At 70.6% G+C, this 114,301-nt stretch carries 108 protein-coding genes, 4 tRNA genes and 3 pseudogenes (1 of these 115 cut by a window edge); 60 read left to right on the top strand and 55 right to left on the bottom strand.

What is annotated here, in order from left to right; translation table 11 throughout:
• The 4 genes from AB0A95_RS12915 to AB0A95_RS12900 form a co-directional block, all read left to right on the top strand.
• On the top strand, positions 1–43 hold the final stretch of the coding sequence (locus AB0A95_RS12915) for an ABC transporter permease (RefSeq protein ID WP_357555851.1). It extends 650 nt beyond the left edge of the window; the window shows 43 of its 693 coding nt (coding positions 651–693); its start codon lies beyond the left edge, outside the window; the stop codon is at positions 41–43.
• 59 nt (positions 44–102) lie between these two features.
• Entirely contained in the window at positions 103–1,293 is a 1,191-nt protein-coding gene (locus AB0A95_RS12910; RefSeq protein ID WP_357555850.1) for a GNAT family N-acetyltransferase, read from the top strand.
• Positions 1,294–1,347: 54 nt separating this feature from the next.
• The gene (locus AB0A95_RS12905) at positions 1,348–2,097 is read left to right on the top strand and encodes a ZIP family zinc transporter (protein ID WP_357555849.1); all 750 of its coding nucleotides are present in this window, start codon (positions 1,348–1,350) and stop codon (positions 2,095–2,097) included.
• A gap of 68 nt (positions 2,098–2,165) precedes the next feature.
• Entirely contained in the window at positions 2,166–3,365 is a 1,200-nt protein-coding gene (locus AB0A95_RS12900; protein ID WP_357555904.1) for a hypothetical protein, read from the top strand.
• Between the two features lie 10 nt (positions 3,366–3,375).
• On the opposite strand, the gene AB0A95_RS12895 is transcribed toward AB0A95_RS12900, so the two are convergent.
• Complete coding sequence (locus AB0A95_RS12895; protein ID WP_357555903.1) at positions 3,376–4,458, bottom strand: NAD-dependent epimerase/dehydratase family protein; 1,083 nt, start codon at positions 4,456–4,458, stop codon at positions 3,376–3,378.
• A 353-nt stretch (positions 4,459–4,811) separates the two neighbouring features.
• Between AB0A95_RS12895 and AB0A95_RS12890 the strand changes: the two genes are divergently transcribed.
• The 6 genes from AB0A95_RS12890 to AB0A95_RS12865 all read left to right on the top strand — a co-directional run bounded on the left by AB0A95_RS12890 (position 4,812) and on the right by AB0A95_RS12865 (position 9,374).
• Positions 4,812–5,666 carry a helix-turn-helix transcriptional regulator gene (locus tag AB0A95_RS12890; protein ID WP_357555848.1) on the top strand — a complete coding sequence of 285 codons (855 nt, stop codon included), beginning with the start codon at positions 4,812–4,814 and terminating at the stop codon, positions 5,664–5,666.
• Positions 5,667–5,854: 188 nt separating this feature from the next.
• The gene (locus AB0A95_RS12885; protein ID WP_357555847.1) at positions 5,855–6,799 is read left to right on the top strand and encodes an NADP-dependent oxidoreductase; all 945 of its coding nucleotides are present in this window, start codon (positions 5,855–5,857) and stop codon (positions 6,797–6,799) included.
• A 32-nt stretch (positions 6,800–6,831) separates the two neighbouring features.
• Entirely contained in the window at positions 6,832–7,377 is a 546-nt protein-coding gene (locus AB0A95_RS12880) for an SRPBCC family protein (protein WP_357555846.1), read from the top strand.
• A 141-nt stretch (positions 7,378–7,518) separates the two neighbouring features.
• Positions 7,519–8,025 carry a cupin domain-containing protein gene (locus tag AB0A95_RS12875; RefSeq protein WP_357555845.1) on the top strand — a complete coding sequence of 169 codons (507 nt, stop codon included), beginning with the start codon at positions 7,519–7,521 and terminating at the stop codon, positions 8,023–8,025.
• A gap of 672 nt (positions 8,026–8,697) precedes the next feature.
• On the top strand, positions 8,698–9,069 hold the full coding sequence (locus AB0A95_RS12870) for a type II toxin-antitoxin system RelE/ParE family toxin (RefSeq protein ID WP_357555844.1): 372 nt from the start codon (positions 8,698–8,700) through the stop codon (positions 9,067–9,069).
• A gap of 32 nt (positions 9,070–9,101) precedes the next feature.
• Complete coding sequence (locus AB0A95_RS12865) at positions 9,102–9,374, top strand: helix-turn-helix domain-containing protein (RefSeq protein WP_357555843.1); 273 nt, start codon at positions 9,102–9,104, stop codon at positions 9,372–9,374.
• A gap of 170 nt (positions 9,375–9,544) precedes the next feature.
• Here AB0A95_RS12865 and AB0A95_RS12860 read toward each other — a convergent pair whose 3' ends face one another.
• The 5 genes from AB0A95_RS12860 to AB0A95_RS12840 form a co-directional block, all read right to left on the bottom strand.
• Complete coding sequence (locus AB0A95_RS12860) at positions 9,545–9,913, bottom strand: hypothetical protein (protein WP_357555842.1); 369 nt, start codon at positions 9,911–9,913, stop codon at positions 9,545–9,547.
• Positions 9,910–10,170, bottom strand: coding sequence for a hypothetical protein (locus AB0A95_RS12855; RefSeq protein WP_357555841.1), 261 nt, complete (start codon positions 10,168–10,170; stop codon positions 9,910–9,912). Before AB0A95_RS12855 ends, AB0A95_RS12860 begins: the two co-directional genes overlap by 4 nt.
• Before the next feature lie 18 nt (positions 10,171–10,188).
• Complete coding sequence (locus AB0A95_RS12850) at positions 10,189–10,356, bottom strand: hypothetical protein (RefSeq protein WP_357555840.1); 168 nt, start codon at positions 10,354–10,356, stop codon at positions 10,189–10,191.
• Positions 10,357–10,532: 176 nt separating this feature from the next.
• A complete protein-coding gene (locus AB0A95_RS12845) occupies positions 10,533–13,850 on the bottom strand; it encodes a DUF87 domain-containing protein (RefSeq protein WP_357555839.1) in 3,318 nt (1,105 codons plus the stop codon).
• On the bottom strand, positions 13,847–14,518 hold the full coding sequence (locus tag AB0A95_RS12840) for a hypothetical protein (protein ID WP_357555838.1): 672 nt from the start codon (positions 14,516–14,518) through the stop codon (positions 13,847–13,849). Before AB0A95_RS12840 ends, AB0A95_RS12845 begins: the two co-directional genes overlap by 4 nt.
• 371 nt (positions 14,519–14,889) lie before the next feature.
• On the opposite strand from AB0A95_RS12840, the gene AB0A95_RS12835 reads away from it, so the two are divergent.
• Positions 14,890–15,219 (top strand): CU044_2847 family protein, encoded by a 330-nt coding sequence (locus AB0A95_RS12835; RefSeq protein ID WP_357555837.1) that lies wholly within the window; start codon positions 14,890–14,892, stop codon positions 15,217–15,219.
• 16 nt (positions 15,220–15,235) lie between these two features.
• On the top strand, positions 15,236–19,291 hold the full coding sequence (locus tag AB0A95_RS12830; RefSeq protein ID WP_357555836.1) for a trypsin-like peptidase domain-containing protein: 4,056 nt from the start codon (positions 15,236–15,238) through the stop codon (positions 19,289–19,291).
• Between the two features lie 75 nt (positions 19,292–19,366).
• Here AB0A95_RS12830 and AB0A95_RS12825 read toward each other — a convergent pair.
• A pseudogene (locus AB0A95_RS12825) lies at positions 19,367–19,723 on the bottom strand (DMT family transporter); the annotation flags it as partial.
• A 244-nt stretch (positions 19,724–19,967) separates the two neighbouring features.
• Here AB0A95_RS12825 and AB0A95_RS12820 point away from each other — a divergent pair.
• Positions 19,968–20,039: transfer RNA gene (locus AB0A95_RS12820), tRNA-Lys, on the top strand.
• A gap of 53 nt (positions 20,040–20,092) precedes the next feature.
• Here AB0A95_RS12820 and AB0A95_RS12815 read toward each other — a convergent pair.
• Together AB0A95_RS12815 and AB0A95_RS12810 are read right to left on the bottom strand one after the other, a co-directional pair.
• On the bottom strand, positions 20,093–20,209 hold the full coding sequence (locus AB0A95_RS12815; RefSeq protein ID WP_357555902.1) for a hypothetical protein: 117 nt from the start codon (positions 20,207–20,209) through the stop codon (positions 20,093–20,095).
• Positions 20,210–20,358: 149 nt separating this feature from the next.
• Positions 20,359–20,643 (bottom strand): annotated as a pseudogene (locus tag AB0A95_RS12810) (DDE-type integrase/transposase/recombinase); the annotation flags it as partial.
• A gap of 3 nt (positions 20,644–20,646) precedes the next feature.
• Here AB0A95_RS12810 and AB0A95_RS12805 point away from each other — a divergent pair.
• A complete protein-coding gene (locus tag AB0A95_RS12805; RefSeq protein ID WP_357555835.1) occupies positions 20,647–20,901 on the top strand; it encodes a hypothetical protein in 255 nt (84 codons plus the stop codon).
• Between the two features lie 631 nt (positions 20,902–21,532).
• On the opposite strand, the gene AB0A95_RS12800 is transcribed toward AB0A95_RS12805, so the two are convergent.
• The 7 genes from AB0A95_RS12800 to AB0A95_RS12770 form a co-directional block, all read right to left on the bottom strand.
• Positions 21,533–21,916, bottom strand: a complete 384-nt coding sequence (locus AB0A95_RS12800) for a MarR family winged helix-turn-helix transcriptional regulator (protein ID WP_357555834.1) — start codon at positions 21,914–21,916, stop codon at positions 21,533–21,535.
• Between the two features lie 74 nt (positions 21,917–21,990).
• Positions 21,991–22,371 carry a hypothetical protein gene (locus AB0A95_RS12795; RefSeq protein WP_357555833.1) on the bottom strand — a complete coding sequence of 127 codons (381 nt, stop codon included), beginning with the start codon at positions 22,369–22,371 and terminating at the stop codon, positions 21,991–21,993.
• A gap of 162 nt (positions 22,372–22,533) precedes the next feature.
• Complete coding sequence (locus AB0A95_RS12790) at positions 22,534–22,659, bottom strand: hypothetical protein (protein WP_357555832.1); 126 nt, start codon at positions 22,657–22,659, stop codon at positions 22,534–22,536.
• 22 nt (positions 22,660–22,681) lie between these two features.
• Complete coding sequence (gene istA, locus AB0A95_RS12785; RefSeq protein WP_357555831.1) at positions 22,682–23,827, bottom strand: IS21 family transposase; 1,146 nt, start codon at positions 23,825–23,827, stop codon at positions 22,682–22,684.
• A 425-nt stretch (positions 23,828–24,252) separates the two neighbouring features.
• Positions 24,253–24,531 (bottom strand): hypothetical protein, encoded by a 279-nt coding sequence (locus tag AB0A95_RS12780; RefSeq protein WP_357555830.1) that lies wholly within the window; start codon positions 24,529–24,531, stop codon positions 24,253–24,255.
• 69 nt (positions 24,532–24,600) lie between these two features.
• Positions 24,601–25,119, bottom strand: coding sequence for an AAA family ATPase (locus AB0A95_RS12775; protein WP_357555829.1), 519 nt, complete (start codon positions 25,117–25,119; stop codon positions 24,601–24,603).
• A gap of 51 nt (positions 25,120–25,170) precedes the next feature.
• Entirely contained in the window at positions 25,171–26,421 is a 1,251-nt protein-coding gene (locus AB0A95_RS12770) for an acyltransferase (RefSeq protein ID WP_357555828.1), read from the bottom strand.
• Between the two features lie 265 nt (positions 26,422–26,686).
• On the opposite strand from AB0A95_RS12770, the gene AB0A95_RS12765 reads away from it, so the two are divergent.
• The 3 genes from AB0A95_RS12765 (at position 26,687) to AB0A95_RS12755 (ending at position 31,306) form a co-directional block, all read left to right on the top strand.
• On the top strand, positions 26,687–27,457 hold the full coding sequence (locus AB0A95_RS12765; protein ID WP_357555827.1) for an IclR family transcriptional regulator: 771 nt from the start codon (positions 26,687–26,689) through the stop codon (positions 27,455–27,457).
• Between the two features lie 385 nt (positions 27,458–27,842).
• Positions 27,843–29,273, top strand: coding sequence for an extracellular solute-binding protein (locus AB0A95_RS12760; RefSeq protein WP_357555826.1), 1,431 nt, complete (start codon positions 27,843–27,845; stop codon positions 29,271–29,273).
• Positions 29,274–29,374: 101 nt separating this feature from the next.
• A complete protein-coding gene (locus tag AB0A95_RS12755; protein ID WP_357555825.1) occupies positions 29,375–31,306 on the top strand; it encodes an ABC transporter permease subunit in 1,932 nt (643 codons plus the stop codon).
• A 168-nt stretch (positions 31,307–31,474) separates the two neighbouring features.
• Here AB0A95_RS12755 and AB0A95_RS12750 read toward each other — a convergent pair whose 3' ends face one another.
• A complete protein-coding gene (locus tag AB0A95_RS12750) occupies positions 31,475–32,203 on the bottom strand; it encodes a nuclear transport factor 2 family protein (protein WP_357555824.1) in 729 nt (242 codons plus the stop codon).
• 468 nt (positions 32,204–32,671) lie between these two features.
• On the opposite strand from AB0A95_RS12750, the gene AB0A95_RS12745 reads away from it, so the two are divergent.
• A complete protein-coding gene (locus AB0A95_RS12745; RefSeq protein WP_357555823.1) occupies positions 32,672–33,112 on the top strand; it encodes a MarR family transcriptional regulator in 441 nt (146 codons plus the stop codon).
• Here AB0A95_RS12745 and AB0A95_RS12740 read toward each other — a convergent pair.
• Positions 33,109–33,741, bottom strand: a complete 633-nt coding sequence (locus AB0A95_RS12740) for a TetR/AcrR family transcriptional regulator (protein ID WP_357555822.1) — start codon at positions 33,739–33,741, stop codon at positions 33,109–33,111. The two genes, AB0A95_RS12745 and AB0A95_RS12740, sit on opposite strands and share 4 nt — an antisense overlap.
• Positions 33,742–33,792: 51 nt before the next feature.
• On the opposite strand from AB0A95_RS12740, the gene AB0A95_RS12735 reads away from it, so the two are divergent.
• From AB0A95_RS12735 to AB0A95_RS12725, 3 genes are read left to right on the top strand one after another with little or no spacing between them, the layout of a single operon-like run.
• Positions 33,793–34,092 carry a hypothetical protein gene (locus AB0A95_RS12735; protein ID WP_357555821.1) on the top strand — a complete coding sequence of 100 codons (300 nt, stop codon included), beginning with the start codon at positions 33,793–33,795 and terminating at the stop codon, positions 34,090–34,092.
• Positions 34,092–35,006, top strand: coding sequence for a methyltransferase domain-containing protein (locus tag AB0A95_RS12730; RefSeq protein ID WP_357555820.1), 915 nt, complete (start codon positions 34,092–34,094; stop codon positions 35,004–35,006). The genes AB0A95_RS12735 and AB0A95_RS12730 overlap by 1 nt, the downstream gene beginning before the upstream one ends.
• A 5-nt stretch (positions 35,007–35,011) precedes the next feature.
• Positions 35,012–35,407 (top strand): hypothetical protein, encoded by a 396-nt coding sequence (locus AB0A95_RS12725; protein WP_357555819.1) that lies wholly within the window; start codon positions 35,012–35,014, stop codon positions 35,405–35,407.
• Positions 35,408–35,425: 18 nt separating this feature from the next.
• On the opposite strand, the gene AB0A95_RS12720 is transcribed toward AB0A95_RS12725, so the two are convergent.
• Together AB0A95_RS12720 and AB0A95_RS12715 are read right to left on the bottom strand one after the other, a co-directional pair.
• The gene (locus AB0A95_RS12720; protein ID WP_357555818.1) at positions 35,426–36,322 is read right to left on the bottom strand and encodes a helix-turn-helix domain-containing GNAT family N-acetyltransferase; all 897 of its coding nucleotides are present in this window, start codon (positions 36,320–36,322) and stop codon (positions 35,426–35,428) included.
• 10 nt (positions 36,323–36,332) lie between these two features.
• The gene (locus tag AB0A95_RS12715) at positions 36,333–37,493 is read right to left on the bottom strand and encodes a low temperature requirement protein A (protein ID WP_357555817.1); all 1,161 of its coding nucleotides are present in this window, start codon (positions 37,491–37,493) and stop codon (positions 36,333–36,335) included.
• A 197-nt stretch (positions 37,494–37,690) separates the two neighbouring features.
• On the opposite strand from AB0A95_RS12715, the gene AB0A95_RS12710 reads away from it, so the two are divergent.
• Positions 37,691–38,155, top strand: a complete 465-nt coding sequence (locus AB0A95_RS12710; protein WP_357555816.1) for a hypothetical protein — start codon at positions 37,691–37,693, stop codon at positions 38,153–38,155.
• Positions 38,156–38,272: 117 nt separating this feature from the next.
• On the opposite strand, the gene AB0A95_RS12705 is transcribed toward AB0A95_RS12710, so the two are convergent.
• Positions 38,273–40,624: a glycosyl hydrolase family 65 protein gene (locus tag AB0A95_RS12705; protein ID WP_357555901.1), complete on the bottom strand. Its 2,352-nt coding sequence runs from the start codon at positions 40,622–40,624 to the stop codon at positions 38,273–38,275.
• A gap of 223 nt (positions 40,625–40,847) precedes the next feature.
• Between AB0A95_RS12705 and AB0A95_RS12700 the strand changes: the two genes are divergently transcribed.
• A complete protein-coding gene (locus AB0A95_RS12700; RefSeq protein WP_357555815.1) occupies positions 40,848–41,477 on the top strand; it encodes a phosphatase PAP2 family protein in 630 nt (209 codons plus the stop codon).
• A 339-nt stretch (positions 41,478–41,816) separates the two neighbouring features.
• Here the strand turns inward: AB0A95_RS12700 and AB0A95_RS12695 are convergent, their stop codons facing one another.
• Complete coding sequence (locus tag AB0A95_RS12695; protein WP_357555814.1) at positions 41,817–42,572, bottom strand: A24 family peptidase; 756 nt, start codon at positions 42,570–42,572, stop codon at positions 41,817–41,819.
• 590 nt (positions 42,573–43,162) lie between these two features.
• On the opposite strand from AB0A95_RS12695, the gene AB0A95_RS12690 reads away from it, so the two are divergent.
• The 12 genes and pseudogenes from AB0A95_RS12690 to AB0A95_RS12635 all read left to right on the top strand — a co-directional run.
• Positions 43,163–43,729: a hypothetical protein gene (locus AB0A95_RS12690; protein ID WP_357555813.1), complete on the top strand. Its 567-nt coding sequence runs from the start codon at positions 43,163–43,165 to the stop codon at positions 43,727–43,729.
• Positions 43,723–44,682, top strand: coding sequence for a hypothetical protein (locus tag AB0A95_RS12685; protein ID WP_357555812.1), 960 nt, complete (start codon positions 43,723–43,725; stop codon positions 44,680–44,682). Before AB0A95_RS12690 ends, AB0A95_RS12685 begins: the two co-directional genes overlap by 7 nt.
• On the top strand, positions 44,679–45,338 hold the full coding sequence (locus tag AB0A95_RS12680; protein WP_357555811.1) for an SAF domain-containing protein: 660 nt from the start codon (positions 44,679–44,681) through the stop codon (positions 45,336–45,338). Before AB0A95_RS12685 ends, AB0A95_RS12680 begins: the two co-directional genes overlap by 4 nt.
• 2 nt (positions 45,339–45,340) lie before the next feature.
• Positions 45,341–46,141 carry a ParA family protein gene (locus AB0A95_RS12675; protein WP_357555810.1) on the top strand — a complete coding sequence of 267 codons (801 nt, stop codon included), beginning with the start codon at positions 45,341–45,343 and terminating at the stop codon, positions 46,139–46,141.
• A complete protein-coding gene (locus AB0A95_RS12670; RefSeq protein WP_357555809.1) occupies positions 46,131–47,672 on the top strand; it encodes an ATPase, T2SS/T4P/T4SS family in 1,542 nt (513 codons plus the stop codon). The genes AB0A95_RS12675 and AB0A95_RS12670 overlap by 11 nt, the downstream gene beginning before the upstream one ends.
• 4 nt (positions 47,673–47,676) lie before the next feature.
• Complete coding sequence (locus AB0A95_RS12665; RefSeq protein ID WP_357555808.1) at positions 47,677–48,579, top strand: type II secretion system F family protein; 903 nt, start codon at positions 47,677–47,679, stop codon at positions 48,577–48,579.
• A 5-nt stretch (positions 48,580–48,584) separates the two neighbouring features.
• Positions 48,585–49,454 (top strand): type II secretion system F family protein, encoded by an 870-nt coding sequence (locus AB0A95_RS12660; protein ID WP_357555900.1) that lies wholly within the window; start codon positions 48,585–48,587, stop codon positions 49,452–49,454.
• A gap of 27 nt (positions 49,455–49,481) precedes the next feature.
• A complete protein-coding gene (locus tag AB0A95_RS12655) occupies positions 49,482–49,706 on the top strand; it encodes a hypothetical protein (protein ID WP_357555807.1) in 225 nt (74 codons plus the stop codon).
• Between the two features lie 5 nt (positions 49,707–49,711).
• Complete coding sequence (locus AB0A95_RS12650; RefSeq protein ID WP_357555806.1) at positions 49,712–50,158, top strand: TadE family protein; 447 nt, start codon at positions 49,712–49,714, stop codon at positions 50,156–50,158.
• A complete protein-coding gene (locus AB0A95_RS12645; protein WP_357555805.1) occupies positions 50,155–50,622 on the top strand; it encodes a TadE/TadG family type IV pilus assembly protein in 468 nt (155 codons plus the stop codon). Before AB0A95_RS12650 ends, AB0A95_RS12645 begins: the two co-directional genes overlap by 4 nt.
• Entirely contained in the window at positions 50,619–51,065 is a 447-nt protein-coding gene (locus AB0A95_RS12640; protein ID WP_357555804.1) for a pilus assembly protein TadG-related protein, read from the top strand. The genes AB0A95_RS12645 and AB0A95_RS12640 overlap by 4 nt, the downstream gene beginning before the upstream one ends.
• Before the next feature lie 14 nt (positions 51,066–51,079).
• A pseudogene (locus AB0A95_RS12635) lies at positions 51,080–52,102 on the top strand (LysM peptidoglycan-binding domain-containing protein); the annotation flags it as partial.
• A gap of 464 nt (positions 52,103–52,566) precedes the next feature.
• On the opposite strand, the gene AB0A95_RS12630 reads toward AB0A95_RS12635, so the two are convergent.
• Entirely contained in the window at positions 52,567–53,421 is an 855-nt protein-coding gene (locus AB0A95_RS12630) for a Rieske 2Fe-2S domain-containing protein (RefSeq protein WP_357555803.1), read from the bottom strand.
• A 184-nt stretch (positions 53,422–53,605) separates the two neighbouring features.
• Between AB0A95_RS12630 and AB0A95_RS12625 the strand changes: the two genes are divergently transcribed.
• The gene (locus tag AB0A95_RS12625) at positions 53,606–54,406 is read left to right on the top strand and encodes a crotonase/enoyl-CoA hydratase family protein (RefSeq protein WP_357555802.1); all 801 of its coding nucleotides are present in this window, start codon (positions 53,606–53,608) and stop codon (positions 54,404–54,406) included.
• Position 54,407: 1 nt separating this feature from the next.
• On the opposite strand, the gene AB0A95_RS12620 is transcribed toward AB0A95_RS12625, so the two are convergent.
• The 8 genes from AB0A95_RS12620 to AB0A95_RS12585 form a co-directional block, all read right to left on the bottom strand.
• On the bottom strand, positions 54,408–58,100 hold the full coding sequence (locus AB0A95_RS12620) for a discoidin domain-containing protein (RefSeq protein WP_357555801.1): 3,693 nt from the start codon (positions 58,098–58,100) through the stop codon (positions 54,408–54,410).
• Positions 58,101–58,290: 190 nt separating this feature from the next.
• The gene (locus AB0A95_RS12615) at positions 58,291–60,690 is read right to left on the bottom strand and encodes a discoidin domain-containing protein (RefSeq protein WP_357555800.1); all 2,400 of its coding nucleotides are present in this window, start codon (positions 60,688–60,690) and stop codon (positions 58,291–58,293) included.
• A 139-nt stretch (positions 60,691–60,829) separates the two neighbouring features.
• The gene (locus tag AB0A95_RS12610; RefSeq protein WP_357555799.1) at positions 60,830–62,437 is read right to left on the bottom strand and encodes a glycoside hydrolase family 13 protein; all 1,608 of its coding nucleotides are present in this window, start codon (positions 62,435–62,437) and stop codon (positions 60,830–60,832) included.
• 140 nt (positions 62,438–62,577) lie between these two features.
• Complete coding sequence (locus AB0A95_RS12605) at positions 62,578–63,465, bottom strand: carbohydrate ABC transporter permease (RefSeq protein ID WP_357555798.1); 888 nt, start codon at positions 63,463–63,465, stop codon at positions 62,578–62,580.
• Between the two features lie 11 nt (positions 63,466–63,476).
• The gene (locus AB0A95_RS12600) at positions 63,477–64,433 is read right to left on the bottom strand and encodes a sugar ABC transporter permease (RefSeq protein ID WP_357555797.1); all 957 of its coding nucleotides are present in this window, start codon (positions 64,431–64,433) and stop codon (positions 63,477–63,479) included.
• 86 nt (positions 64,434–64,519) lie between these two features.
• The gene (locus tag AB0A95_RS12595; RefSeq protein ID WP_357555796.1) at positions 64,520–65,899 is read right to left on the bottom strand and encodes a sugar ABC transporter substrate-binding protein; all 1,380 of its coding nucleotides are present in this window, start codon (positions 65,897–65,899) and stop codon (positions 64,520–64,522) included.
• A gap of 509 nt (positions 65,900–66,408) precedes the next feature.
• Positions 66,409–67,413 carry a LacI family DNA-binding transcriptional regulator gene (locus AB0A95_RS12590; RefSeq protein WP_357243619.1) on the bottom strand — a complete coding sequence of 335 codons (1,005 nt, stop codon included), beginning with the start codon at positions 67,411–67,413 and terminating at the stop codon, positions 66,409–66,411.
• Between the two features lie 323 nt (positions 67,414–67,736).
• Complete coding sequence (locus AB0A95_RS12585; RefSeq protein ID WP_357555795.1) at positions 67,737–69,212, bottom strand: FAD-dependent oxidoreductase; 1,476 nt, start codon at positions 69,210–69,212, stop codon at positions 67,737–67,739.
• 92 nt (positions 69,213–69,304) lie between these two features.
• On the opposite strand from AB0A95_RS12585, the gene AB0A95_RS12580 reads away from it, so the two are divergent.
• Entirely contained in the window at positions 69,305–70,369 is a 1,065-nt protein-coding gene (locus tag AB0A95_RS12580; protein ID WP_357555794.1) for a serine hydrolase domain-containing protein, read from the top strand.
• On the opposite strand, the gene AB0A95_RS12575 is transcribed toward AB0A95_RS12580, so the two are convergent.
• Positions 70,370–71,683, bottom strand: coding sequence for a deoxyribodipyrimidine photo-lyase (locus AB0A95_RS12575; protein ID WP_357555793.1), 1,314 nt, complete (start codon positions 71,681–71,683; stop codon positions 70,370–70,372). It lies immediately after the preceding gene.
• A complete protein-coding gene (locus AB0A95_RS12570) occupies positions 71,680–72,603 on the bottom strand; it encodes a phytoene/squalene synthase family protein (protein ID WP_357555792.1) in 924 nt (307 codons plus the stop codon). The genes AB0A95_RS12575 and AB0A95_RS12570 overlap by 4 nt, the downstream gene beginning before the upstream one ends.
• 64 nt (positions 72,604–72,667) lie before the next feature.
• Here AB0A95_RS12570 and AB0A95_RS12565 point away from each other — a divergent pair, with 64 nt between their 5' ends.
• The 8 genes from AB0A95_RS12565 to AB0A95_RS12530 all read left to right on the top strand — a co-directional run bounded on the left by AB0A95_RS12565 (position 72,668) and on the right by AB0A95_RS12530 (position 78,319).
• Entirely contained in the window at positions 72,668–73,810 is a 1,143-nt protein-coding gene (locus tag AB0A95_RS12565) for a polyprenyl synthetase family protein (RefSeq protein ID WP_357555791.1), read from the top strand.
• 28 nt (positions 73,811–73,838) lie between these two features.
• Entirely contained in the window at positions 73,839–75,320 is a 1,482-nt protein-coding gene (crtI, locus tag AB0A95_RS12560) for a phytoene desaturase family protein (protein WP_357555790.1), read from the top strand.
• On the top strand, positions 75,317–75,937 hold the full coding sequence (gene idi / locus AB0A95_RS12555; RefSeq protein ID WP_357555789.1) for an isopentenyl-diphosphate Delta-isomerase: 621 nt from the start codon (positions 75,317–75,319) through the stop codon (positions 75,935–75,937). The genes crtI and idi overlap by 4 nt, the downstream gene beginning before the upstream one ends.
• Positions 75,927–76,871: a MerR family transcriptional regulator gene (locus AB0A95_RS12550; RefSeq protein WP_357555899.1), complete on the top strand. Its 945-nt coding sequence runs from the start codon at positions 75,927–75,929 to the stop codon at positions 76,869–76,871. The genes idi and AB0A95_RS12550 overlap by 11 nt, the downstream gene beginning before the upstream one ends.
• Before the next feature lie 75 nt (positions 76,872–76,946).
• Positions 76,947–77,726 (top strand): polysaccharide deacetylase family protein, encoded by a 780-nt coding sequence (locus AB0A95_RS12545; protein WP_357555788.1) that lies wholly within the window; start codon positions 76,947–76,949, stop codon positions 77,724–77,726.
• A 241-nt stretch (positions 77,727–77,967) separates the two neighbouring features.
• Positions 77,968–78,040: transfer RNA gene (locus tag AB0A95_RS12540), tRNA-Glu, on the top strand.
• Positions 78,041–78,071: 31 nt separating this feature from the next.
• Positions 78,072–78,145 (top strand) — tRNA-Asp (locus tag AB0A95_RS12535).
• 100 nt (positions 78,146–78,245) lie between these two features.
• Positions 78,246–78,319 (top strand) — tRNA-Phe (locus AB0A95_RS12530).
• 394 nt (positions 78,320–78,713) lie between these two features.
• Here the strand turns inward: AB0A95_RS12530 and AB0A95_RS12525 are convergent.
• Positions 78,714–79,928, bottom strand: coding sequence for a hypothetical protein (locus tag AB0A95_RS12525; RefSeq protein ID WP_357555787.1), 1,215 nt, complete (start codon positions 79,926–79,928; stop codon positions 78,714–78,716).
• Between the two features lie 166 nt (positions 79,929–80,094).
• Here AB0A95_RS12525 and AB0A95_RS12520 point away from each other — a divergent pair, with 166 nt between their 5' ends.
• Entirely contained in the window at positions 80,095–80,622 is a 528-nt protein-coding gene (locus AB0A95_RS12520) for an SRPBCC family protein (RefSeq protein ID WP_357555786.1), read from the top strand.
• 160 nt (positions 80,623–80,782) lie between these two features.
• Here AB0A95_RS12520 and AB0A95_RS12515 read toward each other — a convergent pair whose 3' ends face one another.
• The gene (locus AB0A95_RS12515; protein ID WP_357555785.1) at positions 80,783–81,490 is read right to left on the bottom strand and encodes a DUF2786 domain-containing protein; all 708 of its coding nucleotides are present in this window, start codon (positions 81,488–81,490) and stop codon (positions 80,783–80,785) included.
• Positions 81,491–81,593: 103 nt separating this feature from the next.
• Entirely contained in the window at positions 81,594–81,983 is a 390-nt protein-coding gene (locus tag AB0A95_RS12510) for a hypothetical protein (protein ID WP_357555784.1), read from the bottom strand.
• A gap of 155 nt (positions 81,984–82,138) precedes the next feature.
• Here AB0A95_RS12510 and AB0A95_RS12505 point away from each other — a divergent pair, with 155 nt between their 5' ends.
• Positions 82,139–83,482, top strand: coding sequence for an ABC transporter substrate-binding protein (locus tag AB0A95_RS12505; RefSeq protein WP_357555783.1), 1,344 nt, complete (start codon positions 82,139–82,141; stop codon positions 83,480–83,482).
• Between the two features lie 225 nt (positions 83,483–83,707).
• Here AB0A95_RS12505 and AB0A95_RS12500 read toward each other — a convergent pair whose 3' ends face one another.
• The gene (locus AB0A95_RS12500; protein ID WP_357555782.1) at positions 83,708–84,451 is read right to left on the bottom strand and encodes an enoyl-CoA hydratase/isomerase family protein; all 744 of its coding nucleotides are present in this window, start codon (positions 84,449–84,451) and stop codon (positions 83,708–83,710) included.
• A gap of 46 nt (positions 84,452–84,497) precedes the next feature.
• Positions 84,498–85,355 (bottom strand): 3-hydroxyacyl-CoA dehydrogenase family protein, encoded by an 858-nt coding sequence (locus tag AB0A95_RS12495; RefSeq protein ID WP_357555781.1) that lies wholly within the window; start codon positions 85,353–85,355, stop codon positions 84,498–84,500.
• A gap of 179 nt (positions 85,356–85,534) precedes the next feature.
• Between AB0A95_RS12495 and AB0A95_RS12490 the strand changes: the two genes are divergently transcribed.
• The gene (locus AB0A95_RS12490) at positions 85,535–85,822 is read left to right on the top strand and encodes a hypothetical protein (RefSeq protein ID WP_357555780.1); all 288 of its coding nucleotides are present in this window, start codon (positions 85,535–85,537) and stop codon (positions 85,820–85,822) included.
• A 43-nt stretch (positions 85,823–85,865) separates the two neighbouring features.
• Here the strand turns inward: AB0A95_RS12490 and AB0A95_RS12485 are convergent, their stop codons facing one another.
• Positions 85,866–86,645: a class I SAM-dependent methyltransferase gene (locus AB0A95_RS12485; protein WP_357555779.1), complete on the bottom strand. Its 780-nt coding sequence runs from the start codon at positions 86,643–86,645 to the stop codon at positions 85,866–85,868.
• A 54-nt stretch (positions 86,646–86,699) separates the two neighbouring features.
• On the opposite strand from AB0A95_RS12485, the gene AB0A95_RS12480 reads away from it, so the two are divergent.
• Positions 86,700–87,089: a PPOX class F420-dependent oxidoreductase gene (locus AB0A95_RS12480; protein ID WP_357555778.1), complete on the top strand. Its 390-nt coding sequence runs from the start codon at positions 86,700–86,702 to the stop codon at positions 87,087–87,089.
• Positions 87,090–87,169: 80 nt separating this feature from the next.
• Here AB0A95_RS12480 and AB0A95_RS12475 read toward each other — a convergent pair whose 3' ends face one another.
• Positions 87,170–87,379, bottom strand: coding sequence for a BldC family transcriptional regulator (locus AB0A95_RS12475; protein WP_007073996.1), 210 nt, complete (start codon positions 87,377–87,379; stop codon positions 87,170–87,172).
• Between the two features lie 251 nt (positions 87,380–87,630).
• Entirely contained in the window at positions 87,631–88,470 is an 840-nt protein-coding gene (locus tag AB0A95_RS12470; protein WP_357555777.1) for a hypothetical protein, read from the bottom strand.
• A 193-nt stretch (positions 88,471–88,663) separates the two neighbouring features.
• Between AB0A95_RS12470 and AB0A95_RS12465 the strand changes: the two genes are divergently transcribed.
• Together AB0A95_RS12465 and AB0A95_RS12460 are read left to right on the top strand one after the other, a co-directional pair.
• Positions 88,664–89,746, top strand: a complete 1,083-nt coding sequence (locus AB0A95_RS12465) for a Glu/Leu/Phe/Val dehydrogenase dimerization domain-containing protein (protein WP_357555776.1) — start codon at positions 88,664–88,666, stop codon at positions 89,744–89,746.
• A gap of 300 nt (positions 89,747–90,046) precedes the next feature.
• Entirely contained in the window at positions 90,047–90,262 is a 216-nt protein-coding gene (locus AB0A95_RS12460; RefSeq protein ID WP_030332207.1) for a DUF3073 domain-containing protein, read from the top strand.
• Between the two features lie 129 nt (positions 90,263–90,391).
• On the opposite strand, the gene amcA is transcribed toward AB0A95_RS12460, so the two are convergent.
• The 5 genes from amcA to AB0A95_RS12435 all read right to left on the bottom strand — a co-directional run bounded on the left by amcA (position 90,392) and on the right by AB0A95_RS12435 (position 95,090).
• Positions 90,392–90,619 carry a multiple cyclophane-containing RiPP AmcA gene (gene amcA, locus AB0A95_RS12455; protein ID WP_357068924.1) on the bottom strand — a complete coding sequence of 76 codons (228 nt, stop codon included), beginning with the start codon at positions 90,617–90,619 and terminating at the stop codon, positions 90,392–90,394.
• The gene (amcB, locus tag AB0A95_RS12450) at positions 90,588–91,691 is read right to left on the bottom strand and encodes a cyclophane-forming radical SAM peptide maturase AmcB (RefSeq protein WP_357555898.1); all 1,104 of its coding nucleotides are present in this window, start codon (positions 91,689–91,691) and stop codon (positions 90,588–90,590) included. Before amcB ends, amcA begins: the two co-directional genes overlap by 32 nt.
• Before the next feature lie 126 nt (positions 91,692–91,817).
• Entirely contained in the window at positions 91,818–92,972 is a 1,155-nt protein-coding gene (gene purM / locus AB0A95_RS12445) for a phosphoribosylformylglycinamidine cyclo-ligase (protein WP_357555775.1), read from the bottom strand.
• A gap of 59 nt (positions 92,973–93,031) precedes the next feature.
• Entirely contained in the window at positions 93,032–94,570 is a 1,539-nt protein-coding gene (gene purF, locus AB0A95_RS12440) for an amidophosphoribosyltransferase (protein WP_357555774.1), read from the bottom strand.
• A 166-nt stretch (positions 94,571–94,736) separates the two neighbouring features.
• Positions 94,737–95,090, bottom strand: coding sequence for a sterol carrier family protein (locus tag AB0A95_RS12435; protein ID WP_357555773.1), 354 nt, complete (start codon positions 95,088–95,090; stop codon positions 94,737–94,739).
• Positions 95,091–95,251: 161 nt separating this feature from the next.
• Between AB0A95_RS12435 and AB0A95_RS12430 the strand changes: the two genes are divergently transcribed.
• On the top strand, positions 95,252–97,360 hold the full coding sequence (locus AB0A95_RS12430) for a hypothetical protein (RefSeq protein WP_357555772.1): 2,109 nt from the start codon (positions 95,252–95,254) through the stop codon (positions 97,358–97,360).
• Between the two features lie 203 nt (positions 97,361–97,563).
• Here the strand turns inward: AB0A95_RS12430 and AB0A95_RS12425 are convergent, their stop codons facing one another.
• From AB0A95_RS12425 to purS, 4 genes are all read right to left on the bottom strand, one after another.
• Complete coding sequence (locus AB0A95_RS12425; protein ID WP_357555771.1) at positions 97,564–98,319, bottom strand: 2-phosphosulfolactate phosphatase; 756 nt, start codon at positions 98,317–98,319, stop codon at positions 97,564–97,566.
• A gap of 4 nt (positions 98,320–98,323) precedes the next feature.
• Positions 98,324–100,993 (bottom strand): phosphoribosylformylglycinamidine synthase subunit PurL, encoded by a 2,670-nt coding sequence (gene purL / locus AB0A95_RS12420; RefSeq protein WP_357555770.1) that lies wholly within the window; start codon positions 100,991–100,993, stop codon positions 98,324–98,326.
• 67 nt (positions 100,994–101,060) lie between these two features.
• Entirely contained in the window at positions 101,061–101,744 is a 684-nt protein-coding gene (gene purQ, locus AB0A95_RS12415) for a phosphoribosylformylglycinamidine synthase subunit PurQ (protein WP_357555769.1), read from the bottom strand.
• Complete coding sequence (gene purS / locus AB0A95_RS12410) at positions 101,741–102,004, bottom strand: phosphoribosylformylglycinamidine synthase subunit PurS (RefSeq protein WP_184180400.1); 264 nt, start codon at positions 102,002–102,004, stop codon at positions 101,741–101,743. The genes purQ and purS overlap by 4 nt, the downstream gene beginning before the upstream one ends.
• A 356-nt stretch (positions 102,005–102,360) precedes the next feature.
• Here purS and AB0A95_RS12405 point away from each other — a divergent pair, with 356 nt between their 5' ends.
• Together AB0A95_RS12405 and AB0A95_RS12400 are read left to right on the top strand one after the other, a co-directional pair.
• Positions 102,361–103,044, top strand: a complete 684-nt coding sequence (locus AB0A95_RS12405; RefSeq protein ID WP_357555768.1) for a trypsin-like serine protease — start codon at positions 102,361–102,363, stop codon at positions 103,042–103,044.
• Between the two features lie 24 nt (positions 103,045–103,068).
• Positions 103,069–103,632: a YbjQ family protein gene (locus AB0A95_RS12400; RefSeq protein ID WP_357555767.1), complete on the top strand. Its 564-nt coding sequence runs from the start codon at positions 103,069–103,071 to the stop codon at positions 103,630–103,632.
• A gap of 179 nt (positions 103,633–103,811) precedes the next feature.
• On the opposite strand, the gene purB is transcribed toward AB0A95_RS12400, so the two are convergent.
• From purB to AB0A95_RS12375, 5 genes are all read right to left on the bottom strand, one after another.
• Positions 103,812–105,236 carry an adenylosuccinate lyase gene (gene purB, locus AB0A95_RS12395; RefSeq protein ID WP_357555766.1) on the bottom strand — a complete coding sequence of 475 codons (1,425 nt, stop codon included), beginning with the start codon at positions 105,234–105,236 and terminating at the stop codon, positions 103,812–103,814.
• A 79-nt stretch (positions 105,237–105,315) separates the two neighbouring features.
• Entirely contained in the window at positions 105,316–106,044 is a 729-nt protein-coding gene (locus tag AB0A95_RS12390; protein ID WP_357555765.1) for a GntR family transcriptional regulator, read from the bottom strand.
• A 12-nt stretch (positions 106,045–106,056) separates the two neighbouring features.
• Positions 106,057–106,599, bottom strand: coding sequence for a UTRA domain-containing protein (locus tag AB0A95_RS12385; RefSeq protein WP_357555764.1), 543 nt, complete (start codon positions 106,597–106,599; stop codon positions 106,057–106,059).
• Positions 106,600–106,802: 203 nt separating this feature from the next.
• Entirely contained in the window at positions 106,803–107,090 is a 288-nt protein-coding gene (locus tag AB0A95_RS12380; protein WP_357555763.1) for a hypothetical protein, read from the bottom strand.
• A gap of 275 nt (positions 107,091–107,365) precedes the next feature.
• Complete coding sequence (locus tag AB0A95_RS12375) at positions 107,366–108,658, bottom strand: acetyl-CoA C-acetyltransferase (RefSeq protein WP_357555762.1); 1,293 nt, start codon at positions 108,656–108,658, stop codon at positions 107,366–107,368.
• Between the two features lie 55 nt (positions 108,659–108,713).
• Here AB0A95_RS12375 and AB0A95_RS12370 point away from each other — a divergent pair, with 55 nt between their 5' ends.
• The 6 genes from AB0A95_RS12370 to AB0A95_RS12345 form a co-directional block, all read left to right on the top strand.
• Positions 108,714–110,072 (top strand): 3-oxoacyl-ACP reductase, encoded by a 1,359-nt coding sequence (locus AB0A95_RS12370; RefSeq protein WP_357555761.1) that lies wholly within the window; start codon positions 108,714–108,716, stop codon positions 110,070–110,072.
• Between the two features lie 140 nt (positions 110,073–110,212).
• Positions 110,213–111,025: a MaoC/PaaZ C-terminal domain-containing protein gene (locus AB0A95_RS12365; RefSeq protein WP_357555897.1), complete on the top strand. Its 813-nt coding sequence runs from the start codon at positions 110,213–110,215 to the stop codon at positions 111,023–111,025.
• An 81-nt stretch (positions 111,026–111,106) separates the two neighbouring features.
• Positions 111,107–111,859, top strand: coding sequence for an NUDIX domain-containing protein (locus AB0A95_RS12360; RefSeq protein WP_357555760.1), 753 nt, complete (start codon positions 111,107–111,109; stop codon positions 111,857–111,859).
• A complete protein-coding gene (locus tag AB0A95_RS12355) occupies positions 111,856–112,827 on the top strand; it encodes a serine/threonine protein kinase (RefSeq protein ID WP_357555759.1) in 972 nt (323 codons plus the stop codon). Before AB0A95_RS12360 ends, AB0A95_RS12355 begins: the two co-directional genes overlap by 4 nt.
• A 9-nt stretch (positions 112,828–112,836) precedes the next feature.
• The gene (locus AB0A95_RS12350; RefSeq protein WP_357555758.1) at positions 112,837–113,796 is read left to right on the top strand and encodes a hypothetical protein; all 960 of its coding nucleotides are present in this window, start codon (positions 112,837–112,839) and stop codon (positions 113,794–113,796) included.
• Positions 113,793–114,301 (top strand): adenylosuccinate synthetase (locus AB0A95_RS12345; protein ID WP_357555757.1); only part of this gene is annotated, 509 nt, incomplete at its 3' end. The genes AB0A95_RS12350 and AB0A95_RS12345, both read left to right, overlap by 4 nt.

Below are 114,301 nucleotides of genomic sequence, written 5' to 3'. Positions count from 1 at the left end.
CCTGCGCCGCCGCCGGCACCTGCGACACCTGCCGGTGGGATGACCGGCGCGGATACCGCCAATCCGGTTGCTCCGGCCAGCACGGCGGGTTGAGATGGGCGGATGACCATCCGCCGGGTGACCGCCGACGAGCGTCTCACCACCAGCTTCCCGCTGGCCGCGTACGCCTTCGAGTCCTCGCCACTCGGTGCCGCACGGATCGACGAGTTCCGCGACTACCTGCCCTACCAGGAGGGCAACCGGACGCTGATCGCCGAGGAGGACGGCGTCACGCTGGCCGCCGCCTCGTCCATTCCGATGCGGCAGAACCTGCGCGGGACGGTGCTGCCGATGGCGGGTGTCGCAGGCGTCGCCACCCACCCGCTGGCCCGCCGGCAGGGGCACGTCCGGACGCTGCTGCACCAACTCCTCGACGAGGTACGCGACGAGGGGCACCCGGTCAGCGCGCTCTACCCGTTCCGGCCCAGCTTCTACGCCCGGTTCGGCTACGCCGGGCTGCCCAGGCCGCGCCGGGTCACCTTCGCACCGGCCCACCTAAGCTCGCTGCTGCGCACGGAGCTGCCCGGCGAGGTCGGCTGGGAGCGCATCGGCACCGGCTATCCGGCGTGGCGCGCGTTCACCGAGCGCTGCCTGACGCAGCGGCACGGCTTCGCGCTCTTTCCGGACTACCGGGCGGACGGGATGCGGGAGCGGGACGAGTACTGGCTGCTCACCGCCCGCGTCGACGGCGAGGTTACCGGCGCGGTGACCTACCGGATCGACGAGCACGGCGGCACGCTGCACGGCAACGAGTTGCTGGTCGCCGATCCGCTCGCGCGGGCGTTGCTGTTGCAGTTCTTCGCCCGGCACGTCGACCAGGTCGACCGGATCACCGTCCAGGTCCCGCCGGACGAGCTGCCGGAGCTGTGGCTGACCGACCTGGACGTGCACGTCGAGGCACGCATCGCCGTGCCGGGTACGTCCGCCCCGATGGCCCGGCTGTTGTCGCTTGACGCGTTGCGCGGGCTGCCAGCCGGCCCGGGTCGGGTGCGCATCGAGCTGACCGGGGACCGCTGGCTGGCCGGCACCCACCTGCTGGACGGCACGACCGGCGCGCTGGAGTTGGTCACCGACACCGCCGGCCGCGCGCCGACCGCCACCCTCACCGCGGCCGGGCTCTCCGCCCTGGCGTACGGGGTGCTGGATCCGGCCGAGCTGCCCCTGCGGGGGTTGGGCGAGGTGCCGGTGGACGCCGCCGCGCAGTTACGGGACATCTTTCCCCGCCGGGTGCCGTACGTCTTCTCCGACTTCTGAGCCTTCCTCACGACCGGGTTTGTCGTCCCGGCGGCCGTGGGTAGGGTCCCGCGAATGCCGGAGTGGTTACAGGCGGGTGGGTGGGGGCTGCTGGCCGGGTCGGCCCTGCTGGTCGGGGCGGCGGTCGGTTGGTTCGCCCGGGTGCCGCAACGCGTCATCGCGTCGATCATGGCGTTCGGGGCGGGCGTGCTGCTCTCCGCCGTGTCGTTCGAGTTGATCGCCGAGGCGCACGCGCTGGGCGGGCTGCTGCCCACGGTGCTCGGCGCGGGCGGCGGTGCGGTCGTCTACACCCTGGCCAACGTGGCCCTCGCCCGACGCGGCGCGCGGCATCGGAAGCGCTCCGGCGACCAGCAGCCCTCCGAGGGTGAGCAGCCCGGCTCGGGGTCGGCGATCGCGGTGGGTGCGCTGCTGGACGGCGTACCGGAATCCGTGGTGATCGGCGTGAGCCTGCTCGGCGGCGGCACGGTCAGCCTGGTCACGGTGGCGGCGGTCTTCCTCAGCAACGTTCCGGAGGGCCTGTCCAGTGCGGCCGGCATGCGTCAGGCCGGCCGGTCCCGGCGGTACGTCTTCCTGCTCTGGATCGGGATCACACTGGTCAGTGGGGCGTCCGCGCTGCTCGGCAACACGGTGCTGGGTGGGGCGCCGCCGGAGGTGCTGGCCGGAATCACGGCGCTGGCCGCCGGGGCGATCCTCGCCATGATCACCGACACCATGGTCCCGGAGGCGTTCGAGAACGCCCATCTGCTCGTCGGTCTCATCACTGTCGCCGGCTTCCTGACCGCCTTCGCCCTCTCCCACGCCTGAGCGCCCGCCCGGCTCCGCCGCAGGCTGGCCCGCACCTCCGGAACGCCCACTAGCATCACGGGGTGCGCATGACGTCGGTTGCCGCCCTCCTCGTCCTCGGTGTCGCCACGGTGACCCTGCCCGCCTGCGCGGCCGACGACCCGGCACCGGCCTTCCAGCCCGGCGCGTCCGCCTCGCCGGTGGCCCCGCCGCCGACTGCCCAGGCCGAAGCGCCGCAGACCCGCGACGGCCTCGGCGGCCCGGGGGCCAGCGCGAGCCCGAAGCCCGCCGGAAAGGTGCTCGCGGCCGGCAACCCGAACGGCACGGCCACCGTGCCGGCCGAGGCACGGGCGGTGGACACCTCGAAGCCGACCCGGACCATCGGCACCGGCACCCCGGCGAGCTGCACCTCCGCGGCGGTCGTGCAGGCCGTCGCGGCCGGCGGTGTCATCACGTTCAACTGCGGGCCCGCCCCGGTGACGATCAAGATGACCGCCACCGCGAAGGTCCGCAACGCCAACGGGCCGAAGATCGTGCTGGACGGCGGCGGCCGGGTCACCCTGAGCGGCCAGGGGCAGCGCCGCATCCTCTACCTGAACACCTGCGACGAGGCGCAGGGCTTCACCACCTCGCACTGCCAGAACCAGGACCACCCGCAGCTCACCGTGCAGAACCTGACCTTCGCCGACGGCAACTCCACAGGTGAGAGGGCCGAGGGTGGTGGCGGTGGGGCGATCTTCGTACGCGGCGGGCGGCTCAAGGTGGTCAACTCGCGCTTCGTCCGCAACCGCTGCGACAGCACCGGCCCCGACCTGGGCGGCGCGGCCATCCGGGTGCTCAGCCAGTATGAGAACAAGCCGGTGTACGTGGTGAGCAGCACCTTCGGCGGGGCGGCCGGCCAGGGTGGCTCCTGCTCCAACGGGGGTGCGCTGAGCAGCATCGGCGTCTCCTGGGTGGTGCTGAACAGCGTGCTCAGCCACAACGAGGCGATCGGCAGCGGTGCCAACCCGGCCAAGTCCGGCACGCCCGGCGGCGGCAGCGGCGGCGCGATCTACTGCGACGGCAACGAGTTCACCGTGCGGATCGCCGGCACGATCATCGAGAACAACGGGGCGAACGAGGGCGGCGGAGCTGTCTTCTTCGTCAGCAACAACCGCACCGGCACGATGAAGATCGAAGGCTCGACACTGCGCCGCAACCCCAGCGGCAAGTTCGAGACCCGAGGTTTCCCCGGCATCTTCTTCCTGGGCGCCCAGAACCCGACGGTGACCAACTCCAAGCTCTCCTGACCGGAGGGAGTCAGTAGGGGTTTCCCTCGCCGGGCGGGCGGGCGTGCAGGAGGGCGGCGGGGCGGCCCGGCAGGTCCCGTGCGCCGGACATCGGTGGGCTTGCCGTGTGGTCGCCGTCGGCCATCCCGGCGAAGAGTTCCCTGAGCGCGGTGAGCGCGCTGATCTTGGGATGCCAACCCAGCTCGGTCTCCGCCCGCTCGCTGGACATCAGCGGGGCGTTCAGGCCCAACTCCACCCAGCCCGCGTCGACCGGCTGTAGCCGCGCCCGCCAGGTCAGCGCCGCCGCCGCCCGCAGCACCGGCGCGGCGACCGGCACCGTCCAACCGTGGAAGTGCCGAGCCACCAGCTCCGGGGTGAGCACCGGGTCCGCGGCGACGTTGAAAGCACCACGCACATCACCCAGAACCGCCCTGGCGTACGCATCGGCCACGTCGTCGGCGTGCACCGCCTGCATCCGCAACCGACGGTTCGTCGGCACCAGCGGGATCCGGCCGAAGCGCAGCAGCCGCACCGGCGCCAGTGGGCCTAGGAAGTAGCGGGTGATCTCCGCACCCGCGGCCCGCTGGAAGATCAACCCGGGTCGCATCCGCACCACCCGCAGCGTCGGGTGATCACGCTCGATCCCGTCCAGCAGTGCCTCGACCTCCGCCTTGTGCTCGCTGTACGACGAGCCGGGCACGCCCGTGGTCGGCCACCGCTCGCTGATCGGGTGGTCCTTCGGACCGGGGGCGTAGGTGCCGACCGACGAGGCGTACACCACCGCCGGCACACCGGCCCGAATCACCGCGTCGAACACGGCCCGGCTGCCCTCGACGTTTGTCCGACGCAGCACCCGCTGGTCGTGGCTGGGCTGGATCTGCCAGGCCAGGTGCACCACCGCGTCCGCACCCGCGAACACCTCGGCGAGCTGCCCCGCCGCGCCCGGCGCCCCGATGTCGCAGGAGTGCCACTGAACCTGGTCGTACGGCTCACCGGCATCCGGTGCGGGCAACCGCCGGACCACCCCGGCCAGCTCCACGTCCCGCTCCTGACGGAGCCGCCGCAGCACCGCCGTACCGACATTGCCGCTCGCCCCCACCACCACGATCCGCATGCTCGACCCCGTACCCGCCCAGCCGCCGCTCAACCACCCACACCGCACGGCCAGCGCGGCCCGCAGCTCGCGCGGCCAGCGCGGCCCGCAGCTCGCGCGGCCCGCAGCTCGCGCGGCCAGCGCGGCGCGGCCAGCGCGGCGCGGCCAGCGCGGCGCGGCCAGCGCGGCGCGGCCAGCGCGGCGCGGCCAGCGCGGCGCGGCCAGCGCCGCTTGATCCACTCGGCTTTCTGAGAGTCGGGGCATCCAAGCGGCCGGGACAGTCCGACTTTCAGAATCCCGAGTCGATCATGGGAGAGGGCACGACCCGTAGACACCGCTCGGGCACGTCCGGCCTGTCCAGGCACAATTGGGCTGTGGAACGTCACGAGTTCGGTGCCGCGGTGCGCCAGTTGCGGGAGAGTACGCCGCCTGCCGCTGTCGGGCTGCCGATCGGTCGTCGGCGGGTGCAGGGGCTGCGGCGGGAGGAGCTCGGCGAGCTGGCGGGGATGTCCGCGGACTACGTACGCCGGTTGGAGCAGGGGCGCAGCCATCCATCCGCCGGGGTGGTGAACGCCATCGCCCGTGCGTTACGGATCGGGCGGGCGGAGTACGAGCGGCTCTGCGCGCTGGCCGGGTACGCCGCTGCGGACGGGCAGGTGCCGAACGAGATCGGCCCGGGCGCGATGCGGCTGCTGGAGCGGTTCGCTGACACTCCGATGTTCGTCTCCGACGCGGCGATGAACCTCGTCGCCGTGAACAGCGCGTTCCTGGCTCTCGGGCACTGGGAGCTCACCGGGCAGCCCTGGGAGTGGAACATCGCGTGGCGCACGTTCTGCGATCCGTTCAATGGCTTCAAGCAGTCCCCGGATGACGCGACCGATCATGAGTCGATCCTCGCCGCCCGCCTGAAGAGCGCACTGTTGCGCTACCCCGCCGACGCGTCGCTCGCCACGCTGGTGGACGAGATGCGGAGCCGAAGCCGCCTGTTCGACACCCTGTGGCGTGCGCCACGACCGGTGGCGGCGTACGAGAGCAGTGCCGCGTTCATCCATCCGGACGGCGGCGCCGTCACGCTCGTCGGCAGCCTGCTCGCCATCCCCGGCGACGATCTGGCGGCTCTGCTGCTCACCGCGGCGCCCGGCTCGGCCGATGCGGCCCGTCTCGGCGAGATCGTCGGCGTCTCCGGGGGCCCGACCATCATCAAGGTGGGCCAACCCGGCCCAGGCTAACCGCGCCGGATTCGGCGAAGGTAAGTGACGTCTCCAGCAAGCGCCGATCCAGTGGCTGCCTCCGGGCGGCTCCGGTGAGGCGGGGCTGGATGCCTTCGCAACTCGAAGAGACCGCAGGGAGCATCTCCGCGTCGCAGTCGCTTCGAGTGCGAAGTCCATCGACGGCACTCACAGAGGCAGGTTCAGCGATGAAGGCAGTGCGTTTCCACGAGTTCGGCGGTCCTGGGGTCCTCCGCTACGAGGACGTCGAGCAGCCCACCCCCGGAGCCGGGCAGGTCCGGATCCGCGTCGCCGCGACGTCGTTCAACGGCGTCGACGGCAACATCCGCGCGGGCTACATGCAGGGCCCGATCCCGGTGGAGCTGCCGCACACTCCCGGTCTCGATGTCGCCGGCACCGTCGACGCGCTCGGTGACGGCGTGGACGACATCGCGGTCGGCGACCGGGTCGTCGGCTTCCTGCCGATGACGGGGACCGGGGCGGCCGCAGAGTATGTGATCGCGCCGGCGGAGATCCTGACGGGGGCACCCAGGAACATCCCGTTGGCCGACGCGGCGGCATTCCCGCTGGTGGGTCTGACCGCGTGGCAGGCGCTGTTCGACCACGGCAAGCTGACCGCCGGTCAGCGGGTGCTGATCAACGGCGCCGGCGGAGCGGTCGGCGGGTACGCGGTGCAGCTGGCCAAGGAGGTTCGCGCCCACGTGATCGCCACGGCCAGCCCACGCAGCGCCGAGCGGGTCAAGGCTGCCGGCGCCGACGAGGTGATCGACCACACCACCACCGACGTGACCGCGGCGGTGACCGAGCCCGTCGACCTCGTACTCAATCTCGCGCCCGTCACCCCGGAACAGCTGGCCGCGCTGGTCACGCTGATCCGCGACGGAGGCACCCTGGTCAACACCACAGTCTGGATGCCGGCTCCCTCCGACGAGGCGCGCGGTGTGCGGGGCATCGACCTGTTCGTCCGCAGCGACGCCGACCAACTCGCCGACCTGGCCGCTCGGATCAGCACCGGCGAGTTGCGCGTCGAGGTCACCCAGCGGGTGGCGCTGGCCGACCTGCCCGCGCTCCACGCCCGGGCCGGCGCGGGCGACCTGCCGGGCAAGACCGTCATCCTCGCGCCCACGGCCTGACCCGCCTGCCAACCAGCACAAGGACGGCTCCGATGACCGACAGCCGCACGAACCCGTCAGGCACTCCGGCCATACCGCTGCTCATCAGCCCGACCGACCGCACGGTTTCGATCACGGTCCAGCAACGCACCCTGGTGGCGCCCGCCACCGCGTTTCGGGTGATCGCGCCGATCGACCTGCCGAGCGTCTTCCACCGGGTCGGGCCGTTCCCCGGTGTCACGGGCGTGGCCAACCAGACGGAGGCCTGGGATCACGTCGGCCCCACCCGTAACCCGCAGTTCGAGGACGGGTCACAGGCCGACGAGCAGTTGACCGAGTACACGGAGGGTTCGATCTTCGCGTACCAGCTGACCGGGTTCACGAACGTCCTCTCTCGCCTCGCGGCCGGAGTGCGGGGCGAGTTCAACTTCAACCCCGACGGGGACGGCACCCTCATCCGCTGGACCTACGAGTTCAAGCCGCGCCCCGGCCGGCGTCTCATCCTCGCCGGCCCCTTCGCCCCCCTGTGGCGCCGTTACATGGCGGCTGCCCTGGACCGGTGCGTGCAGGCGATCGAGGCGCAGGAGCCGCAGCTGTAGCAGACCCGGCCAGCCACCGGAAAGCACGCGACGTGGCGGTGCTTTCCATCAGCATCAAACGAGCAGCCCTGTCGAGCTGCCTCCGATCGGCGCACCGCCGCCCGGCCGATCGAACCAACTCACCGCACAGTCCAGGAGACGATGACGATGATCCCCGACGACGATCCCACCCGCTCGCTGACCGTGGCGGACCCCGACGATCCCGACACGACCCACATCTCCCTGGCGGGGGACAACTACGGCATGTTGATCACCGGCGAGCAGACCAACGGCGCGTACTGCCTGATCGACATGCGCGTCCCCGACGGCGGCGGCCCGCCACCGCACCGGCACGACTTCGAGGAGATGTTCACGATCCTGGAGGGCGAGATCGAGTTCACCTTCCGCGGCGAGAAGCACGTCGTGCGGGCCGGCTCCACGATCAACATCCCGGCCAACGCGCCGCACAACTTCCGCAACATCTCCGGGGCGCAGGCCCACATGCTCTGCATGTGCACCCCTGCCGGGCAGGACGAGTACTTCACCCGCATCGGCGACGTCGTCGCGGCCAAGGACTCACCGCCGCCGCAGCTCTCCCCGGACGAACTCGCCGAACGCCGCCGCCGCGCTACCGAGCTGGCCTCGACCTACCGCAGCGAGTTCCTGTGATCAGCCAACCGCTGGCGCTCTGACGATATCGAGCCGAGGCAACAGCAGCCGTTGGCCCGACTGCGGAAGGGGTCCGAGCCGCATGTGGGCGGCTGGGCCCCTCGCCGATCCACCGTCGAGGCTGGCCCGGCATGAGCACGTCGGGCCACCGGAAAGCCTGCGTTTCCCCAGCTCACATGCCGTTGGTGGGCCGCCTGGGACTCGAACCCAGAACCTAAGGATTAAAAGTGCGCAGGAGCAGACAAAACCACTTCGGGGCATCGGAGTTTTCCGCCGCCCGGATCCCGGCCGTGTTGTCCGGCTGCGTCTGGGCTGGTCCGCGCCACGTCTATGGGGAGTGACGCCACGATGAGTGACCGGCGGAGGCGCGAATCCGACCATCGCGATGTGAGTCCGTCCGGTACCGGAGCATCCGAGCGCCCGTGGAGCACCCCCGGTCCCGGGTGCTGCCCGCTTGCCGGCCACTTCTCCTTGCCTTCGGGCGGTGGAGGGCTATGGCGACCGCCCAGCAAGGAGGTCCGAGCCGGTCGTGCCCATCCATGCGCTCGGGGCTGAACTCGGCACCGATGACCGGCGGCAGCGGGAGGTCTCGTCCCTGACGTCGACTTCTACCCTCTGCCCGCGCTCTCACTTCCGATAACGCAGGCATTATTTCTGGGCTATAGTGGGTGTGTGAGCGGGTGGGAGGTCGGCCTTACCGAGGACGTCGAGGACTGGCTGCTTGACCTGGCGAAGTCTGACCCCGACTCCGCTGACCAGGTCGCTGCGGCCATTGATCTGCTCGCCGCTGAGGGTCCGGCGCTCGGTCGACCCTTGGTTGATCGAGTCAAGGGCTCGAACTACAAGAACATGAAGGAGTTGCGGCCAGGCTCGGCAGGGGGAACCGAGATCCGCATCCTGTTCGCCTTCGATCCTCAGCGGGAAGCCATCCTGCTGCTGGCGGGTGACAAGAGCGGCAGCTGGAAGGGCTGGTACGAAACCAGCATTCTCGAAGCCGACAGGAAGTTCGCCGATCATCTGCGAGAGCTGAAGGGACAGCACTGATGGCGCGAAGCTGGCGGGATGTCCGCTCCCGCATGAACCTCGACGAGGCCAAGGTTGAGCAGCACAAGGAGCGCATGCATGGCGAGGTACGCGCGACGCGGCTGCGTGAGATGCGCGAGAAGCGCGGCCTGACTCAGCAGCAGGTTGCCGACCGCATGAACGTTTCACAGCCGCGCGTCGTCGCCATCGAGAGCGGCGAACTCCCGAAGACTGAGGTCGGCACGGTTGCCCGGTACATCGCTGCCCTTGGCGGCAAGGCCGAGTTTGTTGCCGAGTTCGATGGCGAACGGGTGACCCTGAGTTAACGTCTGGGGCATGAGGGCGGTGCCGAGCGCTCGGCGTACCAGTTGGTCCCGCAGTGAGGCAGGCCGCGACTGCCTGTAGCCCTTCCGGCGCCATGTCAGCCCTGACCTATCTGAGTTACCGCCGCTCAGAGGTGGTGTGTGGTGGGCGGCTGCGAACTTCGATTGGGTGTCTATCTTCGCGTGGCACCGGGCGGGAGAGCGAGGAACTGCTCGATGTCGGCGATGGCGTCCTCCACCGTGCCGCCGACCTCCGGGTCGCGCAGCCGGGCGCGCAGGGCGGGCAGGACTTTGTCGGTGTCGAGTTGGTGATGGATGCGGGCAAGGTGGCCGAGGCAGATCGCTGCTGTGGCCCGGACGTCCTCCTCCGGGTGATCCAGCAGGCGTAGGTAGAAGTCCTGGCACCAGCGCCAGTCCGCATCGTGCAAGGCGAGCCCGACCATCGAGTCGGTGAGGGTGTCGATATCGCCCGCTGCGAGTGCGGCTGTGGCCGTGTCGTGGGTCGCCGGAGCTGGTTCGTAGTAGCTGCGCTGTGTGCTCATGTCTCGTCCTTCGGCGGCGCGGTCGGCCTGCCCTTCTTGTCTACCAGTCCGGCACGCTTGAGGGCGTTGCGCATGTCGTCGTTCGGGCCGTCTTTGCTGTGGTCCTCCCAGTCGCGGACATGGCCGTGGTAGATCTCGACGACGTCGTCGCCAGGGTTGGACGGCTCGATGCGGCGGTGCCGGTCGAGAATCACGATCTCACCCGTCTGGTGATCGACGCCGATACGGCGACGCTCGTTGGTCTCCTTGATCTGCACCGACCGGTCCAGTGCGGTCTAACCGTTGGTGGGGGCACGGCTCGCGCTGCCCATGGCCAGATTGCGGTCGGTGTCTCGGTGCTTGGGCCGTTGCTCGTCGCCGACGTGGTACACCCGGCGAACCCGGGGGGTCCTGGCGAGTTGCGCGACCGGCTTGACCAGCGCCGATTCCACCTCGGGCGGCACGGCCGCATCGCCACCGCCCATTAGGGACGGACGCCCGGAGCGAAGAGTACCCGACCGGTTACCAGAACGAGGTCCCCCGGCCAAACCATCAGCGAAACGCCGGGGCCAGGTTTGGGCAGATGGACGACGTCACGGACCCATTGACACTGACCCTCGCGGTGACGGAGCAGCGCCTGTCAAGGGCGGATGAGTGTCGGCATGACCGCACGCCGCACAACTTCTTCGGTCGTCAAGGGGCTGCGTGGATGGTGACTCAAGCACATCGGAGCCTGCATCTTGACAAAGCGTGCACCTTCTACGCCGGCGTAGAACTGACCGGCCCGCATCTTGCCAATATCTGGCACATCGGTGCCCTTTGCCCTCGCCACATCGCGGGCCGCCTCTATCTGGATCGGTGCGGTCAGGAGGCCGAAGAATTGGCTAGCGGCGTTGCCGGGTATTTGGTTGTGTAACGCCTTCGGAGCCTGTGTGGCGAAGACCAGGCCCAGCCCGTACTTACGGGCCTGCGAGGTCAGCGCCAGGGTGCTCTCCGTGCAGGCAGTGATGGTGCCGGATGGAGCCAGCGTCTGGGCCTCGTCCATGACGAAGAGCCCGCCCAGTGGCCTGTCACCGGCGGGATGGCGCTTGATCCAGGTGAAGAGGGCAAGCTGTAGCTGATTGACGAAGCTCTGGCGTTGGTGGTCCTCGGGCAACCCGATGAAACTGATCACCGACACCCGGGCTCGTCGGCCGGGCCTCGGGGTAAGCAGCTCACCGGGATCGACGGGGGTGCCGACGCCGCCGAACAGCGGATCGTTGATAAGCGCGGCCTTGAGTAGCTGCGCCATTCCAGCCCCCAGCTTGGGTGCGCCATCGAGTTGACTCACCCCGTCCGGTAGGTCGTTGAGCACCTCGGTGAACTCGCGCAGATCGTTCGCGCCGGTGCGGGCGTAGCTGATCAGTGCCTCGCGCAGCACGGCCCGGCCGAGCCGGGCCTTGTCCGTGCCGCCGTCCACGCGTGCATGCGGAGCGAGCGTGGCAACGGCGGCGTTCACGGCGGCGGTGAATCCGTCGGGATCATCGAGGACGTCGGCGAACTTCGGAAGCGGCTGGAAAGTGAGCGGTCGGCCGCTCTGTCGCCCCGGCGTCCAGATCACAACCTCGGTGCCGGAGAGGTACGCCTCGGCCCGGCGGGCATCGCCCGGCCCCCACCCGCCCGGCGGTGCCGGCCACGCCTCACCGAGCCGGGCCAGGTCATTGTTGGGATCGAGGACGATCGCCGAGACGCCACGCAGCGCGCACTCCTCGATCAGGCGGCGGATCAGGACGGTCTTGCCGGAGCCGGAACCCGCGAATATGACGGTGTGCCGCCGCAGGGACTCGAGGTCGATCCGCACCGGATCCGGACGGCCGGCGACCGCGCCAAGGGTCAGGGAGAGAGGGTCGGTCCCGGCGACCGGCTGGGCGTCGACACCCTGCGCCGCGGTTGCCGCTGCCGGCGCTGTCGGCCGGGCCGCCGGGTCGGCGGGTCCCTGTGTCGCCGGGACCGTTACCCGTCCGACAATGTGCGTCGGTTGCGACGCATCGACTGCTCGCTTCGACGGGGGGTCGGGGTCGACCACGGCTGAAGTTCGCGGTGGTGGCACCGGCGCGCGGCGGACGCTGCCCAGAGCCTCCCGCAGGCAGGCGATGTCGGAGGCTGGCCGCCGATCAGCGAACCACGGCCGTAACGTCTCCAGCCCGTAGTACTGAACGAGTTGTTCCAGGGCGGTCATTCGGCGGATGTCGTCCGCCCGGAAAACGAGCGTCCGGCCGCCGGCCCGTTCGAACGCGTTCAGCACCTCCCGGGTACGGGCGCCGGACGACCACTGGGCGCTGCGCAGCAGGAACAGGCGCCGCTTGGTGATTCCCTCGGTGAGCCCGGCGGTGGTGACGGCGTTGCGGATTCGGTTGAGTGCGGCGATGTGGTGGGGAGCGGAAACTGCCCGGAACGACCAGTGCTCCTCGTCCTCGGTCTCCTCGTCGAGGCTGTGCCGTAGCCGTGCGTGCAGGGCTGGCTTTCCACCGACGGGGAGCGGGTCAAGGCTGAATGTCTCAACGGCAGATCCCTGTTCGGCGATCCACGCGGTGAGCCCCGCGCGGAGCAACGGCGGAACCCGGGCGTCCTCGTACTGCTGGAGTGCGGCGGACTTGGGATCGGCCTCGGCGATCAGCTCTGCGTATCTGGCGTCGATTTTGGCGAACTCGTTCGCCCTGTCGGTGGCTGCCGGAGCACGGATCACCGCGTTCGACTCGGCCACGACAGCGGCGTCAGCGTCGGTCGCGTGCAGCAGATGGCGTAGTTCCGTCACCTCGTCGGCGGCCAGGCAAGCCCGGACGTGCGTGTCGATACGGCGGAGCAGTTCGCGCGGCGTGAAGCCGACGACCTCATCCAGTGCGGATCGGTGGACGGGCCAGGTCGGGTAGGGCGGCCGGAAGCCGAGTTCGCCGAAGATCACCGCGAACCGCTTCTCCACCAACTCCCGCCCGACCTCGGTAGAGGGGACCTCCTTGAGGAAGGCAGCCTCCCTGAACCGGTCCTGGACCGTGTCGGTGGCTTGTTCCTTGATGTTCCGCCAGGTCTGAGGCAGGCACGACACCACCGAGAGTGAACGCCGGGTTGTCTCCCGCAACGCCATAAGGCCGCTGGCCACCTGCTCCAGCAGCAACGACGTCTGCCAGTCCGACTCGCCCCGGACGTCCTGGTTGGTCGCCTTGACGGACTGGGCGACCATCAGGTCGATCTGGTCGATCGCGATCACCGTCGGTGCGACCATGGCCAAGAGTCGCGACGCGTCCCGGACGACCTCCTGCGGGGCCCGCCGGTTACGCCGCAGCCCCCACCCGGCCCGGGTGCCCGGCTCCTCCTCCTCCATCGAACAGAGGAAGTAGTAGCCCACGTCCTGCGTTGCCGGCGGCTCGGCGGCGTAGAGCACGAGCGCTCGCGCCGTGTCCTGACACTCCGTGCCGATCTGACGGTTCGCCTTGCGGATCAGGTCGACGAAGGCGTCGAGAGCGGATCGGCTCAGTTCGGTCTCGCCGGCGACGGCCCGGCGCACCGCCCGCGGTGCGCCGACCAGGTCGGCCAGCCGACGCAGGAACGTCCGAAGCTGCGTTGTTCCATCCGGCATCGGCCGGACGAAGTCCGCCAGCATCGACATGGCGGTGCTGTGCCAGAACGCGCGAGCCTCCAGCAGAGCGACCAGGAAGAAGAATCCGCCGCGCCGTTGCACCTCCTCGCGGACCGTGCCGAGCAGGTGCGTCTTGCCGGTGCCCCGCTGGCCCAGGATGGCGACGCCTACCGGGCTGGAGTCGACGCTGCCGTCCGCCTCCAGGAAGCTGTCCAGCACCGTCTTGACTACGTCGTGATGCAGGCCATCGACGTGGAACGGGGCCGCCTTCCACACGTCGTCCGGTGTCGGAGCCCAGTTGAACCTGAGCGCCGCTAGGGCCCGGCGCTCTTCGTCGGTGATCATGACGAGATAGCGATGAGGTGCTTGTCCTGGTTGCCGATGCTCACGGCTGCGGCCCGCTCCTCCGTCCTGAGTACCTTCTGATTGGATTCGGGCACGAGATGGACGTTGCGTTCCCGGTTCAGCTCGACGAGGGCGGCGTCGACCTCCGCGCGTGACAGGTCGGTCAGCGCCGAGCGCAGGTCGGCCAGCATGACGTAGTCGCCCGGGGCGGAGGCCAGTTTCTGGTACGCCTCCCGTACCAGCACGACCGGATCGGCCTGCTGGCTCGTTGGTGCGTCGGACGACGCTGGCGGTGTTGAGGCCGTTACGACGTCGCTGGCGTTGATCTTCATCCGGAACAGGTCATCGGCCCGGGCGCCCGAGTGGTCGATCAGCCGCCGCAGGAAGTCCAGGGCGACGTAGAGCGTCCCGCCGGGGGTGCCCGCGCCCTTTGGCGGCTCAGCCCCCAGTTCCTCGGCGGCCCGGTTCCAACCCTCGTCGGTCAACGCCAGGGTGATCGGTTTCTCAGTCACTTCGATCAACTTGAGAGACATCAACCGGCGCCGGTGGTCGGCCTTCAAGCCGATACCGGCGACATTCCTGAAGTACGTCTGCGGCAGCGGTGTCGCCTTGATCATGAGCGTGATGAGAATGCACCGGTCGACGAGCGTGAGTTCCTTTTCCGGCATGCGGATTCTCCTCTGCGGCACGCGCGCCTTCGCGATGATCGGGGCGATGGCGAAGACTCGAAGGGGTGGCCGTGCTTCCGGCAACGGGGGAGGCCCGCGCCCGGGCCGATTCTGCCGAGGGCGCGATGCGAGCGCAAGGTCACGTTTCTGGCTGCAGAAAGCCGACAGTAGGCGTTAATGGATCTTCGGCAGTCCTGCTTGGATGCCGTGATTGGAACACCTGTTCGGGGTGGTAACAAGGGATCGGTTGCGGGGCCGTTGCCAAGAATCAATGGCAGAAGGCAGCATGGTTGACCTGCGAGAGGCGGGTCGGCAATTGTCGACCCGCGACCTCTCCCGCGACCTTCCCGCGAAACATCACGGAGGCGACCGTGCAGTCTGAGGTGGTCCGTTACCAGGTCGACGACAAGACGGTCGCGTTGATCGAGGTCGAGCCGCCGGCCGGTTTCCAACCCGCCGGAATCGGCGATGTCGCCGGCTGGGTGCGGGAATCCGCTGCGCCCGCTGTTGCTGCCGCGAAGGAGCTGCTGGAGCAGGTGAAGACGGCTTCCCCGGATGCCGTCGAGGTCAAATTCGGGATCAAGGCCACCGGGACCGCGAGCTGGGTGGTGGCCAAGGCCACCGGCGAGGCCAACTTCGAGGTCACGTTGCACTGGCATGCTGCTGACTCCCCGGAGAACGGCACGAGGCTCCGGCCTTGACGGACGGCGATGTCCCGTGACGACCGCGGTCCCTGACGACAGCCCGTGGGCGGTCGCCCTGCACCGGGGGAACAAGCATGAGCCGGTCGGCACCGGCATCGTCATCGACACGAACCTCGTCCTCACCTGCCACCACGTGGCGTTCGCCGCCAACGGCACCCTGCATGACGACCTCTCGGTCGCCTTTCCCCGAGCGCCGAAGGTCAAATACTTCGACCGGCGCCAGGTCCGGCAGTGCCTGCATGACGGGGTCCGCTCCGCCCACGTCGACCTGGTCCTGCTCGAACTCGCCGAGCCGGTGCCCGCCACCGTGACGCCGGCGAGGCTGCGCTGCCTGGAGCCCAAGCCATTGTCGGGTCGCCCGTTCTGGGCGTACGGCTATCCCACCGGAATCACCGGTGGGATTCCGGCCACCGGCACCGTCACCGAGATCGGTGGTTGGGGACACGTCATGATCGACAGCGGCGAGGGTGGGCCGCTGAGCAAGGGTTTCAGCGGCGGCGCGGTCTGGTCACCGGAGTACCAGGCGGTTGTCGGTGTCGTCGTCTCCGCCGACGGGAAGGGCAAGGGGCAGGCCCTCACGCTGCACCACGCCGACGAACAGCTGCCCGAGATGAAGCTGAGGGCGCTGTCGGCGTGGCGGATCGGGGATGCCGACGACACCGCGCTCTCGGCGTGGGGATGGACGCTCAGCACCGACGGAGAGGCCGGCCGCCACTGGCTGCCCCGCGCCCGGGGCGTGGCCGTCGACACCGAGGGCGGCGCCCGGTTCCGCGGCCGGACCACCGCCCTCCGACACGTGGTGGACTGGATCGACCGGCCGACGCCGGTCACCCGGCCGCTGATCGTCACCGGATCTCCCGGCGTCGGCAAGTCCGCCGTTCTCGGCCGAATCGTCACCACCGCGGACCCACAGATCCGCGCGGACCTACCCGGCGACGATGTCGCCGTCCGGGCCACACCCGACTCGGTCTCGTGCGCGGTGCACGCCAAGGGCAAGACCGCCGTCGAGGTGGCCACCGAGATCGCCCGCGCGGTCGCCGTCGACCTTCCCAGTACGCCGGCCGACCTTGTCCCGGCCGTACGCGAGCGGCTGGAGCGACGTCCCGTCCGCTTCACCCTGGTCATCGACGCCCTCGACGAGGCCGCCGACCCCGACCACGCCCGGCAGGTCATCGACGACATCCTGCGGCCGCTGGCCCGTGACTGCGGCCGGTACGGCGTCCGGGTCGTGATTGGGACCAGGCGCTCCGACGACCGGGGCGACCTGATCGCCTGCTTCGGTGACGACGCCGAGTTGATCGACCTGGATACGCCGGAGTTCTTCGCCGAGTCTGATCTCGTCAACTACGCCCAGGCGACCCTGCGGCTGCTCGGCGCCGAGCGGCCCGCCAACCCGTACGCCGACCCCGACGCCGCAGCGCCCCTCGCCCAGCGGATCGCCGCGCTGGCCAAGGGAAATTTCCTCGTCGCCGGCCTCGTCGCGCGGGCACACGCCCTGCGCGACAGCGAACTGGTAGACCCGGCCACGGTGTCGTTCACCGCGACCGTGGCGCACGCGTTGGACGCGTACCTGGCAGGCCTGCCGACAGCGGGCTCGACCTCCGCTCGTCTGACCCTGACCGCTCTGGCGTACGCCGAGACACCGGGGTTGCCGCTGTCCCTGTGGCACGCCGCCGTGACGGCACTCGGGGGAACGGTCAGCGAGGCTGAGCTCGGTGGCTTCGCCCGTACCTCGGCAGCAAACTTTCTCGTGGAGACGGGCGGCGGCGCACAGCCCGCCTACCGGTTGTTCCACCAGGCCCTCAACGACGCGTTGTTGGCCGACCGCGACGCACGGGCCCTGCGCCGTGATGACCAGCGCCGGCTCGTTTCCGCATGGGCCGACCTGGCCGGTGCGACCGGGTGGGGCGCCGCGCCCGATTATTTGTTGCGGTCACTGCCCCAGCACGCCGCGCGGGCCGGTCTCATCGAGCGTCTGCTCGCCGACGAGGACTACCTGCGGCACGCGTACCTGGACCGGCTGCTCACCGTCGTCGACGCGGAGCAGGCGCCGATGGCGCCGACCGCGCGGGCGCGTGCCAGGCTCCTGCAGTGCACGCCGCTGGCGGTGTCGGCGGACCCGGCCGAACGGGCCGCGCTCTTCTCTGTCGTCGACCGCCTCTACGGCCTGGACAGTGGCATCGCGGCTGACGCGGCACCGTACCGCGCGCGGTGGGCGCACACGCCTCCCCGCCAGGAACGCAGCGTGCTCGACGGGCACTCGCAGGCCGTGTACGACGTCGCCGCCATCGAAATCGACAACCGTCGGTTGCTCGTCTCGGTCGGTGACGACGGCACCGTAAGGCTGTGGGATCCGCTGACGAACCAGGCCGAGCAGGTCTTCACCTGCCACGACGACACGATCCGCAGCGCCTGCGCCGTTCGGATCGGTACCGGCGAGGTGCTGATCGCCACCGCCAGCCATGACGGCACGGTGGGACTGTGGGATCCGCGCACCGGTCACCGCCGCCACGAACTGCGTGGACACCACGACTGGGTACGCAACGTCTGCGCCATTCCGCTGCCCGACGGTGATCTGCTGGCCTCGGCCGGGGACGACCGCACGGTCCGGGTGTGGGACCCGGTCACCGGCGCCCAGCGTTACCAGTTGACCGGCCACACCGGCTGGGTGACGGCGGTGACCTACGTACCGGCCGGCCGGCACCTCCTGGCCTCTACCGGCTACGACGGCGCGGTCCGGATCTGGGATCTGACCGCCGATGGTCGGCCGACACTGACTCTCACCGGCCACCTCGGCTGGGTCACCACTCTCTGCGCGGTCCGCGCGCCCGGGGGCACGCTGCTCGCCTCCGCGGGCTATGACGGCACGGTCCGCCTGTGGAACCCTCTGACCGGCGAGCCGGTGCGGGTCCTCGATACCGGTGGGCCGATCACCGACCTGTGCACGGTCGACGTCGAGGGCGGATGCCTACTGGTGTCCACAGGCGAGGACGGGCTCATCCGGCTCTGGGAGGTGTCGACCTGGACGAGCCGTCCGAGCCTGCGAGGACACGCGGCCTGGATCCGCGCGGTGTGCGAGTTGCGGACGGCGAAAAACCGGATGCTGGCCACCGCCGGCGACGACGGCACGGTCCGGTTGTGGGACCCGGCTGGCGGCCAGCCGGACACTGTCGCCGATCAGGACCGATTCGGCTCGGTGAGCGCGGTCTGTCAGGTGCCCGGCGGCGGGCCGGCGGTGGTGGCCGCGGGCGGGTCCGACGGCCAGGTTCGGTTCTGGGACTCCCGTACCGGCGAGCGGCTATTGGAGTTCAAGACCGAGGGCGGCGCGGTCAACGCGATGTGCACGGCCGGTGACGAGGATGAATCCTTCGTCCTCACCGCCGGCGACACCAACCTGATCGAGACGTGGGACAGCCGGGACGGCTCGCAGGTACGGGAGATGGCCGGGCACTATGCCCCTGTCGCAGCGGTCTGCCCGATCGTCGTCAACGGGGAGGCCCTGATCGCCTCCGCCGGCGACGACCAGGTCATCCGGATATGGGACCCGTACACCGGTGCGGTGCGGAGGGTACTGCTCGGGCACGTCACCCGCGCCTGGGTGACCGCACTGGCCACCGTCAACTGGTCGGGCTTCGAGGCCCTCGCCTCTGCGGACAAGAGCGGCACCGTGATGCTGTGGGCCGGCGGAGAGACCCCGCTCTGGACCCAGCAGGGCCACCAGGACTCGGTCAACGCGCTCTGCGGCGTCACGGTGGCGGGCCGGCCAGCGTTGGTGTCGGCCAGCGCTGACCACGCCATCCGGATGTGGGACGCCGAGCGAGGTCAGCCGGTGCGGTGGTTCACGGGGCATCGCGGTCCGGTCACCGGCCTCAGCATGGTTGAGGTCGGGGGCCGCTCATTGCTCGCCTCGACGAGCCGCGACCGTACGGTGCGGATCTGGGAGTTGATGACAGGCCGGCTCGTACGGACGATTCCCGTCTATCATCCGGCACTCGCCTGCTGCACAGTCGGTGACACCCTGATGGTGGGTTTGGACCAGGGACTGCTGGCTCTCGCAATTAGCGGATGACGCGGTCTCTCGTGCTAACCCTGGCCACCAGCCCAGCCCGGTCACGTCCGCGCTGGCCCCGACGACGACGATCGCCGCGAGCCCGGTGGCCGCGAACGCGCTGATGTGCTCGTGGAGGAAGGCCACGCCGAGGGCAACGGCGAAGGCGGGTGACAGGTCGAACGCCAACGTTGCGCGGGCGGGACCGACGCGGGTGATGAGTGCGTAGAACAGGGCGAGTGTGGCACCTGTGCAGGCGATCCCAAGGACGGGTAGGGCGCCGGTCGCTTCCACTCCGGGTAGCCGGGTCGGGATCGTCGCGGACGCGGGGATGCCCACGGCTGCGGTGGTCAGGCGCATGGCGGCGGTGGCGACGCCGAGGGGCGGTGCCTCGGCATACCGACGGTAGATCATCATCGCGCCAGCGGCGTAGCAGACGGCCGCGACGAGGATGAGCGCGCCGCCGACGAGGGGCCATCCGACCTACGGCCGGCACGGCTACACCGCCCGCCCGCCGATCGTCCTGCCTGGCGGTCCAACCCTGCACCCGATGCGCCGCAACTCCGAGTCAGCCGGCGAGCGGCTGCCGGTCATCACCGCTCGGGAGTCGCAGTCGGGCGTAGATCAGCTTCGCTCGTCTGGACCGGGGGGCGGACATCAACCTGGGCGCAGGTGGTCGGGTAACCTGAAGCGCAGAGGGCTGTTAGCTCAATGGTAGAGCTGAGGACTTTTAATCCTTAGGTTCTGGGTTCGAGTCCCAGGCGGCCCACCGATAGCGCGTAAGCTGGGCAGTGAGTTCCCCCCGCTTTGATGGAGCGGTGGTTACCTGCTGCCGGCTGGCGCAGGGGCGGCGATAGTTGGTTCGGCTGGATGATTCTGGCGGGTGTGCCAGGCGGTCTCGTAGTCGTTCGGGCTGAGGTAGCCCAGTTCCTTCTGGATGCGGCGAGTGTTGTACCAGCCGTCGATGTAGGCGAAGTCGCGTTCTCGGCCTCGTCGCGGGTCCGCCAGCTGGTGCGGTAGACGAGTTCGATCTTCAACGTCGACCAGAAATTTTCCATCAGCGCGTTGTCGTAGCTGTCGCCGACGGAGCCCATCGAGGGCAGGATTCCGTTGTCCTGTAAGCGTTGCGCGAAGCGGAAGGACGTGTAGTTCGACCCGCGGTCGCTGTGGTGGATCAGTTGGCCGTCGCGGACGTCACGCGACCAGATGCCGTATTCGAGGGCGGCGAGGATCAGGTCGGTGTCGCAGCGGTCGGAGGTCTTCCACCCGACGATCCGGCGGGAGAACACGTCGCGGACCGCGGCGAGCCAGAACACGCCCTCGCCGCAGGGAATGCGGGTGGCGTCGGCGTCCCAGAGCCGGTCGACAAACAAGCGGTGACGCTCGACGGTGAGGAGCAGGCCGATATTGCCCTGCTCGTGGAGCCGGATACAAACAAGCTATACACCGGCTTCGCCACCCTCGACGTGCGTCTCAACGAGAAGTCGGAATCAGTCCGACTCGGTACTCCTGAAGTGCGATACCGCTGGATCGGGGGTGGTGGTTATCCTGAGCCAAGCGCTGATGAGATGTACGCATACGACCAGGCTCAACAGAAGTGGATCAAGGGATTCAACCCGATGTACGGTTGATTGGTCGCCTCGAACAGTGACAGGTCCCTCTGGCCTCGTCCGGTGTGAAGCTGGCCCGCCGCGCAGCCCGCAGTCGCATTTCGGCTACAGAAGCTTGCTTGCGGCACGGAGAGGTCCGACCCGACGAGGGGTCGGCCACGTCTGACGTAGCTGGCGCGTGCAGCCATCAAGCATGGTGGCTGGGGGCCGTGGGTGTTCCATGGGTGATCGGATACCAGCGACCCGTAAGGATTACAAGCCTAGAATCTGGATTTCGACCACGAGCAATCGCGCACCTTGCGAACACAATGGACAACGACCACGCTGACCTGCTGATATTCGGCGGCACTTTCCTGGAAACGGTCGCAAGATTCCGGACTGTAAGAGGCTACGGTAAGTAGCGGAGACAAAAGCGCTTGTGAGAATTAAAAGTCCTCAGCTCTACCATTGAGCTAATGTTGACGCTCACGTAATTCCCCTGGCCTGGGCTCATGGAATGGGACTGGCTGCGGGCTTGGGGCGGGACGTGAGCGGGGTGCCGTGACCACGAACGTTCACGGTGTTGGCTGACACGCCGTCGACCTGCCGCGCCTGCGGCGTTGCGGCGGTCCACGCTGTGGCGGCGGCGGGCCCCGTTCGCGGGTGACAAATGTCAGGGACGCGTCGGCGTGGCTGGCCCTCCTGTCGCATGCGACGCGGCGATGAGATCAGCCATCGCCCGTTGGAAGTCATCGCGTCGTTGTCGAGTCCAGCCCGCGGTCAGGTCGTCGAAGACCTGCTCTTGCCATTCGTGAGCGTGCTCCAACGCGGCTTGCCCGGCGGCGGTAATGGAGACCTCTCGCCGGCGCCCATCGGACGCACCCTTCGCCATCGTCAGGTAGCCCGCGTGAGCAGCACTCTTGACCAGCCGTGACGCTCCGCTCTGGTCGATGCCGAGCTCGTGTGCAACCGCGTTCACGGTTGCCGGCTCGTCGCGATCGACCAACGCGTTCACCGCCTCAGTCACCTGCACGAGCCGGCCCTGCTCCGCGATCACGGCATCCCCTGCAGCGCCGCGCCGCGACCAGTGCCGGACGAAACTGAACAACAGCTGTCCCGGCCCTTGGGCACTCATTCGGATGCGGCCATCTCTCGGCAGATGTAGGCCAACTCGAGGGCCGACTTGAGATCAGGCAGTCGCAGCGCGGCCGTCACCTTGGTCCCCGCAACGCGGAACACCGTTGCCACATGTGTAGGCGTCTGGTTGTCAGGCCAGGTCGCATCCTCCTCAACGACCATCAGCCGCTCGCTGACCGGGTGCCAGGACCGCGGAACCAACCGGATGCCCGAACGCTCCACCCAGTCCGCGAATTGCTCGGGCGTGATCGGCCCCGCACCCTTCGGTCCTAGAACAATGATCGGATCACCCACGGCGTCCGCCGCCCGCTGCAGATCGCCTGCGTTCACGCTCGCATGCCAGGCATTGATGGCTTCTTCAAGCTTCGACTCCATGCCCACCATTATATGCGAAACGCATACAACTGCGCGGGTGGGGGTCACCCGCCAGCGAACCCCGCCTGAATGCCGCGACGGTGGCCCGGCCGTCAGCCCAGACGGTGGCCCGGCCGTCAGCCCAGGGCATCGTGTCATCCAGCACCGTGAACGTTCGTGGTCCTAGAAGGGTTCAGGAGTGGGAGATTCGCGGATGTTGGTGGTCCAGTCCTCGATGTCGTCGGGCCATGGTGCGGGGCGGCCGTTGTCGTGCAGGTCTTCCATCACGGCGAACTGGTGAAAACCCACGTCCGCAAGGACAGAGGCAAGGTCACTGATGTCGCGGACTACCCGCCGGAGAAGATCGCGTTCGCGGTGGCGCGATCAGTCTCCAGGGCACCGAGTAGAGCGCCTTGCCGCACTTGATGTGGACATCCGTGCCGACCTTGGCCCGCGACCACTCCGCCAGGGTGAACGCCGCGGCCGGCAGCGGCGTCAGCGTCCCCGCCTCGGCTTGGTCGAACACCTCCGCCGGCGTGCGCCCGTCCAGGCCGCGGTGCTTGCGCTGCCCGGCGACCTCCCGGCACCAGTGCAACGCCGACGCCTGCATCTCGACCAGCGAGGTGAACTCCCGGCCCTTCCACCACGAATCCCGGATATAAGGCATCTGCCGCTCGACGCGGGGCTTGTCCTTGGGTTTGCGAGCCCGTGCCGGGTCGACCAGGACCCCGTAGTGCGCGGCGAGTTCGGCGTAGGCCCGGTTGAGTTTCGGGTCGTAGAGGTCGGGCTTGTCCACCCCGGTCTTCAGATTGTCTGGAATGAGCCGGGCCGGGCAGCCGCCGAAGAACGCGAACGCCTCGACGTGACTGGCTGTCCACGACGCCTGGTCCATGCTGATCACCGGCCGCACGAACATGTGCCGCGAGTGCGACAAGACCATGACAAACGCCCAGATCCGCTGCGAACGTCCCGTGCGCGGATCCGTCCACGAGCCCAGCAGGCCGTAGTCGATCTGCCCTTCCAGGCCCGGCTCGGGGTCGGCGCGCAGCACCGTCACCTTCTCCCGGACCGCGTCCTCGGCCAGGTTCGCCGTGACATATCGCTTGAACGAGGCCAGCGAGCCGGCAACCCCGTGCTCGTCACGTAGCCGCTGGTGGATCGTCGCCTTGGTCACCCCGGCCCGCAGCATCTCGACGATGTAGTCGTGGTGCTTGGCGAAGTCCGGCCAGGTCACCTGCCGCAACCGGGTATCGCTCAGATGCGGGAACCACTGCTTGACCAGCGGTTCCCAGTCTTCCTGGCTCATCGGCGGGGTTCCGCCGGGCACGAAGCCCGCCGCGATCGCCGCCTCGACATACCGCCGGATCGTCTTGCGGTCCACTCCCAACGAGCCCGCAACGTCGTACTGAGACCGGCCCGCGTACCAGTGCGCCAGGATCTCGGTTATATCGATCACGTGGAACGTCCTCCTCGCCATCCGCCTCCCAAAGGGCATACCGGCGAAAAGATGATCTACGCGAGAAGGAAAGGACCTTGGCAACTACAGCGGAACGCTCGCCGTCCCCTTCACGAACACCACGAGCGACCCGGTGGGCCATGACGAGCGCGGACCAGGGGAATTACGTGAGCGCTGACATTAACAGCCCTCTGTGCTTCAGATTGCCCGACCACCTGTACCCAGGTTGATGTCCGCCCCCCGGTCCAGGCGAGCGAAGCTGATCTACGTCGGCCGCGATTCGTAGGCGATGATGACTGTCACGTTCTCTGCCCTTCGGGCCTCTGAGCTACCTCACCGAGCGCCCACCCTGACTGCTCCGACAGCAGCAGCGCGGCTGTCGTCCCGCTGCTGGCCGGGGCCGCGAAGTACGGCACAGTCCTTCCTTCGCCTTCACGCCGAAGCGGTCACTCGACGAACGTGCCATCCGGATTCATGATCTGGTCTCGCACCGACGGTGCGAACGCCGACCAGGCCCCGTCATCAACGGCCACCGACATGCGAATACGCCCGTCGCCGTCGTCAAGGGCGTAGCTGACGACGCTGTACCGCTTGCCGTCCTCGCCGACGACCTGGCGTACATCCTGCTCGTCGAGCATCGCGCGCAGCTCTCCGTAGCCGATGCGTCGCCACTCAGTCAGGCGTGCCTCGGCAAGTGCCGCCGCGATCTCCTTGTCCAGCCCCACGCGCTCAGCCTCGCACCCGCACGCTCCGTGTGCCTCAACCAGGCGTGCGGTACCCAGGCGGCCTGAGCTTCACCCGGTGGCTCGTCGCACGATCTCCGTGGCGGCTTGGGCGGGAGTCAGGTGCGTGGTGTCGACGACCTCGGCCTCGGCGTGCAGCCACGTGCGGGCCGCCTCGGCGTAGGGCCCGAGGTACTTCAGACGAAAAGGCGACGGAACGGGGTGTTCTCCCTCGATTCGCCGGCGAAGAGTTTCTTGATCAGCGTGGAGGACGAAGTGCCGCACCGGGATCGCGTGCTGGGCGAGGCCCGTCCTGATTTCGCACCAGTACTGCTCCACCAGGACGGTCGTGGGTATCACCAGAGTGCCGCCGGTGTAGTCGAGCACACGGCGGGCGGTCTCGACGACGAGTGGCCGCCACGGCGGCCAGTGCTGGAAGTTGTCCGTCTCGGGCAGCCCCGGCGTGATGTCCATCAGCGTCTCGCCGACCTTCTCGGCGTCGAACACCCGGGAATCCGGGATCAGTTGCCGCACGAGTGAGCTGGTCGTCGTCTTGCCCACGCCGTGGGTGCCGTTCAGCCATACGATCACGGGACACGGTAACGCGCCCGAGCAACCGGCCGAGCCGCACAGCGCGGGGCCTCAGCGGACGTCGAAGCTTCCCGTGCTCCGATAGAGACCGGGTTCCATTTCCTGGGTCAGGACGCCGTGCCCGGTCAGGACGACTTCGGTGCGCGGCTCGGATACCGCAACCAACTCCTGCGGTTCCTCCGGTGCCTGGGGTGCGGGCGGCGTCGGTGGTGCGGGCGGCACGCGGCGCGGGTAGAGATTGCGCAGGAACCTCTCCACCGGGTGTTCGACCCACCGGTAGCAGGCCCACGCCAGGGCGATGCCCATCACCGTCCAGATCAGCAGCACCTTGAGGTTCGCCCAGGTCCCCGCGCTGGGCGTCACCGGGCCCATCAGCCAGTGGATGACCGACAGGTGGACCAGGTAGAAGGCGTAGGACCAGGCGCCGAGGGCGACAAGTGGTTTGCTCCGGAAGATCGAGGGCCGCCCGGAGAGGTCGCGGATCGACGCCGCGAGCACCACGAGTACGCAGGCGGGCACCAGCCCCTGCTGCGACCAGTGCGCACCCCACCAGCCCTGCTCTGCACCCCACCACAGCACCAGCACCGATGCGGGCACCGCCGACAGGGCGAGCCACAGGTTGATCCTCGGTCGCCACCCGCGGAGGAGCGCGGCGGCGGCGATCATCCCCAGCAGGAACTCGATGAATCGGATCGGCGGGAAGCGGAGGAACCAGGAGAGCTGGATCCAGTACTGCTTCGGGTCGATCAGATCCTGCACGAAGAACCAGTAGGCCCACTCGACGAACAAGCCCGCCGCCGCGATGATCGCGAGCGCCGGCAGCCGCAGCCGCAGCAGCGGCCGGATGACGAACGGGAACAGCAGGTAGAAGAAGGCTTCGCAGGAGACCGACCACGCCACCGGGTTGGCGACGAGGAATTCCGCCGGGCGAAACCACGACTCGGTGAGCGACAGGCTCAGCAGGGTCCGCTTCCAGGAGTGCTCCCAGACCTGGTTGAGGCTCACCCAGGCGATGACGGTGCTGACCAGGAGCGCGGGCCAGACCCGGGCGAACCGACGCCAGTAGAACGTCGCGGTGTTCACCTTCGGAGAGAACGACCAGGTCAGCACGAAGCCCGAGAGGACGTAGAAGAACGTGACCCCGGCGTCGCCGAATCGGAAGAAGTCGCCGGGCTTGATGCCGTAGACAGTGGGCAGGCTGATGATCTGGTTCGCGTGGAAGAGGAACACGGCGAACGCGGCGAACCAGCGCAGCCCGGTCAGTGATTCGACCCGGGGCATGCGTTCTTTGGGAGAGCTCATCGTGATCTGGCACCTTTTGGGCATCGGCCTGACCGAGGGTGGGCTGGCGCTCCAGGCATAATGCCAGGCTTCCATCTGCCGTGGCGGACGGGCCGGGCCACGACCCGTTGGCGACAGGTCTCGCGCGGGCCGACCACACTCGACCTCGCCCGACCGGCGCCAGCTCCGGAGCCTGGCGCCGGGCGCAGACGCAGTTATCCTCTTCAGGTGCTGGTCCGTGTGGATCTCGTTGACACGGGTCCGGCATTTCGAAGGGACTATCGACATGCCCCGTGTGGTATCGGCGGTCATCCGCGCACTCGACATCCTCGAACTGTTCCTGGACCAGCCCCAACTGTCGGCCCGCCAGGTGATGGAGCGGCTCGACCTGCCCCGCACCACCGTCCACGAACTGCTCGTCACGCTTGAGGCCCGCTCGTACCTGATCTCCGTTCCGGGTCAGCCGGTGCAGTACCGGCTCGGCATGCCGCTGTTCCAGCTCGGCGCGGCGTTCGCCGGCCGGCTCGACCTGGTCCGTGAGGCGCAGTGCGTCGCGCGGGACGTGGCCGCCGCGTGCGACGAGGCGGTCCACGTGGCCGTGCTCGACGGCGCCGATGTCATCTACCTCGTCAAGTTCGACAGCACGCACCCGGTCCGGATGGTCTCCGCGGTCGGGCGGCGGTTGCCGGCCCACTGCACGGCGGTGGGCAAGGTGTTGCTGTCGGAGCTCGATCAGGCGGGTCTGGACGCCCTGCTGGCGAAGGGTTCCCTGCCGGGCATGACGCCGGACAGCATCACCGACCCGGACCGCCTCCGCGCACATCTCGAACGTGTCCGGGCGGAGAACGTCGCTGTCGACATCGGCGAGTCGGACAGCGCCATGCGCTGCGTCGCCGCGGCGGTCCGAGACCATTCCGGTGCGACAATCGCCGGGATGAGCCTGTCCGCGCCGATCATCCGCTGGACCCCGCAGGCGCACGTGCGGTGGACCGGGCTGGTTCGCGAGGGCGCGGCCGCGCTGTCCGCCCGGATGGGCTACCGGGCCCAGCGTCGATAGCCAAGTTGTCGTTTCGGCCGAAACGGTATCGAAACATTGACACCCGTTGCGGCGTTGCTCTAGCGTCGCGTCCACTCGATGCGGTATCTCGAACTCAGTTCGAAATCTCGAACGGCGGTGGTCCGTGACCCGACCGAACTGGAACACCAGCGCCGCTTACTCGGCCCGGTCGCCGCATGCCTCGTGCCTGTCGTGCCACCCGGCCAGCGACGCCACCAGGGCAACCCCACCAACCCCACCGACGAGTACGCGGACGCATTGATCGATGTCGGCGGCGCACGGTCGTCGCCGGCATCGAGCCACACCTGGAACACGAGGATCGCGGTTTTCGTCAAGCGCGCCTTCGGCGTGCAGCGGCGCGGGAAGATGGAGGAGGCGAATGTCCATGGAGGACAATCCGGCGTGGTCCCGGCGCGGCTTTCTGGGGATGGGGGTGGGGGTGCTCGGCGCGGCAGGTCTGGCCGCGTGCGGGGGCAGCTCCGATTCACCCAGCAAGGTGCAGCCGGACGTTCCGCAGGAGCTGGTCGACGCCGCGGCGTCGATGAAGGGCTCCTCGATGGGGATGCTGTCGCAGAAGCTGTACTCGACGGCGGCGAACGACGCCCTCGACAGCTCGATCAAGAAGTTCGCCGAGACCACCGGAACGAAGATCGAGAACAGCCTGGTCCAGGCCGACGCCGGTGACGTGGTTGCCAAGATCGACGCCGAGGTCAAGGGCGGAGTGGCGCGTGACCTGGCGTTCATGACCGACTCACGGTTCGTCGCACAGTTCCAGGCGCTCGGTGACCTGGAGGACGTGACGGACGTCGTCCAGGCGCTGACCGCCAAGTACGGCGAACCCTGCGCGGAGGCCAAGAACTACTGCGTCTTCGACGGCAAGTGGTTCGCGATCCCGTACCACTTCATCGGGATCGGGTCGTTCCTGCGCAAGGACTGGATGCAGGACAAGGGCATCACTCCCAAGGACATCTACAGTTGGGAGGAGCTGCGGGATCTGTGCCTGGAGATCTCCGATCCGACCAAGCGCCGGTTCGGCTGGGGCATGACGGTGAACCGCTCCGGTGACGGCAACGGCATGATCGAGGCGCTGATCAACGCGTACGGCGGGTCGATCGCCTCCAACGACGGCACGAAGGTCACGTTCGACTCCCCCGAAACGGTGCAGGCGGCGACCTTCCTGGGGGACATCTACACCAATCCCAAGTACAAGCCGATGCTGCCACCGGGGGTGGCCAGCTGGACCGACACCAGCAACAACGAGAACTGGCTCGCCGGCGTCCTCGGCTACACCCGCAACCAGTTCAGCGTCTACGCGGACTCCCGGACCAAGAAGAACCCGGTGCACGCGAACACCCACGTGTTCTCCGACTGCATCGGGCCGGCGACGAACAATCCGCTGCTGCTCGGCCAGTCGCAGGGTTTCGTCGTCTTCAAGGGTGCCAAGAACCCGGCGCTCGCCAAGCTCCTGGCGCAGTACCTGGTCAGCGCGCCCGCGCTGCTCGGGGTGGCGAAGGAAGCGCCCGGCCTGGTGATGCCCGCCTGGCAGAAGGTCTGGGACGCCGACCCGTTCTTCACGAGCGGCGACCCGGCATTCCCCATGCTGCGCAGGATCACCGAACTGAAGCTGCCGCTGAACACGAAGAACGGCCTGACCTTCCCGCAGAAGGCCAGCGCGGGCCAGCAGGCGGTGGGGTCGGCCTACGTCCTCACCGACATGATGCAGCAGATCGTGCAGGGCACGGCACCGGCGCAGGCCGTGACGGCCGCGCACGCGAAGATGGTGCAGATCTTCAACCAGCAGGGGCTGCCGCAGTGAGGTCGGTCCGTCCGGCACGGGTCCCGGCGGCGAGGCTTTCCCCGCCGCCGGGGTCTGGCTCCCTCACGCTGACCCAGCGGCGGCTGGGTCGTGACTGGAAGATGGCGGCGCTGTTCCTGGCACCCATGGCGCTGCTGGTCGGCGGTCTGGTCATCGTGCCGATCGTCCGCTCGATCGTCACCAGCACCACCGAACGGCACGGGCAGGACACCGTGTTCGTCGGCCTGGGCAACTACCTCTCCCTCGTCGGCGACGAGCAGTTCCACACGGGCGTGGTGAACTCGTTCGTCTTCACCGCGTACGCCGAGGTGTTCAAGGTGGTGTTGGGGCTGTCCGCGGCCCTGCTGCTGCACCACCGACGCCGTGGGCGGGCCGTGCTGGCCGGGTTGCTCCTGTTGCCCTGGGTGGTGCCGACAGTGGTCACGGCGTTCAGCTGGCGCGCGCTGCTCGACCCGATCTTCGGCAGCGTCAACATGCTGCTCACCGCTACCGGGATCGGGCCGCTGCTGGCCAGCGCGCACCTTGTCGACAGTTGGCCCGCGGGCTGGCTCTCCGACCCGTCGCTGGCCATGCCGTCGGTGATCCTCGTCAACGTCTGGAAGGGCGTGCCGTTCTTCACCGTGTGTTTCCTCGCGGGGTTGAAGGCCATCCCGGCGGACCTGTACGAGGCGGCGACCATCGACGGCGCCTCGTCGTTGCAGCGCTTCGTCAACGTGACGCTGCCCGGACTGCGCCACGTGATCACCGTGACGGTGACGCTGTCGTCGATCTGGACGTTCAACAACTTCGACCTCATCTGGCTGCTGACGCAGGGCGGTCCGGGCGACGTGACCGCGCCGTACGTGCTCAACGCGTACTCGAAGGCGATCTTGCAGTTGCAGTACGGCGCGGGGGCAGCGGCCACGCTGGTCATGCTGCCGATCATCGGCGGGCTGGTGTTCGTGCTGGTCCGCTTGTTGCGCCAGGACACCACCATCAAACTGCCCCGGCGGCGTCGAGCCGCGCGGTGGATCGGTACGAGGCGGTGGGCCCCGACGGCGCGCAGGGCGCTGCCGTGGGTGGTCGCCGCGGTGGTCACCGGTCTGCTGGCCTGGGCCTCGCCGGAGATCTTCTGGAAGGCGGCGGTGGTCCTCGGGGTGATCCTGCTGGTCGCGGCGGCGGTCGGCCGGGTGGTCTCGACCCTCCAGTCCCGGGGCGGTCGCCGGTCGTCGTCAGTGGTGTCGGGCCTGGGATCCTGGGTCGCACTGGCCGGGTTGCTCATCTTCGTGCTCGGCCCGCTCTACTGGATCGCCGTCACGGCCTTCAAGTCCGAGGGCCAGGTCGTCATGCGCACCGACGACCTGTGGCCGACGCCGTGGACCCTGGAGCAGTTCGGCGCCCTGTTCGACAACCAACCGTTCGGCCGCTGGTATCTCAACACCCTGCTGGTGTCCGCGGCGTCCACGGCGGTGGCGCTGGTCTGCGCCGCCCTGGCGGGGTACGCGCTGGCCCGGCTGCGGTTCCGTGGAGCGCAGGGCTTCACCGTCACGGTGCTGCTCACCTACGTGATGCCGGGCGCGCTGCTGTTCATCCCGCTGTACCAGATGCTCATCGGCGTGCGGCTCACCGACTCGTTGTGGTCTCTGGTGGTGACGTACCCGACGTTCACGCTGCCGTTCGCCACCTGGCTGCTGGTGGGGTACTTCTCGTCGATCCCCGTCGAGCTGGAGGAGGCCGCGCTCGTCGACGGCTGCACCCGCATCCAGGCGTTCGGCCGGGTGGTGCTGCCGCTGGCCAAGCCGGGGCTGCTGGCGGTGGCGCTCTTCACCCTGACCAACGCCTGGAACGAGTTCCTCTTCGCCTTCGTGTTCATCACGAAGGACGAGTACAAGACGCTGCCGGTGGGGATGCAGTCGATGATCGCCGGAGACGTCGTCCCGCAGGGACAACTCGCCGCCGCGTCGCTACTCGTCAGCATCCCGGTGGTGGTCATGTACGCCTTCGGGCAGCGCTTCCTCACCGAAGGGCTCACCGCGGGCGCGGTGAAGGGCTGATCGGGTGAGCCCCGTCGCGGGTGCAGGCGCGACAGGGACTGCCCGAGGTCGGGGTGCTGGCTGAACGTCGCCACGTTGCCCGGCGGGTGACCGCCCGGGTGCTCCGGCAGGCCCGTGCCTGCTGGGCATCCGGGCGCCCGAACGCAGGTGGCCGGTACCCGCGCCCCGTCAGATCATCGCGTTGCCGTTGGCTGACTTCTCGGTGGGGACCACTTCCTGAATGACGTCCCAGTGCTCGACGATGCGCTCGTCCTCAAGCCGGAAGATGTCGACGATGATCACCGGCGTGGGTGCCCAGCCGTGTACGAGGCTGTGCGCCATGACGAGGTCGCCTTCGGCGACGATGCGGTGCGGCTCCCACGTGAAACCCACAAGGGTGGGCACGACGGTGCGGAGGGTTTCCAGCCCGTTGGGAAGTTGGGGACTGTGCTGGACGTACGGCTCCCGCCAGTACCTGTCGACGGCGGTCGTGTCGCCCTCGACGAACAACTCACGCATGGCGGTGAGCACGATCTCCTTGTTACGTGCGGCGTTGTCCACAGTGGGCCGCACCGGCGCGTCGAGCGGGGTGATGGTTCCGCTCATCTGGAAGAAGCCACCGCCGTTGGGCAGCGTCGCGTTGGAGTGCAACGTGCCAGTTACGAAATCTTCCAGGTGGGTGACCGTGGCACCGGACTTCTCGACCCACGAGGTGACGTAGACCCCCGGCCGGACCTCGATCATCTTCGTGGCGACGGTTTCGGTGTACCCGGGCTCGGTGAGGCCGCCGCCGTCGCGAATCGTGAACGTCAGTCGATCGCTGGTTTCGAAGTGCAGCTCGACGACGAGCGCGCCCAGGTCGGCGAGAAACCGGCCACCGATCACGCCACTGCCGTACGGGGTGCTGCTGCCTGTCATGTCAGTCTCCATCGCGTGATTGAACGGTCGCCTGTTGTATGCGTTCCCACAGTCGGCAGCGCCGCCGCTCGCGGGTAGGCGGAACATCGGTCGCAACGCGTAGGTGTCGCGGCCGGTGCCGCGCACACCAGCCAGCCCCCTGCAATTGGTCACTTATTCTGATAGTCAAGATTAGTGACTATAAGGTGCGGCGCCAAGGCAGGTGACAGCAGTCACGTCGCGCGGCCTTCCGGCACCCGCCCGAGCCTTGATCAACTCGGCTTTCAGGAAGTCGCGGTATCAAGAGGCCTTGGACGCCGCGACTTTCATGAAGTCGAGTGGATCACGCGCGCGGGGACGACGCGGCGCGGGGACGACGCGGCGCTCGGACGACGCGGCGCGGCGCGGACTCCACCTGCGGACCAGCGCGGCTCGCCACGGTGACGCCCCGTACGCTCAGGACAGGACGGCGGGCACCGGGGAGACACCATGAGCGATGCGGCATCCGCTGATGTGGGAGTGCTGTCCGCGCACCTGCTGTCCAACTTCGAAGAGCAGCTGTTCTCCCGGTTGACTGCGGCCGGCCATGACCGGCTGCGCCGGCGGCACGGCGCGGTGATGGCCTACCTCGACCTCACCGGCACCCGGGCCAGCGAGCTGGCCGAACGCTCCAGCACCCACAAACAGGTGATCGGCACGCTCGTCGACGAGCTGGAGGCCCTCGGCTACGTCACCCGGCAGCCCGATCCGGACGACCGCCGGGCCAAACTGATCGTCCCGACCGAGCGTGGCCGGCAGCAGATCGCGCTTGCCGACACCCTCGTCGCCGACATCGAACGGGCGTACGCCGAGCGCGTGGGCGCGAAGCGGTTCGCCGCGTTCAAAGAGGTGTTCGCGGAGATCGCGGGCCACCCGTACATCCGCAGCTAGAGGATCGCGCCGCTGACGGTGTCCACATACCACCGCTGGTACCGCTCGATCTCCCATCCGCGTTGCTGGACGAGCCAGTCGAAGTTGCGGACGTCCTGCGCCAACCAGAGGATGTCGGCCACCTGATCGACGCTCAGGTCCGGGCGTACGCCTCCGGTGCCGACGAGTTCGGCGGCGAACATGGACATGCCGCGGCGGCGGTCCTCGACGTTCTTGCGCCAGATCTCGGCGACGTCCGGGTCGGCCGTGGCCGCGCCGGCCAACGCGAGCATCACCTGGGCCTGCCGGGCGTTGACCTCGGCCAGGTGGGCGGCGTAGCGGGCGAGCTTGGCTCGGGGGTCGGCGAGGGCGCGGATCTCGGCGACGAAGGGCCGGTCCGGCAGGGCCACCGGCTCGTCGTCGCCGGCCAGGGTGACGTCGACCAACTGGGAGAGCAGTTGTCGCTTGCTGCCGAACACCGCGTACAGGGTCTGGACCGCGACGCCGGCCTCGACGGCGACGGCGGTCAGCGGTGTGGCCGCGTAGCCGGGGTCGACGAACAGCCGGCCAGCCGCTTGGAGGATCGCTCGCCGAGTCTGTCGGGCCTGCTCCTGTCGCCGGGAAGAGTCATAACGCCGCTTGACAACCACCGCCCGAGTGTAGTGCTCTATTGGATAGAGGCTCACTCTATCGGAGAGGCGGTGGCTATGCCATTCGGTGTGTTGCAGGAGATGCCCGGCGTCAGCGAGGCGGATTACCGGCAGGTGGAGCGACACCTCGGGCCGGACCGGCCGCCGGGCCTCCTCGCCCACGTCGCCGGGCCGACAGAGGACGGCTGGCGGATCATCAACATCTGGCAGGACGAAGTGGCGTTCCGCCGGTTCCAGTCCGAACGGCTGGTCCGGGCCGCAGGCCTGGCGGCCCAGGAGGACGGCTTCGACCCGACGAAGGCGGCGCACTTCCGCTCGATGAGCGTCGACGGCGACGAGATGCCGTTCTGATGGCCGACACCGCCAGCCTGCGGGCCCGCGGCGCCGCCTTCTGGGCGGGAGCGGCGGCTGGCTGGATTCGCCACGCCGATCGGCAGGACGAGGCCGGTCGACCGCTGGGCGCGGCTGCCACAGATCGATTGGCCGCACGACCCGGCGAACGGATCCTCGATGTGGGCTCCGGCTGCGGCGGCACCACGGCCGAGATCGCCGCCGCGGTCGGCGTCACCGGCGCGGCGATCGGTGTCGACATCGACGAGGCCATGGTGGCCGCCGCTCGACGCCGGTTCCCCACCGACGATTACCCGGGCATCCAGTTCCACGTGGCCGACATCGAGACTCTCGACGTCGTGCCGGGTGCCCCGTTCGACGCGGCGTACTCACGAATGACCCTGATGCTGTTGGCGGACCCGACTGCCGGCTGCCGCGCGATCCGGCGATCACTGCGCCCGGGAGGGCGCCTCGCCGCGACCGTCTTCCGCGACAGCGGCGTCAACCCGTGGCTGTCCGCGGCAATGCTCGGCGCCGCACCGCACCTCGGACCGCTACCACCGCTCCCGGTCGGTGACGAGCCCGGTCCGTTCGCGTTCGCCGACCCGGCGCGGCTCGTCCGGATCCTCACCACGGCCGGCTTCACCGCCGTCACGGTCACGCCGTGCGATGTCGCCCTGGAAACCCCGGACGACGCCGACGCCGTGGCCGAATGGCTCGTCGAGGTCGGCCCGGCCGGTGCCCCGTACCGGGCGGCTGCGCCGAGTGCGCGGGCATCCGCCCGGGCGGGGGCCGCCCGGCTGCTCCGTCGGTTCCGCGCACCAGGCGTCGGCTACCGGCTGCCCACCGGCCTCTGGCTCGTCGCCGCGAACTCTGCCGGGGCCGACAACCCAACCGCCACCCACCCACAACCACGTCAGGACGAAACCCGATGAGAACGATGATCCGAACGCTCGCGCCGACCGTCTGCCTGGTGCTGGCCACGACGGCGTGCACCTCGACCCCCGCGCCCGAGCCCGGGGCCGCGGCACCGGAGCGCCCCACAGCGACCGACGGCCCGCCCAGCGCGGCCGGCTCCACTCCGGACGGCGACTCCACGCCGGTGTCGGCGAAGGCGGTGTGCGCCTACCTGGACGGCCAGTTGCCGACCCTGAAGGGGATCGGGTCCGAGACGGGCGTGATGGCCAACCTCACAGTGAACCTCTATTCCTGGTACGAGAAGCAGGGCCCCGTGCCGACCGGCCGTCAGATCGACGACCAGACCCGGCAGGAGTGCCCGACGACCCGGACCGAGGTGCTGAAACTCGCCGGCATGGAGAGCTTCGAGCGGCTGTAGTAACCCCCGATGCGGCCCTCAGCGCTCCAACCGCTTTCCGAACCAGTGATCGGCGTAGTGCTCGGTGTTGTACGGCTCGATCTCCGCATAGCCGGCCGCGCGGTACATGGCGATCGCCTCGGTGAGGTTGCGGTTGGTGTCCAACCGGACGGCGGTCGCGCCGTGGTCGGCGGCGTACCGCTCCAACTCGTTCAGGAGCCGTCGGCCGACGCCGAGCCCGCGCACGGTGTCGGCCACCCAGACGCGTTTGAGTTCGGCGGGACCGTCCGGCTGGAGCTTGACCGCGCCGCAGCCGATCGGTTCGCTGTTGAGGGTGGCGAGCAGGAGCACGCCGGCGGGCGGGACGAGCGCCTCGTCGTGGACCGGGTTGCTCAGTGCGGGGTCGAACCCGTCGTCGAATCGTCGGCCGATCTCCCGGACGTAGGCCCGCAGGCACGCCCGGGCCCGTGGGTCGCCCGGCGGGCACGCCTCGATGACGACCATCGAGGCTATGAGTAGCCGTTCGACCTCCGCCATGGCGGCGACGAGTCGTTGCCGACGGTGCTCGGTGAGTGGTTCGAGGATCGAGGCGGCGAGATCGTCCGACCGCCTGTCGAGATCGGCCCACTGGGCTCGGCCGGCGTCGGTGAGCCTGGCAGTACGGACCCGACCGTCGCCCCCGGGCTGGTCGGCCGACCCCACGGTGACCAGGCCGTCACTCTCCAGGGCGCGCAGGAGTCTGCTCAGGTGGCCGGAGTCCAGGCCGAGCCGGGCCCGGAGCGCGGCGACCTCGGCGCCAGCCGGGCCGATCTCCCAGAGCAGACGCGCCTGCCCGAGAGGGCGCCCCTGGGCCATGTACTCGTCGTCGAGCGCACCCACGCGTTGGGTGACCGTCCGGTTGAACCGCCGCACGGCGGCGACGAGGGCCGAGTCCATATACCTGACTTTAGTCAGTAGATTTGGGTCGACGGTAGGACATGATGCCGGCGTGGTCCAGGACCGCCACCACGAGCACCACCGCCGTGGCGACCGCGCTGACCGCCAGCAGCGGCATCCGCACGACGGCCGCCGCGCCGCCCAGTACGACCAGGGCGCCCACCCGAGGCCAGGACAGCCGCCGGTGGATCGCCAGCGAGAAGAGGACCCGCCCGGCGAGGAACAGCGTCGGCCCGCCCACGATGACCAGGACAGCCTTCATGTCGCCGGTCTCCGTGGGGTGGGCGATGCTCAGTTCCGCCCCGACGGCCGTGACCACGATGCCGGCGATCATCACCAGGTGCAGGTACCCGGCGATGACGCCGAGCCGGGCCGGGGCGTGCTCGATGGCCGAGCCGAGGTGCTGACCGGCGGGCGTCACGTAGAGCAGGCCGATCAGCACGGCGGTGGCGAAGACCAGCAGGAATGCGGCGGTCTCGGCGGGGCCGAGACGGGTGTCGGAGTACGCCAGGCCGGAGACCAGGACCAGCTCACCGAGCGCGATGATCATGATCTGCTGGTAGCGCTCGGCGAAGTGCGCGCCAGCGAGGTGCAACTCCTCCGGCCGGGCGCGACCCATCCTCGGCGTGGGCCAGCCGAGCCGTGGGCCGGACAGGTCGATCGAGAGGGCGAACGCCCAGAGCGCCACCCGCCACTCCGGCAGAAACACGCCGGCCAACCACGGCACTGCGGTAACGCTGTACCAACAGAGGATCCGCAGCGCCCGACGCTGGCGCGGATGCCCGCGCAGCGTCGAGACGGTGATCATGCCCCGGACGAGGTGGACCGCGACGTACGCGCCAGCGAACAGCCCGGCGCGACCGTGCAGGGCCTGCGGGATCGCCACCCCGGCCAGCAGGCTGCCCAGCGTCGCGGCGACCAGCACCGCTCGGATGGTCGGAGTGTCCGGGTCGTACCAGTCGGCGGTCCAGGTGGTGGTCACCCAGATCCACCAGACCCCGACCAACAGCAGGGCGGTACGCAGCGCGCCGCCCACTGTGAGGTCGTGCAGCAGGTGCTCCGCCAACTGGCTGAGGGCGAGCACGAACGCCAGGTCGAAGAAGAGCTCCAGGAACGAGGCGCTCAGCGGCGAGCCACTGTCCCGCAGCAGCCGTTCGGGCCTGCTCGCCATCGGCGCTCCTCCCGCTGGCACGCACGCCCTGCGTCCGTCGTACCACCCGACGCCGACCAGCGGAGGCGGAACCGGGTCAGCCGGCGAATGCCCACCCCGCGACGACGACCCGCCGCCCCCTCGTGTCGTTGATCCGGCTGCGCCCATGGTCGTCGCTGACCACGGTGGGGGCACCGACTCAACGAGGAGGGACGCCGATGACCGTTCAGCGGGAGACGGTGCAGGTCGACCACGACCTTTTCCGCGCCGTGTACGACTCGCCCGCATCGCTGCCCGGTCGGCATCGCTGGACCACCCCGGAATCGGACGTCCGGCGGCTGGAGAAACTGCTCGGCATACCGGCGCGCAGCATCGGCGCTCCGCTCTGGGTCAGCGGCGACGAGCCCGACTGCCCGAAATGCGCCCGCCGGGTCACCTGGTACGACATCGTCTCGTCGGCGCTCTCCGGCCTGCACGACAAGACCATGATCGCCACCGTCATCCTGGGCGAGCGGAAATACGTCAACACCGAGATCCCGGCCGCCATCGCCGGTGTGCGCTGCGCCGACTGCCACACGGCGATCGACGGCCTCCGCAGCTTCAAGTGCCACAACTGGGCGTACGCCTTCGAGGCGCTGGAGGCCGTCCGCGAACGCATGGCCGGTGGCCCCGCGCCAACCTGAGCCAGCCGCGCGGCCCGAACCAGCCGCGCGGTGCCACCGACCCGCCACGTGGCCGCGGACCAGAGCCAGCCGCGCGGGCCAGAGCCAGCCGCGCGGACCAGAGTCCGCCGGCCCGGTTCAGTCGGACGAGCGGCGGGTGGGGCGGCGCCCGGGCGGGGAGGGCGGCTCCGGCCCGGGGTCGGGCACCGGCGGCATCGGCCGGGTGACCGGCTCGGCCCCGGTGACCCGCAGCGGCTCACCGTGGTGCCACAGCTCGACCTCGGCGTCCGGGCCGGCACCGGGCAACTCGTAGCGGGCCTCGGTCGGGGTCAGCGTGACCCGCAGCCGGTGGCCGCGCCAGCGCAGGCTGAACGCCAGCCGGTCGATCCGTCGCGGCAGCCGGGGGTCGAAGGAGAGCACGCCCCGGTCGTCGCGCAGGCCGCCGAAGCCCTGCACCAACGCCAGCCACGCACCGGCCAGCGAGGCCAGGTGCAGCCCGTCGGCGGTCTTGTCGCCCAGGTCCGCCAGGTCCTGTAGGACCGACTCGGCGAACAGGTCGTACGCCAGATCCAGGTGCCCGACCTCGGCGGCCAGCACCGCCTGCGGGGCGGCCGACAGCGACGAGTCGCGGACGGTACGGGCCTCGTAGTAGGCCAGGTTGCGGGCCTTCTCGTCGGCGCTGAACTCGCCGGGACAGAGCTGCATGGCGAGCACCAGGTCGGCCTGCTTGACCACCTGCTTGCGATACAGCTCCAGGTAGGGGAAGTGCAGCAGCAGGGGATAGTCGTCGTCGCCCGTGTTGGCGAAGTCCCACTCGGGCTGGTCGGTGAACCCGGCGGCCTGCTGGTGCACGCCGCGCGCGTGGTCGTACGGGACGAAGGCCGCGTCGGCGGCGGCCCGCCAACCGGCGATCTCGTCACGGTCCACGCCGAGCCGGTCGGCCAGCTCGGGGTGACGCTCGGCGGCGTCCGCCGCGCCCCGCAGGTTGCGCCGGGCCATCAGGTTGGTGAAGACGTTGTCGTCGACAAGCGCGGCGTACTCGTCCGGGCCGGTCACGCCGTGCAGGTGGAAGTGGCCCTCGTCCGACCAGTGCCCGAAGCCGTGCCAGAGCCGGGCCGTCTCCACAAGCAACTCCAGCCCCGCCTCGGCGAGGAACAGCTTGTCGTCGGTGGCGGCCAGATAGCGCAGCACCGCGTCGGCGATGTCGGCGTTGACGTGCAGCGCGGCGGTGCCGGCCGGCCAGTAGCCGGAGCACTCCCGGCCGCCGATGGTCCGCCACGGGAACGTCGCGCCGGTCAACCGCAGCTCCGCGGCCCGTTCGCGGGCCTCGGGCAGGTGGTGGTGCCGCCACCGCAGCGCCGACCGGGCCACCGCCGGTGCCAGGTAGGTGAGCACCGGCAGGACGTAGGTCTCGGTGTCCCAGAGGACGTGCCCGTCGTAGCCGTTGCCGGTCAGACCCTTCGCCGGAATTGTCCGGTCGGCGTCCGGGCGGCCAGCCTGGATCAGGTGGAACATCGCGAACCGGACCGCCTGTTGTAGCTCCGGGTCACCGTCGAGCTGCACGTCGGCGACCTGCCAGGCCGCGTCCAGGGCGGCGCGCTGGTCGGTGAGCAGCGCATCGAAGCCGTCGGCGCGGGCCGCGTCCGCCTCGGCGACGGCCAGGGCGGCCAACTCGTCGGCGGATGTCGCGTCGACAGCCGCCCACTCGTACGCGGCGAACTTCGTCAACCGCAGCCGCTCCCCCTGGTGCAGGCGGCCCGCCACGGTCAGCCGGACCCGATCCGGGGTGCCGTCGCCGGTGGTGGTGACCGTGGTCGGCCCGTCGACCAGATGACTGACCGCGACCGCGACGCGCTGACCGCTGCGTTCGGTGCGGTGCACAAGCACCCCGTCGCGCCCGGCGGCACGGTACGCCTCGGCGGTCAGCGGGTTGTCCGGCACCGAGGCCGCGCGGGGATCGTCCGAGCGTTGCGGCACCGTCTCGTTGGCCAGCAGATCCGAGCAGACCCGCACCTCGACGGGGGCGTCCAGCGGCTCGACCTCGTACCGGACGGCGGCGACCGGGCGGCGCGGCAGGGACACCAACCGGGTGCTGCGGATGCGCACCCCCCGCCCGGCCGGCGAGGTCCACTCGGTCTCCCGACGCAGCACACCGGAGCGCAGGTCGAGCACCTGCTCGTGGTGGCGCAGCGTCCCGGTCCGGATGTCCAGCGGCTCGTCGTCGACCCAGAGCCGGATCAGCGCGGCGTTCGGCGCGCTGATGACTGTGTCGCTGGCCGGTGGAAACGCGTACCCCTCCTCGGGGTAGCTCAGCTCGCGCCGCTCGTGCAGACCGTTGACGCAACTGCCCGGCATCCCGCACGGCACGCCCTCGTCGAGGACACCGCGCCAACCGACCCACCCGTTACCCACCGCGAAGATCGACTCAGTCTCGTCGAGCCGATCCAGGTCGGCCTTCGTACGCCGGATCCGCCAGGCCCGGTCGTCCACCGTCTCGTTGACGGGCGGCGGTTGGTCGGTGGCCGAACTGGTCCGCACAAAGCCTCCCGTGAATGCCGATGTCCGCGACAAGCCAAGCAGAGCCGGCTGAACGAATCCTGGACGAAGGTCAGGAAGTCCAACCGACCTTCGTCGGCTGTGATGCCCACTGCCGTGTTCCTAGGGTGCTCCCAAGGTGAACGAGGTATGAACGTGAGGTGAGGTGAGGTGAGGCATGGCCGCCAACGGCAGCATGGACGTCCCAGAGATCAGTGTTGAGTGGTACCGCGACGTCGTCGACGCCGCCGCCAGCAGCCCCGAGCCGGTGCGATGGTTCGCCGGGCACGCCACCGAGGGGGTGATCCTGTTGCTCGGTGCGCTGCTGCTGATGGCCGCGCTGACCCGCCGGTCCGGCGGTCCGCACGGCCGGGCACTCGCCCTGATCGCACCGCTGCCAGCCCTTCTGGCGTACGTCGGCAGTGAATGGTTCAAGACCGTGGTGGACGAGGATCGCCCCTGTCGGACGGTCGGCCGGGCGATCATCGCGGGCACCTGTCCACCCCCGGGCGACTGGTCGTTTCCGAGCAACCACGCGACGGTGGCCGGCGCGTTGGCGGTGACCACGCTGCTGCTCTCCCGCCGACTCGGTCTGGTCGCGCTGCCCCTGGCCGCGCTGGGCGCCTTCTCCCGGGTCTTCGTGGGCGTGCACTACCCGCACGACGTGATCGCGGGCGTGCTGTTCGGTGCGCTGGTCGCCGTGGTGGCGACCCCGCTGCTGGCCCGCCCGGCCGCCGAGGTGCTACGCCGTCGATCCGACCGCGCCGAGGGCCCGACCCCGAAACTGGCGAGCCGCACCCGCCAGTGACCTCCACGCCGCACAAGGTCACGCTCGATCCTGGTTGTAGTGGCCTCCAACCCGCGCGACACCACTCAATCCTGGACAACGCCGTTGCGTGAGGTGGAACGGCTGTTCGTCAACCAGCACCGCCTCGCCGATCATGGAGTTGTGGTAGGTAACAGAACGACCGTAAAACCCCCAAAGTCGGCACCACAACTCCATGATCGCCAGGCCGGGCCCAACCCGCTCCCTGATCGGGCACTTCCTGTCCCGGGTTGACTCCGGCGGCTACAGCCCTGACGCAACGGTGTTGCGATCCAGGATCGAGCACGATCTTGACGGTGGGCGGCGGGCGGGCGGGCCGGGTCAGGGCAGCAGGAGCGCGCCCACCGTGCCGAGGAGGAGGAACGGGCCGAACGGCAGGTGTGTGCTCCAGCGGGCCCGACGCGTGGCCAACAGGCCGAGACTCACCACGGCGGACAGCCCGAAGGCGAGCAGCAGCCCGAACAGCAGCACCGGCCAGCCGTACCAGCCGAGCAGCGCCCCCACACCCAGCGCCAGCTTGGCGTCACCCAGCCCGAAGCCGCGGTTGCCCAGCAGCACCGTGGTGCTGGCGAAGAACAGCGCCAGCCCCGCGCCGCCGACGGCAGCCCGCACCCACGGCCCCGGCTCGCCAGCGAGGGCGGCGGCGACGCCGAGCAGCAGCCACGTCCCTGCTGCCGCTGGCAGGGTGAGCCGATCCGGCAGCCGGTGCACGGCCAGGTCGACGAGGACCGCCGGGATCGTCCAGCCGAGCCACCAGGCCAGCGCCGGCAGCGCCCCACCCGCTGGGCCGACAAGTGCCAGCAGCAGCACCGCGGTGAGCGCGGCCAGCTCGACAGCGCCCGGCGGTGGGCCGACCCGTGCGCGGCACCGACCGCACCGGGCCGCCGGGCCCAGCGCGGGCCAGGGCCGGGTCAGGCCGACCGGAGCGCCGCAGGCGTCGCAGCCGGTCCGGTTGGGCAGGCCCCGGGGTACGGCGTAGCGCAGCGCGGCCATCCGCATCAGTGGGCTGACCGTGAGGAACGCGAGCACTGTCGAACCCCGGACGTGGGCCTCGGTCGGGGGGCCGGTCAGCGCCATGCCATCGCCCGGGCACCCCGACATCCCGCAGCAGCGGCAAACACGGATAGTGACTGGGCGATCGCTGTGGTGTGGCGGATGGCGCAGAAAGAGACCTCCCCACCGGCCTCCGGAGGGGTGCCTCCGGCGGGATCGGGGGCGGGCACCCCGTCGGGGGCGACAGCTCGCCGATCGGTCCACGACCCTGCCCGGATGCCAGGATGAGACCGCGATGTCCCACTCCCAGGACCGCCGACGAGACGCCGCCGCCCCCGAGCGGCCCGCCGACGCCCGGCCACCGACGATCTTCCGCCGGGCCGCTGCGCTGGACGCGGTGCGGACACCCGCCACCACCACCTGTCATCACGGAAAGTATTCGATTTGATTGCCTCTGTTGCATCGGCGAGCGTCAGCTTATGCTCGCCCCTTGGGTGTGACGCAAGCCTCACCTTCACAATCCGACGACACGGGACCTTGCATTTGTAGAAGATCCGTAACGGTGAATGCAGAGGCGCAATGATCGGCTCCGGATGTGCTGATCCGGGCGCGCTTCCGCATGCCCTGCGACGGTGATCAGTCACCGCGCCGGGCGACCACGAGGAGGCTCGACGGTGCGCGGACGGCAGCTCAGACGAGCGGCAATCTGCCTGCTGGCGGTCGTGGCGGTGGTGCCGGTCACCGCCTGCGCCGGCGGGCCGGAGGCCGTCGAAAGGCCGGCGGCAGCCCAGGACGACGGGCAACCGACGGATCCGGACGTCGAACGGCGCGCTGCCGAAAAGGCGGCACTTGACGCGTACTCCGGTTATCTGGCGGCCTCGCGGGCGGCGGGTGGGCGCAGCGATCCGCGCGCGCCGGAACTGTCCCGATTTCTCGCTGATCCACTTCTGACCCGGGTGCAATTGTCCATTCGCGACGCAAAGGAGCACGGTGCTGTGCGAACCGGGACGTTGAAGTCCGACCCGACCGTGACCGCCGTCAGCCTGGACGCGAACCCGGCCACTGTCGAGATCCAGGACTGCCTGGACATGACCGGCTACCTGTTGGTCTACGCCAAGAACAAGCGCGTGGTGCCCGGCAGCGGGGGCGGTAGGCACCTCTCCACCGCCACGGCGACCCGATATCCCGACGGCCGCTGGCTGATCAACGCCGGCACGCTGCACCGGGACCAGCCATGCTGACCTGGGCAGGAGGGGGCGCTCCGGCGCGTACCCCCCGGGGCGCGACAGCTCGGCGGGCCCTCGCCGGGATCGGGCTCGCGCTCCTCCTGGTGGTCGGCACGACAGTGCCGGCCGCTGCCGCCCGGCGTGCCGGCCCGGGGGCGAGCTGCCCGCCCGACCAGCCCGACTGCAGCGTCTGGGACGACGAACCGGGCAAGCCGGGCGGTCCCGGTGGCGGTGGGGACAACGGCGGCGGAGACGACGACGGTGGCGGTGGCGGCGTCTGCCGGTGGGACGGGCGGACGGTGCCCTGCTACGACGAGTTCAAGGGCTGGTTCGACAGCGGTGACGGCTGCTATTACGAGCTGGCCGAGCCGCAGGACGAGGCACCCGAGGGTCAGCACTGGTACGTGCAGACCTGCAACGGCGGCGCGGACGTGGGCAACATAACAGTGGTGCTGCGTGAGCCGCCGCCCGGCTTCGGCGCACCGCCCAACCCGGAGGAGCTGGCCCGCCGCGCCCTGGCGAAGATCACGCTGAAGCCGGCGCCGCTGGCTGTCGCACCCCGCAAGAAGAACGGCCCCGGCCTGGTCGGCCTGCCGGTGTGGATGTGGTCCGACAAAGAAGCCGCCTACTTCGGCCCGATCTCCGCCGACGAGACCGATCGGGACGTCACGGTCGAGATCACGGCGCAGGTCGACGAGATCGTCTGGGACATGGGCAACGGCGAGCGGGTGTCCTGCCCCGGCGCGGGCACCCCGTACGTCGCGACGGACGACGAGCTTGCCGGCCGCACCTCCCCGACCTGCGGGTACCACAAGGGCTACCAGAAGGCCGGCACCTACGACGTCACCGCCACCACCCACTGGAAGGTGACCTGGAACGGCGGTGGGCAGAGCGGAGAGATCCCGGTGACCCGGAACAGCGGCGTCGTGCAGATCCAGATCAACGAACTCCAGGTGGTGACCCGATGAGTCTCGCGACGCACAACGGGACCGGGTCGGTGGACGCACCGGTCAGCCCGCCCAAGGTGGTCCGGCAGCGTCGGGTCCGCCCGGGGTTGCTCGGTCTCGCCGTACTCCTGATCGCCCTGGGTGGGCTGGGCGCGGCGTTCGCGGTCACCTCGGTCCGGGCCACCGGCAGTTATCTCGCGGTCGCCCGGCAGGTGGAGGTGGGTCGGGAGATCAGCGCCGCCGACCTGGTCACCGTGCAGGTCGCCGGCGGGCAGGGGCTGCGCCCGGTGCCCGCCGGCCGGCTCGACGAGGTGGTCGGCAAGCGGGCCACTGTGAAGCTGGTCCCGGGCACCCTGCTCACCCTGGGGCAGGTCACCGACGACCCGCTGCTCGGCCCCGACCAGCAGCAGATCGCGCTCGGCCTGAAGACCGCCCAGGTGCCGGCCCGGCAACTGCACCCCGGGGACAAGGTCCTGCTGATCAGCACCCCGGACCGCAGCGCCAACGGGGACCCGGCCGCGGCAGGAACCCGGTTCCCGGCCATCGTGATCGACATGGTCAGCCCGGCCAACACCGACAAGGTGCTCTACCTGGCGCTCTCCACCCGGGACGTGCCCGCGGTGGTGGCCCTCATCGCGCAGGCGCGCATCGCCGTCGTGCTGACCGAGGCGGCCTGAGCATGGCGATCATCGCGCTGGTGTCCGCGAAGGGTTCGCCCGGCGTCACGACCTCCGCGCTGGCCTGCACACTGGGCTGGCACCGACGGCTGGTGCTCGCCGAGTGCGACCCGGCCGGGGGGTCGATCCTCGCCGGCTATCTCGGCGGCCAGTTGGACGGCCCCCGCGGCATCGGCGAACTGGCCGTCGGGGAGCTGCGCGACGGCAACCTGGAGACCGCGTTCTGGTCGCAACTTGTCGACCTGGACGCACCCCGCCGGGAGCGGCTGCTGCTGCCCGGGCTCGTCGACCCGACACAGGGTGGCAGCGTCACCCCGCTCTGGCAGCGGTTCGCCGACTACTTCAACACCCTCGACCGCGGCATCCCCGGCTACGACGTGCTCGTCGACTGCGGCCGGCTGCACGTGGCAGCACCACCGTGGCCGGTGCTGCGGGCAGCCTCGGTGGTGCTGCTGGTGACCCGGGCGCAACTGCCGGACCTCTCCGGCACCCGGGCGGTGATCACCGCGATCGAACGGGACTTCGCCGAGCACCGGGTGCCGGCCGGCACCCTGCGACTGTTGTTGGTCGGCGGCGGACACGGGCGAGCCGAGATCAGTCGCGCACTGAAACTGCCGGTGATCGCACGGCTGCCACACGATCCGCGTACCGCCGGGGTGCTCGCCCTGGGCGGGACCGTGCGGACCGGACGGCCGCTGATGCGCGCGGCCGCCGCGTTGGAGGTGCCGATCGGCGCGCTCCTGGAGCGGCGGCAGGCCCGGCTGGCCTGGCCCGTGCGGGAGGGGGTCCCGGATGCGGTTTGAGCCGGTCTCCGCGGATCCTCGCCAACAGCCGCCGGGCGCGACCTCCACCGAGCCGCCGCTTGCCGTGCCGAACGGCCGGCACCACCAGTCCGTGCCGGTGCCGCAGCCGACGCCGACCGCCACGCCACCGCCGGCATCCACGCCCCGGCCCCGGATGGACTTCCAGGTGGTCCGGGAGCTGCGCCGGGAACTCACCGAACGGCTCACCCTCTGGCAGCGCGGCCGGGAGTTCACAGTCGACGAGGAGGACACCGAGCGGGCCCGGCTGGCCGTCATGGTGGTCGCCGCGTACGCGGACTTCGTCCGCCGGGCCGGCACCCCGATGGCCGCCGACGAGGAGCGTCTGCTGCTCGACCAGGTGACCGCCGAGTTGGTGGGGCTCGGTCGGCTTCAGACGCTGCTTGTCGACGACACCATCGAGGAGGTGCACATCCTCGGCTGCGACCAGGTACGCATCGCCCGGCACGGCGGTGGGGTGGACTGGGCCGAACCGATCGCCGACAGCGACGCCGAGTTGGTGGAGATCCTCCAGGCGGCGGCCCGCCGGGCGGGCGCGACCGAGCGGTCCCTGTCCACAGTGAAGCCCACCCTCGACCTGCAACTGCCCGACGGCAGTCGCCTGGCGGCGGTGTTCCTGGTCAGCCACCGCCCGTACGCGGTGATCCGCAAGCACAACACCCTGGACGTGAGCCTCGACGACATCGCGGGCGCCCGGGGTGACCTGGACGAGATGATCGACCCGCTGCTGCGCGACTTCCTCCGCGCGTCGATGCGCGCCGGGTTGAACATCATGGTCGCCGGGCTGGCCGGTGCCGGCAAGACCACGATCATCCGGGCGTTGATGAACGAGATCCCGCCCGACGAGCCGTACGTGCTGTTGGAGGAGAGCCGGGAGTTGCTGCCGGCCCGCCGCCGGGAGCGGCACCGGGCGGTGATGAGCTTCGAGGCCCGGGAGGGGCACGGCGAGCGCGGCTTCGACGGGCGTCCGGCCGGTGAGGTGACAATCGCCGACCTGATCCCGCTGTCGCTGCGGATGGGCGTGTTGCGGATCATCGTGGGTGAGGTGCGGTCCCGGGAGATCGTGCCGATGCTCCAGGCGATGACGACCAGCCGGGGTTCGATGTGCACGATCCACGCCCGCACGGCCGCCGGAGTGGGTGAACGGATCGTCGAGTTGGCGCTGGCGCACGGCCGCGAGATGACTGTCGACCAGGCCCGTCGGATGGCCGGCAACGCCCTCGACCTGATCGTCTACGTCACCGTCGAGGACGAGACCGCCATCGGCGGGCGTAAACACCGGTTCGTCTCGCACGTGGAGGAGGTGATCGGGGCCGGCGAAGCCGGACGGATCACCACCACCACGGTCTTCGGGCCCGGCCCGGACGGTCGGGCGGTCCCCCGGCACCTGCCCGAGCGGGTCCGCGACCAGTTGCTGCGGGTGGGTTACGACGCGCGGCTGCTGACCCGGTGGGTCGAGGCCGGCGCCGGTGCCTGGCGGCGACCCCGGCAGACCCGACTGGCCCGGCGGTGACCTGATGCTGGGCAGCCTTGAGGTGATCGCGGTGGTCTCCGGGGCCGCCTGTGTGGCAGGTCTGCTGTTGGCGGTGGTCGCGCTTGTCGGCACCCGCCGACCCCCCAGGCCACGTCCGGGACGAGGGCAGGGCCTGGGGCGGCTGTGGCGCGGGCCGGGCGCCACCCCGTCCGAGCAGCGGGCCTACCAGGCGCTGCTTGTCGCCGCGCTGGGCGCCGGCGCGTTGGCGTTCCTGCTGACCGGGCTGCCGGTGGTGGGCCTGCTGGTGGCGGTGGCGGTGCCGGGCACCCCGTGGCTGTTCGGGGTGGGCAAGGCCGAGCAGCGGGCGATCGCCCGAATCGAGGCGGTGGGTGAGTGGACCCGCCGGCTCAAGGACGTCTCCGGCACCGGGCAGGGCCTCCAACAGTCCATCATCGGCACGATCGGCAGCGTGCCACCGGGCATCGAGGACGAGGTGCGACTGCTCGCCGCTCGTCTCCAGGCCGGCTGGTTGGCCCGGTCCGCGCTGCTGGCGTTCGCCGACGAGATCGCCGACCCGGTCGGTGACCAGGTGGTGGCGGCGCTGATCCTGCACCTCTCCGACCGGGGCGAGCGGCTGGGTGACGTGCTCGGCTCGATCGCCGGCGCGGCATCGGCGGAGGTGGCCACCCGTCGGGAGATCGAGGCCAAGCGGACGCAACCCCGGTTCGCGGTCCGCTTCCTCACCGGGATGACCCTGGCCACCCTGGCGTACGGGCTGCTCAACGCCGAGTACATCAGGCCGTACGGCACGCCTGTGGGTCAGGTGGTGATGGCCGCCCTCGGCGCGGCCTTCATCGGCCTGCTGGCCTGGGTGCGGTCGATGAGCCAGCCGCGGCGGCCGTCGCGGTTCCTGCCGGCGCCCGATCCCGCCGAGGTGATCGCATGAACATGATCGTGAACTGGCCGTTGGTCGTCGCGGTCTGTGGTGGTGGCGGGGTCGGGTTGGGCGTGTTCCTGGTGGTCCGGGAGTTGGCGCCGGCGACCCCGGCGCTCGGTCCGGCGCTGCGCCGGCTGCACCAGCCGCCCGGCACCGGTCGCGCCACCACTCCCGCCTCCCGGCGACTGGAGTCGCTGAGCGGGTTGTCCCGCTGGCTGCGCCCGCCGCACCGGGCGCTCGCCCTGATCGGCCAGACCCCCGAGCAGTACGCGCTGTCGGTGCTGCTCTCCGCACTGATCGGGCTGGCCACGCCGACAGTGCTCGGGGTGGCGCTGCTGGTGCTCGGCGTGTCGTTCCCGCTCGTCGTGCCGGTGCTCGGCAGCCTCGGTCTGGCGCTGATCGGCGGGCTGCTGGCACACCGGGCCGTGCTGACCAAGGCCGAGGCCGCCCGGGAGGAGTTCCGTGCGGCAGTCTGCACCTACCTCGACCTGGTGGCGTTGCAGCTCTCCGCCGCGCACGGGCCGGTGCAGTCGCTGGAACGCGCCGCGGCGGTCTGCGACGGCTGGGTGTTCGACAGGCTCCAGGAGTCGCTGCGGATCGCCCAGATGCAGATGCACGCGCCCTGGGACGAGCTGCGCGACCTCGCCGACAAGATCGGCATTCCCGAGCTGGGCGATGTCGGCGCGATCATGCGCTCCTCCGGCAGCGAGGGGGCACAGGTGCACGAGACCCTGCGCAGCCGGGCCGACTCGCTCCGCGACCAGATCCGCACCGACAACCTCGCCCGCGCCGAGGGGGTGACCAGCCGACTCGACATCCCCGGCGCACTGCTCGTCTTCGTGCTGCTCGGCTTCGTCCTCTATCCGTTCATCGCCCGTGTCTGAAAGCCCTCCCCCTGAAGGAGTACCGCCATGTCCATCCTCAGCTACCTGCACGTCGTGCTGACGACGCGCCTGGCCGAGCTGCGCCGCGACGGTGAACGCGGTGACAGCCCGGTGCCCACCGCGGTGATCATCGCCGGTCTGGTCGCCGTGGCCATCGCCGTCACCGCCCTGGCCCTGACCAAGGCCAACAACTGGATGACAAACATCCCGAACCACCCGAACGGCGGCACAGGTCCGGTTACGGGCCAGTAGCCGGAATGCGTCGAGCCGCGTTTCCCAGGTGGCGCCGGGTGCTCACCGCCACCCGGCGCCGACTCGCGGGCGGCGACCGGGAGCGGGGCGCCAATCCGGTGGAGTTGGCCGTGCTGATGCCGCTGATCATGGTGCTGCTCTTCGCCTCGGTCCAGGTCGCGGCCGTCTTCCTCGCCCGCTCGACCGCGTTGCACGCCGCGCAGAGTGGCGTCAACGCGCAACGGCCGTACCAGGCGCCCGACGGTGCCGGCGTGGACAGCGCGACCCGCTTCCTCCAGGCCGCCGGCGGCTGGTTGGCGGGCTGGGACGAGGCCGACCCGACCTGCGTGATCATCGACGAGGTCGAGGTCATCTGCACGGTGAGCGGCAGATCCCTGTCGGTGGTGCCGGGCGTGGACTTCGCGGTGCGGCAGACCGCCCACGGGACGGTGGAGAGGGTGACCGAGCCGTGAAGCACACCACCGAGCGGGGCTCGGTCTCCATCGAGGTGGCGGTGCTCGCGCCCGCCTTCATCGCGCTGATGGTGCTGGCCGGCGTCGTCGGGCGTACCGCGGTGGCGGCCGAGGCGATCGACGCCGCGGCACACGACGCCGCCCGCGCCGCGTCGATCTCCCGGGACTCGGCCACGGCCCGGACAGCGGCGCTGGAGGCCGTCCAGGATCAACTGGACTGGCGCGGGTTGGCCTGCGCCAACGAACCGAACCCGGAACTCACCGGCTCGGTGGCTGGTCAGTCGACCAGCTTCGACGACGCCTTCAGCAGCGTGGTCGGTGCGGACGCCACTGTGACGGTGACGGTGGTCTGCCTGGTGTCGCTCCAGGACATCGCCCTCGGCTTCCTGCCCGGGATGCCGAGCGAGAAGCGGGTGAGCGCGACGTTCACCTCCCCACTGGACCGCTACCGGGGCCGGGAATGACAGCGACCACCCGCCGCCGCCTCTCGGGCGACCACGGCCGGGTCAGCATCTTCCTGGCGGTGGCGATGATCGGCGTACTGGCCATCGTGGGTCTCTCCTTCGACGGCGCCGGCCAGCTACGCACCCTGCAACGTGCCGAGAACCTGGCCGCCGAGGCCGCCCGCGCCGGTGGTCAGGCCATCGATCGGGCGACCGCGATCGATGGCGGCGTGCCACGGATCGACGAGACCGAGGCGATCGCGGCGGTCGCCAACTACCTGGCCGCCGCCACCGGCACCAGCGGCCACACAGTGAGCTTCCCCGAGGTCGCCGGGGAAACCCTGATCCGGGTCACCGTCACGATCACCTACAACCGCTCGATGGTCGGGCCGTTCGTCGGGGACAAGACGGTCACCGTCACCGGCGAGGCGACCGCGCGGGCCGTCACCGCAGCAAGACCGTAGGAAGGAAGGCAGTCATGCCCGTATCGGGTGGGTCCGTCGTACGACGGACCGGACGGATCCTCACCGGCTTGGGCGCGCTGGCCGTGCTGTGTGCGCTGCTGGTCGGCGCACCGATCGCGCTGCTGGCCTTCGCGGGCAACCCCCTGCCTGATCACCTTCCCACCATCGCCGAGATCGGCACCACGCTGACCAGCCGGGACGACGGCCAACTCTTCCTGCGGGCACTGGCGGTGGCCGGCTGGTTCGGCTGGGCCACGTTCGCCTTCTCCGTCCTCGTCGAGTTGGGGGCGCAGAGTCTGCGCCGTCCGGCGCCGAAGCTGCCCGGGATGAGTCGCCAGCAGAAGGCCGCCGCCGCGCTCGTCGGCTCGGTCGCGCTGATCCTCGCCGCCAGTCCGGCCGCCGCCAGCGCCGCGGCGGTGTACGGCACCCCGGCGTACGCGAGCACGAACGCACCGGCCACCGTCACCCTTGCCGCACCGACCCGCGCGGGCGCCACGCCGGACACGGCAGCCCCGCTGGCGCGGGGCGGGCTGGCGGGCAGGGCCGCCACACCCGGCGGCTCGACAGCCCACGACGAGCCCGCCCCGGTGTACCGGGTGGCGCGGGGCGACTACCTCGGCGAGGTGGCCGAGCGTTACCTGGACGAGTTCGGCGACTACCGACAGCTCGCCAAGCTCAACAAGCTCGACGACCCGGACCGGATCCGCCCCGGCCAGTTGCTTCGACTGCCCGCGGAGGCCGCCGACCAGGGTGCCCGGCAGCACGCCACAGGTCGGCTCGTCGACCGGCCCGCGACGCCGAAGCCACAGGCGCCCCGGCCGGCGCCCGAACGGGTCGCACCGCAACAGCCGGCCCCGCCGCCCCCCAGCGATACGGAGGCTGGCCAGCCACCGGCGATGACCGTCGGCGCGGCCCGAGCCGGCACCGAGGACCGGGTGAATCGGCCCCTCGCCGTCTCCGCCGTTCTCGCCGTGGCGAGCATCGTCGGCGCTCAGATCGGCGCCGTGTTGGGGCTGCGCCGCCGCCCGGCCACCGCCGGAGCGGCTCTCGCCTCCTCCCGTACGCCCCGGGGCGGTGCGGGCCGGAGCGCCGGCCGGGCCGGCGGGAGCACGAGCCGGGGTGCCGAACGTGCGGGTCGCACCAGCGGGCCCCGGCGGACCGGTTCCGGGTCGGCGGGAAGCGGTGCCGCCTGGGCTGCCAGCCGGGCGGCCGCAGCCGCCGAAGCGCCGGCGACACGCCACGGAGGCACGGCATCGACGGGTGGTGGCACGGCATCTCGCGACGGCGGTGCCGCACCGAACGGCAGTGGAATGGCACCGCCCGGCAGTGGAACGGCGCACGCCGGTGGGTCGGGTTGGGGTGCCGACGACTGTTGGGTTGGCGGCAGCGCGGAGGGCGGCTTCTTCGACGGCGGGCACGACGGGGGCTCCGCACCGGACGGGCCATCGGTCGGCCGACACCGACGCGGTTGATCCGTTCGCCCGTTCCGGCGCGTACCGCCTCAAGGTAGGCGGGTCTGGAGCACGCCGTTCTGGATCCGGGTGGGCAGGATCTGCTGGTCGTTGCCGGAGGGTCCCTGCATGACCTCGCCGCCGTTGAGCCGGAACGCGCTGCCGTGCCACGGGCAGACCACGCAGGCGTGGCCGTCGATCTCCTGGACCTCGCCCTCGCCGAGCGGCCCGCTCTGGTGCGGGCACCGCTCCAACATCACTGTCACCTCGTCACCGTGCCGGTAGAGGATCACCGAGATGTCGTCGTCCACCTCTCGGGTGATCAGGGTGCGCTGCGGCAACGTGGCCATGTCGGCAAGCGAGTGCCAGCCGTCGGTCATCCGGTGCAACTCGGAGACGCTCTGGTTGACCTGCGCCCCCTGCTTGTACGCGAGGTGACCCCCGATGTACGCCCCGAGACTCACTGTGGAGAGCCCGAGGAAGCCGAGTGCGCGGCCGACGCCGTGCCGACCGGTCAGCCGCGCGGCCAGCGAGCCGGCGTAGAGCGTCATGCCGACGGTGTTGGCGGCGGCGTGCACGAGGCCGACGCGGCGCTGGTCCCGGGCGAGTGCCGCCCAGTCGTTGAGCCCGGCGATCGCCGCCGGCAGCGCGCTGACGGTGCCCAGGCCGACAAGCACTGTGGCGGGTCGACGTTGGCCGGGCATCAGGTCCAGCACGGCGGCGCTGATCCACGCGCCGACCGGCACCTGCACCATCGCCGGGTGCAGCGGATGCCCGAGGGTCACCCCGTGCAGCAGGTCGCGCAGCCGGCGCGGACGCAGCGTCCCCAGGACGACCCTCTGCAACCGGTCTCCCGCGCGGTCCAGCCGGGAGTCCTGCTCAACTTTCGTCAAAAGTGCTCGCACGAGTACCGACTTCCCGGCGATCGCCGTCGCAAACCGGTCGGCGGGAACAAACCTGCCGCGCCACCCACCGCGCCGATCTTGCACTTTCTGCCTCGACAATTCGCGGTAAAACCGCTAAACGGCGACCGAAAGTGCAAGATCGACGGGGATTGTGGGGTGCGGGTGGGGCGGGCATGCTGGCGGGATGGGTGTGCGGGTGACGCGGGTTGGGGCGGTTTGCACAATTGTCTTGGACCGGGCGGACGTTCGGAATGCTGTGGACGGACCTACGGCTCGGGCGCTCGCCGACGCTTTTCGGGCCTTTGAGGCAGACCCTGACGCTTCGGTGGCCGTGCTCTGGGGGGCCGGTGGCACGTTCTGCTCCGGGGCCGATCTCAGGGCCCTCGGCACACCGAGCGGCAACCGGGTCGAGCCGGAGGGGGACGGCCCGATGGGCCCGACCCGGATGACGCTCAGCAAACCGGTGATCGCGGCGATCTCCGGGTACGCGGTGGCGGGTGGGCTCGAGTTGGCGCTCTGGTGCGACCTGCGGGTCGCCGAGTCCGACGCGACGCTCGGGGTGTTCTGCCGTCGCTGGGGAGTGCCGCTGATCGACGGCGGCACCGTGCGGTTGCCCCGGTTGATCGGCGAGAGCCGGGCCATGGATCTGATCCTCACCGGCCGGCCGGTGCCGGCGGATGAGGCGTACTCGATGGGGTTGGTCAATCGGTTGGTGCCACCCGGCCAGGCACGGGCCGCGGCCGAGGAACTGGCGGCGGCGATCGCCCGGCACCCGCAGAGCTGCCTGCGCAACGATCGGGCGGCGGTCCTGGCGGGCGGCGGGCTGCCCGAGCCGGAGGCGCTGGCGACCGAGCTGGCGTACGGGATGGATTCGCTCGCCACGGACGCGGCAGCCGGCGCGGCCCGGTTCGTCGCGGGCGAGGGCCGACACGGCGCGACGCCGCCGGGAGGGGTACACCCCCCGACGGCGTCGGCTACCGGTTAGCTCAGTTGCGGTTGATGGTGAAGGTCGACGTGGTGTTGCGGATGTCCACCGCGTTGTTCGTCAGTCGCAGGTTGTTGAAGGTGACCGAGCCGACCGCCGGGCCCTGACCGGGTTCCGGCATCTCGTTGGCCCAGACCGCGAAGCCCGACTTGGCGTCGAACGCGTCACCGCTCTTGCGGGCACCGCTGATCGAGATGTTGGTGAAGACGGTGTCGGTGATCGGGTTCTCCGGCTGCGAGCCGTTGTACTTGGTCTGGAACATGATTCCCGAGTACGTCGGATCGACGATGTCCACGTCGGACACCCGGATGCCGCGGAACTCCTTCGAGGCGGAGAAGACCCAGATCGCGGGGAATGTCTGCGAGCCCCAGAAATGCCCACCCGCCCGGATCAGCGAGATGTTCTGGAACTGGGTCGGTGGGCTGGCTCCGAACCCGATGAACGGATAGCCGAAGTCCAGCGAGCTGATGGTGATCCCGGAGTACGTCAACATGTCCGCGATGTAGAGGTTACGGAAGATGTTGTTGTAGCCGCCGTAGACCGCCAGCCCGGCCGCCCGCCAGGTCAGCGTGGCGGTGAGGTTCTCGAACACGTTGCCGTTGTTGCCAGTCGACGCGCCCTGGTCGGTGGCCGAGAAGAGGGCGAACGCGTCGTCGCCGTTCGACCGGCCCTCGGTGTTGGTGATCAGGTTGTTGGTGCTGCCGTTGGTCAGGTTCACCCCGTCGGCGAAGGTGTTGCGGAAGCGGCTGTTCTTGATGGTCAACCCGCTGACGCTCACCCCCCAGTACGCGCAGACGGTGTGCTCGACCCAGACGCTGTCCAACGTCATGTTGTCGACGTCCTTCAGCTCACCCCAGACCTTGCCCGGCCCGTCGATGCGGTTGGTGTAGTTGCCGAAGAAGGCCAGGTGCGAGAAGGACGACCCGCTGGCCGACGACTCCACCCGGAAGCCCGCGTCGGTGTTCTGCTGACCGGTCGGCGTCTGGAAGCGGGTGTACCACATGCCCGCGCCGGTCACCGTTATCGGCTTGCCGTACACCTGAAGCTTCTGCGCCGTCTCGTAGGTGCCGGCCGGCAGGTAGACGCCGATCAGGTTGCCGGTGGTGTCCATCCGGACCGCGTCCAGGGCGTTCTGCACGTCCTGGTGGCTGAAGCCGGACGGCACCCGGTAACGGGACGGGTCCGGGTTCGCTCGCGGTGCGACAAGCTCCAGGTTGATGAAGTCGATCGCGTACGTGGTGGTGTTGGCCGGGTCCTTCTGGAGCCGGATCTTGCTGCCGGCCGGGATCGTCGAGTTCAGCATCACGTTCGCCTCGTCGTACAGGTGGCGAGGCGGTCCGGCGCTGGGCGAGTCACTCGGGCTGGCCTCCGCACCGTAGAGCCAGATGTGCTTGGAGGTCAGGTTGATCGGCTTGTGCAGGGTGCCGTTGACGTAGATGTTCAGCGTCGAGTCGATGCCACCGCCACCCGGCGCGTCCGGGATGGAGAAGCGGGTGACAAGGGTGTTGGTCGCCGCCCGGGTGGTCCACTCGACGTACGAGCCGGTGCTGTTCAGAGTCACCGCCCGGCGTCCGGACGCCTCACCGCCGAGGTTGCCGATCTCCCGGTTCGGCCCGACCTGCCCGGCACCGCCGCCGGTCGTGCCGTCCTCGGCCTCGTACATGTCGTAGCCCAGGTTGGCGCCGCGCCCCACGAAGAGCGGACGGTCGCTGGTGTTGTTCGTCTGCTTGACCGGCAGCTCGTTGCCGTCCACGGCGAGCACCACCCGGACCGTGTACTTGCCGTTCGCGGCGGTCCAGGTGCCCAGGTTGACCGGGCCGACCGTCGCGCCGGCGTTGATCACCCCGGAGTACGAGCCGGTCAGCGTACGGACCACGGTGCCGGATTCGTTGAGCACGCTCAGGGTGATGCCGTGCGAGCCGGACGCGGACGCCTGGTTGCCGGCGTTGCGGATCGACACCGAGAAGGTGACGGTGCTGCCCGGCGGCGGGTTGCCCGGTGACCAGTCGACCGCCGAGGCGACAAGGTCGGAGCTGGCGACCGCGCCGACCACCAGCGGGCTGGGGTTGGTGTAGCTGTTGTTGGTGTCGTCGGACTCGACGACGGTGTTCGACTCGTCGACCTTCGCGCTGAGCGGGTAGCTGCCCGCGTCCCGGGTGCCGATGCTGGCGCTGACAGTGGTCGAGGCGCCGGCCGCGAGGCCGCCCACCGACGCGGTGCCGACCCGCGTGGAGCCCAGGTAGAAGTTGACGTTCGTCGCGCCGGACGCCGTCGAGCCCGCGTTGCGGACTGTCGCGGAGACCGTGATGGTGCTGGTCTCCACCGGTGCGGACGGGCTGTACGACATGCCGGTCACGGTCAGGTCCGGGTTCGGCGCGGGGGTGCCGAAGACCTGGAACTCGGCCACCTGCCCGGCCGGTGCGCCGGTGTTCGAGGCGATCGAGAGCCGGACGTCGGCCGCCGCGCCGGAGACCGGGATGGTCACCGTGTTGCCGCTGCCCGGGTTGAATGTGTAGTTCGCCGCGCCGACCAGGGTGGTGAAGCTCGACGAGCCCTGGTCCCGGCCGAGCACCGTGATGTTCTGGGTACGCGTACCCCACGCCGAGTCCGGGTTGAGCTTCACGACGACCTGGCTGAGGCTGGCGTTCGCGCCGAGCTGCACGGTCAGCGTGCTCGGGTTGCCGTTGCCCTCCCAGTAGGTGGCCACGTTGTTGTCGTTGGCGTTGGTGGCCACGAACGTGTGCACGTATCCGGAGGCGGTGATCGGCTTGCCGGCCGCCAGGTTGCTCCCGGTGGGCGGGTTGCCGGTGCCGGTCCGGGTCACCGTGTTGCTGTTCGCCGACTGGTTGCCGGCCGCGTCCCTGGCCCGCACGTAGTACGAGACGGTGGCGCTGTCCGACTGGCTGTCGGTGTAGGCAAGCGTCGAGCCGCCGACGCTGCCGCGCAGCGTGCCGCCCGCGTACACGTCGTAGCCGGTGACCCCGACGTTGTCGGAGGACGCCGACCAGGTGAGCCGGATCTGTCCGCTGGCCGGCTGGGTGTACGCCAGGTTGCCCGGGACGCTCGGCGCCTGGGTGTCGGTGCCGCCGCTGGCGCCGTAGACCTCGACCTCGGAGAGCTGCGCGGCCGGCCAGCCGGTGTTGCCGGTGACCTGCACCCGTACGTAGCGGGTGCTGGCGGCGGTGAAGCTGACGGTGGCGGTGTTGCCGCTGCTCGGGTTGAAGGTGTAGCCGGCGGACGCCTTCAGGGTGCTGAAGGACGAGCCGTTTGTGGAGCCCAGCACCGCCAGCGTCTGGGTACGGGTCTGCCAGTCGGCCGAGGGTGGCAGCTTGAGCACCACCCGGTCGACGCTGACCGTGGCGCCCAGGTCCGCCTGGATCCACTGCGGGAACGCGTTGTTGGCGCTCTCCCAGTAGGTCGACGCGTTGCCGTCGTTGGCGTTGCTCGCCACGTAGTTCTGGTTGTAGCTGCTGGCGGTCATTGTCGCCGAGAGCCCGGCGAGCATCGCCACGCGCGCGGCGGCGGCGGACGGGTCGGCCGCCGGTGCCGCGGTCGCCGCGGGGGTGACGACCGGGGCGGTGGCGAGGAGCATCCCGGCGAGTGCGCCGGCGAGGAGCCGCCGGCCGCGGGTGCGGGGGACGGGATTGGACGCGCCGCTTCGCGGCGTGCCTCGTCTGGTGCCGTTACTGGACATGGGGTCGCTACACCTCTTTCGGGGGTGGGGTGCGGGTGCGTTGCCCGGCGACGGGTGCAGGGGTACGCCCGTCGTGCCGCGACAGGTGGGGGACGGTGCGGTTGGGGGACGGGTCGGCGGGCCGGGGCCGCGTCGCCCCGGACCGCCCGGACCGGGTGGCCCCCGCCCTGGGCGGACGGGGGCACCCGGGTCAGCTGGAGTAGACCTCGAACTCGCTGAGCTGACCGGCCGGCCAGCCGCTGTTGCCGGTGACGGTCAGCCGCAGGTACCGCTGGCTGGTCGCCGTGAAGGTCACGGTGACGGTGTTGCCGCTGGCCGGGTTGAACGTGTAGCCGGCGGACGCCTTCAGCGTGCTGAAGGACAAGCCGTTTGTGGAGCCGAGCACCGCCAGCGTCTGCGTACGCGTCTGCCAGGCCGAGGACGGTGGGAGTTTCAGGACGACCCGGGACACTGTCCGGTTGGCGCCCAGGTCCACGGTCAGCGACTGCGGGAAGGCGTTGTTGGCGCTCTCCCAGTAGGTGTTCGCGTTGCCGTCCACCGCGTTGGGGGCGGCGTACACGTCGGAGTGGCTGGTTTCGGTGATCGACCGCCCGGCCGCCAAATTGCCGCTGGGCGGCGTGGTCGGCGGCGGCGTGGTGGGTGCCCCGGTGGTGGGTGCCGGACTGGTCGGCGGCGGCGTGGTGGGTCCGCCGCCCCACCGCGGATCCGGCCACGGGCCGCAGTACGGGGTCGACGTGTACCAGCCGGAGTTGCCGGAACCCTGGGTGATCTGGAAGCCGCCGCCCACGCAGTTGTGCATCGGGTTGCTCTGCGCGATGTTGGTGGCCCGCACGTTGGTGAAGGACACCTGGCTGGGTGCCTGCACCTGGAGCGCGTACGTGCCGGCGCCGTCGATCCGTACGTTGCTGAGGTTGATGCCGCTGGTCTGGCCCTCGATCCAGTGCAGCGCCGCGTACGAGCTGTCCAGGATGTCGGTGTCGGTGATGTTGATGGTGGCCTGCTGGAACGACTCGTTGAGGGCGGAGAACCAGATCGCCCCGACGCCGAAGTTCCAGTTGTAGTCCGAGTTGCCGTTGCGGATCAACGTGTTCCGGGCGATCGTCCAGGTGCCCCGGACCGCGGTGTCGCCCTGCACACCCGGGTAGCGGTTGGCCACGTGGATGCCGCCGCCGTTGGTCAGCGAGTCGGCGGTCACGTTGTCGGAGATCGTGATGTCCCGACCGCCGTAGCTGACCAGGTGGTTCGCCAGCAGGGTCACGCCGATGGTGTTGTGCGTGAACGAGTTCTTGACGTTCGGCACGCTCTGCGCCCACATCGCCAGGGCGTCGTCGCCGGTGTTGCGGACGAACGTGTTGGTCACCGTCGAGTTGGTGACGCCGGTGTGGAAGTTCACCCCGTCCGCGGTCTGGTCCAGGATCCGGCTGTTGCGGATGGTGAAGTTGTCCATCGGGCCGTCCATCCACGCCCCGACCTTTGTGTTCTCCAGCCACAGGTTGTCGACCACCGAGTTGGTCATCGCCCCGCCCAGGGCGTTGACCTGGTCGTCGTCGATCCGCTCGCGGATGTCGCCGATGATGGCGAAGTCCCGCAGCGTGACGTTGCGGCTCGGCCCGTTCGCCTCGTGCGCGCGGACCGGGCCGGTGTAGCCGCCACCGGGGACGTACTTGCCGTAGATGCCGACCGACCTGTTCCGGTCGGTGGGGTGCCGGCCGCCGAGCACCGAGTACCAGGGGCCGGCACCGCGCACTGTCACCCCGTCGACCACCACGTGGTCCCAGAGGGTGAAGGTGCCGGTCGGGATCCAGACGGCCCGACCCTGGGCCTTGCCGGCGTCGACGGCCGCCTGGAACTTGGCTGTCGAGTCGGTCGCGCCGCTCGGGTCGGCGCCGAAGTCGGTGACCACGTCGAGCACGCCGGACGGCTTGCTGATCGCCGGTGCGACAAGCTCGAAGTCGGCCAGGTCGATGGTGAACGTGGGCGACTGGGCGGTGGAGGAGACCTGGAACCGGATCTTCGTGCCGGCCGGCTGGGTGCTGCCGAACATCGCCCGGGTCTCGTCGTAGAAGTGGTGCGGGTTGGTGTCACCCGGGTTGTTGTTGAACGGGTATCCGCCGTAGTACCAGCCGTACCGTGAGGTCACCGGGACCGACTTCAGCAGCGACCCGTTGGCCCGCAGGTCGATGGCGGCGTCCCGGCCGGTCCCGGACGGGCTGTCCGGCAGGCTGTAGCGGAAGGTGACAGCGTTGGCCGGCGCGGTGAGGGTGAACTCGACGTACTCGCCGACGGCGTCGAGGGTGACCGCCTCCCGGCCGGACGCCTCGGACGGCAGCGTGCCGTAGCGCCGGTCCGGGCCGATCTTCGAGCCGTTGTGGGCAGCCTCCTCCGCCTCCTGCTCGACGAACGGGACGGTGGCGCCCCGGCCGGAAATGTCGAAGGGTGACAACCCGGCCGCCGAGGCCGGAGTGGCAGTGCCAGTGATCGCGAGGGCGGTCAACGAGGTGGCGGCGAGCAGGGTGGCGGCGATGGCGGCCAACCCTGCCCGGGTCGGGTGTCGAAGGTGGTGCGGGGTGCCGGTGGTGTGGTTGGCCATGAGCTGCGCTCTCCCTTTCGTCAGGCAGGCCAGATCCCCCCGTGTCGGTGCGGTGTCACAAGTTCCCCTCGGTCCTCCTTTCCTCGGGTGAGGTGGCGCCGGCGGCCGGGACGAGCCGCCGGCACCACCGCGAGCAGGGTCAGGTCGGGTCGGGTCCGTCCGCCGATCCGGTGGTACGCAGCCAGACCGCCGTGTCCGACGGCAGCAACCCGTCGTCGAGTGGCCCGCTGGCCAGCAGCAACTCCCCCTCGGCCGGTATCGGCACCGGGGTGTCGGAGAGGTTGACCAGGCAGGTGAAGCCACCGCCACGGCTGAACGCGAGCACCCCGTCCGGTGCGGGCAGCCAGGTCAACTCGCCGTCACCGAGCGCCGGGTCGGCCTTTCGGGCCTGGATCGCCGCCCGGTACAGCTCCAGCATCGAGGCGGAGTCGCCGGTCTGCGCGCTGGCGGTCCGGTCCTTCCAGTCGGCCGGCTGGGGCAGCCAGGGCGCCGCGGCACCGGCGGGACTGAACTCGAACGGTGGTTCGTCACCAGCCCACGGCAGGGGTACGCGGCAGCCGTCCCGGCCCGGGTCGATCCGACCGGACCGTTCCCACATCGGGTCCTGGCGCAACGCGTACGGAATGTCCTCGACCTCGTAGAGGCCCAACTCCTCGCCCTGGTAGACGTAGGCGGCACCGGGCAGCGCCAGCGAGAGCAGCGCGGCGGCGCGGGCCCGGCGGGTGCCCAACTCCAGGTCGGTGGGGGTCCCCTCGCGCTTGGCGGCGAAGCTGAACCGGGTGTCGGCCCGACCGTAGCGGGTGACGTGCCGGGTGACGTCGTGGTTCGAGAGCACCCAGGTGGCCGGCGCGCCGACCGGCGCGTGTGCGCTCAGCGTCCCGTCGATGCTCTCCCGCAGCGCCGCGGCGTCCCACGCGCAGCCGAGGAAGTCGAAGTTGAACGCGGCGTGCAACTCGTCCGGGCGCAGGTAGTTGGCGAAGCGCTGCCGGTCCGGCAGCCACACCTCACCGATGAGGGCCCGATCGGCGTACTCGTCGGCGACCCGACGCCAGCCCCGGTAGATCTCGTGCACCCCGTCGAGGTCGTGGAACGGGTGTGGCTGGTCCGGGTGGACCTCGGGCAACGTCCCGTCCTTGACCAGCAGCCCGGCCGAGTCGATCCGGATGCCGTCCACGCCCCGGTCGAACCAGAACCGCAGGATGTCCTCGAATTCCGCCCGCACCCGCGGGTGGTCCCAGTTGAAGTCCGGCTGCTGCGGGGCGAACAGGTGCAGGTACCAGTCGCCGGGGGTGCCGTCCGGGTTGGTGGTGCGGGTCCAGGTCTCGCCGCCGAACTCGCCGATCCAGTCGGTGGGCCGCTGGTCGCCGTTCGGGCCCCGGCCGGGCCGGAACCAGAACAGGTCCCGTTCCGGCGCGCCGGGCCCGCCGGCGAGCGCCGCCTGGAACCAGGGGTGCGCGTCGGAGCAGTGGTTCGGCACCACGTCGACGATGCTCCGGATGCCCAGCGCGTGGGCCTCGGCGATCAGCGCCTCCGCCTCGGCCAGGCTGCCGAAGACCGGGTCGATGTCGCGGTAGTCGGACACGTCGTAGCCGGCGTCGGCCATCGGCGAGGGATACCAGGGGCTGAACCAGATCGCGTCGACGCCGAGCGCGGACAGGTGGTTCAGCCGGGACCGGATGCCGGCGATGTCACCGATGCCGTCGCCGTTACCGTCGGCGAAGCTCCGGGGATACACCTGGTAGATCACGGCTCCACGCCACCACGGACTTCTGTCAGCTGTGGACACGAGCACCTGCTTTCTGCGTCAGTACGTCGGCGGGTCAGCCGGACCTGGATATGTGTCGGGCGAACTGTCGTTGTTCGCCGCGCGGGAGGATGCGCTGGTGGCTATCCCTTGATGCTGCCCGTGGTCAGACCGGACATGATGTTCCGCTGGAAGATCAGGAAGACGATAACCGTCGGAATCGCGGCGATGACCGACGCGGCGATCACCACGTTCATGGGCGTACCACCCGCGAAGGAGTAGATGCCGACGCTGACCGTCCGGGTCTCCGGCGAGGGCATGACCAGCTTCGGCCAGAGGAAGTCCTTCCAGACCGCCGTCATGGCCAGAATCGCGACGACGCCGAGGATCGGGCGGGACATCGGCAGGATGATCGACCAGAGGGTACGCAGTGGCGTCGCCCCGTCCACCAGGGCGGCCGCCATCAACTCCTCCGGAATCGAGTCGAAGAACCGCTTCAACAAGAAGATGTTGAATGCGTTCGCCACCAGCGGCAGCCAGATCGCGAACGGCGAGTCCAGCAGGTTGATGTGCACGATCGGCAGGTCGATCACCGTCACGTACTGCGGGACGATGAGAACCATCGCCGGAATCATCAGCGTCCCCAGCATCAGCGCGAGGATCACGTTGCCGAAGATCGGCCTCAGCTTGGACAACGAGTACGCGGCAGCCGCGTCCAGGACGAGTTGGAACAGCACCGCGCCGATCGCGTAGTAGAACGTGTTGAACAGCAGCTTGGCGAGTTCCAGGTTGTTCCAGGCGTCGATGTAGTTCTGCGGCTGGGGGTCCTTCGGGAACAGCGTCGGTGGGGTCTGCGCGATCTCCTGGCCGGATTTGAGCGCGCCGGTCACCATCCAGTAGAGCGGGCCGAGGAAGACGAGCGTGAACCCCGCCACGACGACCACCAGCAGCGTCCAGTAGATGACCCTGCCGCGCCCCCGGCTGAGCTGGGCCTGGGAAATGAGGGTCCGGGTGCCGGATTCCTGTGCCATTCCTCGCCGTCCTAGTCCTGTTTCGCACTCAGCCGCAGGTACACGGCGGAGAAGCCGGCCAGCACCACGAGCATGATCACGCCCAGTGCGGCGGCGCCGTTGAGGTCGTTCTGGAAGAACCCGTGCTGGTAGATCAGGTACGCCACAGTGGTCGCGGAGTCCTCCGCGCCCGCACCGTTGGCGAGGATCAGCGGCTCGATGAAGAGCTGCATCGTGGCGACGATCTGGATCATCGCCAGGAGCGCGAGGATCAGCCGGGTCTGCGGGATCGTCACGTGCCGGATGCGCTTCCAGATGCCCGCGCCGTCCAGCTCGGCCGCCTCGTACAGCTCGCCGGGGATGCTCTGCAACGACGCCAGGTAGATGAGCACCGCGCCGCCCATGTTCATCCAGGTCGAGGCGATCACCATGGCCGGCATCGTCATCTCGGGCGACTGCATCCACTGCGAGGTGGGCAGGTGCAGCGCCTTCAGGACCGCGTTGAAGAGCCCTGCCTCGCTGGGGTCGTACGCGTAGAACTTGAAGAGGTACAGCGCCGAGGCCGGCGGCAGCATCACCGGCAGGTAGACCAGGATCCGCAGGTAACCCTTGGCGTGCCGGAACTCGTTGAGCAGGACCGCCACGAAGAACGGCACCGCGTACCCGAGGACGAGCGCGAGCGCCGTGAAGTAGAGCGTGTTCTGCCAGGCCGGCCAGAAGCTCGGGTCGGCGAGCAGGCGGGAGTAGTTGTCCCAACCCACCCAGGTGGTCTCGCCGCGCCGGGTCCGCTGGAAGCTCATGACGATGCCGCGGACCATCGGGTACCAGGAGAAGACGACGAAGCAGAGGACCGCGCCGATCAGGAACGCGTGCCCGGTTAGGTTGTCCCGTACCTTGCGGCCGAGGCTGGTGCGCTGCGGCCCCGCCGAGTACGGCGACGGCGGGCGGCCCGGTTTCCTGGGGGTCTCCGGGACGGTGGTGATCGCCAAGGCAACTCCTGGGTGAGTCGGTGACGTCGACGATGTGGCGCGGAAGGTGTGGGGGCCGGTCGGCGTCCCGGCCCCCACACGACCGGTCAGCTCTCCGCGGCGAGGAGCTGGTTGACCTTCTCCTCGGCGGTCTTGAGCAGCGCGTCGATGTTCGCGTTCGGGTTGGTCAGCACACCGGACATCGCGGCGTCGAGCACCGCGTAGACCGCCTGCGCGTTGCGCGGCTCACCCTTGATCGGCACCGGGGTGGCCTCGAAGAGCGCGAAGTTCGCCGTGTCGACGTTCGCGTTCGCCTTGCGCAGCTCCAGCTCCTGCTTCTGCGCCTCGCTGCCGTTGGCGAAGAGCAGCGGCTGGGGCAGGCCCACCGGGTAGTTCTGCGGCTTGGCCCGGACGTAGTCGAACTGACCCTTGCCCGGCGTCAGCTTCTGGTACGCGATCCACTTCATGCCGGCCTTGACCTGCTCGGGGGTCAGGTCCTTCTTGAAGAAGTAGCCCTCGCCACCACCGAGCGTCCCCTTCGCCGGGCCGTCCTGGCCGGGCAGCGGGCTCATCGCCCAGTCCTGGAACTTGCCCTGGAACTGGCTGACGATGGCCTGGGTAGCGTCCGGTGCGCCGATGAACATGCCGACCTTGCCCGCGCCGGCGTTCGTCAGCAGGTCGCCCCACTGCAACAGCTGACGGGAGCCCATGCTGTTGTCGCCGTACCGCATGTCCTTGATGTTCTGGAGGACCTGCTTGCCCTGGGCGTTGTTGAAGTCGGCCTTCTTGCCGTCCTCGGTCAGCATGCGGCCACCCTGCGAGTAGAGCAGGGAGGTGAAGTGCCAGCCGCCGGTGTTGCCGGCGCTGTACTCCGAGTAGCCCGCGACGCCGTTGCCGAGTGCGGAGATCTTCTTGGCGGCGGCCCGGACGTCGGCCCAGGTCTTCGGTGGGTTGTTGACGTCGAGCCCGGCCTTCTGGAACAGGGCCTTGTTGTAGACCAGGCCCATCGAGTAGTTCTTCACCGGTACGGCGTACAGCTTGCCGCCGTCGCTGAAGACCTCCTTGAGCGCCGGGTCGACGCTGTCCCAGGTAGGGATCGTGTCCTTGTTGGCGTACTGGGTGATGTCCATCGCCTGGCCCGAGTCCAGCACCTGCTGGAGGTCGGTCATGTAGCCGTAGAACACGTCGGTCACGGTGCCGCCGGCGAGGCGCGCGGTGAAGTCCGGCGGGTTGTTGCACTGCTCGCCGACGCTCACGCTCTTGACGACGATGTCCGGGTTCTGCCGCTGGAACTCGGCGACGTCGTCGTTCCAGTTCTTCAACAGCTCTTTCTGGGCACCGACCGGCTGGCAGTCGACAGTGATGGTGACCTTGCCGCCGGCGGTCGTGTCCTTGTCGTCGCTCTTCGTGGAGCACGCCGTGAGGCTGAGCCCCAGGCCGGCCACGAGCGCGACCGCCGCAGCCTTTCGGTAGTGCGGTACGGACATCTGTCCATCCCTTCGGGAACGGGTGACTCCAATGACCTTCGCTGATCTGCGGTGATACGACCTGACGCCCAGTAGCTGCGTCGGAGCCAGGTGTGAGTGGAGTCACTGTAGCGAGGGAGACTCATTTCGGCAAGGTATCGACCCTGTTCCGAAAGGACGCGACGTGATTACGGCAGATGTTTGCAAAGCCGTGAAAGCAGACCTGTTTGTTGGTTTTTGATCCCTTTTGGCGTGTCATTCGGACAGGTCTATGCCGCCGGCCTTGCGCAGCAACGAAAACGGCCGCCGACCGCGTGGAGCGGTCGCCGGCCGAAGCGTCGGGTGAGGCGGTCGCCACGCGACCGGGAGCGGTCGATCAGCGACCGGGAGCGGTCGTCAGCGACCGGGAGCGGTCGTCAGCGACCGGGAGCGGTCGTCAGCGACCGGGAGCGGTCGTCAGCGACCGGGAGCGGTCGTCAGGCCGGGAGCGGTCGTCAGGCCGGGAGCGGTCGTCAGGCCGGGAGCGGTCGTCAGCGGCCGGGGGCGGGAGCTGTCGAGCCGCGGACCACCAGCTCGGGCTCAAACAGCAACTCGTCGTGCAACACGCCGGCGCCTTCGATCTGGGTGACCAGCAGATCGACGGCGGCCTGCCCCATCGTCTCGATCGGCTGCCGCACCGTGGTCAACGGCGGGTCGGTGCACGTCATGAACGCGGAGTCGTCGAAGCCCACCACCGACACGTCGGCCGGCACCGAGCGACCCAACCGCCGGGCCGCACGGATCGTGCCCAGCGCCAGGACGTCGCTGGCGCAGATGATGCCTGTCACGCCCCGCTCGACAAGTTTCGTCGCGGCCACCCGCGCACCCTCCATCGAGAAGCTGGACCGCTCGACACACTCGGCGTCGGCCTCGTCCCAGCCGGCGGCCTGGATCATCGCGTCCAACTTGCGACGGGACGGCACGTGGCCCTCCGGGCCGAGCACCATCCCGATCCGTTCGTGCCCGAGCGAGCGCAGGTGCCCGTACGCCTGCTCCACCGCGACCGCGTCATCGGTGGAGACCCGGGGGAAGCCCAACTCGTCGACGCCCGCGTTGACGAGCACGACGGGAAGGCCCCGGTCGGTCAGGCGACGGTAGTGGTCGTGCCGGGCGTCGGCGAGCGCGTACGAGCCACCAGCGAAGATCACCCCGGAGACCTGATGGTCGAGGAGCATCTCCACGTAGTCCATCTCGGACACGCCGCCGATGGTCCGGGCGCACAGAGCCGGGGTGTAGCCACGCTGGGCGAGGGTCCCGGTGACGACCTCGGCCAACGCCGGGAAGATCGGGTTCTGCAACTCGGGCAACACCAGTCCGACCAGCCGGGCGCGTTCGCCACGCAGCTTGGTCGGCCGCTCGTAACCCAGCACGTCGAGTGCGGTCAACACGGCGGTGCGGGTCGCCTCGGAAACCCCGTCACGGCCGTTGAGCACCCGGCTGACAGTGGCCTCGCTGACGCCCGCCTTCTTGGCAACTTCAGTCAACCGCTTGGTCACAGCCGCAATCGTACGTCACCACAATGAAAGAAATGAACAGCAAAATGCCCAGCGTTTGCCGGCTAGCTGCCGCATTCTTCCCATCCGGCCCCATTCCGGGGCGCGGAGTCGGGCCCGGGGCGGCGTCCGCGACTCATTCCGCAGCCCAAAATCGGGCCCCGGGGCGGTGTCCACGCCCCCTCGACACCAGGTCGTGCCGCCCGAGCCTTGATCGACTCGACTTTCAGGAAGTCGCGGTATCGAGAGGCCCCGGACACCGCGACTTTCATGAAGCCGAGTGGATCAAGCGCGGCGCGGACGGCGCGGACGGCCCGGCGCGGACGTCAGGACAGGTCGCCCAGTGCGGCCTCGATGGCCCGGTGGAAGGTCGGGTACGCGTAGATCATGTGGCGGAGCTGACTCAGCGGCACCGCCGCGTGCACCGCCACCACCAGCGCGGAGAGCACCTCGCCGCCGGCCGGGCCGACCGATGTCGCGCCGATCAGCACGCCCTGGTCGGCGTCCGCGACGAGCTTGATGAACCCGTCGTCGCCGACCTGGTGGATCCAACCCCGGGTGGAGCTGCCGAGCTTCGTGAAGCCGACCTGCACGTTGATGCCGCGTTCGCGGGCCTGCCGTTCGGTGAGCCCGACCGCTCCCACCTCGGGATCGGTGAAGGTCACCCGGGGCAGGGCGCGGTAGTCGGCTCGGGGGACGGTGCCGGCCGACCCGCTCGACCCGCTGGCGGCCAGTGAGCTGGACGCCCCCATCGCGCCACCGACCACGCTGGACGTGCCGCTGGCGTCCGCCCCCGCCCTCGTCTGCCGGGCGAGGGCCAGGATGTCCGCGATCACGATTCCCGCCTGGTACATGGCGATGTGGGTGAAGGCGCCCTCACCGGTCAGGTCGCCGACCGCCCAGACCCGGTCGGTGACGTGCAACCGGTCGTCGACGGACAGGTAACGCTGGTTGGCGTCCACGCCGATCGTGTCCAACCCCAACTCTTCCAGGTGCGCCTTGCGCCCGGTCACCACCAGCAGCCGGTCGGCGGTGAACTCCGCCCCGCCGCCACCGCGCAGGACGAACCGGTTGCCGTCGTGGTCGACACGCTCGGCGCGTACCCCGGTGTGGATCTCCACGCCGTCGGCGCGCAGCGCCGCGGCGGCGACGTCGGACGCCTCCGGCTCCTCGACGGCCAGCACCCGGTCGAGTGCCTCCACGACGGTGACCCGCACTCCGAAGCGGGCGAAGACCTGGGCCAGCTCCAGGCCGATCGCGCCGCCGCCGAGCACCAGCAGCGACTCCGGCAGTTGGTCGGCCTCGATCGCCTGGTGGTTGGTCCAGTACGGGGTGTCGGCGAGGCCGTCGATCGGCGGCACCGACGGGCGGGTGCCGGTGCCCAACACGACCCCGTAGCGGGCCTGGAAGACCTGGTCACCGACCCGGACCCGGGCCGGGCCGTCGAAGCGGCCACTGCCGCGCACGAGCCGGCCGCCCTTGCCGGTGAACCGCTCCGCCGCGACAGTGTCGTCCCAGGTGTCGGTGGCCTCCTCGCGGATCCGCTTGGCCACGGCTGCCCAGTCCGGTTGGACCTGCGCCGTCCCGGCCAGCCCATCGACCCGGCGGGCCTCGGCGAGCGCGTTGGCGGCCCTGATCATCATCTTGCTCGGGATGCAGCCCCAGTACGGGCACTCCCCGCCCACCAGGTCCCGCTCGATGCCGACGACGCTCAGGCCGGCCTCGGCGAGCCGCCCGGCGACCTCCTCGCCGCCGACCCCGAGCCCCACCACGACCACATCCACCAGCTCCGGCTCTGCCACCGGAACAGCATCCCCCAGCGACACCACAGCAACCACCGGGGTCCGGAGAAAAGTCGACACGCTCACCCCTGCCGGCCCCTTACGGTGGCGGGATGCACGCACGCTTCGCTCCGGTCCGGGACTGCTTCCACGACCTGCTCACCTCCGGTCGGGAGACCGGCGCCGCCCTGGTCATCTGGTACGACGGCCAGCCGGTCGTCGACCTGGTCGGCGGGACCCGGGCCGCCGCCGAGCCGTGGCGGCCGGACACGCTCGTCAACGTCTACTCGGCCGGCAAGCCGGTGGCCGCGCTCTGCCTGCTGATGCTCGTCGACCGGGGGCACGTCGACCTCGACGCGTCCGTCGACAGGTACTGGCCGGAGTTCCGCACCCCCGCCACAGTGCGCCAGGTGTTGTCGCACACCGCCGGGCTGCCGGCCTTTCCGGTGCCCCGACCCGCCGCCGCGATCGCCGACTGGGCGCTGCTCGCCGGCGACCTGGCCGCCGCCGACCCTGAGTGGTCGCCGGGCTCGGTGGCCGGCGAGCACGCCTGGACCTACGGGCACCTGGTGGGCGAGTTGGTTCGCCGGGTCGACGGGCGGTCGGTGGGCCGGTTCCTCGCCGAGGAGATCGCCGACCGGTGGCAGCTCGACCTGGCGTTCGGGCTGACCGAGGCGGACCAGCGACGCTGCGCCGACCTGCGCTACGGCGACCCGGGGTGGCCGAGTCGGAAGCTCGGCGAGCCGGGCTCACTGCGGGCGCGTGCGATGGGCAATCCGGCCGGCGGGCTGGACCTCGCCGTGTTGAACAGTTCGCTCTGGCGGGGTGCCGAGATGCCGGCGGTCAACCTGCACGCCAGCGCGGCCGGCCTGGCCCGGCTCTACGCCGGCGTGCTGGCCGGCGGCGTCCTGGACGGCGTCCGGCTGTTCAGCCCGGAACTGGTGGCCGAGACGACCCGGGTCCAGTACGACGGGCCGGACCTGCTGCTGAACCGCCAGGTCCAGTGGACGCTGGGCATGCAGCGGGAGCCGGACGGCAGCTGGGGCATGGGCGGCCTCGGCGGCAGCGGCGGGTGGGCCGACCCGGAACGCGGCTACGCCTGTGCGTACGCCACAGCCCGGCTGGACGAACACGACCGGGTCAACGAGCTGGCCGAGGTGTTGCACTCGGTGCTCTGATCAGCGCAGCCAGACGGGTTCGGTGCCCGGCACCGAGAGGGGCGGTGGATAGTCGGGCGCCTCGGGCAGTTTCCACGGTTGGTGGATCGCCTTGCCTCGCACTCCCGCCAGCTCCGGCACCCACCGGCGTACGTAGTCGCCGGCCGGGTCGTACCGTTCGGCCTGCCGGACGGGGTTGAACCTCCGGTACGGCTTGGTGTCGTTGCCGGTGCCGGCGACCCACTGCCAGTTGCCGGAGTTGTTGGCCACGTCCCCGTCCAGCAGCCAGCGGAAGAAGACTCCGACACCGCCCCGCCAGTCCTGCCCGAGCGACTTGGTCAGGAAGCCGGCGGTGATCAACCGGGCCCGGTTGTGCATCCAGCCCTGCGTCCGCAGCTGCCGCATCCCGGCGTCGACGATCGGCACCCCGGTCCGCCCCTCGGCCCAGGCCGCCAACGCGTCGTCGTCGTAGCGCCACCGCTCGGTGGCGCCCCGCTGGTACGCCGCTGTCGAGATCTCCGGGAAGGCGGCGGTGACCTGGTAGTAGAAGTCCCGCCAGCAGATCTGCCGGACGAACGGCCCGGACCGGTCCCCGGCGCGGTTGGCCACCGCGAGTGGGGACACGCAGCCGAAGCGCAGGTACGGGCTGAGTCGGGAGGTGTCGTCACCGGCCATGTCGTCGTGCTGGTCGGCGTACCGGTCCAGGTCCGGCAGCCAGTCGGTGAGCCGCTGCCGGGCGACCCGCTCACCGCCGACCGCCGCGTCCGGCGAGTCCCCGGCCGGCGGCTTCGGCAGGCTGCCCACGCGCACACCGCCGGGCAGCGTCACCCGGCGCGGCGGGGCCAACTCCTCGCGCCACCGGCTGCCCGCCCAGGCCCGGTGGTAGGGGCTGAACACCCGGTAGTGGTCACCGCCGCCACCGGGCCGCAGGGCGCCCGGCTCGACCACTGTCAACCCGGGAAACAGTCGCAGGTGCAGCCGGTGCCGCTCGCACTCGGCGCGCAGTCGCCGCTCCCGCCGGCGGGCGTAGTGGCTGACGTCGGCGGAGAGGGCGACGGCGGTGGCACCGACCTCGCCGGCCAGCCGGATCGTCTCGGCCACCGGGTCACCGTGACGCACCACCAGGTCGCCGCCCCGCTCGCGCAGCTCGGCGCGCAGGTCGGCGAGGGCCTGGTGCAGGAACCGGGTGCGGTTGGCCGACCGGTCGGCCAGCTCCGGGTCGAGCACGTACAGCGGGACCACCCGGTCGAAGGCCGCGCAGGTGGTGGCCAGCGCCGGGTGGTCGTGCACCCGCAGGTCGCGGGTGAGGAGCACGATCGCGGTGCCCGCGGTCACCGGGTCTCCGGACCGACAGTCGGCCCGGGGATGGTGACCGGCGTACCGGTCGAGGTGAGCAGCGCCCGTCCGGCCACCGCCAGCCGTCGCCGCTGCGGCACCACGGCACGCCGGACGAAGACGTCGAAGTCCTGCGCGGCGACCTCGTCGAGGATGCCGCCGTAGACGGCGTACGCGGTGCGCATGCAGGCCTGCGAGGCCGGCGCCAGCATGGTGATGCCCGGTGCGGCAGCCGCGTAGTGCGCCTGGGCGCGGGTCACCTCGTACTCGATCAGCTCGCGGATGCGGGGTGTGCCGCGGCCCCGCGTGCGGGCCTCGATCAGCTCGTCGCGGGTGACTCCGAACTTCGCCAGGTCCTCGTCGGGCAGGTAGGTGCGGCCCCGGTCGAGATCCTCCGCGACGTCCCGGATGAAGTTGGTGAGTTGGAAGGCGAACCCGAGCTGCCGGGCCGGCTCCCGCGCCGCCGCCGGGTCGGAGCTGCCCAGGATCGGCAACATCATCGTGCCGATGACCGCCGCCGAACCCTCCATGTAGTCGAGCAGGTGGTCGTAGGTCGGGTACGCCGTGACTGTCAGATCCATCGCCATGCTCTTCAGAAACGACGCAAAGTCGTCCCGGTCGAGATCGAAGACCGCGATCGTGTGCAGCACGGCAGGCAGCAGCGGGTCGTCGACCGGCGCACCGCGCAGACCAGCCACGAACTGGCTGGCCCAGTCGTCCAGGCGGGCGGCCCGCTCGGCTGGCGGCAGGTCCTCGGTGCGATCGACGATCTCGTCCGCGTACCTGGTGAACCCGTAGAGGGCGTGCACATGTCGCCGTTTCCATGCGGGCAGCAGCCGGGTGGCGAGATAGTAGGTGCGGCCGTGACGTTTGTGCAGCTCACGACACCTGTCGTAGGCAGCGGTGAGATCTGTGTCCACCGGCCCTCCTCATTTATCGACGCACCAATCGACGCAACTCGCAGCCTAGGGTACGCTCAGCCGCATGGCCAACGACGCGGTTGCGGGCAATGCGACCCGCGTGGCGGCGGCAGTCCCGGTCGACCGGGACGACCCGGTCGGCGCCGTTCTGGCCGCGTACACCCATGAGCTGGTCGCGGCGGTCGACGAGGCCCTGACCACCTTCCTCACCGCCGAGGTCGACGCCCTCGCCGAGATCGACGCGTCGATGGGCAGCTTCGCCGCCTCCGCGCGGGAGGCCGTCCTGGTCGGCGGCAAGCGGATCCGGCCGACGTTCGCCTACTGGGGCTGGCGCGGGGCGATCGGCGGCGTCGAGGCACTGCCGCCAGTGCTGCCGGCGCTGGCCGCGCTGGAGTTGCTGCACACCTTCGCCCTGGTGCACGACGACGTGATGGACGCCTCCACCACCCGTCGCGGCCGGCCCACCGCACACGTCGCGCTCGCCGAGCAGCACATCGCGGCCGGCCACCGTGGTGATCCCGGGCGGTTCGGGGAGGCCGTCGCCATCCTCATCGGCGACCTCTGCATGGTCTGGGCCGACCGGTTGCTGGCGCACGCCACGGTGCCAGCGGCCCGACTGTTCGAGGTTCGCCGCTGCTACGACCAGATGCGGGTGGAGACGGTCGCCGGGCAGTATCTGGACGTGCTCGGCGAGAACGACCCGGCCAACTGGTCTGTCGACCGGGCGCTGCGGGTGGCCCACTACAAGACCGCCAGCTACACCGTCCAGCGACCGCTGCTGTTCGGTGCCTGCCTGGCCGGGGTGCCCGCCGACGACCCGCTGGTCTCCGCGTACACCCGTTATGGCCTGGCCGTCGGCGAGGCCTTCCAGCTCCGCGACGACCTGCTCGGCGTCTACGGCGACCCGGCCGCCACCGGCAAGCCCGCCGGTGACGACCTTCGCAGCGGCAAGCCGACCACGCTGTTCGTGCTGGCTCGGGAGTTGGCCACGCCGGCACAACTGCGGGCGTTGGAGCGGCCCGGTGACACACCTGTCGACCGGCTCGCCGAGCTGGTGGCCGACACCGGCGCGGTGGCCCGGGTGGAGTGGATGATCGCCGAGCGGGTGAGCGACGCGCTCGCCGCGCTCGCCGCCGCACCAGTGGACCGCACGGCGCGGACCGCGCTGACCGGGCTGGCCACCGCCGCGACCGACCGGCGGGCCTGATGAGCGATTCTCTCAAGGAGGTGGTCACGTGCGGACGGTGACAGGACGGACGGACCGGGTGGTGGTCGTCGGGGCCGGCCTGGGCGGGCTCGCCTGCGCGCTGCACCTGGCCGGCACCGGGCGACAGGTCACAGTGCTGGAGCGCGAGCCGGTGCCCGGCGGGCGAGCCGGCCGGCTCGCCGTGGACGGTTACGAGTTCGACACCGGCCCGACAGTGCTCACCATGCCCGACCTGATCGCCGAGGCACTCGGCGCGGTCGGTGAGGAGTTGCACGACTGGCTCGACCTGACCCCCCTCGATCCGGCCTACCGGGCCTACTACCCGGACGGTTCGACGCTGGACGTGCTCACCGACACCACCCGGATGGCAGCCGAGATCTCCCGGGTCTGCGGGCCGCGCGAGGCCGACGGTTACCTGCGCTTCGTCGAGTACGCGCGAGAGCTGTGGCGGCTGGAGCGGGCCGACTTCATCGAGCGCAACCTGGACGCGCCGACCGACCTGATCACCGGCAACCTCCTCAAGCTGCTCAGCGGCGGGGCCTTCCGACGGCTCCAGACGAAGATCAACCAATTCTTCCGCGACCCGCGTACCCAGCGGATCTTCTCCTTCCAGGCGATGTACGCCGGCCTCGCACCGCACGACGCCCTCGCCATCTACGCGGTCATCGCGTACCTCGACTCGGTGGCCGGGGTCTACTTCCCGCGCGGGGGCATCCACGCGGTCTCCAAGGCCATGGCGGGTGCCGCCGAGAAGCACGGCGTGCAGATCCGGTACGACACGACGGTGACCCGGGTGGAGACGGCGCACGGCCGTGCCACGGGTGTGCTCACCGCCGACGGCGAACTGGTGCGGGCGGATGTCGTGGTGCTCAACCCCGACCTGCCTGTCGCCTACCGGGACCTGCTGCCCGCCGCGCCACGACGCCGGCTCACCTACTCCCCGTCGTGCGTCGTTCTGCACGTCGGCTCCCGACAGGCCTATGCGAAGATCGCCCATCACAACATCCATTTCGGACGCGCGTGGAAGGGCACCTTCGATGAGGTCATCCGGCGGGGCGAGCTGATGACCGACCCGTCACTGTTGGTGACCAACCCGAGCCGGACCGACCCCTCGGTGGCCCCACCCGACCGGCACACCTACTACGTGCTCGCCCCGGTGCCCAACCTGCATCGGGCGCCGTTCGAGTGGCGCGGCGACCTGACCCAGCGCTACGGCGACCAACTGATCGGCACCCTGGAGGAGCGCGGCTACGTCGGCTTCGGTGCCGGGGTCGAGGTGCTGCGGGCGATCACCCCAGCCGAGTGGGAGGAGCAGGGGATGGCCGCCGGCACCCCCTTCGCCGCCGCGCACACCCTCTTCCAGACCGGCCCGTTCCGCCCGTCGAACCTGCATCGCGACCTGCCGAACGTGGTCTTCGTAGGCTCCGGCACCCAGCCCGGGGTGGGTGTGCCGATGGTGCTCATCTCCGGCAAGCTCGCCGCCGGCCGGATCAGTGGAGAGGGTCGATGAGCAGCCGCGAGGAGCACCTTGTCGAATTGGTCGACGATGCCGGCACGGCCCACGGCGAGATGACCGTCGCCGACGCACACCAACCCCCGGGGCACCTGCACCGGGCCTTCTCGGTGCTGCTTGTCGACCCGGACGGCCAGGTGCTGCTCCAACGCCGGGCCGCCGTCAAGACCCGGTTCCCGCTGCGCTGGGCCAACTCCTGCTGCGGGCACCCCCGGCCCGGCGAGTCCCTCGCCGAGGCGGCCAACCGGCGGCTACGCGAGGAGTTGGGCGCGGGCCCGGTCGAGCTGACCGAGGTCGGCGTCTACGTCTACTACGCCGAGGATCCGGCCACCGGCCGGGTCGAATTCGAGTACGACCACGTACTGCGGGGTGACTTCCTGCCCGCGGCCCCGCTCCTGCCGGACCCGGACGAGGTCGCCGAGTTGCGCTGGGCCGACCCCACCGCGCTCGAAGCCGAGTTGGACCTCGACCCCCGGTCGTACGCGCCCTGGCTGGGCGGGGTGGTGAACCGGCTACTGCACCCCTCGGGCGCCACGTCGGGCGCATCCGATCCGGCCGTGACCCCGTCCGGATCGTCGGCGGATGACACGGCGGAGCGGTCGGGTGGTCGATGAGGCGCTGAGCGCGGGGGCTGTCGCACGCCGGCTGGGGGTCGCGGTGACGACCCTGCGCACCTGGCACCAGCGCTACGGGCTCGGGCCCAGCGAACACATCCCCGGCCACCACCGCCGGTACACGCCCAAGGACCTGGCCCGCCTCGAGATCATGCGCCGGCTCACCGCCGACGGGGTGAGCCCCGCCGAGGCCGCCCGCTGGGCCCGCCAGGCACCCGATCCGACGCCCACCGACACCGTCGCCCCCACTCGGCTCCGCCGGCCCGGCCGGGACGGCGGTGGAACCATCCCGGTGGGCCGCGCCGGCCCGGCAGCCCGCGGGTTGGCCCGGGCCGCCATGCGGCTGGACGCGGCGGCGGTCAGCGAGACGATCGCGCACGCCCTGGCCGCCAACGGAGTCGTCGCCACCTGGGAGAGCCTGCTGCGCCCGGTCCTCACCGGCATCGGCGAACGCCACGCCGCCACCGCCGGCCTGATCGAGGTGGAACATCTGGTGTCCCGCTGCGTCTCGGAGTCCCTCGCGGCAGCCAGTCGGGCCAAGGTTCCCACCGGGCCGGCCCGCATCCTGCTCTCCTGCGCCGACGAGGAGCAGCACACCCTGCCGCTGGAGGCGTTGGCCGCCGCGCTCGCGGAGGCCGGGGTCAGCTACCGGACGCTCGGCGCCCGAGTGCCGGTCGCCGCGCTCCTCGAGGCGGTCAACCGGACCGGACCGGCCGCCGTGGTGCTCTGGTCGCAGACCCTGGCCACCGCCGACCCGGCCCAGCTCAGCGCGCTCCTCGCGGCACCCCGCCGTCCGTTGTTGGTGCTCGCCGCCGGGCCGGGCTGGCGAGCCGACACGCTGCCCGCCGGGGTGGTGCGGCCGATCGACCTGGCCGAGGCCGTCTCGCTCGCCGTCGCGGTCCGTGACTCGCTGGACCAGTCGAGGCGTGACTGACCGCACTGTCGCCCGTTTGCGGCGTGAACTACCGTCGGAGGCTCCGCCTACCCCGACCCCTCCGGGAGCCAGCAGATGCAAGCCCGCGCCGTCCTGGCGTCCGTCCTCGCCATGGCGCTGGTCTTGTCCGGCTGCGCCCAGCCGGACCGCACCATCACCCGCTCCAGCGCATCGCAGCCGGTGCCCTCGGCCACGCCTACCCCGAAACCGCACCCCACCGTCGCCAAGCCGCCCAAACCTCCGCTGCGGCCCCTGCCGGCCAAGCTCCCCGCCGGCCTGCGGCGCACCACCGGCGCGCGCCCGGTGGTGTTGACCTTCGACGACGGGCCGAACCCGGCCTGGACGCCCAAGGTGCTCGACCAACTGCGGGCCGCCAAGGTGACTGCCACCTTCTGTGTCGTCGGTCGCGAGGTGCAGCGTCACCCGGAGTTGGTCCGCCGGATCGTCCGCGAGGGCCATCAGCTCTGCAACCACAGTTGGCGGCACGACCTCGACCTGGCACGGCGACCGGTCGCCGAGATCAGGGCCGACCTGGACCGCACCAACCGGGCCATCCAGGCGGCGGCTCCCGGGGCGAAGGTGTCCTACTACCGGCAACCGGGCGGCCGGTGGACGTCGGAGGTGCTGGGGGTGGCAAAGGACCTCGGCATGCGCCCCCTGCACTGGTCGGTCGACCCGCAGGATTGGGACAAGCCCAGCGCCGCAACGATCGGCAAGCGAATCCACGCCGCCGCCGGCCCCGGTGCCATCGTGCTGCTGCACGACGGGGGCGGCAATCGGGCCGCGACGCTCGCCGCCTGCCCGCAGGTGATCGCCGATCTGAAGCAACGCTTCGGCATCGCCCGACTCAATTAGGACCTGTCGGACGAGCCGAGCCCGAGTTTCGGCGGTGTGGTCTCCGGGCGACATCCGGGCCGGCGCAGACCGGCCGGCACCTTCGAAACACCCTTTGACCTGCGGTTACGCCCCGATCCCCGGCCGCCCCGATACCGATTTTGTCCACCGACCTGGCATCACGTATGCTTTCCAAGCCTCCGGCGGGGCCGGATGGGAGCAAGTCCGCTTGAAGTTGCCAATGTGCAATGATGGCGGGGCCGCCCTCATCGTCTAGCGGCCCAGGACGCCGCCCTTTCAAGGCGGTAGCACGGGTTCGAATCCCGTTGGGGGCACGACCGGCGCAAGCCGGAGCAACACAAGCTAGGTCCTGTGGAGCAGTTGGAGTGCTCGCCGCCCTGTCAAGGCGGAGGTCGCGGGTTCAAGTCCCGTCAGGACCGCAGCGCTGACGCCGCGCCTCGCGCGGCGTTCTGCGTATCGGAGCATGTCGCCCTTGCCGCCGGTTCGTCCGGTTGCCGGGTAACATGGGCCGAGCAGTACGGCCAGGTAGCTCAGTTGGTACGAGCGTCCGACTGAAAATCGGAAGGTCGGCGGTTCGACCCCGCCCCTGGCCACATAGCCTTTCGCCGGGCTACAGAGGTCCCCACCAGCGGAAACGCAGGTGGGGATCTTGCTGTTTGCGGCGTCTTTCCACCGACGACCTTCGGCCCGTCGCAATGTGATCCACTCCACTTCCTGAAAATCGGGGCATCCGGAAGTGCGGGATACCCCGATTTCGCCAAAACCGAGTCGATCATGAGCTGGTGGCGGGCCTGGTCGTGCGGCTGTGCGGTGGACGGACGGCCGGAGCACGGACGGCCAGTGCACGGACGGCCAGTGCACGGACGGCCAGTGCACGGACGGCCAGTGCACGGACGGCCAGTGCACGGACGGCCAGTGCGCGGACGGCCGGTGCGCGGACGGCCGGTGCGCTGTTGTGCGGCGTTCGGCCCTGCGGCCCTGCGGCTGTCAGCCGTCGCGGCCCTGCTGGCGGTGCTGCGCCATGCCGCTCTGGATCGCCTCCCACACGCTGCGCCCGGCCTGGCGCAGTGTCTCCCCCGCCTGCTCGGCGAACTGAGCCGCGCTCTGCGCTGCGGCCTGCGCCCCACCCAGCGGACCGCTGCCGCCGTCACCATCTCCGGCCGCGCTCGGGCCCGGGGCGGGCGACTGATCGGGTCGGTTGCGAGGTTGCCCGGTCGACGACCCGGCCGGGCCCTCGGTGCCCCAAGCCGCCCCGGCCGACCGCTGCCCACCGCCCGGACCTGCCGACCGCTGCCCACCGCCCGGACCTGCCGACCGCTGCCCATCGCCGGGGCCTGAATGTTCCTGCCCGCCACCCGGGCCAGCTGGCCGTTGCCCACCACCCGGGCCAGCCGGGCGTTGCCCTTCGGCATGGTGCCCTTCGGGGTGGTGCCGCTCTCCGTGCCGCCGGCCAGTCGGGTGACGACCCTGCGTTCCGCCGGACTCCGGTCGTACCTGCTCCCCCGACCCAGGACCACCGGACCGATACCCGGGACCGCCAGCGCTGGGTCCCGGGCCACCAGCGTGCGGCGTGGCGCCTCCAGCGTGCGGCGTGGCGCCTCCAGCAGCCGAGCCCGGTCGACCCGCTCCAGCCCGATCGGGGCCGGACCGATCAGGACCAGACCGATCGGCATTCGGTCGATCAGGGCCCGACCGATCGAGGCCGGACCGATCGGCACCCGACTGGTCGGCCGCTCGGCCCGGATCGGCGACTGCGCCGACCGCACCCACCTGCTGGCCCGGCCCATCGAGTAAGCCGCCGGGGCGGCGCGTCCCGACCGCAGTGGCCCCGGGGGCGGGCTGCGGTGCACCGCGGTTCACGTCGTCGAGGGCGGTGGCAGCCGTTCGAGCAAGCGCCTCGATGATCTGCGGATTGTGGTCGAGTGTGTCGAGTGCCCGCCCGAGGATCATGGTCAACTGCTCCAACCGCACCCGCAGCTCCGCTTCGGCGTGCACCCCGTTGATTTCCAGCTCGACGCCGCTCAGGTGCACCCGTACGCCGGCGTCGACCTGGATCAGGTTTGCCACCCGGGCCCGCAGCGACAGGTCGGCGTCCAGGCCGTCGACGGCCAGCCGGATCGAGTCGACGGAGACCCTCGGAATGTCGAGCAGGACATCCGGATCCCCGTGGCCCGGCTCCCGCTGCTGCGCGCTCTCGCTCATGCTCTCCCGCCCGCCTGCACACACCGGCCCGGTCATCCGGGCCGTTCGGCGCGGGTACCCGCTTTCCGGCAGAGCATCCCGTCCGTGACGGATCGGCCACCCCGCGTCCAAACCCGGCGTGACACGAAGCTGCACACGCGGGCATCAGACGGTATGGTCCGGGCCTATGGGACAGGAAAAGACTGATCCGGCCGACATCCGGCAGGACGGCGACCGGTTCTCCTTACGGTGCAGCCTCCACGTCCCGGGCTCCGCCGAGCGCGCGTTCGCGGTCTTCACCGATGAGCTGACCGACTGGTGGGTCACCGAGTACACCTGGTCCGGCCCGGACGCCCTCGCCGAGCTGGGCATGGAGCCGCGGGCCGGCGGGATGCTCTACGAGATCGGCCCGTACGGCTTCCGCTCCGACTGGGGTCGGGTCCTCACCTGGGACCCGCCGCGCCGGTTGGTCTTCGTCTGGCAGATCGGCCCCGACCGGGCGCCGGTGCCGGACCCGGCCCGCGCGAGCGAGGTCGAGGTGTTGTTCCATTCCGAGGGGCCGGAGCGCACCCGGGTCGAGTTGGAGCACCGGCACTTCGACCGGCACGGCGAGGCAGCCGAGGGATACCGCGAGGCGCTCACCGCCGGCTGGCACGAGTTACTCACCCGCTACGTCGCCACGGTGTCGCGCCGGCAGCCCACCACCCCCGCCTGACCGTCAGCGGCGCACGACCGCCGGAAACCGAACCACCAACCCTCGCCGGTCGCGCGCAACCGCCGGGAACCCGAACCGCCAGCACACGCCCGCCGGAAGCCGAGCCGACACGCAGGGCCGAACCGGCACACCGCCGCCGGGCCGAACCGGCAGGCGCTCGTCAACGGCCGAGTTGCCGTGCCGGGGCGGTGTGGCCACCGAGGTCGCGACCACCCAGATGCGCGTGGCGGCCGGCCTCCGCCCCCGACCCGAAGCCGGTGCCGCCCAGCCTGCGTGGCGGTGCGGTGCGCAGCCGCGGGTATTCCTCGGTGAGCCGCCGCTGCACCCGGTCGGACCGGTCAGCCAGCACCAGCGCCACCGATGGAGCCCCCGACTCGCTGGCCGCCGCCGTCTCCGCCGCCCAGAGTCGACCCCCGATCACCTCCGCGAAACCGGCAAGCCAGGACCGGCGGAAGGCCGCGGGATGGTCGTCCGCGGGCACCTCGGTGGCGGCCAGGCCGTGCGCCGCCTGCACGAGCAGTGAGGTGAAGAGCAGGTCGACCCGTTCCAGGTCGCTGGCGAAGCCGAACAGGTGCAGGGTGAAGCCGTTGCCCTGCCGGCGGCGGACGCAGCGGCAGCGCAGTGGTTCGGCGACCGCGGCGAGCAGACCGACCTTGTCGCGGGCGTACGGGGCGATGATCTCCAGGATCCGGTCGCCGACCGGATCGGTGGTCGGGTCACGGACGGCGAGCAGCGCCCGGTCGACTCCGTAGCGGGCGATCAACTCGGTCGCCTTGGCGGTGAACGCCTCCGCCTCGGCGGGTGTGCAGGCTGGGTCCTCAGCCTGGGCGAGCAGCTTGCGCACCTTGCTCAGCATCGCCTCGGACATGGCTACAGAGCTATCACACGGGTCGGACATCCATCGGGGCCGCGGGACGATCGCGTACCACGCGCTCCGAGTGAGCCGGCCGACGTCGCGGCCGGGCCGCGGATCACTCGGCGCGGCTGCGCAGGGTGGCGATCGTCGAGCCGGCGAGGGTGAGGAGGCAGGCCGGGAGCAGCCCGTCGGCCGCCGCGGCGCCGAACAGCGCCGCACCTGTGGGTTCGTCGCGATTGGCGTACGCGCTGACGAAGCGGGCCACCCAGCGGGTGTCGTAGTCGGCCTGGTCGATTCCCGGGAAGTCGAGCGCCGCTCCGTTGGCCGCTGGCGCGTCGCCGACCATCGTCGCGGCCAGGCACCAGGCCACCCCGTACGCGCCGCTGAGGCCGGCCCGGTCGACGACCGCGTCGAATGCTCCCACCACGGCGTCCCCATCTCCGGTCAGCGCCGAGTGGAGCACGGCGGTCGCGTCGTCGAACGTCTGCTGTGGTAGGTCCGTCACGCAGCGCACAGTAGGACGGGCGGTCAAGCGCCTCGAAGGCCGTCACTTTCCGTGTTCAACGCGAGCTACCTGCGCATTACGTCGCCTCCACGGTCCCGCCGACGGCCCCGGCACGCTAATGTGCGCAGCGGACCTTCGCCGGAGGAAGGACGACCATGCTCGTATCACGCCGTTCGCGGGTGGCCACACTGGCCGCCTGCGCGACGATCCTGCTCGCCACAAGCGCCTGCGGGGATGACAAGGCCAAGGAGCCCAGCGCCCAACAGGTGCGCCTCTATGGCACGGACGGCAACATGCTCAACTCCTATCCCGCGGAGTTGAAGGAACGCGCAAGTCTCGTCGACGGGATGAAGGGCACCACGCCACTCGTTCCGCTGCCCGACGACTTCAAGGGCCGGCTACGGACCGTCAATCCGGCGCTGACCGACTACGTGTACTCCGCCGAGACGTACGACGCGGTGGTGGTCGCCGTGCTGGCCGCCCAACTGGCCGGGAGCACCGACCCGGCTGCCATCGCGAAGCAGATCGTCGCCGTGACCAACGACGGGCAGCGCTGCGAGGATCCGGCGAGTTGCCTCGCGCTGGCCCGTGCCGGGCAGGACATCGAATACCGTGGCGTTTCGCTGACCCGTGCGGGCTTCACCGACAAGGGTGAGCCGGCCACCGCGAGCTACGCCACGTTGACCTTCGACGGGCAGCAGATCAACGACGGCAAGACCGAGTTCGTCGGCGCGGGCATCGAGTCGGCGGCGAGCACCAAGACGCCACCGAAGCCGAAGAAGCAGCGGCCGACCGCCGACCCCGACCAGAAGCCGCTGATCCTGGGCGGCCTGCTGCCGAAGACCGGTGACCTGGCGATCGCCTACCCGCCGATGGCGGCCGGTGCCGCGCTGGCGATCAGGGAGATCAACGCTGCCGGTGGCGCGCTGGGCAAGCCGGTGACGTGGGTCGAGGGTGACGACGGCACCAGCCCGGTGGTGGCCAAGGCGACGGTGGCCAGGCACGTGACGGACGGCGTCAGCGTGATCATCGGCGCGGGTGGTTCGGGCATCTCCCGGGCGGTGCTGCCGGACGTGGTGCAGGCCGGGAAGATCCTCTTCTCCCCGTCCAACACCGACAGCAGCCTGACCGACGTTGACGACGGTGGCCTGTACTTCCGCACCGCACCGCCGGACAGCCTCCAGGGCCGGGCGCTGGCCGACGTCATCCTCCGCGACGGATCGCAGAAGATCGTCATCGTCGCCCGCAAGGACTCCTACGGTGAGGGCCTACAGGGCACGGTCCGCGACGAGTTGGAGAAGGCCGGTATCGCTGGCGACCGCCTCAAGCTGCTCACCTACGAGCCGCCCGTCGACGCCAAGGCTCCCCCGGTGGACTTCTCCGGCGGCGCCAAGGAGATCAAGGACTTCGGCGCGGATGCCGTACTGATCATCGGCTTCGGCGAGTCGGCGTCGGTGATCCGTTCGCTGGCCGACAGCGGAGTGCAGATCCGGCAGTAGCACTTTTAGAAGCAGGAAACGGCCGCACCGGCGCGAGCGTCGGTGCGGCCGTTTCGTTTCCCGGACGCCCACACCAGCAGGCTCACACCCCGCCACCCAGCCACCTGACGACCCGGCCGCGCCGGCCCGTGTCCGATGATCGACTCCGCTTCGCGGAAACCGGGCTGTCCGCGCGACCGGGACACCGCGACTTCCAGGAACCCGAGTCGATCAACGCCCGCAGAATCAGCGCGGTCGGCGGCGCTCCAGGAACTCGCTCATCCGTCGGTGCTTCTCCTCGTCCTCGAAGAGCACGGCCTGGCTGACCAGATCGAGGTGGGGGTGCGCGGCGGCGGGCGCGTCCACCGCCAGCTTGGTCAACCGCAGCGCCAGCGACGAGCCCAGGGCGATCTCGTCCAGCAGCGCGTGGGCCACCGTGAGCAGCTCATCGGGCTCGTCCACCACCCGGTTCACCAGACCGATGCGCAGCGCCTCAGCGGCGTCCACCCGCCGCCCGGTGAAGAGCAGCTCCTTGGCCCGGCCCTCACCGATCAACGCGGGTAGCCGGTGGGTCGCGCCCGCGCCGGCCAGGATGCCCAACCGCACCTCCGGCTGGCCGAAGACCGCCCGCGCCGTGCACACCCGCAGATCGCAGGCGTACGCCAGCTCCGCGCCACCGCCCAGCGCCGGGCCGTCGACGGCGGCCACCGTGGGCATCGGCAGCGCCCGGATCCGCGCGAAGGCGGCTGAGTTGATCGCGGCCAGGGCGTCCGTGCGGCCCCGCTCCCGGAGTTGAGCGATGTCGGCGCCGCCGGCGAAGATGCCGGCCGTGCCACCGGTGAGCAGCAGCAGCCGGGGACGGGCTTCCAACTCGGCGCAGACCTGGTGCAACTCGGCGATCAGGTCCGCGTCGATGGCGTTGCGCTTCTCCGGCCGGGCCAGGGTCACCACCAGCCGGTCCGGCCGCTCCTCGATCCGCAGCCCGCTCACTGCCCCGCCCACCTCTCGTTGGCGACCGTGGGGCTCGCGAACGCGCTCACTGCTTGACCCCGCCGTTCCACAGGTAGAAGCCGTGCCCCGACTTCTTGCCCAGCCGACCCTCGTCCACCATCTCCACGAGCAGCGGCGGCGGCGCGAAGCGGTCCCCGTACGCGGCCTGGAGGGTACGGGCGATGTCCAGCCGCACGTCGAGGCCGACCAGGTCGGTGAGCTCCAACGGCCCGATCGGGTGCCGGTAACCCAGCACCATCGCCTTGTCGATGTCGGCGGGGCTGGCCACCCCGTCGGCGACCATCCGGATCGCCTCCAGCCCGAGGGTCACCCCGAGGCGGGAGGTGGCGAAGCCGGGCAGGTCGCGTACGACGACGGGGTCCTTGCCCAACCGGCCGGCGAGCGCGACGGCCGCGGCGGTGGTCTCCTCGGCGGTGGCCGGGCCGACCACGATCTCCAGGAGCGTCATCGCCCAGACGGGGTTGAAGAAGTGCAGGCCGAGGAAGCGCTCGGGCGCTTCCAGCCCGGCGGCCAGCTCACCGATGGCGATGCTGGAGGTGTTGCTGGCCAGCAGGGCCGGGCGCAGCGCCGCGGCGTCGCGCAGCACCGCCCGCTTCAGGTCGAGCCGCTCCGGCACCGCCTCCACGATCACGTCGGGGTTGGGGGCGACCTCGGCGAGCGTCGGGCGCAGCGTGACCCGCTGCCGGTGCGCGGCGGCCTGGTCGGCGCTCAGCTTCCCGCGCTGCACGGCTCGCTCCCACAGCTCGGCGAGCCGGTTCAACGCCGCCGTGCCCCGCCCCGGGTCCACCTCGACCAACTCGACGGCGTGCCCGGCCCCGGCCGCCACGTACGCGATGCCGAGCCCCATCGTGCCGGCACCGACGACCACGAAACGTCCGCTCATCACGCCTCCCTGTCCCGCCCGCCGGCGCGCGGGGTCCCCGCCACACCGAGCTGGGTGTTTCGCCCGCTCCGCTCGCTCATGGTGCGACCCTAGACAGCTCGACGACCCGGCCCATGCTTGGGGGAGCGCGGGATCGGGTAATGACGGCCCCGTCAACCAAGGGAAGGAATCCAGTCGACATGAGCCAGGCACCGGAGAGCGTCACCGGCGGGGAGATCGTGGAGACCCGGGGCGACGAGCGGGTCGAGCTGCTGCGCGCCGACACCAACAACGACGGCAAGACCGACGTGTGGGTGGTGGACACCGACGGCGACGGCAAGGCCGACCTGTTCCAGTTCGACACCGACGGTGACGGCAAGGTGGACATCACCATGGTCGACATCGACGAGGACGGCACCCCGGACGAGGTGGTCGACGGCGACGGCGGCATGCCGCCCGAGGAGCTTCCCCCGACCGTCCAGGTCTGAGCTGTACGACGGCCCCCGCGCAGCGTCGCGCGGGGGCCGTCGCTCAGTCGGCGAGGCGCAGGGTGGCCAGGTAGTAGGGGGCGTCCCGGTCGTCCACATCGGTCAGCCGCCAGCCGGTGCCGTGCACAAGCGTGGCGAACTCGTCAGCCGAACAGACCAGGTAGTCGAACCATTCGGTGCTCAGCTCGCGGTAGCGCAGCCGGAGCCGCAGCTGCCCGCCGAGCCGGCCCCGACGGCGGTTGCGCTCGTGGTAGCCGGTGTGCAGCGGGTCGCGGGTGCCGTACGGGTCGGTGCCGTGCGCGATGATCTGCGCTCCCGGTCGGGCCAGCGCGGCGAGCGCGGCCAGGAACCCGGGGGCCCGCTGCCGGCCCTCGAACAGCCCGAGGTTGTTGCCGAGCAGCAGGAACGTGTCGTAGCGGTGGCCATCGGCGACGTGCGTGTCGACGGTGCCGTGCACCACCCGCCGCACGCCGCGATGCCGGCTGACCGCCAGCGCCCCCGCGGAGGTGTCCAGCCCGGTGACCGGTACGCCGCGCTCCTGGAGCAGCAGCGCGATCCGGCCGGCGCCGGTGCCGATGTCGAGCGTCTCGCCGCGGACCCGGTCCACCGCCCGGTGGTCGTACGGCTGCCACTCCTGCGGCCCGTCCAGGTAGTGCGCGGCCGGCGCGCCGTTGATCAGCCCGTCGTCCCGCTCGATGATCTCGATGACCGGCCGGGGCAGTCGACCCCCGACCAGCGGCCGAGGGCCCACGCCGGTGGCCACGGCAAGCGTGTCCCGCAGCAGCTCACCGACCACGTCACCGATTTGAGGCTCGCCTGTCACGGCGTTCACGCTATCCGGCCACTGGGTGGCCCGCAGCGGTCGTATCCTGGCGGCGTGACCATGTTGGACCGGCTGTCCGCCGAGAAATACCTCCTGCTCACGACCTTCCGCAAGGACGGTCGGGCGGTGCCGACGCCGGTCTGGGCGGTCCGCGACGGCGAGGCTCTGGCGGTGTGGACCCGGGCCGACTCCGGCAAGGTCAAACGGATCCGTAACAACGGCGACGTGACACTGGCGCCCTGCGACGTGCGGGGGCGTCCGCACGGGGCGGAGGTGCCGGCCCACGCGACGATCTGTGGCGGCGGTGACACCGGACGGATTCGCGACCTGCTCAAGCACAAGTACCGCGTGATCGGCCGGTTGAGCCTGCTGAGCAGCCGGCTGCGCCGCGGCGAGGGCGGCACCGTCGGCATCCGCGTGACGCTGGCCGAGGGCCGGCGCTGAGGGCGGTCTGACCTCGGTGGGGCATGGAAAGGGGCGGCGGATCGAGATCCACCGCCCCTGACCGGAAAAAATTGTGCCGCTCAGTCACCCTGCCGCTGCTGCGGGATCTGGCCCTGCAACAGCGCCCTGACCTCCGACTCGCGGTATCGACGGTGACCACCCAGGGTGCGGATGGCGCTGAGCTTGCCCGCCTTGGCCCACCGGGTCACCGTCTTCGGGTCGACACGGAACATCGACGCCACCTCGGCCGGCGTGAGTAGCGGCTCTGGTTCGTGCGTTCGCGATGCCATCGGTCACTCCTCCACATGTATAGACATCGGCCGGGGTCCCGCCGGCCGACGCGTCTCCCATGGTCCGGCTAGTCCCCGATGTCCGACATGGGCCGAACGGATGAAGGTCCCTAGACGGACGGATGAACCATGCCCGATTTTTACGACTTTTACACGGCAGAAGCCACCTTATTCGGACTCATGATCACGGTTCGTGATGCGTCAACTACGAGCATGCCTCACCTTGGGAGCGCTCCTACGAACATTTGTCCCTAATTGCACCGCTCCAGCAACTGCACCGCACGCCACCGGGCCACCAGCTTGTCGTACGCGGCGGAAGCCTCCTCGGCCTCACCGCGCGACAGCCCCGCCAGGCCGTTGGCGACCAACTCCGGCGAGTCGTCCGCCGCGAGAGTCTCGTTGGAGAGAAGGTCGACCAGGCCGCCGTAGTCCAGTTCGACAACCGACCGGGGATGGAACTCCTCCAGCCAGCGCGCCGCCTCCTCCACCGCCTCGGTGATCGGCGCCTCGCCCACCGACTTGCGCAACACGGCCAGCGCGCGGGACGACCGACGGCGGGCCTTGGAGATCTCCGTGCGGTAGCGCAGCGCCCGCCGACCCGGCTCGGTGACCAGGTCCCGTTCGGCCGGCTCGAAGAGCACGAACCAGCGCAGCGGCACCCCCCACGTGGCGATCTGCTCGTGCACCCGGGGCACCCCGTGCTCCAGCACCCGGGCTCCGCTGCGCCAGTCGTCGACCACCGCCCGGGCCTGCCCGGCGAGCACCGGCGGCACGAAGGCGTCGGCGAGCACCGGGGGCACCCCGTCCCGAGCGCTGAGGGCGGCCTCAGCGACCCGGATCCGCAAGTTCCACGGGCAGACCAACAGGCTGTCGTCCGTCTCCAGGACGTACGCCTCCTCCGGCAGGTCCGGCAGCCGGGTCCAACCAGCGCCCAACGCCTCGATCACCGCCGTCCGCTGCCGCCCGGGACCCTCGACTGGGGCCACCGCCCGCCCCTCCGAGACATAGCGGCGCCAGTAGCTCTGCCGGTCTCGGTCGAAGGCGGTCAACGGCTCGTACACGCGCAGGTAAGAAGCGAAGAGCGACGGCACGGCGCGATCCTCCCACGAACCGCGGCCGTGCGCGGTCAGCGGCCGGACCACGCGCGCCGCAACGTGGGACGGCGGCGGCGCGTCGAGCACCCGCACGACGGCCGATACTAGGCTCGATCACACCGGCAGCATCCCCGCCGGCGTCCACCAGGTCCGCGTCCCACAAGGGCGCACACCACTCCAGGAGCCAACCATGGGTGTATTCGCGAGCACCGACGACCCGGTATCGACAGGTCACGAACAGGTCGTCTTCTGCCAGGACAAGCAGAGTGGCCTGAAGGCGATCATCGGGATCTACTCCACGGCGCTGGGGCCGGCGCTCGGCGGCACTCGCTTCTACCCGTACGCCAGCGAGGAGGACGCCCTCGCCGACGTGCTAGACCTGTCGCGCGGGATGGCGTACAAGAACGCGCTCGCCGGTCTGGACCTGGGCGGTGGCAAGGCCGTCATCTGGGGCGATCCGGAGCAGATCAAGAGCGAGGCGCTGCTGCGCGCGTACGGTCGCTTCGTGGAGTCGCTCGGCGGTCGCTACTACACCGCCTGCGACGTCGGCACCTACGTGGCCGACATGGACGTCGTGGCCCGGGAGACCCGCTACGTGACCGGGCGCAGCGTGGAGCACGGCGGCGCCGGTGACTCGTCGATCCTCACCGCCTGGGGCGTCTTCCAGGGCATGCGGGCGGCCGCCGAGCACCTCTGGGGCACCCCGAGCCTGCGGGGCCGGCGGGTCGGTGTGGCCGGGTTGGGCAAGGTCGGCAAGTACCTGACCGGGCACCTACTCGACGATGGTGCCGAGGTGGTCGCCACCGACGTCAACCCGAAGGCGCTGGCCTGGGTGCGCACCAACCACCCGCAGGTCGCCCTGATCGACGACGCCAGCGCGCTGGCCGCCGCGGACATCGACGTGTACGCGCCCTGCGCGCTGGGCGGCGCTCTGAACGACGACACGGTGCCGGCGCTGCGCGCCAAGGTGGTGGCCGGTGCGGCCAACAACCAGCTCGCCCACCCGGGCATCGAGAAGCTGCTGGCCGACCGGGGCATCCTCTACGCCCCGGACTACGTCGTCAACGCGGGCGGCGTCATCCAGGTGGCCGACGAGATCGAGGGCTTCAACTTCGAGCGGGCGAAGCTCCGGGCGACCCGGATCTACGACACCACCCGCGAGATCCTGCGCATGGCCGACGCCGAGGGTGTGCCGCCGGCGGTGGCCGCCGACCGGCTGGCGGAGCGGCGGATGGCGGACATCGGCCGGCTGCGCGGGATCCACCTGCGCTGAGCATTCCCGGAGGCGGGTCGGCGGGATCCGCCTCCGGGCCTCCGTGGCCGGCGCCTGTGGGTAAGCTGAAGTCGGGTCAACTTTGATGCGGTTTGTCCGGTGTCACGGGTGCTAACCGTTCCGCTCCTTACCCGGTACACTGGGTAACGGCCGGATCGACGCGACGCGCAGAGCCGGCTGACGGTAACCCGAGGTGCCGAACGGTGGCATCCCCATGTACCGTAAGAGCCACGAGAGATGCCTGACGTCATCGGGGCCCGCCTTCGGGCTGCCCCGCATTCTGTGCGAGGGGGTCGAGCCATGGGGCGCGGCCGTGCTAAGGCCAAGCAGACGAAGGTGGCGCGGGAGTTGAAGTACCACTCCCCGAACACCGACCTCACCGCCTTGCAGCGCGAACTGGCGGGTGCTGGTAAGTCTGAGCACCACTTCGACGACGACTCTAAAGAGTTCGTCGACGACGATGATGAGGATCACGCGGACGACGATCCGGATCCCTGGGTCCGTCCGACCCGCTGACCTCTCGACGCAACTGAGCACGCGGCACTCCCGCGTGCTCACGCACGTCTGTGCAGTTGCCGACGATCAGGGGCCTGACCCGACCGACACCACTCCGGTCGCTCGACAGGCCCCCGATCGCGGCTCACCTCAGCGTGGGCGGTTGTTCCAGTTGTAGAACGTCGGGATGTTCTCGAAGTGGTTCCAGGCGCAGACCGCGCTGGTGCCGTCGCCTCCCGAAACCTCGGAGCGCAGCCTCCGCGCGTCTTCAGCCTCCTGCAAGAGCGCGACGAGAGCAGGGCCCGCCTCCCGCACCCGTTCGGTGACGCCGTCGTCCGCTTCGCGCTCAGGGCGCCGGTGACTGGTGGTCTCGGGCATGCTCCAACACTCCCTCCAATAGGCGGATCTTGCTGTTGCGGCAGTGCTCGGTCTCGGTACCGTCGAAACGCCCCAGCTCGAAGTAACGGTTGGCGGCATGGCCACCCCCGCAGAAGCCGAAGTACGGGCAGGAGGCCCGACACGCCTCCACACCGGCCAGGAACTCGCCGACCCACGGCGTGGCCGCCGCACCCGCGAGGATCTCCGCCAGTGGGGTCGTCAGCACGTTGCCGCTGCTGAAGTCGCCGTAGCGAGGGTCGGTGAAGCCACCCAACTCCGGGGACAGCACGATCACCGAGCCGTCGTGACCGATCGTCGGGATCGGGTCCAGGTGACGGGGCAGCAGCCCGTCGGTCGTGTCGTCGAGCACCGCCGCGGCGTAACGCAGCGACCACTCGATCTCGCGCAGGTGGATCCGGGGCTCCCGCCGCCAGGCCGCGACCAACTCGGCCCAGAAGCCGGTCACCGCCGCCGGGTGGTGACTGTTGTCACGGGTGTTGACCCCTTCGGTCTCCTCGATGTTGATGCCCAACACGTCGCAGCCCAGATCGAGGAAATAGTCGTACAGCTCGGTGGCCAATCCCGGCTCCGGTCGGGAGACCACTGCCAGCGCGGAGAAGGGCAGGCCGTGCCGCCGCAGCGCGGCGACACCCCGCAGGATCCGGTCGTACGCCGGCTGGCCACCCCTGTTGACCCGGTCGCCGTTGCGCGCCCGCGGCCCGTCCACGCTCACGCTCACCCGCATCTCGTGCCGGGCGAAGAAGGCACACCAGTCGTCGTCGATCAACGTGGCGTTGGTCTGCACGTGATGCTCGACCTCGGGCCCGAACGGCGCCATCAGGTCGGCCAGGTGCTCCCGGCCGGCCGCCAGCGGCTCACCGCCGTGCCAGACCACGGAGAACCGGCCGGCCGCCGCCCAGGGGTTGACCGCCGCCGCGACCGCAGCGGCCACCGCCACCGGCATCCGCCGGTCGACGGCACGAAACGGCAGATAACAATACGCGCAGTCCAGGTTGCAGAGGGTGGTCGGCTGCATGACGACGTACGACGGGACGGCCGCCAGACCGCGCATCCCGCTGAACGCCTGCCCCCGAGCAGCCATCACCCTCCTCCGCCTAGCCTGAGCCCTTCAGGCTAGGCGGCATTGGCCACTTGGGTGAAGCCCTGATCAGGTGCCCGGACGATCGCCAGCGCGTGCTCAACCTCGGGTGTGCTGACCGACCATCTGCACGTTGCCGGTGCCCTCGATGATCTCGCCGGCCTGCCACGCCTCGACCCCGCGGCCGGTCAGCGTGGCCAGCGCCCGGTCAGCGTCCTCGGCAGACACGATCGCGAACATGCCGACACCCATGTTGAAGGTCGACTCCATGTCGTGGTCGTCGATGCGACCCTTCGACTGGATCAGGTCGAAGATCGGCTGCGGCTTCCAGGTGGACCGGTTGACCACCGCGTCGACGTGCTCCGGCAGCACCCGGACCAGGTTGCCGGGGATGCCGCCGCCGGTGATGTGGGACAGCGCCCGCACCTCGGCCTCGGCGATCAGCTTCAGGCAGTCCTTGGCGTAGATCTTGGTCGGGGTGAGCAGCTCCTCACCCAGGGTGCGCTGCCGACCGAAGTCGTCGATCACGATGTCCAGTCGCATCCGAGCCGCGCCGAGCAGCACGTGCCGGACCAGCGAGTAGCCGTTGGAGTGCAGGCCGGACGAGCGCATGGCGATCACCACGTCACCCACCTCGACCCGCTCCGGGCTGAGGATGTCGGCTTCCTCGACCACTCCCACGCCTGTCGCGGAGATGTCGTACTCGTCCGGGCGGAGCACGCCGGGGTGCTCGGCGGTCTCCCCGCCCAGCAGCGCGCAGCCGGCGTAGCGGCAGCCGTCGGCGATGCCCGCGCCGATCTCGGCGACCTTGTCCGGCACGACCTCGCCGGTGGCGATGTAGTCGAGCAGGAACAGCGGCTCGGCGCCACAGGCCACCAGGTCGTCCACGACCATCGCGACCAGGTCGATGCCGACCGTGTCGTGGATGTCCATCTGCTGGGCGATCACCAGCTTGGTGCCCACCCCGTCGGTGGAGGACGCCAGGATCGGGCTCTTGTACTTCTTCGTGTCCAGCCGGAACAGGCCGGCGAACCCACCGAGGTCACCCATCACCTCGGGGCGCCGGGTCTCGCGCACCTTCGACTTGAGCAACTCCACCGCGCGATCGCCCGCGTCGATGGAGACTCCGGCGTCGGCGTACGAGACCGAGCGTTTGCGAGCCTGCCGGCCGGCACCGCCCGTCCAGGGCTGTCGGTCGCCGCCGGCGCCCGTCGGGCTGCTTCCTGCGCCGCTGCGCTCGGACACGTGCGTCACGGTTCTCCCCTTTGGTTCTCGGTGCCGCGCCGGCGGTGGCCGGGCCGCGCCGGTTGGTGCTACGGGCGGTTTGCGGTAACGCCACCCGGAGTGGCGACGAACGAGCCGTTGGCGTGCGGTGCTTCCGGTGCCGAGGTGGCGACCCGGCGGCCCACTCCTTCGAGCACGTGCTTGCCGATCAGGTTGCCGGCCGGCAGCTCAATCGGGTACTCCCCATCGAAACACGCCCGACACAGCCGGGTCTTCGGCTGCTCGGTCGCGGCGATCAGGCCAGGAAGCGAGACATAGCCCAGCGTGTCGGCGCCGATGGAGCGCCGGATGCCGTCGTTGTCCAACCCGTTGGCCAGCAGCTCCGCCCGGGTGGCGAAGTCGATGCCGTAGAAACACGGCCAACTGACCGGCGGGGAGGAGATCCGCACGTGCACCTCCAGCGCCCCCGCCTCACGCAGCATCCGGACGATGGCGCGCTGGGTGTTGCCGCGCACGATCGAGTCGTCCACGACCACCAACCGCTTGCCCCGGACGTTCTCCCGCAGTGGGTTGAGCTTGAGGCGGATGCCGAGTTGGCGCAGGGTCTGGGACGGCTGGATGAAGGTACGGCCCACGTACGGGTTCTTCATGAGGCCGGCACCGTAGGTGATGCCGGACGCCTCCGCGTAGCCGATCGCGGCCGGGGTGCCCGACTCCGGCACCGGGATCACCAGGTCGGCCTCGACCGGGTGCTCCTTGGCCAACTGCCGACCGATCTGCACGCGCGCCGCGTGGACGTTGCGCCCGGCGATCGTGGCGTCGGGGCGGGCGATGTAGACGTACTCGAAGAGGCAACCCTTCGGCTCCGGCGCGGCGAACCGGGTCGAGCGCAGCCCGTTCTCGTCGATCGCGATCAGCTCGCCCGGCTCGACCTCGCGGACCACACTCGCACCGACGATGTCCAGCGCGGCCGTCTCACTGGCCACCACCCACCCGCGCTCCAGCCGGCCGAGCACCAGCGGGCGCACACCGTGCGGATCACGGGCCGCGTAGAGGGTCGTCTCGTCCATGAAGACGAAACTGAACGCGCCGCGCAGTTGCGGCAGCACCTCCAGTGCGGCCGCCTCGACCGACAGATCCGGTCGGCCGGCGAGCAGCATCGTCACCAGCGAGGTGTCGTTTGTCGAACCGTCCGCGACGAGGCCGCGGTCGGCGACCTCCTTCTCCAACTCGGCGGTGTTGACCAGGTTGCCGTTGTGGGCCAGCGCGATGGTCGTGCCGGAGGTGGTGGACCGGATCGTCGGCTGGGCGTTCTCCCAGTTGGACGCGCCGGTCGTGGAGTAACGGGCGTGCCCGATCGCCAGGTGGCCACGCAGGCTCGCCAGGGTGGGCTCGTCGAAGACCTGGGCCACCAGGCCAAGGTCCTTGTAGACCACCACGCCGGAGCCGTCGCTCACCGCGATGCCCGCCGCCTCCTGGCCGCGGTGTTGTAGGGCGTAGAGGCCGAAATAGGTCAGATTGGCGACCTCTTCGCCGGGCGCCCAGACGCCGAAGACACCACAGGCGTCTTGGGGGCCAGGTCGTTGGGGGTCAAGGTCGTGGCTCAGCCGGCCGTCGCCTCGGGGCACCTACCGCTCCCTCATGCTGGTCTGGACCGGCTGGGCGGGATCACGGGCGGATCCACACTCGTCTGCCGGGACCACTGTCATCGCCTGACAGTGTACGCGAATGGCCGTCGACACAGATAGTCACGTTTCCCATGCCGAGCGTCACGGTGAGTGCGACATCGGACAACTAGAGGGGCAGATACGCAGAGAGGTCCGCCCGGACACCACTCATCTGGACGCGACCCTCGGTGACCGCCTCCGCCCAGCCGATCCGCCCGGTGGCCAGCTCCAACCACGTCGCCGGAGCCATCTCGACCACGTTCGGCGGATTTCCCCTGGTGTGTCGAGGGCCGGGTACGCACTGGATCGCACCGTATGGTGGGACGCGCACCTCCACCGATCGGCCGGGGGCGCGCTCCGCGAGGATGGCCAACAGCGACCGGACCGCCTCTCGGAACACCGGCCGTTCGGGTGTATGCCCCTCGTCGAGCGCCGACAACGCCGCCGCAACGGCAGCGGACTTACTGTGCGGAGAGGACACGACGGGACGATACGACCCGCAGGTCGCGCACCTGACGTCGGCCCTGGGTCGCGCCGATCCAGTCGGACAAGGCATAGTTGCCGACGGCGTATTCGTACCGTGATGATCCCCGGCCCGGCGCCCCGCCGGCCAGAGGGAAGTCAGCCCGGAAGGCGGTGGACGTGTCAACACACCGATATGCCTGGAAGCAGCGGGCCGGTGTGGTCGTAGCGCTGGTTGCCGGCGCTCTGCTCGCCGTCCCCGCCACACCAGCGCTGGCCGCTCCCAAGGTCACCGACGTCTCAGCCTCGCCAGGCACCGTCCAGGCGGGCGGCGAGACGACAGTGAGCTACACGCTCAGCTTCGACGACCCGGTGGTGCCCGCCGATGTGACTGTCAGCTCCGACAACTCCAAGCTCCAGTGCATCGAGGGCTGCTCGCAGGGGAACGTAACCGAGGCCAAGACCTACACCGCCAAGTTCAAGTTGGCAGACGACGCTTCGAACGGGTCCGCCCGCATCACCGTCAAGGCCAGTGCCGGAATCGGGAACGGGCAGGGCTCGACCACTGTCAACCTCGCCGCCAAGGCCGCTCCGCCGCAGGTGCAGACCGTGCAGTCGATCTCCGGCAAGGTGGTCGTCCAGGCCGACAGCAAGGCGGTGCCGAACGCGGTGGTCATGCTGCTGGACAGCACCGGCAAGCGCTTCGACACCACCAGCGACGGCAGCGGCAACTTCCGCTTCACCGGCACCACGGACAAGCCGATCGCGCCGGGTCGGATCGACCTGGGTGCCACCTTCGACAACGTGCAGGCCCGCAAGACGCTGACCGCCGCTGCCGGGCAGGCCATCACCGGCCAACGGATCAGCCTCGCGATCAAGGTCGAGGTGACGCCCAGCGCCACGCCGTCCGCCACCGCCGACCCCACTCCCACCGAGGAGTCGGCCGACGAGGGTGCGGAGGACCAGGCCACCGATGACGCCAGCCCTGGCGCTCCGGCGAACGCCTCGAACAGCGACGACGGCGGCAGCGGCCCGTACCTGGTCATTCTGCTCGGTGGTCTGCTGGTGGCCGCCGGTGTGGGCACGATCGTGATGCTCTGGATGAAGCGCAGGGAGAGCGGCGGCGATGACGACGACGCCCCGGCCGCGGCTGGTGGCGGCGGTGTGGTGCCGCCGTCGCGGGGCGCTTTCCGCGGCCCCGACGACCAGACCCGGATGGTCGGCGGCCGACCCGGTGGCGGAGCGGACCCGACAATGGTCGGCGGCGCGGCGCTGAGCGAGGCGCCGACGATGATGCACCGCCCGGTGGTCGACGACGTCCCACCGGATCCGTACGGTGCGCCGGCGCAGGCGTACGGCGGTGCGGGCCAGCAGGGCTGGGGCGGCGCCGGGTACGGCGACGAGCAGGCACCCGGCGGGTACGGGGCCGGCGGGTACGGCAACGCACCGGCGTCGGGTGGCGGTTACGGCAACGCTCCCGCCTCCGGCGGCGGCTACGGCACCCCGGCCGGTTCCGAGGGCGTCTACGGCGCCGGTGAGGGCTACGGTGCCGCTCCCGGTTCCGGCGCTGGTTACGGCGGCGGCGCCCCGGCCTCCGGTGGCGGCTACGGCAACGCGCCCGGTTCCGGGGCTGGTTACGGCAACGCGCCCGGTTCCGGCGCCGGCTACGGCAACGCGCCGGCCTCCGGCGGCGGTTACGGCAGCCGCGACTACAACGGCCCGGCGGGGACCGCCGCCTACCCGCCGGCTCCCGCCGGCGGAGCGCCCTATGGCGAACGGTACGACGAGCCGACCGGCCGCTACACCGGCGACAACACCCAGTACCCGGCACCGGCAGATCCGTACGCCACGGGCGTCTACCAGCCGGAACAGGGCCAGGGGTACGGCCAGCCCGACTCGGCTCCGTATGGCGGTCGGGCACCCGAGCCGTCCGCAGGGTATGGCGGCCAGCAGGCCGGCGGGTACGAGCAGGGCGGCTACGGCGGCCAACCGGCCGGCGGGTACGACCAGGGCGGCACCTACGGCCAGGAGCCCCCACCGCAGCAGCGCGGCGGCTACGACGACCGCGGCTACGAGCAGCAGGGCGGCTACGGCGGCCAGCAGGCCGGCGGGTACGAGCAGGGCGGCACCTACGGTCAGGAGCCGCCGCCACAGCAGCGCGGCGGCTACGACGACCGCGGCTACGAGCAGCAGGGCGGCTACGGTCAGCCGCCGGCCGGGCGGGCGCGGCCGGAGACCCCGCCGCAGACCGACCGGGGCGGTCGACGCCTCGACTGGCTGGACGACTGACCGACCACACCGCACGAAACGGCCACCCGGAGTTCCGGGTGGCCGTTTCGCATCCAAGGTCCACTCGTGGTCAAGAAAGTCGCGGTGTCCAACACGCCTGGGCACCGCGCTTTCATGAAACCCGAGTTGATCAGCACCAACCCGCCGCGCGGCGCGGCTTGATCAGCCCCAGCCCACGCGGCACTGCCCGGCTTGGTCGCCGCTCAGGCGGCGGCGAAGACGCCCTGACTGAGCACCGGCACGACGTCCGACACGCCCACCCGGACGGCGACGTCCACGTCGTCGGCGAAGCCGCCCTCGGTCAACTCCCGCCCGGAAACGCTCCCGCGCACCGCGGCGGGCACGTCCGGAGTGCTCGCCAGCGCGGCAAGTGCCATGGCCGCCTCCACGGACAACCTGCCCGGTACGCCGGAGAGGGCGTCGAGCACCGAGGCGGCACCGAGTTGGTCCTCGACCGACGGGCGCAACGACCCGTCCGGCCACCGCTCCCCGGACGCGATCACGCCGATCGGGGCGTCTACTGTGCCGTACCCCTGGCGGCGCAGCCAACGCCCGACGGCCGGTGCGTTACGCAGGCACGCCGCGACCACCGGCAGGCCGGTGGCACTGGCGGCGGCGCTGATGGCGGAGCCGTTCGGCGAGGGGAGCACCAGGTCCGCCACCACCGGAGCCGTGCTCAGTGCGGCGGGTGAGAGCGACCACGGATGCTCCGCGGTCACCCTCCGTCGGCCCACCGCCGCGACCGCGCCGACGCGCACCGCGTACTCGGCGGCCTGCTCACCCCAGGGGAACGGGTGTACCCGCATACCCCGGGCGACGGCAACCTCCACGGCGGTGGTGAACGACAGCACGTCCACCACCACCAACGCCGCGCAGACCCGGCCGAGTTCGGCCGCCCCGGTCAGCCCCCAGTCGAACCGCGCACCGGAGCCGGGTTGGCCGTAAACGGCGGCCGCCAACGCCTCAGCGCTCGTCAGGCGACGGCGCGGTGACACCGGTGTCAGACTCGGACGACCCACCGGGCTGGGCCGGACCGATCGGCTCGACAGCGCCGGCCGCCGGGGAGGGCCCCGAGGACGCGATCGGCTCGGAGAGCACCTCGGCCGGGTCGATCGGCTGGGCCGGAGCGACGGGCAGCGGTACGGCTTCGACCGCACCCGCCACACCGGCGGCCGGCGCGGGCACCTCGACGGCCGCCGAGCCCCCGAAGATGCGGGGCAGCGTCTCGGTGTGCGCCCTGCGCAGCTCGTCCAGGTCGATCCGGAACTGGCCGTGCACCTCAAGTGCGCCGCCGGTCGGGTCGGTGACGCCGATCAGCTCGAACGGCACCCCCCGCTCGGCGCAGAGCGCCGCGAACGCCTTGTCGTGGCCTCGCGGCACCGACACCAGCGCCCGGGTGGCGGACTCGCTGAACAGGTAGACGAACGGCATCGAGCCCTCGGCGAACTGCTCCGGCACCGCGATGCGGGCACCGACGCCGCGCCGCAGGCAGGACTCGACGAGGCTCTGGGCGAGGCCACCGTCGGAGAGGTCGTGCGCGGAGGCCAGGTGACCGACGCGGGCCGCCTCGGCCAGCAGGTCGGCGAGCGCCTTCTCCCGCGCGAGGTCGACCTGCGGCGGGATGCCGCCGAGGTGCTCGTGCGTGACCCAGGCCCACTCCGAGCCGGACAGCTCCACGTTCGTCTCGCCGAGCAGGTAGAGCTGGTCGTGATCGCCACCCGGCCGCGGGACGAAGCCCATCGGCACCCGGTCGGCGACGTTGTCCAGCACGCCAAGCACACCGACCACCGGGGTCGGGTGGATGGCCGCCGCGCCGGTCTGGTTGTAGAAGCTGACGTTGCCGCCGGTCACCGGGATGCCCAACTCCACGCAGCCGTCCGCCAGGCCGCGCACGGCCTCGGCGAACTGCCACATCACGCCCGGGTCCTCCGGGGAGCCGAAGTTGAGGCAGTTGGTCACGGCGATCGGCTTCGCGCCGGTCACCGCCACGTTCCGGTACGCCTCGGCCAGGGCCAGCTTGGTGCCGTGGTACGGGTCGAGTCGGGTGTACCGGCCGTTGCCGTCGACCGACAGCGCCACGCCGAGCCCGGTCCGCTCGTCGATCCGGATCACGCCGCCGTCCTCCGGCTGGGCGAGCACTGTGTTGCCCAGCACGTAGCGGTCGTACTGCTCGGTGACCCAGGTCTTGTCGGCCAGGTTGGGCGACGCGATCATGCGCAGCACTGTCTCCCGCAGCGCCTCCGGGTCGGCCGGGCGGGGAAGAGTCTCGGCCCGGTCGGCCTGGAGCAGGATCAGGTCGGCCGGCTCACGCATCGGCCGGGCGTAGACCGGGCCGTCGTCGACGAGCGAACCGGGCGGCACGTCGACGACCAGGTGGTCCTGCCAGGTGATCAGCAGTCGACCGGGGCGGCCGTCCGGCTCCGGTGCGGTGACCTCGCCGATCGCGGTGGCGAGCACGCCCCACTTCTCGCAGGTCTTGAGCACCGCGTCGAGCTTGTCCGGCTCGACGACCAACAGCATCCGCTCCTGCGACTCGCTGGCCAGGATTTCGTGCGGGTCCATCGAGGGCTCGCGCAGCGGCACCCGCTCCAGCCAGACCCGCATGCCGGTGCCGGCCGCGGCGGCGGTCTCGGTGAGCGCGCAGGTCAGGCCGGCGCCGCCGAGGTCCTGGATGCCGACCACCAGTTGGCCGTCGTACAACTCGAGGCACGCCTCGATCAGCAGCTTCTCGGTGAACGGGTCGCCGACCTGTACGGCGGGCCGGCGGGCCTCGCTGCCCTCGTCGAAGGTGGCGCTGGCGAGCACCGACACGCCGCCGATGCCGTCCCGGCCCGTCTTGGCGCCCATCAGCACGACAACGTTGCCCGGGCCAGCGGCTGCCTTGTTCTGTAGGCGCTCGACCGGCAGCACACCCAGGCAGAGCGCGTTGAGCAGCGGGTTGCCCTGGTAGGAGGGGTCGAAGACCAACTCACCACCGATGTTGGGCAGGCCGAGGCAGTTGCCGTAGCCGCCGACGCCGGCGACCACGCCGGTGAGCACCCGGGCGGTGTCCGGGTGGTCCGCGGCGCCGAAACGCAGCGGGTCCATCACCGCGACCGGGCGGGCACCCATGGCGAGGATGTCCCGGACGATGCCGCCGACGCCGGTCGCCGCACCCTGGTACGGCTCGACGAAGCTGGGGTGGTTGTGCGACTCGACCTTGAAGGTCACCGCCAGCTCGTCGGAGACCTGCACGACACCGGCGTTCTCACCGATGCCGGCGAGCAGCCGGTCGCTGTGCACGGCCTTCTCACCGAACTGGCGCAGGTGCACCTTGCTCGACTTGTAGGAGCAGTGCTCGCTCCACATGATCGAATACATGGCCAGCTCGGACTGCGTGGGCCGACGGCCGAGGATCTGCCGGATCCGGTCGTACTCGTCGTCACGCAGACCCAGCTCGGTGTACGGCTGGAGCTCGCCCGGGGTGCCACCGGCGCGCGGCACAGTGTCCACGCCCTCGGTCCAGACGGCAGCGGCCAACTGGGCGGGAGCGGCCGTCGGAGCGACGGGCTGCGCCGGGCTCGGCTCGGCCGGCTGCGCCGGGGCGGAGTACGCCTCAGGCGTGTCGCGTACCGGGTCCGGATGGGTGGTCATGACCTCTCCTCGCTGCGCTCGCGCCCGCCAGGCCGGCGGTTGAGCTGACCGATGATCGTGTCGCCAGTCATGCCGGCGCCCCGACCAGGTGCTTGAGGACCGACGTGAAGAAGCCGAGGCCGTCCAACGAGGGACCGGTCAGCGCCTCCACCGCGTGCTCGGGGTGCGGCATGATGCCGACCACGTTGCCCGCGGCGTTGGTGATCGCGGCGATGTCGCGCTGCGACCCGTTGGGATTGCCGCCGACGTACCGGGCCACCACTCGACCCTCGGCTTCGAGCTGGTCCAGCGTCGCGGTGTCCGCGACGTAGCAACCCTCGCCGTTCTTGACCGGGATCAGGATCTCCTGGCCGGGCTGGAACGCGTTGGTCCACGCGGTGCCGGCCGACTCGATGCGCAGGACCTGGTCCCGGTTGCGGAAGTGCAGGTGCTGGTTGCGGGTGAGCGCGCCGGGCAGCAGGTGCGCCTCGCACAGGATCTGGAAGCCGTTGCAGATGCCGAGCACCGGCAGGCCACCCTGGGCGGCGTCCACGATCGTCTCCATCACCGGGGCGAACCGGGCGATGGCGCCGCAGCGCAGATAGTCACCGTAGGAGAAGCCGCCGGGCAGCACTACCGCGTCCACCCCGTGCAGATCCGGGTCACCGTGCCAGAGCCGGACCGGCTCGGCACCGGCGATCCGGACGGCTCGTGCCGCGTCCCCGTCGTCGAGCGAGCCGGGGAAGGTGACCACACCGACCCGGGCGGTCACGAGCGGGCGTCCGCGGTCTCGTCGGCCTCGACCAGGCGGATGGTGAAGTCCTCGATGACCGGGTTGGCGAGCAACTTGTCGGCAATCTCCCGAGCGCGGTCCAGGTCCGGTTCACCGGTGAACTCGATCTCGATCCGCCTGCCGATCCGAACCGAGGCGACGTCACCGACGCCGAGCCGGGGCAGCGCGTTTGCGACGGCCTGGCCCTGCGGATCGAGGATCTCGGGCTTGAGCATGACGTCGACGACGACGCGAGGCACTGGGCACTCCTGACTGTGTACGCAGTTGGGTGCCGACCCACAACGGGCGAGCGCAGCCAGCGTACCTGGCAGATATCGCCGCGCCCGCACCGGCCGCCCGCAGTTCAGGCAGTGATCGACATAACCGGCGCCCAGGGTGACCCAGGGAGCGCGACAGGCGGCCTCAGCAGGACAAACATGGCGCTGCGGGTAGCCGAATCGTTACATTGATCCATCTCGATCACCATCTTGATAACGATGGCCCCGGGCCCTATCGTACATCGACGTAGGTCGATTTAGGTGACGGCGGGGACCTCCCTCCGTCGCCCTTCCGCACCCGGCGACCCCGGGTCCGCCCCGCCCAAGGAGTCCACCCGATGCGCATCCGTCCCCTGCTCGCCGTGCTCGGCACCGCCCTGATCGGCACCCTCGGCGTCGCGTCCGGCGCGTCCGCCGCACCGCCCGGCCCGCAACCCATCATCGGCGGCAACACCGTCTCGTCCGCGCCCTGGGCCGCCGCGGTGCTGAGCAACGGCTCGTTCACCTGCTCCGGCAGCGTCATCGCCGCGCAGTGGGTGCTCACCGCCAGGCACTGCGTCAACGGCACCATGTCGGTCCGGGTCGGCAGCGTCTACCGCGCCTCGGGAGGAGTCACCCGTACGGTCAGCGCCACCTACACCCGCAACGACCTCGCCCTCCTGCGGCTCTCCAGCACCGTCAGCACCTCGACGGTCACCCTGGCCAGCAGCAACCCGCCCATCAACTCGACCAACTCGATCTACGGCTGGGGCATGACCTGCTACAGCGGCTGCTCCGCGTCCAGCCAACTGAAGACCGCCACCGTGCGGGTGACAAGCAACAGCGTCACCGACGCGTACGGCGGGCAGGCGATCCGCAGCACCGAGATCAGCGGTAACGCCTGGCGGGGCGACTCGGGTGGCCCCCAGTTCTACAACGGCCAGCAGGTCGGCGTCGCCTCCACCGCCGACGGCTACAGCATCCAGAACTACGGCAGCGTTGCGTACAACCGGGCCTGGATCACCTCGGTGGCCGGTGTCTGACGGTTAGCGCCCCACGAGGCGCGGATGGTCGGCTCCGTGTCGGCCGTCCGCGCCGCGCTGTTTTGCAGCATCCGATCAGGTGAACAATGCACCCGATCGGGTCGCGCCACTCCTGACAGCATCGGAACCGTGCTGGTCGTGACGACAGAGCAACTGCCCGGCTATGAGATCCGCCAGATCCTCGGCGAGGTGGTGTCCTCGATGGCCAGGACACGCAACCCGTACCGCGAGGGCGTCAAGAACCTGCGCGGTGGCGCGTACGACCCGATGGCCCCGGACAACCTGACCCGCTGGCGCACCGACTCGGTGTCCCGGCTCGGCGAGGAGGCCCTGCGGCTCGGCGCGAACGCGGTGATCGGCATGCGCTTCGACAGCCGCGACTGTGGCGAGATGTGGATGGAGATCTGCGCCTACGGGACGGCAGTGGTCGCCGTACCCAAGATGCCCGAGGTCATGCCGGCCGACCAGCCGGCGGTAGCGGCGGAGACCGCGGAGGTCGCGGGCTTCACGGAGTCCCCCGGCGGCATCGCCGAACCAGCAAGCGCCCCCAACCTCAGAACAGCAGCAGAAACCCCAACCGGCGACTAACCCACCCACCCCCGGCCCGGCCCCACCCGGCCCCGGGGCTCGCCCCACCCGGCCCCACCCGCGTTGATCATGGAGTTATTGCCCTACGCACCGGCGTGTCGCAGCAATAACTCCATGATCAACGCGGGGGTGGGGGGCCGGGGGGCGGGTGGGGGTGGGGGTGGGGGTGGGGGTGGGGGTTAGAGGATGGGGGGTGGGGAGTAGGCTGCGGCGTTTGGGTGGGTTTGGACTACCTTGGTGATGCGGCTGGTTACCGCTTCCACCTGGGACTGGGCGGCACCCACGAAGGCGGTGCGGTCGGCTACCAGGGTGTCGATGTCGGCGCGGGACAGGCCGAGTCGGCTGTCCGCCGCCAGGCGGTCGAAGAGGTCGTTCTCCGGCGAGCCCGCCTCGCGCATCGCCAGGGCAACCGCGACCGCGTGCTCCTTGATCGCCTCGTGGGCGGCCTCCCGACCGACACCACGCCGGACCGCCGCCACCAGGATCTTGGTGGTGGCCAGGAACGGCAGGAACCGCTCCAACTCCCGATTGATCACCGCCGGGTACGCGCCGAACTCGTCGAGCACGGTGAGGAACGTCTGGAACAGCCCGTCGGCGGCGAAGAACGCGTCCGGCAGGGCCACCCGGCGGACCACCGAGCAGGACACGTCCCCCTCGTTCCACTGGTCACCGGCCAGCTCGCCGACCATCGACAGGTAACCCCGGATGATCACCGCGAAGCCGTTCACCCGCTCCGAGGAGCGGGTGTTCATCTTGTGCGGCATCGCGCTGGAGCCGACCTGACCCGGCTTGAAGCCCTCGGTGGCCAACTCCTGACCCACCATCAACCGGATCGTGGTGGCCAGCGACGACGGCGCGGCGGCGGTCTGCGCCAGCGCGGCCAGCACGTCGAAGTCCAGCGAGCGCGGGTAGACCTGCCCGACGCTGTCCAGCACCCGGGAGAAGCCCAGGTGCTGGGCCACCCGGCGCTCCAGCTCGGCCACCTTGTCGGCGTCGCCGTCGAAGAGGTCGAGCTGGTCGGCGGACGTGCCGACCGGTCCCTTGATCCCGCGCAGCGGGTACCGGGCGATCAGCTCCTCCAGCCGCTCGTACGCGATGAGCAGTTCCTCCGCCGCCGACGCGAAGCGCTTGCCCAGCGTGGTGGCCTGCGCCGCCACATTGTGCGAACGGCCGGTCATGACCAGCTCGGAGTGCTCGTACGCCAGCCAGCCCAACCGGACAAGGGTGGCCACCACCCGGTCCCGGATCAGCTCCAGCGAGGCACGCACCTGAAGCTGCTCGACGTTCTCGGTGAGGTCCCGCGAGGTCATCCCCTTGTGCACGTGCTCGTGCCCGGCGAGCGCGCTGAACTCCTCGATCCGGGCCTTCACGTCATGCCGGGTGACCCGCTCCCGCTCGGCGATCGAGGCGAGGTCGACCTGGTCGAGCACCCGCTCGTACGCCTCAATCACGCCGTCCGGCACGGCCACACCGAGGTCGCGCTGAGCGCGGAGTACGGCGAGCCAGAGCCGCCGCTCCATCCGGACCTTCTCCTCCGGAGACCAGAGGGCGACAAGTTCGGGCGAGGCGTACCGGTTGGCCAGCACGTTGGGGATCGTCGTCACGTACCTCATTGTCCCGCACCCGCTTGTCGACATCGGGACCGGCCCGGGTTGCCGAGGCCGCCAGGGACGTCGGCTGCCGCTAGCCGCTCTCAGGCCGGATCTGCTGCTGGTATCGCAGCTCATGCAGATGGCCGCCCTTGATCAGGATCGACACCTCGACCGGCTGCCCATGCACCGAGCGGACCACCCGAAACTGGCGGATCACCGGCACCTGTGGTGGCAGCGAGAGGATCTCCAGCTCTTGGGTGGTCGGCATTCGGACGGACAGTCGGTCGACGAGGTCTCGCTGCGGGTGCCCCAGTTCGGCCAGCGCCCGAGGAGCGCCACCAACGAGCTTCTGGCGTGCGGAAATCACGGTGCCTCGGCCGATCGAGACCGGATAGTACGACCACGACACCTCCACCGGCTCACCGTCGTACGAGAGCAGGCGGTGGCGGAGGATGGCGGGCTCGTCGTCGGCGACACCGAGTGCCAGTGCCACATCGGCGGGCGGTCGAACCTCGGCGACGTCGAGCAACTGGTAGGTGTACCCACCAAGGGAGGGCGGGACGTAGGCGTCGACCTCCATGACCAACGGCTGGCGATCCCGTACGTAGACCCCCTTGCCCACCCGACTGTGGAGATATCCCTCCTCCTTCAGCGCGGCGAGGGCTCGTTGCACTGTCGCGTTCGCAACCGAGTACTGATTGATCAACTGTGCTGTCGATGGCAACTGCGATCCGGACGGCAGCTCACCAGCCATGATGCGCGCCCGAATGTCGGCAGCGATCTGCTCGTGCCGAGGCCGATCGTCGCTCCTGCGAGCCAAGACGGGCTTCCCCTAAGCGATCGACGATTCGTACCGGAGGCGACGACCTTCGGCAGTCATGCTCATCACGCTCAGCTCGACTGGCAACCCGTCGTCGGTACTGAGCACGCGAGTCAGCCCGAGCACCCAGTCGTCGTCGCGCAGTTGAAGTAGCGACCGCTCCGCATCGGTTGCCCGCCGCGTGTAGACGTCTTCACTCACCCGTCGCGGCCGATACCCCAATTCCGCCAGCAGAGTAACCGCCCCACCGCGAATCTTGCGCAGTTCGGCAAGGCCGGTGCCGCGAGCGATGGTGGCCGGATAGTGAGATGTGGTCAGCTCCACCGGCCGCTCATCCAGCAACATCAGTCGGCGGCGCTGGATGACCGGCGCACCGGCGTCGAGTTGCAGCGCCTCGGCCAATTCCGCTGTCGGAACGATCTCGGTGACGTCGAGCAGACGCTGCGTGCCCACTCCGCCGTGTTGTGCGGCCTCCGCTCCCCAGGCTTCGGCCGCACCGGGCAGTCTCGGCGTCACGTAGGGAGTGGAGACACTGATCCATTCGAGGTTCCTCAAGATCCGCTCCTTCGCCTCACCCAGGCCCAGCACTTCGCCCCCACAGTAGATCCCCGCAGGCCGACATTCGCACCTTGATGCCTTACGCGTATGGCAGTAAGGTTGTCTCACTGGCCCGCACTTCCCCCGCCGGTCCCGTGGAGCTGCCGTGTGCCCGTACATCGCTGACAGGAGCGCGAGATGAGCGCCTATCGCCGCTTCACTCACGGCCGGATCGCGCCATGATCCGCCATGGACCACCCGCTGTCCGGGTAGGTGATGTCGTCGCGGTTGACGAGCAGCACTACTGCTACGGGCTGGGCCGGCTGGTTCTGCGGGTGATCGAGGTGGGTCGGCGCGAACGGCACAGCGACGGCGTCTGGATTCACCTGCGCGGCATCGAGTTGGGCGGGCCGACCGGCCCGCGTCAGCGTCGGGTGCTGGTGCGCCTGGCTGCCCTTCGCGTTCGACCCGCCGCGCGGCCGGCGAATCGTGAGGCTCCAATGCCGCACGTGCCCGTCCGGCCGGCCTGGACCTGCGCCGGCTGCGGACAGGAGTGGCCGTGCCCGAACCGTCGGCGCCGGCTGCTCATCGAGTACGCACATGACCGGTTGTCGCTGGCGTTGTACCTGGGTCTACATCTGGCGGACGCGGCCGTCGACCTCTCGCATCCTCCTGCCGACGAACTACACGCCCGCTTTCTCGGTTGGACCCGATTCCGCCGGTCGTGAATCGACCCTGGTGTGGCTCGGGTTCGGTCCCCGTGCCTCAATTAAAGAGACACGGCTCAGCGTTCCAGGACCGCTGTCACTCCCTGGCCGCCGGCCGCGCAGATCGAGATCAGCCCGCGCCCGCTGCCCTTCTCGGCAAGCAGCTTGGCCAGGGTCGCCACGATCCGCCCGCCGGTGGCGGCGAAGGGGTGCCCGGCGGCCAGTGACGAGCCGTTGACGTTGAGCCGGTCGGTGTCGATCGCGCCCAGGGGCGCGTCCAGGCCGAGGCGGTCCTTGCAGAACTCCGGCGACTCCCAGGCGGCGAGGGTGGCCAGCACCTGGGACGCGAACGCCTCGTGGATCTCGTAGTAGTCGAAGTCCTGCAAGGTCAACCCGGCTCGGGCCAGCATCCGGGGAACCGCGTACGCGGGGGCCATCAGCAGCCCCTCGTCGCCGTGCACGAAGTCGACGGCCGCCGTCTCCGACCAACTGAACCAGGCCAGCACCGGCAGGTTGTGCGCGGCGGCCCACTCCTCGCTGGCCAGCAACACTGTGGACGCCCCGTCGGTGAGCGGCGACGAGTTGCCAGCAGTCATCGTCGCGTGCTCGGCGTCCGGGCCGCGGGTGCCGAAGACCGGCCGGAGCGAGCCGAGCTTGTCGAGGCTGGTGTCGGGGCGGAGGTTCCCATCGCGGGTCAGCCCCAGGTAGGGCGTCATCAGGTCGTCGAAGAAACCCCTGTCGTACGCGGCGGCGAGGCGCTGGTGTGAGCGCAGCGCCAACTCGTCCTGGGACCGCCTGTCGATCTGCCAACGCAGGGCGGTGCGGGCGGCGTGGTCGCCCATGGACAGGCCGGTCCGTGGCTCGGCGTTGCGCGGGATCTCCGGCTTGAACGGTTGCAGCGGGCGCAGCTTCGCCGCGACCTTGAGCCGTTCGCCGAGGGTGCGGGCCGAGTTGAGTTTGAGCAGCGTGCGGCGCATCTCCTCGTTGACCGCGAGCGGGGCGTCGGAGGTGGTGTCCACACCGCCGGCGATGCCCACGTCGAGCTGGCCGAGGGCGATCTTGTTGGCGACCAGGATGGCCGCCTCCAGGCCGGTGCCGCAGGCCTGCTGGATGTCGTACGCCGGGGTGTGCGGGTCGAGCCGGGAGCTGAGCACCACCTCACGGGCGAGGTTGAAGTCGCGGGAGTGTTTGAGCACCGCCCCGATCACCACCTCGCCGACCCGCTGGCCGGCCAGCCCGTACCGGGCGATCAGACCGTCCAGCGCGGCGCCGAGCAGGTCCGAGTTGGACGCGTCCGCGTAGCGGGAGTTGGACCGGGCGAAGGGGATGCGGTTGCCCCCGATGACCGCGACCCGCCGAATGCTCTGCACGATCCGCCTCCTCGACACGTGTTGCTCGAACCCTACTCGCCAGTAGGCTACGCGCATGACCGACAGGTACGCGAGCTTCGTCCGATCGGCTGCCGGCCGCGCGCTGGTCAAGCGCCTCGGGCTGCCCGACCCGCCCCGACTGCGCCGGCACCACCCCGGCGACCCGCTGCTGCCCGGTCCAGCGCTGCTCGGCGCGGCCACCGGCGGCCGGCTCGTCGAGCCGCTCACCACGATGCTGACCACCGCCGGGGTCGAGCTGCGCGACACCACCACCGCCGCACCGCAGGACCGCTTCGGGGCCCTGGTGTACGACGCCACCGGGATCACCGACTCGACCCAGCTGCGTCAGGTCTACGACTTCTTCCACCCGCACGCCCGCACGCTGCTGCCCAGCGGCCGGGTCATCGTGCTCCGCACGCCGCCCGGGGAGTCCGCGACTCGGCGCGAGGCGACAGCCCAGCGCGCCCTGGAGGGGCTGGTGCGCAGCATCGGCAAGGAGTTCGGCCGGGGCACCACCGCCCAGCTCGTCCAGGCGACCCGCCACATCGACGGCACCGGCACGCTCACGAGCCTCGAATCGACAGTCCGTTTTCTCCTCTCCGGCCGCTCCGCGTACGTCTCGGGGCAGGTCATCCGGATCGGCATCGACGCGGCGAGCGTCCCGGCCGACTGGGACCGCCCGCTGGACGGGCGGGTCGTGCTGGTCACCGGCGCGGCCCGGGGCATCGGAGCGGCCATCGCCCGGGTCCTCGCCCGCGACGGCGCGCAGGTGGTCGCCCTGGACATCCCGGCCGCCGGGGACGCCCTCGCCGCGGTGGCGAACGACATCGGCGGCACGGCCGTGCAGCTCGACCTGACCGCGCCGGACGCGCCGACCCGCCTCGCCGACCACCTGGCCACCCGGCACGGCCGGGTCGACGTGGTGGTGCACAACGCCGGCATCACCCGGGACAAGACGCTCGGCCGGATGGACGCCGACGGGTGGGACCAGGTCATCGACGTCAACCTCTCCAGCCAGGAGCGGATCAACGACGTCCTGCTGGAGCGAGAGCTGATTCCGGCCGGTGGTCGGATCATCGGCGTCTCCTCGATCGCCGGGATCGCCGGCAATCGGGGGCAGACCAACTACGCCACAAGCAAGGCCGGCGTGATCGGCCTGGTCGATGCGCTCGCCCCGACCCTGCGCAGGCGGGGGATCAGCGTCAACGCGGTGGCCCCCGGCTTCATCGAGACCCGGATGACCGCCCGCATCCCGCTTGTGGTCCGCGAGGCGGGCCGACGGATGAACAGCCTGGCCCAGGGCGGGTTGCCGGTGGACGTGGCTGAGACGATCGGGTGGCTGGCCTGGCCGGCGAGCGGCGCGGTCAACGGCAACGTGGTCCGGGTCTGCGGCCAGAGCCTGCTGGGGGCGTGATGGGCGCTCGGAGGGAGCCGGACGACGACCTCTCGCTGCACGAGCTGATCGACGGCCCGACGGAGACGCTGTCGGCGGAGACGCGAGCCAGAGCACTTCAGCCGGAGTCCGATGGTCGCACCCGGGTCGAACTGGCTCGGATGCCGGCGACCGGGGCGGCCCACCGGCGGGCGGTGCTCGGCGCGCTGCCGGGTCTCGGCGGCTGGCGGCGCGGGTCCGGCCTGCCGGCCGAGCTGGTCGTACGCGGGGTGCGGGTCGACCGGACGCACCTGGCCGCGTACGGCAGGGTCTGCGGTTTCCGGCTCACCGACCGGCTGCCCGCGACGTTCCCGCACGTCCTGGGCTTCCCGCTGGCCCTGCGGCTGATGACCGAGCCGGAGTTTCCCGTCCCGCTGACCGGCCTGGTCCACATCGGCAACCGGATCACCCTGCGCCGCCCGATCAGCGCCGACGAGACTCTCGACTTCACGACGTACGCGGAGAACCCGCGCCCGCACGACCGGGGGCGGCAGGTGGACGTGGTGCTGCTGGGCTCGGTCGACGGCGAGACGGTCTGGGAGGGTGTCTCGACCTACCTGGGTCGCGAGCGCAAGGCCGGCGGGGGCGAGCGGAGCACACGCCCCGACGCACCGGCCGCCACGGCCCGTTGGCCCGTGGGCTCCCGGGTCGGCACGACGTACGCGCGGGTCTCCGGGGACCACAACCCGATCCACACCTCGCTGCTCGGTGCGCGGCTGTTCGGCTTCCGCCGGCCGATCGCGCACGGCATGTGGAGCAAGGCGCGCTGCCTCGCCGCCCTGGAGAACCGGCTGCCGGACGCCTACACCGTCGAGGTCGCCTTCAAGGCTCCCGTCCCGCTGCCCAGCACTGTGGACTTCGCAGTGCTGCCGGACGGCGGGTTCGCCCTGCACGACCCGCGCGGCCGACCGCACCTGGTGGGTTTCCTGCGCTGACGATGTCCGGGCTTGGCAGGGACGCCCTCATGCGTTAAGTTGTTCTCAGAGCGAGATGTTCTCAACCTGAGAGAGACGCTGATGAACGAGCAGGAGTTCCTGGCCGCGTACGACCCACGGGCCTACCCGTCGGTCGCCGTGACCGTCGACGTGGTGGCGCTGACCATCCGCGACGGAGCACTGCACCTGCTGCTGATCCAGCGCGGCCAGCCGCCCTTCGCGGGGCACTGGGCGCTGCCCGGCGGCTTCGTCCAGCCCGACGAGGACCTGGCCGCCGGCGCCCGACGGGAGCTGGCCGAGGAGACCGGGCTCGGCGGCGAGCGGCTGCGTCGCGTACACCTGGAGCAGTTGGGCAGCTATGGCGCCCCCGACCGCGACCCGCGGATGCGTGTCGTCTCGATCGCGCACCTCGCGTTCGCCCCCGACCTGCCGGACCCGGCCGCCGGCACCGACGCCGACGCGGCGATCTGGCTGCCGGTCACCGCGTTGACCAGCCGACAGCTCGCCTTCGACCACGGCCGGATCATCGACGACGGGCTGGAGCGGGCCCGGTCCAAGCTGGAATACACGCCGCTCGCCACGCGCTTCCTCGACGCCGAGTTCACGATCAGCGAGCTGCGCACCGTCTACGAGACGGTCTGGGGTCACCCCCTGCACGCCGGCAACTTCCACCGCAAGGTGCTCTCCGTGCCCGGCTTCGTGGAGAGCACCGGCGCCAGCACCGAGCGCGGCGGCTCCCGGGGCGGCCCCCGCGCCCGCCTCTACCGGGCCGGCGACGCCAGGTTGCTGCACCCGGCGCTGCTGCGCCCCGCCCGCGAGGAGACGGTGCGATGAGGACGGCGGCGGCAATCGACCTGGTCACGGCGGCCCGCACCGACGCCGACCTGTTCGGCACGGACCAGCCGGCCCGGCGCTACCGCGAGCTGGTCGCGGCCCTGCACCCCGACCGCCTGCCGGCCGACCCGACGGTACGCGCCGAAGCCCTCGACGCGTTCATCCACGTCACCACCAGGTGGCAGGCCCGGCAGGTCACCGTCCTCGGCGACTACCGGCTCGGCACGCCGGCCCACTCGGGTGACCTGGCCGACCTCTACGACGTCGGCGACGATCGGCTGCTCAAGCTCCCCCGACGGCCCACCGACAACGATCTGATGGCCCGCGAGGCACACGCCCTGCGCACCATCGCCGAGCGCGGCGACCCGCGTTACCTGCCGTACGTGCCCCGGCTCGTCGACGAGTTCCCGCACCGCGACACCGCGTCCGGTGCCGAACGACGGATCAACGTCATCGCCACCGCGCCCGGCCTGCACAACCTCGACGAGGTGCGGCACGCGTACCCCGACGGGTTGGACGCCCGGGACGTGGCCTGGATGTGGCGACGGCTGCTGGTGGTGCTCGGCCTGGCCCACCGGGCGGGCCTGGTGCACGGCGCGGTCCTGCCCCGACACGTGCTGATCGAGCCGGACGCCCACGGTGTGGTGCTTGTCGACTGGTGCTTCTCCGCCCCCGTCGGCGGCACGGTCCCGGCGCTGGTGCCCGGCCAGGAGGACTGGTACCCGGAGGAGGTCACCGGCAAGCGGCCCGCCGGACCGGGCACCGACATCGCGATGGCCAGCCGCTGCATGAGCTGGCTGATGGGGTCGCGTGCGCCCCGCGAGCTGCACGCCTTCGCGCGGGGTTGCCGGCAGCGGTCCCTGCACGCCCGACCCGCCGACGCCTGGCGTCTGCTGCGCGAACTCGACAGGGTGCTGGACCGCCTCTACGGGCCGCGCACCTTCCGTCCCTTCACCCTCACCCCCTAAGGAGCTGTCATGGGCAGTGGAATCTGGTCCACCGACGTGTACGACGCCGCCGACCGCTACCGGCGCACCACCGGCCGCAGCGCGTTCTCCTACAGCGACAGCGGAGCGCGCACTGTGCACACCGCGCTCGACCCGCGCGGCGCGATGCGCGAGAGCCGCGACTCCGACGAGCACCCGCAGTCGACCCCCGTCGCGGTGCTCTTCGACGTGACCGGCTCGATGCGCAACGTGCCGCGCGTCCTACAGACCAAGCTGCCGCAGCTGCTCGGGCTGCTGCAACGGCAGGGGTACGCCAGCGACCCGCAGATCATGTTCGGCGCGATCGGCGACGCCACCTGCGACCGGGTGCCGTTGCAGGTCGGGCAGTTCGAGTCGGACAACCGGATGGACGACGACCTCGGCCGGATCGTGCTGGAGGGCGGTGGCGGCGGGCAGATGAGCGAGTCGTACGAGCTGGCCATGTACTTCATGGCCCGGCACACCGCCACCGACAACTGGGACAGGCGCGGCCGGCGCGGCTACCTGTTCATCATCGGCGACGAGCTGGCGTACCCGCAGGTGAAGACCCGGGAGGTGGCCAAACTGATCGGCGACGACCTGACCGAGGACGTGCCGCTGCGGCAGATCGTCGACGAGGTGACCCGCCGCTGGGACACCTACTACCTGCTCCCCGCCGGCAGCCACTACGCCGGCAACGCCAAGGTGCTCGACTTCTGGCGGGACCTGTTCGGCCAGAACGCCGTGGTGCTCGACGACCTCGACGCGGTCTGCGAGACCATCGCGCTCACCATCGGCCTCGGCGAGCAGGCCATCGACCTGGACGAGGGCCTGCGCCACCTGGACCACGCCGGCTCGGCCGCCACCGGCACCGTGTCGAAGGCCCTGGCCCGCCTCGGCCGGGGGCGGCGGGCCGAGGTGTCGACGCTGCCCGCCTTCACCGACACCACCGGCGGGGTGACGCGGCTGTGAGGCACGTGGCGGTGGTCGACCTCGGCTACGGCGACGCCGGCAAGGGCACTGTGGTGGACTGGCTCTGCGCCACCCGCCCGGTGCACACAGTGGTCCGCTTCAACGGGGGCGCGCAGGCGGCACACAACGTCGTGCTGCGCGACGGACGGCACCACACGTTCGCGCAGTTCGGGGCCGGCACCTTCCACCCCGGGGTTCGTACCCACCTGTCACGGCACGTGGTGGTGGACCCGCTGGCGTTGGCCGCCGAGGCCGACCACCTCGCCACTGTCGGGGTGCCCGACGCGCTCGACCGGCTGACCGTCGACGGCGACGCGCTGCTCGCCACGCCGTATCACCGGGCCGCCAACCGGGCCCGGGAACTCGCCCGGGGCGCCGACCGGCACGGCTCCTGCGGGCTGGGGGTGGGCGGGCTCGGCGAGCGCCTCACCCTGGGCGGGCGCGTCGGCCGGCACCGGCGCGCCCTGGTCGTCGTAGTCGTTGATCACGCGGACCCGGTCAGCCG

Source organism: Micromonospora sp. NPDC049230, from assembly GCF_040647875.1.
GTDB lineage: Bacteria > Actinomycetota > Actinomycetes > Mycobacteriales > Micromonosporaceae > Micromonospora.
This window is presented reverse-complemented; position numbering and strand designations above follow the sequence as displayed.

Excerpts from the sequence above, each read along its gene's own strand:
- AB0A95_RS12910 (WP_357555850.1), top strand. The coding sequence starts at position 103 with ATGACCATCCGCCGGGTGACCGCCGACGAGCGTCTCACCACCAGCTTC.
- AB0A95_RS12905 (WP_357555849.1), top strand. The coding sequence starts at position 1,348 with ATGCCGGAGTGGTTACAGGCGGGTGGGTGGGGGCTGCTGGCCGGGTCG.
- AB0A95_RS12900 (WP_357555904.1), top strand. The coding sequence starts at position 2,166 with ATGACGTCGGTTGCCGCCCTCCTCGTCCTCGGTGTCGCCACGGTGACC.
- AB0A95_RS12895 (WP_357555903.1), bottom strand. The coding sequence starts at position 4,458 with ATGCGGATCGTGGTGGTGGGGGCGAGCGGCAATGTCGGTACGGCGGTG.
- AB0A95_RS12885 (WP_357555847.1), top strand. The coding sequence starts at position 5,855 with ATGAAGGCAGTGCGTTTCCACGAGTTCGGCGGTCCTGGGGTCCTCCGC.
- AB0A95_RS12880 (WP_357555846.1), top strand. The coding sequence starts at position 6,832 with ATGACCGACAGCCGCACGAACCCGTCAGGCACTCCGGCCATACCGCTG.
- AB0A95_RS12875 (WP_357555845.1), top strand. The coding sequence starts at position 7,519 with ATGACGATGATCCCCGACGACGATCCCACCCGCTCGCTGACCGTGGCG.
- AB0A95_RS12865 (WP_357555843.1), top strand. The coding sequence starts at position 9,102 with ATGAACCTCGACGAGGCCAAGGTTGAGCAGCACAAGGAGCGCATGCAT.
- AB0A95_RS12860 (WP_357555842.1), bottom strand. The coding sequence starts at position 9,913 with ATGAGCACACAGCGCAGCTACTACGAACCAGCTCCGGCGACCCACGAC.
- AB0A95_RS12845 (WP_357555839.1), bottom strand. The coding sequence starts at position 13,850 with ATGATCACCGACGAAGAGCGCCGGGCCCTAGCGGCGCTCAGGTTCAAC.
- AB0A95_RS12840 (WP_357555838.1), bottom strand. The coding sequence starts at position 14,518 with ATGCCGGAAAAGGAACTCACGCTCGTCGACCGGTGCATTCTCATCACG.
- AB0A95_RS12795 (WP_357555833.1), bottom strand. The coding sequence starts at position 22,371 with ATGGAGTCGAAGCTTGAAGAAGCCATCAATGCCTGGCATGCGAGCGTG.
- istA (WP_357555831.1), bottom strand. The coding sequence starts at position 23,827 with ATGGCGAGGAGGACGTTCCACGTGATCGATATAACCGAGATCCTGGCG.
- AB0A95_RS12770 (WP_357555828.1), bottom strand. The coding sequence starts at position 26,421 with ATGAGCTCTCCCAAAGAACGCATGCCCCGGGTCGAATCACTGACCGGG.
- AB0A95_RS12765 (WP_357555827.1), top strand. The coding sequence starts at position 26,687 with ATGCCCCGTGTGGTATCGGCGGTCATCCGCGCACTCGACATCCTCGAA.
- AB0A95_RS12760 (WP_357555826.1), top strand. The coding sequence starts at position 27,843 with ATGGAGGACAATCCGGCGTGGTCCCGGCGCGGCTTTCTGGGGATGGGG.
- AB0A95_RS12755 (WP_357555825.1), top strand. The coding sequence starts at position 29,375 with ATGGCGGCGCTGTTCCTGGCACCCATGGCGCTGCTGGTCGGCGGTCTG.
- AB0A95_RS12750 (WP_357555824.1), bottom strand. The coding sequence starts at position 32,203 with ATGACAGGCAGCAGCACCCCGTACGGCAGTGGCGTGATCGGTGGCCGG.
- AB0A95_RS12745 (WP_357555823.1), top strand. The coding sequence starts at position 32,672 with ATGAGCGATGCGGCATCCGCTGATGTGGGAGTGCTGTCCGCGCACCTG.
- AB0A95_RS12730 (WP_357555820.1), top strand. The coding sequence starts at position 34,092 with ATGGCCGACACCGCCAGCCTGCGGGCCCGCGGCGCCGCCTTCTGGGCG.
- AB0A95_RS12725 (WP_357555819.1), top strand. The coding sequence starts at position 35,012 with ATGATCCGAACGCTCGCGCCGACCGTCTGCCTGGTGCTGGCCACGACG.
- AB0A95_RS12720 (WP_357555818.1), bottom strand. The coding sequence starts at position 36,322 with ATGGACTCGGCCCTCGTCGCCGCCGTGCGGCGGTTCAACCGGACGGTC.
- AB0A95_RS12715 (WP_357555817.1), bottom strand. The coding sequence starts at position 37,493 with ATGGCGAGCAGGCCCGAACGGCTGCTGCGGGACAGTGGCTCGCCGCTG.
- AB0A95_RS12710 (WP_357555816.1), top strand. The coding sequence starts at position 37,691 with ATGACCGTTCAGCGGGAGACGGTGCAGGTCGACCACGACCTTTTCCGC.
- AB0A95_RS12700 (WP_357555815.1), top strand. The coding sequence starts at position 40,848 with ATGGCCGCCAACGGCAGCATGGACGTCCCAGAGATCAGTGTTGAGTGG.
- AB0A95_RS12695 (WP_357555814.1), bottom strand. The coding sequence starts at position 42,572 with ATGGCGCTGACCGGCCCCCCGACCGAGGCCCACGTCCGGGGTTCGACA.
- AB0A95_RS12685 (WP_357555812.1), top strand. The coding sequence starts at position 43,723 with ATGCTGACCTGGGCAGGAGGGGGCGCTCCGGCGCGTACCCCCCGGGGC.
- AB0A95_RS12680 (WP_357555811.1), top strand. The coding sequence starts at position 44,679 with ATGAGTCTCGCGACGCACAACGGGACCGGGTCGGTGGACGCACCGGTC.
- AB0A95_RS12675 (WP_357555810.1), top strand. The coding sequence starts at position 45,341 with ATGGCGATCATCGCGCTGGTGTCCGCGAAGGGTTCGCCCGGCGTCACG.
- AB0A95_RS12670 (WP_357555809.1), top strand. The coding sequence starts at position 46,131 with ATGCGGTTTGAGCCGGTCTCCGCGGATCCTCGCCAACAGCCGCCGGGC.
- AB0A95_RS12665 (WP_357555808.1), top strand. The coding sequence starts at position 47,677 with ATGCTGGGCAGCCTTGAGGTGATCGCGGTGGTCTCCGGGGCCGCCTGT.
- AB0A95_RS12655 (WP_357555807.1), top strand. The coding sequence starts at position 49,482 with ATGTCCATCCTCAGCTACCTGCACGTCGTGCTGACGACGCGCCTGGCC.
- AB0A95_RS12650 (WP_357555806.1), top strand. The coding sequence starts at position 49,712 with ATGCGTCGAGCCGCGTTTCCCAGGTGGCGCCGGGTGCTCACCGCCACC.
- AB0A95_RS12640 (WP_357555804.1), top strand. The coding sequence starts at position 50,619 with ATGACAGCGACCACCCGCCGCCGCCTCTCGGGCGACCACGGCCGGGTC.
- AB0A95_RS12625 (WP_357555802.1), top strand. The coding sequence starts at position 53,606 with ATGGGTGTGCGGGTGACGCGGGTTGGGGCGGTTTGCACAATTGTCTTG.
- AB0A95_RS12620 (WP_357555801.1), bottom strand. The coding sequence starts at position 58,100 with ATGTCCAGTAACGGCACCAGACGAGGCACGCCGCGAAGCGGCGCGTCC.
- AB0A95_RS12615 (WP_357555800.1), bottom strand. The coding sequence starts at position 60,690 with ATGGCCAACCACACCACCGGCACCCCGCACCACCTTCGACACCCGACC.
- AB0A95_RS12605 (WP_357555798.1), bottom strand. The coding sequence starts at position 63,465 with ATGGCACAGGAATCCGGCACCCGGACCCTCATTTCCCAGGCCCAGCTC.
- AB0A95_RS12595 (WP_357555796.1), bottom strand. The coding sequence starts at position 65,899 with ATGTCCGTACCGCACTACCGAAAGGCTGCGGCGGTCGCGCTCGTGGCC.
- AB0A95_RS12580 (WP_357555794.1), top strand. The coding sequence starts at position 69,305 with ATGCACGCACGCTTCGCTCCGGTCCGGGACTGCTTCCACGACCTGCTC.
- AB0A95_RS12565 (WP_357555791.1), top strand. The coding sequence starts at position 72,668 with ATGGCCAACGACGCGGTTGCGGGCAATGCGACCCGCGTGGCGGCGGCA.
- idi (WP_357555789.1), top strand. The coding sequence starts at position 75,317 with ATGAGCAGCCGCGAGGAGCACCTTGTCGAATTGGTCGACGATGCCGGC.
- AB0A95_RS12545 (WP_357555788.1), top strand. The coding sequence starts at position 76,947 with ATGCAAGCCCGCGCCGTCCTGGCGTCCGTCCTCGCCATGGCGCTGGTC.
- AB0A95_RS12525 (WP_357555787.1), bottom strand. The coding sequence starts at position 79,928 with ATGAGCGAGAGCGCGCAGCAGCGGGAGCCGGGCCACGGGGATCCGGAT.
- AB0A95_RS12520 (WP_357555786.1), top strand. The coding sequence starts at position 80,095 with ATGGGACAGGAAAAGACTGATCCGGCCGACATCCGGCAGGACGGCGAC.
- AB0A95_RS12515 (WP_357555785.1), bottom strand. The coding sequence starts at position 81,490 with ATGTCCGAGGCGATGCTGAGCAAGGTGCGCAAGCTGCTCGCCCAGGCT.
- AB0A95_RS12505 (WP_357555783.1), top strand. The coding sequence starts at position 82,139 with ATGCTCGTATCACGCCGTTCGCGGGTGGCCACACTGGCCGCCTGCGCG.
- AB0A95_RS12495 (WP_357555781.1), bottom strand. The coding sequence starts at position 85,355 with ATGAGCGGACGTTTCGTGGTCGTCGGTGCCGGCACGATGGGGCTCGGC.
- AB0A95_RS12490 (WP_357555780.1), top strand. The coding sequence starts at position 85,535 with ATGAGCCAGGCACCGGAGAGCGTCACCGGCGGGGAGATCGTGGAGACC.
- AB0A95_RS12475 (WP_007073996.1), bottom strand. The coding sequence starts at position 87,379 with ATGGCATCGCGAACGCACGAACCAGAGCCGCTACTCACGCCGGCCGAG.
- AB0A95_RS12465 (WP_357555776.1), top strand. The coding sequence starts at position 88,664 with ATGGGTGTATTCGCGAGCACCGACGACCCGGTATCGACAGGTCACGAA.
- AB0A95_RS12460 (WP_030332207.1), top strand. The coding sequence starts at position 90,047 with ATGGGGCGCGGCCGTGCTAAGGCCAAGCAGACGAAGGTGGCGCGGGAG.
- amcA (WP_357068924.1), bottom strand. The coding sequence starts at position 90,619 with ATGCCCGAGACCACCAGTCACCGGCGCCCTGAGCGCGAAGCGGACGAC.
- amcB (WP_357555898.1), bottom strand. The coding sequence starts at position 91,691 with ATGCGCGGTCTGGCGGCCGTCCCGTCGTACGTCGTCATGCAGCCGACC.
- purL (WP_357555770.1), bottom strand. The coding sequence starts at position 100,993 with ATGACCACCCATCCGGACCCGGTACGCGACACGCCTGAGGCGTACTCC.
- AB0A95_RS12405 (WP_357555768.1), top strand. The coding sequence starts at position 102,361 with ATGCGCATCCGTCCCCTGCTCGCCGTGCTCGGCACCGCCCTGATCGGC.
- AB0A95_RS12400 (WP_357555767.1), top strand. The coding sequence starts at position 103,069 with ATGGTCGGCTCCGTGTCGGCCGTCCGCGCCGCGCTGTTTTGCAGCATC.
- AB0A95_RS12370 (WP_357555761.1), top strand. The coding sequence starts at position 108,714 with ATGACCGACAGGTACGCGAGCTTCGTCCGATCGGCTGCCGGCCGCGCG.
- AB0A95_RS12365 (WP_357555897.1), top strand. The coding sequence starts at position 110,213 with ATGCCGGCGACCGGGGCGGCCCACCGGCGGGCGGTGCTCGGCGCGCTG.
- AB0A95_RS12360 (WP_357555760.1), top strand. The coding sequence starts at position 111,107 with ATGAACGAGCAGGAGTTCCTGGCCGCGTACGACCCACGGGCCTACCCG.
- AB0A95_RS12355 (WP_357555759.1), top strand. The coding sequence starts at position 111,856 with ATGAGGACGGCGGCGGCAATCGACCTGGTCACGGCGGCCCGCACCGAC.
- AB0A95_RS12350 (WP_357555758.1), top strand. The coding sequence starts at position 112,837 with ATGGGCAGTGGAATCTGGTCCACCGACGTGTACGACGCCGCCGACCGC.